Raw genomic sequence first — 111,844 nt, 5'->3', positions numbered from 1 at the left:
CGTGCTCGGACGGGTGGCCCGCCGCATCTGGGCCGTGGCCATGCGCGACCGGTACGGGGCGAACGAGCGCAGTCAGAAGCTCAAGTACCACGTGCAGACGTCCGGGCGCTCCCTGCACGCGCAGGAGATGCACTTCAACGACATCCGCACGACGCTGCAGGCGCTCATCGCCGTCTACGACAACTGCAACAGCCTGCACACCAACGCCTACGACGAGGCGGTCACCACGCCGACGGCCGAGTCGGTGCGGCGGGCCCTGGCGATCCAGCTCATCATCAACCGCGAGTGGGGCCTGGCGATGAACGAGAACCCGCTGCAGGGGTCGTTCGTCATCGACGAGCTGACCGACCTGGTCGAGGAGGCGGTGCTGGCCGAGTTCGACCGCATCAGCGAGCGCGGCGGCGTCCTCGGCGCGATGGAGACCGGCTACCAGCGCGGCCGCATCCAGGACGAGTCGATGCTGTACGAGCACCGCAAGCACGACGGCTCGCTGCCGATCATCGGCGTCAACACCTTCCGCGGCCCCGAGGACGGCGACGGGACGCCGGAGACGATCGAGCTCGCCCGCGCCACCGAGGACGAGAAGCGCTCCCAGCTCGACCGCGTCCACGGCTACCAGGAGGCGCACCGGGACGGGGCGCGGGCCGCCCTCGCCGCGCTCAAGGACGCGGCCCGGTCCGGCGAGAACGTGTTCGCGGTGCTGATGGACGCGGCGCGCGTGTGCAGCCTGCAGCAGATCACCGATGCGTTCTTCGAGGTCGGCGGCCAGTACCGCCGCAACGTCTGACGCCCCGCCGATGGCCGTCCACGACGACGCCGGCGACCCGGTCCCGGTCCCGGACCGGGTGCGCCGCGTCGTGTCGATCGTCCCGTCCCTGACCGAGACGGTCGCGGTGGCCGCGCCGGAGCTGCTCGCCGGCGCCACCGACTGGTGCACCCACCCCGAGGGCCTGGACGTGCCGCGCGTGAGGGGCACCAAGAACCCCGACCTGGAGCGGATCATCGGGCTGCGGCCCGACGTCGTCGTCGGCAACACCGAGGAGAACCGGCCCGCCGACGTCGAGGCGCTGCGCGCGGCCGGCGTGCCGGTGTGGATGACGCGGATCCGCACGGTCGAGGAGGCACTGTCGTCGCTGCGGCGCATGCTCACCGAGGCGTGCCGGGTGCCGGCGCCCGGCTGGCTGGAGGAGGCGGCCCGCGTCTGGGCGGACGCCGCGCCCGGCGAGCCCCGGGCGGCGGTGATCCCGATCTGGCGGCGGCCGTGGATGGTCGTCGGGCGCGACACCTTCACCGGCGACGTCCTGTCCCGCCTCGGCGTGTCCAACGTCCACGCCGGGCACCCCGAGCGCTACCCGAAGATCCCCCTGGAGGAGCTGAACGCGGCCGGCGCGGACCTCGTGGTCCTGCCGGACGAGCCGTACCGCTTCACCGAGGACGACGGTCCGGAGTCCTTTCCCGGGCTCGACGCCGCGCTGGTCAGCGGCCGGCACCTCACCTGGTACGGCCCGTCCCTGGTCGAGGCCCCGGCGGCCCTCGCGGAACGGCTCGCCGCGGCGCGCCGCCGCTAGTCGGGGCGGCGCACGAACATGGCCTCCACGCAGCGGGCCATGCGCTCGTCGAGCTCCTCGGCGGGCACGCCGATCTCCCTCGCCAGGTGGTCGCGCAGCAGCGTGTACCCGTAGACCGTGGACGCGATGGCCGCCTGCACGGCGGCCACGTCCCCGACCGGCAGGTCGCCGCGCTCCGCCTCCGCCGCGAGGTCCTCCCGGCCCGCGCCCCGGTTGAGCAGGACGCGGGGCCGGTCGTCGCCGTCCAGCACCAGCAGCGTCGCCAGCCGGACCGGCTCGGGGTTGCGCAGGCTCGTCCAGAACAGCCGTGCCAGCCGCTCGCGCAGCGGCAGCCCGGCCGCGTCCACCGCGTCCTCGGCGTTCGGGCGCGACCGGTGGAACAGCGCCGAGCGCAGCAGCGCCCGCCGCGACCCGAAGTACTGGTAGACCAGCCCGCGGTTGACCCCGGCCTCGTCGGCGACCTGGCGCAGGTTCAGCCCGGCGAGGACTCCGCCGCGCCGCAGCAGCGCGACCGCCGCCGCGCGCAGCGACTCCTCCGTCCCCTCCCGGTCGCGCACCCGGGCCGCCCCGTCACGCGCGGGGACCACCGGCCACATAGATGACCTGGCCGGAGACGAAGGAGGCGTCGTCACTGACCAGGAACGCGACGGTCCCGGCGATGTCCTCCGGGACGCCGACGCGCCGGACCGGGATCTCCCTGGCGGCGGCGGCCTTGAAGTCCTCGAAGTCGACGCCGACGCGGGCCGCGGTCGCGGCGGTCATCTCGGTCGCGATGAAACCGGGCGCGATCGCGTTGGCCGTCACCCCGAACCTGCCCAGCTCGATCGCCAGCGTCTTGGTGAACCCCTGGAGGCCCGCCTTGGCCGCCGAGTAGTTGACCTGGCCGCGGTTGCCGAGGGCCGACACCGATGACAGGTTCACGATCCTGCCCCATCCGGCCTTCGTCATGTGCGCCTGCGCGGCGCGGGTCATGACGAACGAGCCGCGCAGGTGCACCGACAGGACCGCGTCCCAGTCGTCGTCGGACATCTTGAACAGCAGGTTGTCGCGGGTGATGCCGGCGTTGTTCACCAGGACGACGGGCGGTCCGAGCTCCGCGGCGACGCGGGCGACGGCGGCGTCGGCCCGCGCGGTGTCGGCGACGTCCACCCCGACGGCGAGCGCGGTGCCGCCGTCCCTGGTGATCGTCTCGACCGTTCCGGCGCAGGCGGCCTCGTCGAGGTCGCAGACCGCGACGGCGAAGCCCTCCCTGGCGAGGCGGACGGCGGTGGCGGCACCGATGCCGCGCGCGGCGCCGGTGACGATGGCCACCCGGGTATCGGTCATGTGCGCAGCCCTTCCGTCAGACCTGGAGGTCCTTGGCGATGATGGTCTTGAGCACCTCGCTGGTGCCGCCGTAGATCCGGGTGACCCGGGCGTCGGCGTACAGGCGCGCGATCGGGTACTCCAGGATGTAGCCGTAGCCGCCGTGCAGCTGGAGGCACTTGTCGACGACGCGGGCCTGCACCTCGGTGCAGAACAGCTTGCAGACGGCGGCGTCGGCGGGGGTGAGCTCGCCGGCGTCCAGCGCCTCGATGCAGCGGTCGACGAGCGAGCGGGCGGCCTCGACCTCGGTGGCGCACTCGGCCAGCACGAACTTGGTGTTCTGGAACGACGACACGGTCTTGCCGAAGACGGTGCGCTCCTGGACGTACCTGCGGGCGAACTCCACGGCGGCGGCCGCCGACGCGTAGGAGCTGGTCGCGATGCCGAGGCGCTCCTCGGCGAGGTTGTGCGTCAGGTACTCGAACCCGCGCCCCTCCTCGCCGAGCAGGTCCTCCACGGGCACCCGGACGTCGGTGAACGACAGTTCGGCGGTGTCGGAGCTGCGCAGCCCGATCTTCTCCAGCTTGCGGCCGACCGCGTAGCCCTCGCTCCGGGTGTCCACGGCGAGGATCGACAGGCCGGCCCGGCGGTTCTCCGGCGTGGCCGGGGACGTCCGCGCGACCACGAGCACCCGGTCGGCGAGGACGCCGCCGGTGATGAACGTCTTGGCGCCGTTCAGGACGTAGTGGTCGCCGTCCAGCTTCGCCGTGGTCTGCATGCCCGCGAGGTCGGAGCCGGTGCCGGGCTCGGTCATCGCGATCGCCGTCATCATCTCGCCGGACACGAACGGCGGCAGCCAGCGCTTCTTCTGCTCCTGCGACCCGTACTTCAGCAGGTAGGGCAGGACGAGGTTGACGTGCACGCCGTAACCGCCGAAGCCCACCCCGGCGCGGGCGCACTCCTCGGAGACCACGGCCTGGTACTTGAAGCTCGTCTCGCCCGCGCCGCCGTACTCCTCCGGCACCTGGATGCCGAACACGCCCAGCTCGCCGAGCTTGGTGTAGAAGTCCCGCGGCGGGTGGCCGGCGTTCTCCCACTCCTCGTAGACCGGGGCCACCTCGGCCTCGATGAACGCCCGGATCGTGTCCCGGAAGGCCTCGTGGTCCTCGTTGAAAACGGTGCGGCGCACGCCGTGCCCCTCTCGCCAGCGTTACTAACAGAACGCTAAGTTAACTCGAATGTAGTTCTAGAATCAAATACGAGTGGGTGGAGTCGAGAGAGGGACTCGCGGGCTGTCAGCAGTCGGGTTCGCAGACCCGCCGCGAGACGGCCCTGAGGAAGATGGCCTGGATCTGCCCGGGCGTCTCGGCCACGTAGGCGTCGCCGTGCGTCACCTGCGCGATGCGCCGCAGCTCATCGACGTCCACGCCCGGTCCGTAGCCCAGCATGTTGACCTGGACGGGGCGCTCCGGGTCGTACTCGCGCCGCATGTGGTCGAGGGTCTCCTCCAGGGACGGGCCGCGCGGGTCCTCGTTCCTCCCGTCCGTCCACAGCAGGACCGAGTTCACGTACTCCGGCTTGTAGGTCCGCTTCATGTAGTCGAACGCGGCCATGACCGTGTCGTACAGGCCGGTGTCACCGTGCTCCTTCACCCGGATCCGCGCGAACGCGCTCAGCACGAGCTGCCGCCGGGTCGCCGATCCCAGCCGCTCGTCGAGCGGCCCCACGCTCACCAGCTCCCGCCAGTCCCGGCCGCCCTGCAGGTCCGTGGAGAAGATCCACTGGCCGAGCTCGCTGTCGTCCGGCAGCAGCGCGAGCCCGCCCTGGGCGGTGCGCACCGTGGACTGCAGCCGCGTCACGCCCGGCGCGACCCCCTCGTCCATGGACCCCGACACGTCGATGATGCTCAGCATCCGGATGCTCAGCGACAGCTGGGCCCACGACTGCATGGTGCGCCGCACGTCCGCCGCCGGCGCCTCGGGGAGCGCCCGCGGGGGCCGCGGGTCCAGGCCGGTCCGGGGGGAGAACGACGCGGGCGCCGCCCCGCCGGGCGCCCGGAAGCCCAGCCGCCGGAGGTCGTCACGGGTCGCCCTGTCCGCGAGGGCCGTCTCCAGTGCCCGCGCCGCGCTCGCCTTGGCCCGGTCCCCTGCCAGGACGGCGACCGGATAGTCGAGGTAGACCGTGCCCTCCGCCGGGTACAGCGCGACGGCCGGCTCGGTCGGACGCCGCGCGTTGTAGGCGAACACCGCCTGCTCGGGCGCCATCGCGACCGGGTAGCGGTCGGCCTCGCCCCGGTCGGACGAGGTGGACGTCGCGAACGCGGCGAACTCGGCGAACACGGTGTCCACGGAGACGGCGACGCCCTCCCGGATCGTGCGGACCGCCCCGGTGAACGACGCCTCGCCGGGGGCGTCCCCCAGCAGCGCACCGGCAAGGAGCAGCGAGCCCATGCCGGTCGCGCTGCGGGCCGGGTCGGGGACCTGGAGCCGCAGCAGCCGCGGCGGGATCACCCCGGTGCCGTCTCCGGCGGCCGGGTCCCGCCCGGCGCCGGAGGCCGTTCCGGCCGCGGCGAGCAGGTCCTTCCAGGGCGGCCGCTCCGGGGCGCCGAGGTTGCGCAGCTGCGTCGCCAGGCCGCGCGGCGCGGCCAGGACGATCGGGGACGAGGCGATCCCGGCGGGCCGTCCCGGAGCGCCGCCGGCCGGGGCCCGCCCGGATCCGCTGGCGAGCTTGGTCCACAGCGAGGAGTCGGGGATCCAGACGTCCGGCCTGCGGGCGACGCCGGCCACGCCCTTGCCCGACAGCAGCGTCGCCACCGCGGCGGGGTCGGCGGCGCGCACCCGCGCGCGGGCGCACCGCCCCTCCACCCGGTGTCCCGCGTCGTTGAAGCGCCTCGCCGCCCGCGCGACCGCGGACGCGACGTCCGGCGCCGCGGCCACGTCGAGCGTCACCGCGCCACCGCCGGAGCAGCCGTCGCCCGCGGAGGCGATCGCGTACGCGCCGAACCCGGTGAGCAGGACCAGGCCGATCGCGCCCGCCAGCGGCCCGAGCAGGATGCCGCCGACCCGCCGCGGCGGGCGGCCTCCGCCGAGGGCCCACGGCCCCCGCGGCTGCCTGGCGGCGGCGTGCGCCGGTCCCGGGGGACGGGGCGTGCGGTCCGGTCTCCTGAAGGCGTCGAAGGGCTCGCTCTCATGCCCGCTCGCCGCTCGGCGGGGCGGCGGCCCGGCGGGGTGCGAGGCGCCGAGAAAGGTGTAGGGGGACTCGGGGCCGCCCGGCTCCGGCAGGTTCCAGGGTGCCCACTCGGGCACGTCGTCGAAAGCGCTCATGGCCGATCTCCGTTTCCCGGGCGGGGGCTGCGGGCCGCGTCGCGCCGTCGGTGGACGGCCCGCGCCTGAGACACATGGTCGATATGTCTCAGGTGAGGCAGCTGTGATGTTCGTCTCGTCGGCCGCCTCCGTCAAGGGGGAGATCCGGGAGGGGGACGCGCGGCCGGGACGGCGGGCCGGGCGCCTCGGCGCGCGGCCCGCCGCGTTCGACGCGGCGGCGGTCGTCCGGCCGGAACGGGGGACAACGGGACCTCCCCTGGGGCGCGGGGACGGTGGTGCCGCTCAGCAGTACGCGGCGGGCGCCGGGAAGGATCGGTCCGCGGCCGCGACCTCCTGACGGAGGGTGCCCGCGCGGGAACGCCTCGCCCCCTGCGGAGCTGGGCGCGCGGGGTTCGGAAGGAGCGGGTTTCGGTTCATGGCCGGACCAGGCCAGTCCGGAGGGCTTGCGTTCTCGCGGGGCATGCGTCGGCCCGGACGGCCGGTCGAGCGAGGGTGCGGGGAAGGTCATCCGCGAGCCCGCGAAGCTTCAGCGGGCACCCTGGAAAGTGAAAAGCGGCGCCGGGTGGATACGGGGGCAATCCACCCGGCGCCGCATCATCGGTGTTCCGACGGGGGCCCGGAACACCGGCAAGGGCGCCCCGACGGGGGACCAGAGCGCCGGTACAAATCGTACACCGAAACCCCCTGCGGTTAGTCAAGGGAATGTCACGACCGGATTTCCGGTCGCTGTCCGGAAACCGGCTTCTGTTCCGCGCGGACGCGGTCGTCGTAGGCCGCCGGGGCCGTCGGCTCGCGCCCCCCGTTGGCGAAGATCACGGCGACGTACGGGAGCACCGCGGCGCCGACCACCATGAGCAGCGCGAGCCACCACGGCGCGCCCGCCACGGCGGCGACCACCGCCCCCACGAAGCAGATCGTGCGGACGCCCATGGACATCAGGTACCGGCGCTGGCGGTGGCCGATGTCCTCCGACATGGGGCGGGGAGCGTCGGTGACCGTGTAGACCGCCGGTTCGCGGTGGTTGCGGTGATTGACCTTCACCATTCCACGGTAAGCCCATGGAGTCCGACCTGCACCGGCAGTACGGGGCAAAACATCTGGAGGAATCGATGACCGATCGCACGTACCGCGTGACCGAGATCGTGGGGACCTCGCCGGAGACCGTCGAGGCCGCGATACGCAATGGCGTCCGGCGGGCCTCGCAGACTTTGCGGCACCTGGACTGGTTCGAGGTGACCGAGGTCCGCGGCCACATCGAGGACGGTGAGGTGGGCCACTTCCAGGTCACCATGAAGGTCGGCTTCCGCCTGGAGGACACCTGAGCGCGCGCCGGGCCCGGCGCGGGGCCCGGCCCGGTGTCCGGACCGCCACGGCCGGGGGCGCCGGCACGCGCCCGACGTCCCCGGCCGCGACGGCTCAGGTGGCCTGGCTCACCGTCGACATGTGGAAGTCGGGGACCCGGATCGCAGGCATGGCGGAGCGGGTGAAGTAGTCCGACCACTCGCGCGGCAGCGCCGGCCCGGTCTCGCCGACCTCGGCGATCCGCGACAGCAGGTCGACGGGGCTCTCGTTGAACCGGAAGTTGTTCACGGCCCCGACGACCTCGCCGTCCTCGACGAGGTAGACGCCGTCGCGGGTGAGGCCGGTCAGCAGCAGGCTCTGCGGGTCGACCTCCCGGATGTACCACAGGCATGTCAGCAGCAGCCCGCGCTCGGTGCGGGCGACCATCTCCTCCAGGGACGCCCCGCCGTCCGGCCCCCGCATCGCCAGGTTGTCGACGGCGGGGGTGAGCGGCAGCCCGGTGCGCTCGGCGGAGTGCCGGGTCTGGGCGAGGGACGCGAGGGTCCCCTCGCTGATCCAGTCGGTGGCGCCGAGAGCGAGCCCGTTGTCGAACACCGAGGACTCGCGGCTGGAGGCGTGCGCGACGACGAACGGGGCGCACTGCATGCCCGGGGCGGCCGGGTCGCTGGACAGGGTGACCGGCAGGTCGGCGAGCCGCTCCCCGACGCGGGTGCCGCCGCCGGGGGCGCTGAACACAGTCCGGCCGTCCTGCGCGTCCTGGGCGCCCGCCGACCAGTACAGGTAGATCATCAGGTCGGCGACGGCGGACGGCGGCAGGATCGTCTCGTACCGGCCGGCCGGCAGGTCCACGCGCCGCTCGCCCCACTCCAGCCGGCGGGTGAGGCCGCCGGTGAGGGCGGGGACGTCGACGTCGGTGAAGTCGCGGGTGCCGACGCCCGCCCACGCCGAGCCGCCCGCGCCCTTGGCGTTCAGCTCCAGCAGCCCCGTGGGCTGGTCGTGCCGCAGCCGCAGCCCAGCCGAGGAGCCGAGGAAGGTCGAGGTGAGCACGTGGTTGGCGAACCCGTACAGGCGCCGGTCGCCGGCCTGCGCGGCGGCGAACGCCTCGCCCAGCGCGGGAGCGAAGCCCTCGAACACCCCGATCCCGGTCTCGGCGGGCTCGTCGTCCCATCCGGCGGCGCCGCCGGGCGGCCCCTCGGAGACCAGCGGCCGGGCGTCCTCGGCGGCCTCGTTGCCGGCGGCGTCGGCCTCGGCGGCGCGCACCAGCTCCTCGATGCCGTCGGCGCCGACGGCCGACCGCGACACCACGCCCGCCGCCACGCCGTCCGCGGTGTCGCGCAGCGCGATGACGGTGAGGCGGCTCGAGCGGGTCACGCCGTTGGTGGTGAGGGTGTTGCCCGCCCACCGCAGGTTCGCGGTGCTCGCCTCGTCGGCGATGACGATGCAGTCGTCGGCGCGCGACAGCGACAGGGCCCGCTCGACGGCCTCCTGCGGCCTGATCGTGCTCACTGGCCGGCCTCCTTCAGCGCGTTGAGGATGTTGACGCCCCGGAACAGCGCCGAGGGGCAGCCGTGGCTGACCGGCGCGACCTGCCCCGGCTGCCCCTTGCCGCAGTTGAACGCGCCGCCGAGCACGTAGGTCTGCGGCCCGCCGACGGCCTCCATCGAGTTCCAGAAGTCGGTGGTGGTCGCCTGGTAGGCGACGTCGCGGAGCTGCCCGGCGAGGCGCCCGTTCTCGATGCGGAAGAACCGCTGCCCGGTGAACTGGAAGTTGTGGCGCTGCATGTCGATCGACCAGCTCTTGTCGCCGACGATGTAGATGCCGCGCTCGACCCCGGAGATCAGCTCGTCGGTGGACGGGCCGCCCTCGGCGGGCTTGAGCGAGACGTTCGCCATCCGCTGGATCGGCATGCTGGACGCGGCGTCGGCGAACGCGCAGCCGTTGGAGCGTCCGGCGCCGGTGAGGCGGGCGATGCGCCGGTCGGTCTGGTAGCCGGTGAACCGGCCCTCGGAGACGATGTCGAACGACTGGGCCTGCACGCCCTCGTCGTCGTAGCCGATGGTGGCCAGGCCGTGCTCGGCCGTCCGGTCCCCGGTGATGTTCATGAACTTGGAGCCGTACCGCAGCGTCCCGAGCTTGTCGGGCGTGGCGAACGACGTGCCCGCGTAGGCGGCCTCGTAGCCGAGCGCCCGGTCCAGCTCGGTGGCGTGCCCGATCGACTCGTGGATCGTCAGCCACAGGTTGGACGGGTCGACGACGACGTCGTACACGCCCGGCTCCACCGACGGCGCGGCGAGCTTCTCGGCGAGCAGCCCGGGGATGCGGGCGAGCTCCCCGTCCCAGTCCCAGTGCCCGCCCGACAGCCACTCCCACCCGTACCCCGCGGGCGGCGCCAGCGTGCGCATCGTGTCGAACAGGCCGCCGGCGATGCCCACGGCGTTGACGACCGGGTGCAGCCGGACGCGCTGCTGGGTGGTGACCGTGCCGGCGAGGTCGGCGAAGAACTTGTTCTCCTTGACCTGCAGAAGGGTCGCGTCGACGTGGTCGACGCGGTCGTCGCCGAGCAGCCGGCGGCTCCAGCCCGCCAGCAGCGCGACCTTGTCGGCGGTCGGCACCTCGAACGGGTCGGTCTCGTAGGCGGAGACCCAGGTGCGGTCCCCGTGGACGGGCTCGGGCGCCAGCTCGATGGGCTCGCGGTTGACGGCCCTGGCGACGGCGGCGACCTCGACCGCCTGCGCCGCGACGCCGGCGGCGCCCTCGGGCGTCAGGTCGATGCCGGCGGCGAAGCCCCAGGTTCCGTCCTTGACGACCCGGACCGACAGCCCGACGTCGTCGGCGTCCAGGGCGGTCTCCAGGGCGGCGTCGTGGAGGCGGAGTGTCTGGCTGCGGATGCGTTCCAGGCGGAAGTCGGCGTGCTCTGCGCCCAGCTCCCTGGCGCGGGTCAGCGCCGCGTCGGCCAGCGCGCGAAGCGGCAGCGCGGTGAAGGCGGGATCGATGTCATGCACCCTCCGCAACCTACCGTCCGCGCCCGTCCCGGCGGGGGCCGCGCGCCGTCCGAACAAAGGGAGGTGAGCGGATCTTGTCGGTTCGGCACATCCGCAGCGGACGCGCGGCCCGCTAGTGTCGTGCAGCAGCCAACGAGCAGTACAACGAGAGGGTCCTGATGAGTCGCTCTGTCCTCGTGACCGGCGGTAACCGGGGCATCGGCCTCGCCATCGCCCGCGAGCTGGCCGCGGCGGGCGACGCTGTCGCGGTCACCTACCGGTCCGGAGAGCCGCCCGAGGGGCTGTTCGGCGTCCGGTGCGACGTGACGAGCACCGAGGACGTCGACGCCGCCTTCGGCAAGGTGGAGGCGGAGCAGGGGCCCGTCGAGGTGGTCGTCGCCAACGCGGGGATCACCAAGGACACGCTCCTTGCGATCATGAGCGAGGAGTCGTTCACCTCGGTCCTGGACACCAATCTGACCGGGTCGTTCCGGGTGGCCAAGCGCGCGGTGAAGAGCATGATGCGCAAGCGCTCGGGACGGATCGTGCTGGTCTCCTCGGTCGTGGGGCTGATGGGCTCGCCGGGGCAGTCCAACTACGCCGCGTCCAAGGCCGGCATGGTCGGCTTCGCGCGCTCCCTCGCCCGCGAGCTCGGGTCGCGGGGCATCACGGTCAACGTGGTGGCGCCCGGGTTCGTCGACACCGACATGACGGCGGTGCTGACGGAGGACCAGCAGAAGGCCATCACCGCCGCGGTGCCGCTCGGCCGCATCGCGAAGCCGGAGGAGGTGGCCAGGGCCGTGCGGTTCGTGGCCAGTGAGGACGCCGCCTACATCACCGGGGCCGTGATCCCGGTCGACGGCGGCCTGGGAATGGGGCACTGACGGTCATGGGAATCCTCGAAGGCAAGCGCATCCTGGTCACCGGCGTCCTCACCGACGCCTCCATCGGCTTCCACGTCGCGCGGATCGCGCAGGAGCAGGGCGCCGAGGTGGTGCTGACCGCCTACCCGCGGCCGACGCTCACGCAGCGCACCGCCAAGCGGCTCCCGTCGGGCCCCGACGACCCGCCGCCGGTGCTGGAGCTCGACGTCACCGACGCCGACCAGCTGGGCGCCCTCGCCGGGAACCTGCGCGACAGCGGCTTCGACCGCCTCGACGGCGTGGTCCACGCGATCGGCTTCGCGCCGCAGAGCGCGCTCGGCGGCAACTTCCTCCAGACGCCGTGGGAGGACGTCGCCGTCGCCGTGCACGCCTCCGCGTACTCGCTGAAGTCGCTGACGATGGCGTGCCTGCCGCTGATGAAGGACGGCGGCTCGGTCGTCGGCCTCGACTTCGACGCCACCAAGGCGTGGCCCGTGTACGACTGGATGGGCGTGGCGAAGGCCGGCCTGGAGTCGTGCGCCCGCTACCTGGCCAAGTACCTGGGCCCGCAGGGCATCCGGGTGAACCTCGTCGCCGCGGGCCCGCTCGCGACGATGGCGGCCAAGAGCATCCCCGGCTTCGAGAGCATGACGGACCTGTGGCCGCAGGTGGCCCCGCTCGGCTGGGACATCAAGGACAGCGAGCCCACCGCACGCGCCTGCGCGGCCCTGCTGTCGGACTGGTTCCCCGCGACGACGGGCGAGATCGTCCACGTCGACGGCGGGCTGCACTCCATCGGCGCCGCCTCCGTGTAACTGCATCGGCGCCGCCTCCGTGTAACTGCATCGGCGCCGCCTCCGTGTGGCTCAATCGGCGCCGCCTCCACGTGACGCCGGCGGCCCGGCCGGGCCGCCGGCGGGCCGGGGACCTCAGCGGGCCTCGCGGCGGCGCCGGAGGGCGCGGCCCGCGACGCTGACGTTGAGCGCGCCCACGGCCCCGGCGGCCCCGGCCGCGGCGGCGACCAGCATCATCTGGCCGTTGTCCTGGCCGGTGGCGGCGACGGGGGAGATGAGACGGGTCTGCGGCATCGCGGCCGTCCCGCCGGAGACGTTCCGGTAGGCGTTCGGGTCGGACGCGATCTCCGGGGTGGGCAGGACGCCGGGCAGCCCCGCCGCGCTGGTCGGCGCCTGCCCGGAGTACGGCTTGAGGCCGCCCGGCCCCGTCATCGGGGCGGGGCCGGACCCGGCGACACCGCCGCCGCTCGGCGCCGAGGACGTCCCGCGCGGGGCCTTGGCGGGCGCCCTGGCCGGCGTCCTGGTCTTCCTCGTGGACTTCTCGGGGACGGGCTTCACGGTCTTGGACGGCGCGGGCGCCGGCGTGGGGCTCTTCGGGGTGAGCGCCTCGCGCAGGTTGCCGAGGTTGCACTTCCAGTTCTCGACCGTGCTCTCGGGGTCGACGCCCTTCTTGCACGTCTCCGCCGACGCCTCGGCCGCCGGGGCGGCGAGGACCAGGACGAGCGCCCCCGCCGAGACCGCCGCCGACGCCGTTCCGAGCCGCCTGAGCCGCTGGGGCATGTCGCTCCTCCACCCGATGCCGTCTGACCCTTGTTGACATCGTGTCCCATACGGGGTCGTCCGTAAACCGCGACACGAGGGTTTCTTTACCCACCGGTACATCACGGGGCCACCAGCCGCGCGAGCCTGGTGCGACGCACGGGGGCCCCGTCCTCGCGGACGGCTCTCGCCAGCGCGGGTCCGGCCGCCTGCACGACCGACAGGTGGCGGAGCGCGAGCCCGAAGGCGGTGGCCACCAGCGGCCGCGACAGGCCGTCACCGGCCAGGACCGCGACCACGGCGGGACGCCGCGTTCCGCGAGCGAGCGCCACGGGCACCGCCCAGCCGTGCCGCAGCCGGGACGCCTCCGCCGGGGCGACGACCGCGGCGCCGCGCGGGAACTCCACCTCCAGCCCCTGCGGGCCGCCGCCGGCCACCACGCCCGTCTCGCCGAGCGGGGCCTGCGGGAGCGGCGCGGCGACGACCACGCGGTCGCCGGGGTCCATGCCGCCGAACGCCCCGGGGCCGGGGTTCAGGCGGGCCTTGAGCGCGGCGTTCAGGGCGCCCGCGCCCGCGTCCCCGCCCGCCGCCGGGGCGACGACCTGGACGTCCTCCACGGGGATGCCGAGAGCGCGGGGGATCGAGTCGGTGACGAGCTGGACGGCCCGGCGCACCGCCTCGCCGGCGTCCTCGGCGGGCACGATGACGACCTCGCGGCCGGGGGCGTCCACGGCGGCCAGCTCGCCGCCGCGCACCGCCTCGGTGAGCGCGCCGATCGGGCCGGGCGGAGGCTCGGCGTCCAGCGTCACGACGGGCACCGTCTCCGACGCCTCCAGGTCGTCCAGCGGCCGGCCGGGCCCGGCGGGCGGCGGGGCGCCCGGCTCGCGGCACAGCACGAGGTGGGCGCCGTCGGGGCACGCCTCGGCCAGCACCGCGCACTGCTCGACGTCGAGTGCCGCGCCGTCCGTCACGATCACCAGGTCGAGGTCGAGGGGCCGCTGCTCGCCGCGCCCGTAGACGACGGCCCCGGGCGCGGCCGACGGGTCCTCCCGCGGCTCCAGCAGCCGGTGCAGGCTGGTGACCGCGACGCCCTCCGCCGCCCCGGCGGTCAAGGCGGCCGCCAGCTCGGCGGCGGCGCGGTCGGTGGGCGCCGCCAACGCCGTGCGGACGCCCTGCGACCCCGCGGCCGAGGCGATCTCGGCGACCATGCGCGCGAGGCCGTCCGGCGCGCCGCACAGGATGCTCACGCCGGTGCGCAGCGCCGCGGTGAGGGCCAGGGAGCGGTCTTCGGGGAGCCCGTCGCGCAGGCCCTTCAGAGCCGCGTCGTCGAGCAGTGGCGCGGCGGTGAGCGTCAGGCGCTGGAGCCCCTCGGCCGCCGCCTCCTCAGCGAGCGCCCACCGCGCCGGGCCGAGCGCCTCCTCCGGCTCCGGCGGTTCCGCGTCCTCCTCGAACGCCTCCTCGTCGAACTCGGGCTCCTCGGTGAGGGACAGGACCTCCGCCTCGTCCAGCGCCGCCTCGACGGCGCGCCGCGGGTCGGGGAAGCGCAGGCGCTCCAGCGCGGACAGCACGTCGGCGGCGGGCGTGACCGTGTGGCCCTGCCGGGCCGCCTCCGTCAGCAGGTGCAGGACGAGGGCCCCGCCGCGGCGGGGATCGTCGGGGCGGGCGTCCTCGCCGAGCAGGGCGCGGGCGAAGTGGTCGGCCTGACCGGGCTGGACGCCGGGCACGCTCAGCAGGCGCCACGGGTCGTCGCGCAGCCGCCCGGCGGCGCGCGGGCCGAGCCGCGCCGCGGCGCGCGAGGCGAGCGCGGCGGGCACGCCCGTCTCGGCGAACAGCCCGCCGAGGGCGCGCAGGCCGTCCTCCGGGCTCCCGGCGGGCTCGGGCGGCGGCGCCGGCGCGGGCCTGGAGGCGTCCGGCCCGTCGAGCGCGCCGGCCGCGGCCTCAGCCGCGCGCATGGCGGCCTCGGCGCGCGCCTTGCGCTCGGCGGGGGTGGGGGTGGGGTCAGGGGTGTCGGTCACGGGCTTCCCGTCACGGCTGATCTCGGTTGGCGGTGGACCGTCCAGAGCGTGCCACGGACGGCCCCGGGGTTCACGGACGAATCACGGGTGGGAGGTCGTGTCGGAGAGATCGGAGACGTCGTCCAGCGCCCCGCGGATCTCGTGCGGCAGCGTGACCTCCTCGCTCTCCAGGATCGCGCCGAGCTGCGCCGCGGTCCGCGCGCCGACGATCGGCGCGGCGACGCCCTCCCGGTCGCGGACCCACGCCAGCGCCACGGCGAGCGGGGAGCATCCGAGGCCCTCGGCGGCGGTCACCACCGACTCCACGATGCGGGCGCACTCCTCGTCCAGGTACGGCTGGACGAACTCGGCGAAGTGCGGCGCGGCGGCGCGCGACCCGGCGGGGATGCCGGTGCGGTACTTGCCGGTGAGGACGCCACGGCCGAGCGGCGACCACGGCAGCAGGCCCGCCCCGGCGTCCAGCGCGGCGGGCACGACCTCCCGCTCGATGTCGCGGCGCAGCAGCGAGTACTCCAGCTGCGCGGACACCACCGGCGCGCGGCCCGGCCAGGCCCGCTGCCACGCGGCGGCCTTGGAGACCTGCCAGCCCGCGTAGTTGGAGACCCCGACGTACCGGGCCCGGCCCGAGGAGACCGCCTCGTCCAGCGCCGACAGCGTCTCCTCCAGCGGCGTGTTCGGGTCGTAGACGTGCAGCTGCCACAGGTCGACGTGGTCGAGGTCCAGGCGGTCGAGGGAGGCGTCGAGGGCGCGCAGCAGGTGCCGGCGCGAGCCGTCGTAGCGTCCGTTCGGCCGGATCGCGGCCTTGGTCGCGACGACGAGGTCGTCGCGGTCGACCAGCTCGCGCAGCAGGTGGCCGAGGATGCGCTCGCTGTCGCCGTCGCTGTAGACGTCGGCGGTGTCGACCAGGGTGCCCCCGGCCTCCACGAACGCGATGAGCTGCGCGGCCGCCTCGTCCGGGGCGGTGTCCTGGCCCCAGGTCATGGTGCCGAGCCCCAGCCGGGACACCAGCAGCCCGCTCCGCCCGAGGTGACGCTCCTTCATAGGCGGCCAATCTAGCGGTCCGCGCGAGCCGCGCGGAAAGTGAGCGGCCGCTCCGGGCGGATGCGCCCGCGGCACGAAGATCCTGGTGAGGATCTATTGCGGCCGGGCGCCGCCGGGTTAGAGTTCGCAGCCATGGCGCCACCCCCGTTCTCGATGTACTCGCCGAAGACGCCGGAGGACGACGGCGGGCCGGACGTGGCGCCGGTGTTCGGCGCCGGCCCCGGCGACGACCCCGGCTACCTCGCCTCGCTGCGCGGCGGCACCGAGCTCGGCCGGACGCGCCTGATGATGCTGGCGCTGCTGGCCGCCCCCGTCCTGATCCTGGCGATCATGCCGCTGATCGTCGAGGACGGCCGCGGCGACGCGCCGCCGTGGATCTACCTGCCGCTCGCGGCCGCCGCGCTGCCGGCCCTGCTCGCCGGGCCCCGCGCGCCGCGCCCGATGGCGCCGGGCGCCGATCCGGGCGCGGCGGCGCGGACCGCGCTGATGATGTTCCGGCAGGCGGTCCTGCTGCGGTTCGCGCTGGCCGAAGGCGTGATCCTGCTGGGGCTCCCGCTGGCGATGGTCGCCCACAGCGAGCTGGTCTTCGTCGCCGGGTTCGCCATCGGCTACCCGCTGCTGGTGTGGCTGGCGCTGCCCACGCGCCCCGGCGTGGAGCGGATGCGCCGCCGCCTGGAGTCGCGGGGGGCCGAGTCCCACCTGTGGGCGGTGCTCCTCGCCGCGCCCGCGTCCCCCCACGATTCCGGCGCCTAGAGCCGGCCGCTCCTGCCGTGCTTGCGCCCTTCCGGCGGCCCCGGGCGGCGCTGTGCTGAAGGGGACAGTGCCGCCCAGCGGGCCTCCCCGCTCCGGGACAAGGGCGTCCCTGTCCCGGAGCGGGCATTCTGAGGATCCTCCCGGCCGTCAGGGGTCGGTGACGACCGAGGACGCCGGGATGAGACTGAAGGCGTGGAAGGGAGTGAACTCTCCGTCCCAGGCGCGGTCCAGGTGGATCTCGGCGTCCCGGTTGGGGACGTTGCGGGCCGTGGCCATGGCGAAGTTGGTGCCGTGCAGCCGCAGCGCGCGCACCAGCGGCCTCCCGGGGACGTCGGGCATGCCGGCGATGGGGGTGGGCACCCACAACTTGCCGTTGGTCTCGTTCATCCGCAGCGTCACCACCGCGTCGGCCTGCGCCTTGTTCCCCCGGATGCCGAGGTAGCGCTTGTGGGGCTGGGAGCGGATGTAGTAGGCCCCGGGCCGGCCCGGGGCCGACTCGAACGTCCAGTAGACCGAGGCGTTGGCGGGCCAGGGGTCGGCCCAGTAGGTCTGCAGTTCGTCGTTGTCGCTCTCTTCGGCGTCCGAGGGGTTGTCTGGCATGAGATAGGCGTTGATCAGCCAGTGCACGATCAGAACCTTGCCGGCCGGGACATGAAGACTCCGGGAACCGGCCTCACCGATGTCGTCGGACATCTTGCGCTCCTGGGGGCTTGGGGGGCATCGACATTCCCATTCCCTACGCAAAGTCAAGGGCTCGTCACAGCAAGTAGATCCTTGGGAGATCCCCTTTTCCTGCGAGTTGGGTCGTGAGTTGTTCGCTGGCCTTCAGCGTGCTGGGCGGCCAGCTCGCCGGTGTGCTGTTCGAGCAGCTCTGGAAAGAGCCGCCGGCCAAGACGACGCACCGGACGCGGACGACCATAACTACTCATGGCGGCAGGTACTGGTGGCCGCGGCCATCCAGGGCGCCGTCTTCGGGCTGGTCAAAGCGGCGACCCAGCGGGCCGGAGCCCACGGTGTCCGCAAAGCCACCGGGCACTGGCCCGGTGACGACTGATCAGTGAGCACGGGCTCGTACCCGGCTTCTCGGACGAGGTGTCGCCGCCGGCCGGCGCGTGGGTGGCTTCCGACGCGCCGGCGCGCGGCGCGGCCCGAGGGCCGCCGGGAACCGTCCCGCCCACGGGTGGCGCTCCTCGACCGCGCGGGCCGCGGCGTCAGAGCCAGCCGCTCTTGCGCAGGCGGCGGAACAGGAGCACGCACACGACGGCCATCACCGCGATGACCAGCGGGTACCCGAAGGTCCAGTGCAGCTCGGGCATGTGGTCGAAGTTCATGCCGTAGATCCCGGCGATCGCGGTGGGCACCGCGATGATCGCGGCCCACGCGGAGATCTTGCGCATGTCCTCGTTCTGCCGCTTGCCGAGCAGCGCCAGGTGCGCGGTCAGCACGCTGTTGAGCAGCTCGTTGTGGGAGTCCACCTGCCCGTCGACGCGCAGCAGGTGGTCCAGGACGTCGCGGAAGTACTCCCGGGTGGAGCCGCACTCGGCGACGCGGCCCTTCACGATCTCCTGCAGCACGGGGACGAGCGGGTCCTCGGCGCTGCGGAACTCCAGCACCTCCCGCTTGAGCGAGTAGATGTCGGCGGTGACGTCCCGGGCGTTCGGGTCGAACACGGCCCGCTCCAGCCCGATGATGTCGACCTCGACCTCGTGGGCGACGACGCCGTACCGGTCGACGACCTCGTCGCACACCGCGTACAGGACCGCGGTGGCGCCGTGCCCGAGCAGCTCCGGCGAGTTCTCCAGCCGCTTGCGGACCGGCCCGAGCGGGTTCCCGGCGCCGTGCCGGACGGTCACCACGAAGTCCCGGCCGAGGAAGACCATGATCTCGCCGACCTCGATGTCGGAGGTCTCGTCGATGTAGGCGAGCGTCTTCAACACCACGAACAGCGTGTCGTCGTAGCGTTCCATCTTGGGCCGCTGGTGCGCGGAAACCGCGTCCTCGGCGGCCAGGGGATGCAGGTTCAGCTCGTCCTTGACCAGTTCGAACTCGTCCTCGTCGGGCTCGAAGAGGCCGATCCACAGGAAGCACTCGCCGTCCTCGCGGGCGAGGTCGAAGGCGTCGCTGATGTCGCCCTCGATGTCGCGGCGCTTCCCGCCTGCGTAGATGGCCTTGTCGACGATCACACCACGCATTGTCGCGCATCCGGCACGTCGGAACGTCCGGATGATCTCCTAGAGTGGCCGGTGTGACGACGCTTCTGCTGGTTCGGCACGGCCTGACCGCGATGACCGGCCCCGTGCTGGCCGGATGGACGCCCGGAGTGCGCCTGGACGAGCGCGGCCGCGCGCAGGCGGCGGCGCTCGCCGCCCGCCTGGCGCCCCTGCCGCTCGCCGCCGTCGTGTCCAGCCCCCTGGAACGCTGCGTCGAGACGGCCGAGGCCGTCGCCGCGGGGCACGCCGAGCCCGTCGAGAAGATCGAGACCGACGACCGGTTCGGCGAGGTCCGCTACGGCGACTGGACGGGCCGCCCCCTCAAGGAGTTGGCGGAGGAGCCGCTCTGGCGCGTCGTGCAGGCCCATCCGAGCGCCGCCCGGTTCCCCGGCGAGGCGGGGGAGGCGCTGGCGGACGCGCAGCACCGCGCCGTCACGGCCGTCCGCGACTGGAACGAGCGGATCGCCGCCGCCCACGGGCCCGGCGCGCTCTACGCCGTGTGCAGCCACGGCGACATCATCAAGTCGATCGTCGCCGACGCCCTCGGCCTGCACCTGGACCAGTTCCAGCGCATCCAGGCCGACCCGGCGTCGCTCACCGTCATCCGCTACACCGAGACGCGCCCGTTCGTCGTCCGGCTCAACGACACCGGAGGCGATGTCGCCGGGTTGGTCCCGGAACCGCCGGAGGAACGTTCCGGGAAAGACGGACTCGGGTCGAGTGACGCGGCCGTGGGCGGCGGCGCGTAGGGTCTTTGTCATGCCCGTCATCTCCTACGATCCGCCGGAGCGCTTCGTCGCCGGTGCCGTCGGGCGCCCCGGCGACCGCGCGTTCTACCTGCAGGCGCGCACCGGCCGCCGCGTCACCAGCGTGGGCCTGGAGAAGTTCCAGGTGACGCTGCTGGCCGAGCGGCTCGAGGAGCTGCTGGACGAGGTCCTGCGGCGCAGCGGCGGGGACGCCGCCGTGCCCGCGGTCGCCCCGGCCGAGCTCAAGGACGAGGGCCCCCTCGACCAGCCCGTCGAGGAGGAGTTCAAGGTCGGCACGATGGCGCTGGCCTGGGACCCCGACGACGAGCAGGTGGTCATCGAGGCGCAGGAGGTCACCGAGTCCGACGAGGAGCCCGAGGTCGGCGAGGACGACCCCGCCGTCGCGGTGCTGCGGGTGCGGATCAGCGCGGCGCAGGCCCGCGCGTTCGCCGAGCGCGCCCTGAAGGTGGTCGCGGCGGGACGGCCGCCGTGCCCGCTGTGCGGCCTGCCGCTCGACGGCGAGGGGCACGTGTGCCCCCGCCAGAACGGATACCTCGGCTGAGATGACACCCCGCTGTGCTGGATCATGGACGACGTGGCCGGGAGAATGAACGCATGACGCAGTCCTCCCGGGACCGGGCGCCCGCCGGCGACGCAGGCGGGCGGGGCGAGGCCGGGCGCGCGGTGTCCCCGCGCGACGCCGCCGCCGCCGAGCGGCTGCTGTCGGCCGGGCGCCTCGCCGTGGAGGGCCGGCTCGTCCAGGCATCCAACGCCACCCTCTACTGCGCGATCGAGCACGACGGGGTGTCGGCCAACTGCGTCTACAAGCCGGTCGCGGGGGAGCGCCCCCTGTGGGACTTCCCCGACGGGACCCTCGCCGAGCGGGAGGTCGCCGCCTACGAGGTCTCCAAGGCGATGGGCTGGTACACCGTCCCGCCCACCGTCCACCGCGACGGCCCCTACGGCCCCGGCATGGTGCAGCTGTGGGTGGAGCCCGACCCCGACGTCGACCTGGTCGGCCTGTCGCGCTCCGACGACGAGGCCGTCCGCCGGATGTCCGTCTTCGACGCCGTCGTCAACAACGCCGACCGCAAGATCGGCCACCTGCTGCCGCCCGGCGATGGCCACGTGTACGGCTGCGACCACGGCGTCTGCTTCTCCGTCGAGTACAAGCTCCGCACCGTCCTGTGGCAGTGGCGCGGCAAGCCCCTCACCCCCGAGGCGGTCGAGGCGCTCGGCCGGGTCGACGCCGGCCTGCGCGGCGGAGCCCTCGGCGCGCGCCTCGCCGAGCTGCTCACCGCCGAGGAGGTCGACGCCACCCGGCGCCGCGTCGAGCTGATGCTCAAGCACCGCATCCACCCCTACCCGCCCGAGGACTGGCCCGCCATCCCCTGGCCGCCGCTCTAGGCCCGCCCCCGGCGGATTCGGCATAGCGGGGGAATGCTCCAATTGGGGCATGTGCACGGCGATCATCAGTGTCGACCCGTCCTCCCCGGTCCCGGTGCTCCTCGCGGGCGTCCGGGACGAGTTCACCGCCCGCGCATGGGAGCCCCCCGGCCGGCACTGGCCGGACCGCCCCGGCCTCGTCGGCGGCCGCGACCTGCGCGCGGGCGGCACCTGGCTGGCGGTGGACCCCGGCGCGCCGCGGGCCGCCGTCGTGCTGAACGGCCGCGGCACGATGGCGCCCGAGGCGGGCCGCGCCTCGCGCGGGGAGCTGCCGCTGCGGCTCGCCGCCGACGGCAAGCTCGGCCGGCCGGACCTCACCCCGTTCGACCCCTTCCACCTCGTCGGCGCCGAACCCGACGGGGTGCGGCTGTGGAGCTGGGACGGCGCGGCCCTCTCCGAACGCGGGCTCGGTCCCGGCCTGCACATGATCGTCAACAGCGGGCTGGAGGGGGAGGGCCAGCTGGAGGGCGAGACCGAGGACGCCTACATGGCGGCGCGGCTCGCGCACTTCCGGCCTCTTCTGGCCGCCGCCCCGCGGCCGGAGCCGCGCCTTGAGGACCCGGTGGAGCGGGCCTGGGGCGCGTGGCTGCCGCTGGTGGACGGCGACGGGCTGCCCCGCGCCGACCACCGCGCCCTGCTTCCCCTGCTGGACCTGGGCGACGGCCGCGTGTGGGGCACCACCTCCGTCAGCCTCGTCGCCCTCGGGCGGACCGGCGTCCGGTACGACTTCTCCGCCGCCCCCGGGGACCCGCGCGCCTGGGGGCGCGTGCGCTGAGGGGCGCCGTCCCGCCCACTTGGCGGCTCCGGCTGCGGAACATGACGCTCGGTGCTAGTTTGACTACCTAATGCGATCTTCGTCGGGGCGGGGCCGCCCGCGAAGGGTCATCGGCAGACGGGGAGTGCGGATGGCAGCGGTGGCGCGCGCGGCGGCGCGATGAGCAGCTACGCCGAGGTGGAGACCCGCAGGCCGAGGACGGCGCCGGACGAGGCCCTGCCCGTCGAGGGCCGCACCCCCTGCCAGCTCGCCTGGACGCGGTTCCGCCGCGATCGGCTCGCCGTCGCCGCGCTCGCCGTCCTCGCGCTGATCCTCGCGTTCGCGGCGCTGGCACCGCTGTGGGCGCACCTGACCGGCCACCCCTACGACGCGACCTTCCCCGGCACCGGCCTGGACGCCGGAGGGCAGCCGCGCGGGCCGGGCGCGCGGTTCCCGCTCGGCGCCGACCAGCTCGGCCGCGACGTCCTGGTCCGCGCCGCCTACGGGGCGCGGATCTCCCTGGCCGTCGGGGTCCTCGCGGCCCTGCTCGCCTCCGCCGCCGGGACCGCGGTCGGGACGCTCGCCGGGTTCGCGGGCGGCGCCCTGGACACCCTGCTCGCCCGGCTCATGGACATGATGCTCGCCCTGCCGTACCTGCTGGTGGCCATCTTGCTGGCGACCACGTTCCAGATCGCCTCGATCGCCGCCAGCCTGACCATGACGATCCTGATCATCGCGTTCTTCTCGTTCGCCGCGGTCGCCCGCGTCATCCGCGGGCAGGTGATCATGCTCAGGCGGCGGGAGTTCATCGAGGCGGCCCGCGCCCTCGGCGCCTCCGACGTCCAGATCATGTTCGGCGAGGTCCTGCCGAACCTGTCCGCGCACGTCACCGTGCTGACCTCGCTGCTGGTCCCGGCCTCGATCGTGTTCGAGGCGACCCTGTCGTTCCTCGGCGTCGGGGTGCGCCCGCCGATGCCGAGCTGGGGGTCGATGCTCGGCGAGGGCGGCGACGTGTTCCAGGCCGCCTGGTGGCTGCTGGCCGTCCCGGGCGTCCTGCTGCTGGCGACCACGCTGGCGTTCAACCTGCTCGGCGAGGGAATCCGCGACGCCTTCGACCCGCGCGGCGACCGTGCGCCCGGGGGGCGGTGAGGCGCGTGGCGCGGTTCGTCCTCCGCCGCCTGCTGTACGCGGTCGTGGTGCTGTGGCTGGCGGCCACGCTGGTCTTCGTGTTCCTGCACGTCTCGCCCGTGCCGGTGGAGCGCGTCATCGGGGGGCCGCGCGCCACCGCCGACACCCTCGACCAGATCCGCCGCAACCTCGGGCTGGACCGCCCCGTCCTCGTCCAGTACTGGCGGTTCGCCGGACGCCTGCTGCGCGGCGACCTGGGCGACTCCTACATCAACGGGATGCCCGTCACCACCCTGATCGGCCAGCGCCTCCCCACGACGCTGTGCCTGGTCGCGGGCGCCGCCGTCCTGTGGTTCGCCGGCGGCGTGCTGCTCGGCGTCCTCAGCGCGACGCGGGCGCGCGGCCTGGGGGACAGGACCGTGACCGTGTTCGTGCTGATCGGCCTGTCCACCCCGCCGTTCGTGATGGCCCTCGCGCTGCTGCACGTGTTCTCCGCCGGGTTCGGCGGGGGCGCCGTCCACCTCTTCGAGGCGGGGCCCCCGCTGCAGGAGCACTTCCTGCGGCGGATGGTCCTGCCGTGGATCGCGCTGGCGTTCCTCATGATCGCCACCTACACGCGCCTCACCCGGGGGGCGATGCTGGACGTGCTCGGCGAGGACTACGTGCGGACGGCGCGGGCCAAGGGCCTGCCGGAACGCCGGGTGGTCGGCCGCCACGGGCTGCGGACGGCGCTGGCCCCCGTCCTCACCCAGCTCGGCATCGACCTCGGGGCGCTGATCGGCTCCACGATCGTCACCGAGAAGGTGTTCGGGCTGCAGGGCATGGGGCAGCTGGTCTACCAGTCCATCGCGCTCGGCGACACCCCGGTCATCATCGGCGTGACGCTGCTGGTGACGTCGTTCGTCGTCGCCGCGAACCTGCTGGTCGACATCGGCTACTCGGTGCTCGACCCGCGCGTCCGGCTCCGCTGAGGCCGCCGGGCGGGCTCATCCGACACGAAGCCGTGATCTCGGATTCATGCCGCGAAGTACGCATGGATAAGCTTTCCGTATGCGATCGTGGCCCGCCTCCGAAGTCCCCAGCCTGTCCGACGCGGGACTGCCCGCCGCGACCCGGCCCCTCAGCCTGCACGACACCGGCACCGGGACGACGCGCCCCACGTCCCCCGGCGAAACCGCCCGGTTGTACGTGTGCGGGATCACCCCCTACGACGCGACGCACCTCGGCCACGCCAGCACCTACCTGGCCTTCGACCTCGTCAACCGGGTGTGGCGGGACCTCGGCCACCGGGTCCACTACGTCCAGAACGCCACCGACGTCGACGACCCGCTGCTGGAACGTGCCCGGCAGACGGGGGAGGACTGGCGCGAGCTCGCCGACCGGGAGATCCAGCTCTTCCGCGACGACATGACCGCGCTGCGCGTCCTGCCGCCCGACCGCTACGTCGGCGCGGTCGAGTCGATCCCGCTGATCATCGAGATGATCGAGAAGCTGCGCGGCCGGGACGCCGCCTACGAGGTGGCCGGCGACGTCTACTTCCCCATCGCCTCCGACCCGACGTTCGGCCAGGTCAGCCGGCTGACGCGGGAGCAGATGGCGCCGCTGTTCGCCGAGCGCGGGGGCGACCCGGACCGGCCCGGCAAGCACGACCCCCTCGACGCGCTGCTGTGGATGGCGAGGCGGCCCGGCGAGCCCGGCTGGGACTCCCCGTTCGGGGAGGGCCGCCCCGGCTGGCACGTGGAGTGCTCGGCGATCTCCATCGAGTACCTCGGCATGGCGTTCGACGTCGAGGGCGGCGGCTCGGACCTGGCGTTCCCGCACCACGAGATGGGCGCCTCGCACGCGCAGGTCGCCACGGGGGAGCGGCCGCACGCCCGCGCCTACGTGCACGCCGGCATGGTCGGCCTGGACGGCGAGAAGATGTCCAAGTCGCGCGGCAACCTCGTGTTCGTGTCGAGGCTGCGGGAGTCCGGCGCCGACCCGATGGCGATCCGGACGGCCCTGCTGGCCCACCACTACCGCTCCGACTGGGAGTGGACCCCCGACGCCCTCGACGAGGCGGCCGCCCGCCTCGGCCGCTGGCGCGCCGCCGCGGCCCGCCCGTCCGGCCCGCCCGCCGCCCCGCTGGCCGCCGCGGTCCGCGCCGGCCTGGCCGACGACCTGGACACCCCGGCCGCGCTGGCGGCCGTGGACGCCTGGGCCTCCGCCGACGGCGGCGACGAGGCCGCGCCGGCCCAGGCCGCCGCCATCGTCGACGCCCTCCTCGGCGTGGTGCTCTGACCGGCGGCCTTGGCCCCGCCCGGCGGGCCTGTCACAGCAGGCCCGCGGGCGCGTACCGGACCGGTGGACCGGCGACGGCGGGCTCACCGGCCCCGGGCGCCACCGGCCTCCGGGGAGGAAGACGTCATGATCAGCGCACCACGCGCCGCGCGCGGGCTCAGCCCGGGTCGCGCCGGCGCAGGTACCGCTCGAACTCGCGGGCGATCGCGTCGCCGCTGGCCTCGGGCAGCTCCGTGGCGTCCTTCTGCTCCTCCAGCGTGCGGACGTACTCGGCGACTTCCGAGTCCTCCTCGGCGAGCTCGTTGACGCCGTGCTCCCAGGCGCGGGCCTCCTCGGGCAGCTCGCCGAGCGGGACGGTGACGTCGAGGAGGTCCTCGACGCGGCGCAGCAGCGCGAGGGTGGCCTTGGGGGAGGGCGGCTGGGCGACGTAGTGCGGGACGGCCGCCCACAGCGACACGGTGTCGAGGTCGGCCTTGGCGCAGGCGTCCTGGAGCACGCCGAGGATGCCGGTCGGCCCCTCGTAGCGGGCGGGCTCCAGGTTCAGGGTGTTGACCAGGCCGGCCTCGGACGCGGCGCCGGTGACCGGCACCGGCCGGGTGTGGGGGGCGTCGGCGAGCAGCGCGCCGAGCAGCACGACGTTGCGGATCTCCAGCTCCAGCATCAGCCCGACCAGCTCGCGGCAGAACGACCGCCACCGCATGTTGGGTTCGATCCCGTGCAGCAGCACGACGTCCTTGCCGTTCGGCAGCCGCGCCCACGACACGCGGGTCGTCGGCCAGGTGATGCCGCGGGTCTCGCCGTCGGTCATCTCGACGATGGGGCGGGTGACCTGGAAGTCGTAGTAGTCGTCCGGATCGAGCTCGGCGATGGGGACCGCCTCCCAGGTCGACTCCAGATGCGCGATCACCCCGCTGGCGGCCTCCCCGGCGTCGTTCCACCCCTCAAAGGCGGCCACGAGCACCGGATCGACGAGTTCCGGCACGCTTTCGAGCTCGACCACGCGCTGCCTCCTTTCGACGCCCAGGTACAGCGTCACCGACGGGGGCCGTCATTCCCGGGGGTCGGGGGCCCCGCTCATGATCGGTGGCTGTCAGCCTACGTCCTGACGGTGACGTACCCCACCCCTCCGGAAGCCAGACCCCGCCCTGTACGCCCGCGGCGGAACCGGGTCACGATCGGGTCACCGGCGACGGAGGACCGGCGTCATTTGCCGCGCGGAGTGGTGTGCACGATGAGCACGTCGCAGGAGGCGCGGTGCGACAGGTTCGCCGGGACGGAGCCGAGGATGCGGCCCGCGAGGCTGTTGAGCCCCCGGTTGCCGATCACCATGAGGTCGACGGGGCGCTCCTTGGCCAGCTTCGACAGCACGTCGACGGCGTCGCCCTCGACGGCCTCCTGCTCGATGTCGGTGGCTCCGGCGGCGACGGCCCGCTCCCGCGCGGCCCGCAGCGCGTCGTCGGCGGGCGTGGACCCCTGCACCTTGTAGGCCAGGTCGCCGAGCCGGTCGGCGGCGCTCGCGCGCTCGCGCTCGGGCATCGGGCTGTAGGCGGAGGCGAGCAGGAGGGTGGCGCCCGTGGCGGCGGCCAGCTGCGCGGCCTTGTCGACCGCGCGGAAGGAGGAGTCGGAGCCGTCGGTGCCGACGAGGATGATGCGGTACGCGCTCATGCCGTTCCTTACCCGTTAGTAGTCAACTGCTGGCACGCTACCGGTCCGGTGTCCCATCCGTCACCGTCTCTTTGCACACCCCGTCCAAGAGGCGCCGGCCCGTCCGGCGGGGACGGCCGAGGTGCCCCTTGATCGCATGGATAGGGTGGGTTCCCGGCTCGTGCGACCTGTGAGGAGAGTTGTGACTGGTGGCGGCCCGCACGCCGTGCTGTTCGACATGGACGGTCTGCTCATCGACTCCGAGCGCGTCTGGCTGGAGGTGGAGTCGGAGGTCATGGCCTGGCTCGGCGGCGAGTGGAGCCCCGCCCACCAGGAGCGGCTGGTCGGCGGCTCCCTGTACCTCGCCGTCGACTACATGCTGGAGCTGACGGGGGCGGACGCCCCGCGCGAGGAGGTCGGCCGCCGGATGCTGGACGGCATGGTCGAGCGGCTCAGCGCCTGCGTCCCGATGATGCCCGGAGCCAAGGACCTGCTCGCCGAGGTGCGCGCCGCCGGGGTGACGGCGGCCCTGGTGTCCTCCAGCCACCGGCGGCTGATCGAGCCGGTGCTGGACGCCGTCGGCCGCGAGCACTTCGCCCTCAGCGTCGCCGGGGACGAGGTCGCCCGGACCAAGCCCCACCCCGAGCCGTACCTGACCGCCGCAGCCCGGCTCGGCGCCGACCCCGCCCGGTGCGTGGTCCTGGAGGACTCCCCGAACGGCGTCGCTGCGGCGGAGGCGGCGGGATGCGTCACCGTCGCCGTCCCGGGCCTCCTGCCGATCCCGCCCGCGCCGGGCCGGACGGTGGTCGCCTCGCTGCGCGAGGTGAACCTGGAGCGGCTGCGTTCGCTGGTCGCCTGACCGCGCCGTCCCGGTCCGCCGCCCCGCCGTTGCCCCGCCGCGACCTGATACCCCCGAGCCGGTACCTGCGGGTCGGCCCCTAGGGGGCGGCTCCCGCCGCAGGAGGAGACCGCCCCGGACGCAAACCGTCCGAGAGAAGGAGCAGGTCCGGCGGTTGGCGTGTGACGATGGAGAGAGCACCGCCGCACGGAATGAGGGGCCGGCATGAGCGACGCAGCCATATTCGCGATCAGTCTCGGGGTGACCCTGGTCGGGTTGGTCATCAGCTGGGGTGCCTACCGCCGCCGGGGGGCGGGCACCGGGCTGCGCGGCGCGGCCCTGTCGCTGGTGCCGCTCGCGGCGGCGATGACGGGGGTGACCGAGTTCTTCGTCGACCTGGCGTTCAGCCCGGTGAAGTGGGCGGGCGTCGCTGTGGCGGGCTTGGCCGTGGTGCTCTACCTGGCGTCCGGAGCGATGCTGAGCCGCCGCGGGGACGCCGGCGACGGCGACGGCGGCGCCGGGGGCCGCGAGGGGCGCCGCTCCGCGGGCCGCTCCGGCAAGCCCAAGCGGGGGGTCGAAGGGCCCGCGCCCGGTGGTGGCGACCCGGAGCTGGCGGAGATCGAGAAGATCCTCCGCAACCGCGGCATCTCCTGACGCCGCGCGGCTCCGCACGCGGAGTGACGGCGGGCCGGGACGTCCCCGAAGCGGGCGTCCCGGCCCGCCGTTTCTGCGCGTCCCGGCCCTGACCTGCGGACGATCAGTCTCAGATCGGACTCAGTACGGTAAAGCTTGCCGTTCCAAACCCCTCTGGAGTTACCGGTCAGGTCCTGGCTGAACGTACTATTCGGGCGATTTGTCCGAAGTGGTACGCGGACGCGTGTTCCCCAGATGACGACGAGATCACAAGTCAGATACGGGTACTTCCGAAGGACGCTTCACGGATGGACAGTCGTGCCCGAAGGACTACGTTTCCCTTCAGCAAACGCGGCGTAACGGGCACGGGGGCAGCGGATGATCTCCGCGACCGCCGGTCACTCGCCGGCGGCATGGCCGAACCAGTGGCCGGACGGTAGGAGGTATCGAGCGTGGCCGCACCCCTAGAGGTGACCGGGTCCGACAGCGAGGCGCAGCCGGAGGCGGTACTCGCCGGCGTCGACAGGAAGAAGATCCAGGGACGCTCACTCGGTCAGATCGCCTGGCTGCGGCTGAAGCGGGACAAGATCGCCCTCTCCGGCGCGGTCATCGTCCTCGTGCTCATCCTCATCGCCATCTTCGGGCCGTACTTCGTGCAGGACCCGCTGGCGTACCACCAGAACCTGATCGACCCGACCTACAACCGGCCGAAGTCCGGGATCTGGCACACGGGGATCAGCGGCGACCACTGGCTGGGCGTGGAGCCCGGCACCGGGCGCGACCTGCTGGCCCGCATCGTGCACGGAGCCCGGATCTCGCTTTTGGTGTCGTTCCTGGCCACCCTGCTGTCGGTGGTCATCGGGACGGTCGCGGGCATCGTGGCCGGCTACTTCGGCGGCTGGGTCGACTACCTGATCAGCCGGGCCATGGACGCCTTCCTGGCCTTCCCCCTGCTGCTGTTCGCGATCGCGCTGGTCGGCGTCGTCTCCGACGGGGCGTTCGGACTGAACGGCAACGGGCTGCGGATCTCGGTGCTGGTCGTGGTCATCGGCTTCTTCAACTGGCCCTACATCGGCCGCATCATCCGCGGTCAGACGCTGTCGCTGCGCGAGCGCGAGTTCGTCGACGCCGCGCGCAGCCTGGGAGCCCGCAACTCCTACGTGCTCTTCAAGGAGATCCTGCCGAACCTGGTCGCCCCGATCCTGGTCTACTCGACCCTGCTGATCCCGACCAACATCCTGTTCGAGGCGGCGCTGTCGTTCCTCGGCGTCGGAGTGATCCCGCCGACGCCCTCGTGGGGCGCCATGCTGACGCTCGCGGTACCGATCTACTCCTCGGACCCCGCGTACATGATCATCCCTGGTATGGCCATCTTCATCACCGTCCTCGCCTTCAACCTCTTCGGTGACGGGCTGCGGGACGCTCTCGACCCTCGGGCCAAGTGACTCGGGTCCAACCGACCCGTCTAATTGAAGGGGTGCGCCTGCACATGAACAAGATGAGACCATTGGCGGTCTTCGCGGCCGGTGTGGTCGCGGCCGCGGGGCTCGCGGCCTGCGGCGGCGGTGAATCCGAAGGCTCGGGGAGCGGTCCCGGGTACAACGCCGGTGTCAACGAAGTCGTCAACAAGTCGGACAAGAAGGGCGGCACGCTCAAGCTGGCCGACTCCGACGACTGGGACTCGCCCGACCCCGGCAACACCTACTACGCGTTCTCCCAGAACTTCGCCCGTCTCTACGGCCGCGGCCTGACCACGGCCAAGGCGGCCGCGGGCAAGGAGAGCCTTGAGATCGTCCCTGACCTGGCCGCCGACATGGGCCAGTCCAGCGACGGCGGCAAGACCTGGACGTACAAGCTGCGGACCGGCGTCAAGTACGAGGACGGCACCACGGTCACGTCCAAGGACGTCAAGTACGCGATCGAGCGCAGCAACTACACCAAGGAGCTGCAGCTCGGGCCGAAGTACTTCAAGCAGTACCTCGTCGACAACAAGCCCGCCTACAAGGGCCCGTACGACGACAAGAGCGACGAGGGTCTGAAGTCCATCGAGACCCCCGACGACCAGACGATCGTGTTCCACCTGAACGAGCCGTTCCAGGAGTTCGACTACCTGGTCGCGATGTCGCAGTCCATCCCCGTGCCGAAGGCCAAGGACACCGGCACGAAGTACGAGACCGCGATCGTCTCCAGCGGGCCGTACAAGATCGACAACTACACGCGCGGCAAGTCGATGTCGCTGTCGCGCAACCCGAACTGGAACCAGAGCACCGACCCGCTCCGCAAGGCGCTGCCGGACAAGATCGAAGTCCAGATCAAGCAGAACGCGGACGACATCGACCAGCGGCTGCTGGCCGGCTCGCTGGACATGGACATCACCGGCGTCGGCGTCCAGTCGGGCACGCAGCCGAAGGTGCTGACCCCCGAGCAGAAGCCGTACGTGGACAACCCCGTCCAGGGCTTCCTGCGGTTCATGTCGCTGAACGTGCACGTCAAGCCGCTCGACAACATCCACTGCCGGCTCGCCGTGCAGTACGCGACCGACAAGGTCGCCGCGCAGACCGCCTACGGAGGCCCGCTGGCCGGCGGCGACATCGCCACCACCGTCCTGCCCCCGTCGGTGGACGGCTACAGCAAGTTCGACCTGTACCCGCAGAAGCAGGCCGAGGGCGGCGGTCTCGACCAGGCCACGCTCGCCAAGGCCAAGTCGGAACTGCAGGCGTGCGGCAAGCCGGACGGCTTCACCAGCAAGATCTCGGCGCGGTCGGACCGGCCGAAGGAAGTCGCGATGGCCGAGGCGATCCAGCAGAGCCTCGCCAAGGTCGGCATCAAGGTCAGCATCGTCCAGTTCCCGGCCGGCGACTACTTCAACAAGTACGTCGGCGCGCCGAAGTACGTCCACGACCACGGCATCGGCATGATGATCATGGCATGGGCGGCCGACTGGAACACCGGCTACGGCTTCCTCTCCCAGATCGTGCACGGTCAGGCGATCAAGCCGTCCGGCGGCAACAACCTCGCCGAGCTCGACGACCCGAAGGTCAACGAGGGCCTCAACCAGGCGATCGCCAACCCGGACAAGGCGGCCCGTCTGAAGGCCTACGGTGAGGTCGACAAGGCGGTCATGGGGACCGCCGCCGAGGTCCCGCTGATCTACGCCAAGGCCCTGATGTACCGGCCGAAGCGTGTGACGAACGCGGGCATCACGTACTACTACGGCGGAATGTACGACTACCTCAACATGGGCGTGGAGTGACACTCCGCCTCGTCCGTGCGTACAGCTGAAGGCAGGTGAAGGCGAAGCCCGCCGGCCGGTCCGGGACCCACAGGTCCCGCCGGCCGGCGGGCGGGGCCGAGCAATGTGTTCGCATACATAATCCGGCGCCTCATCGGTGCCGTCGTCATGTTGCTGGTGGTCAGCATGGTGACCTTCGGCATCTTCTTCTGGCTGCCCAAGATCGCCGGGCAGACGACGGACCAGATCGCGGCGGCCTACGTCGGCAAGGCGCCCACCGTCGAGGCCATCCAGGACACCAAGGAGCGGCTCGGCCTCGACAAGCCGGTCGTGGTGCAGTACGGCAACTACGTCAAGGCCATCGTGGTCGGCAAGGACTACAAGGCCGGCCCCGTGACCGACCACTGCCCCGCGCCGTGCCTCGGGTACTCCTTCCGCAGCAGCCAGCCGGTGCTGGACACGCTGGTGGACCGGGCCCCGGCCACCCTGTCGCTGGCACTCGGCGCCGCCCTGGTCTGGCTCGTCGCCGGCATCGCCACCGGCGTGGTGTCGGCGCTGCGCAGAGGCTCCGTCTGGGACCGGGGAGCGATGATCATCGCGTTGGCCGGCGTGTCGCTGCCCATCTACTTCACGGGCCTGGTCTCCCTCGCCGTGTTCTCCTACAGCCTGAAGATCTTCCCGGGCGGCGGCAGCTACATCCCGATCACCTCGAATCCGGTGAAGTGGTTCGAGGCGCTGGTGCTGCCCTGGATCACGCTCGCGTTCCTCTACGCCGCGATGTACGCGCGGCTCACCAGAGCGGGCATGCTGGAGACGATGAACGAGGACTACATCCGCACGGCCCGCGCCAAGGGCCTGCTGGAGCGGACCGTCGTCACCAAGCACGCGCTGCGCGCCTCGCTGACGCCGATCCTCACCATCTTCGGCCTCGACCTCGGCCTGCTGCTCGGCGGTGCCGTCCTGACCGAGAACACCTTCGGGATCCCGGGGCTGGGCCAGCTGGCGATCAGTTCGATCAGGGGCGGCGACCTGCCCATGGTGCTCGGCGTGACGCTGCTCACGGCGGCCTCCATCATCGTGATCAACCTGATCGTCGACATGCTGTACGCGATCGTCGACCCGAGAGTGAGGCTTGGCTGATGACCGGCACCGCGCCCGCCGCGGAGACCGCGGGCACCGGCGAGGCCCCGAGCGCGTTCCTCGAGGTCCGCGATCTCAAGATCCATTTCCCGACGGACGACGGCCTGGTCAAGTCCGTCGACGGGCTGTCGTTCCAGCTGGAGCGCGGCCGCACGCTCGGGATCGTGGGCGAGTCGGGCTCCGGCAAGAGCGTGACCAGCCTCGGCATCCTCGGCCTGCACAACCGGCGCAACGCCGACGTGTCCGGGGAGATCTGGCTGGACGGCAAGGAGATCGTCGGCGCCTCGCAGTCCGAGGTGCGCCGGCTCCGCGGCCGCGACATGGCGATGATCTTCCAGGACCCGCTGTCGTCGATGCACCCCTTCTACACCGTCGGCCACCAGATCATCGAGGCCTACCGGGTGCACAACGACGTGTCCAAGTCGGTGGCCCGCAAGCACGCCATCGACATGCTCGGCAAGGTCGGCATCCCCAAGCCGGACAAGCGGGTGGACGACTACCCGCACCAGTTCTCCGGCGGCATGCGGCAGCGCGCGATGATCGCGATGGCGCTGTCCTGCGACCCCGAGCTGCTGATCGCCGACGAGCCGACCACCGCACTGGACGTGACGGTCCAGGCGCAGATCCTGGACCTGATCCGGGACCTGCAGCAGGAGTTCAACTCCGCCGTCATCATGATCACCCACGACCTCGGGGTGGTCGCCGAGCTGTCCGACGACATCCTGGTGATGTACGCGGGCCGCGCGGTGGAGTACGCCTCCGTCGACGACGCGTTCCACCAGCCGCTGCACCCCTACACCTGGGGGCTGCTCGGCTCGATGCCGAGGCTGGACCGGGAGCGCTCGGAGCGGCTGATGCCGATCGAGGGGGCGCCGCCGAGCCTGATCAACGTGCCGTCGGGGTGCGCGTTCCATCCGCGCTGCCCCTACAGTGACCTCAACGGCGACAAGAGCACGACCGAGCGGCCCCAGCTGGTCGAGGCCGAGCCCGGCCACAAGGCGGCGTGCCATCTCCCGCTGGAGAAGAAGCGGCAGATCTGGAACGACGAGATCCGGGCCAAGCTGTGACGAGCACGGGTGGGAACGAGACTGTGAACACAACGAAGACCCCGGCCGACGAGACCCGTCCGGCCGCGGAGACCCGTCCCGTGCGGGACGGCGAGCCGCTGCTGGAGGTGGAGAACCTCGGCAAGCACTTCCCCGTCACCGCGGGGCTGCTGCGCCGGCAGGTCGCGGCGGTCAAGGCCGTCGACGGCGTGTCGTTCTCGGTCCGCAAGGGCGAGACGCTCGGGCTGGTGGGCGAGTCGGGCTGCGGCAAGTCCACCACCGGCCGCATGATCATGCGGCTGCTGGAGCCGAGCTTCGGCAAGATCACTTTCGAGGGCCAGGACATCACCAAGATGTCGCAGGGGCGGCTCCGGCCGCTCCGCCGGGACATCCAGATGATCTTCCAGGATCCGTACTCGTCGCTGAACCCGCGCAAGACGGTCGGCGCGATCGTCGGGGCGCCCTTCCGGCTGCAGAACATCGAGGCCAAAGAGGGCGTCAAGAAGGCCGTCCAGGAGATCCTGGAGCTGGTCGGGCTGAACCCCGAGCACTACAACCGCTACCCGCACGAGTTCTCCGGCGGTCAGCGGCAGCGCATCGGCATCGCCCGCACCCTGGCCCTCAAGCCGAAGCTGATCGTCGCGGACGAGCCGGTGTCGGCGCTGGACGTGTCGGTGCAGGCGCAGGTCGTCAACCTGCTGGAGGACCTGCAGAACGAGCTCGACCTCACCTACGTGGTGATCGCGCACGACCTGTCGGTCGTCCGGCACATCTCCGACCGCGTCGCCGTCATGTACCTCGGCAAGCTCGTCGAGCTGGCCGACCGGGCGGACCTGTACGAGCGGCCCATGCACCCCTACACCAACGCGCTGCTGTCGGCGGTGCCGATCCCCGACCCGAGCGAGCGCGGGGACCGCAAGCGGATCCGGCTGCAGGGCGACGTGCCGAGCCCGCTCGACCCGCCGCCCGCCTGCCGCTTCCACACGCGGTGCTGGAAGGCGCAGGACATCTGCAAGCAGGTGGAGCCGCCGCTGGTGGAGCTCAGCCCGGGCCACCTGGCCGCCTGCCACTTCCCGGAGAACACCACGGTCAGCGCGACCGACGCGGTCGCCAAGGCCGCGGTGGCGCCCGTGGTGCCGGCCGCCGACCCGGCCCCGGCCGACGACCCGGAGCCCGCGGAGTAGCCCGCCAGGCGCGTCTCGCGCATGAGGAAAGGCCCGGTCCCCGCGAGGGGGACCGGGCCTTTCCTCATGGCCGCAGGCCCGGGGCTACTCGGTGGAGATGGCCTTGAGGACGTCCATGCGGCCCGCGCGCCACGCCGGCCAGAGGGCCGCCAGCACACCGATGACCGCGGCGACCACCAGGTAGATGCCCAGGGTCGCGTACGGCACGGCGAGGACCCCGAGGCCCTTGTCCGCGAGGGCGTTCTGCAGCGCCGCGCCGAACGCCACCCCGATGCCCATGCCGAGCACCGCGCCGAAGACCGCGATCATGATGGACTCCAGCCGGACCATGCGGCGCAGCTGCCGCCGGGAGATCCCGATCGCGCGCAGCAGCCCGATCTCCCGGGTCCGCTCGATCACCGACAGCGCCAGGGTGTTGATCACTCCGACGGCGGCGATGATGACGGACATCACCAGCAGGATCGTCAGGAACGTCACGAACCCGTCGACCTGCTTGCGGGCGTCGGCCTTCAGCGACGCCTGGTCCGACACCTTCAGGTTCGGGTAGTCCTTCAGCGACGACTCCAGCGCGCTCTTCGTCGCCGCGGACGGCGCCGAGGCGTCCACCAGGACCGCGGTCACGGCCGGCCGCACCGTGTGCCGCAGGTGCGCCTGCTGGGAGATCAGGCGGGGACCGACCAGGTCGCTCTTGGCGTACACGCCCGTCAGCGTCAGCCGCTCGGTCCGCCCGTCGGTGAACTGCACCGGGACCGCCGCCCCGACCTTCCACCCGCGGTCCTTCGCGGTGGCCTCGTCCACCATGATCCCGGCGTCGCCGAGGTCGGTGCCACCGGAGGTGATCTTCAGCTTGGCCGCCTTGGCGATCACTGCCGCGTCGCCGGACATGTACCAGGCCTTCTTATTATCGATCTTGGCATCGCCCTCGTAGGTGGGGGACGAGGAGGTCACCCCGGGCGTCGCCCGGACCTGCTGTGCCGCCTCGGCGCTGATGCCGCCCGCGCCCTGGACCTCGACGAGGTAGTCGGCACCGAACTGCGCGTCGACCTGCTCGTCGATCGAGGCCCGCATCGTCGCGCCCAGCACGTTGACCGTGGTGATCAGGGCCAGCCCGATCATCAGCGCGGCGGCCGTGGCGGCGGTGCGGCGCGGGTTGCGCAGGGCGTTCTGCCGCGCGAGGCGCCCGGGCGGGCCCATCAGCCGCGCGAACGGCGCGCCGAGCACCTTCATGACCGGCACGCTGATCACCGGGGCGAGCATGGCGATGCCGATGAAGACCGCGAACGCGCCGGCGCCCACCGGCACCACCGGGTTCCCGCCGTTCCCGGCGAGGCCGACGCCGATGAGGCCCGCGCCCACGAGGGTGAGCAGGGAGCCGAGCGCGATCCGGATCCGCAGCGACCGCTGGGGAAGCGCGACGTCGTCGCGCATCGCCGCCACCGGCGGGATCTTCGCGGCGCGGCGGGCCGGGAAGTAGGCCGACACGACCGTCACCACGATGCCCACCGCGTACGCCCAGATCACCGGCGTCGCGGTGAAGGTCAGCCCGCCCGCCCCGGCGTCGCCCATCTGCGTCTGCAGCAGGGAGGCCAGGCCCGCGCCGGCCGCGAGGCCGAGGGTGGATCCCACCACGCCGACCGCGACGGCCTCGCCGATCACCGCCCGCGTCACCTGGCCGCGGGCCGCGCCGATCGCGCGCAGCAGCGCCAGCTCGCGGGTCCGCTGCGCGACCAGCATCGAGAACGTGTTGAAGATGATGAACGATCCGACGAAGATCGAGATGAGCGCGAACACGAGCAGGAACGTGCGGAAGAAGCTCATCATCGCGGCGATGTCGCTCTTGGACTCCTCGCGGAGCTTCTCGCCGGTGACGGCCTCCAGGTTCTGCGGCAGCGCCTTGGCGACCCGGTCGCGCAGCTCGGTCTGGGACGGGCCGGTGGAGCCCATCTCGATGTCGCTGAAGTAGCCGGGCTTCAGCATCAGCCGCTGCGCGGTCGGGGTGTCGAACCCGGTGAGGGTCGCGCCCATCAGGTTCCCGGCGTCGACCAGCCCGACGATCCGCATGCGGGCGGGCGGCCCGGCGGTGAGGACCCGGGTGGTGTCGCCGACCGCGAGCTTGCCCTTCTCCGCGCTCTTGGCGTCGATGACGACCTCGTCCGGCCCCTGCGGGGCGCGGCCCGACGCCAGGTCGTAGGTCCCGCCCGTCGACCAGTTCGTCCCGATCTGGGGCGGCCCGTCCTGCGCCGTCCCGATGATCTTTCCGTCCTTGCCGACGACGGCGGCGTACCCGTTGACGTTGCCCTTGGGGTCCTTGACGCCGTCGATGCCCTGCAGGGTCCTCAGCACGGTCGCCGGGACCGGCTGCGCCGCCATCCCGTCGTCGTCGCCCTCGATGACCTTCTTGGCCCGCACGTCGACGGCCACGTTCGTGCCGATCCGGCTGAACAGGTCGTCGAACTGCTTGTTCATGCTGTCGGTGAAGATCAGCGTGCCCGCCACGAACGCGACGCCGAGGATCACCGCGACGGCCGTCAGCACCAGTCTGATCTTGTGCGCCGCGAGGTTGCGGAGCGTGACCTTGCCCATCATCGCGCCGACACCCCGGATTCGGGCCTGCCCGCGGGACGGGTGTTGTGGCCGCCGGCGTCGAAGCCCTTCATGCGCTCCAGCACCCGCTCGGCGGTCGGCTCGGTCATGGTGTCGACGATCTGTCCGTCGGACAGGAACAGCACCTGGTCGGCGTAGGCGGCTGCGGACGGGTCGTGGGTGACCATCACGATGGTCTGCCCCATCCGCCGCACCGAGTCGCGCAGGAAGCCGAGGACCTCGGCGCCCGAGCGCGAGTCCAGGTTCCCGGTCGGCTCGTCCGCGAAGATGATCTCCGGGCGGGACGCCAGGGCGCGGGCGCACGCCACCCGCTGCTGCTGCCCGCCGGACAGCTCGGTGGGACGGTGCTTGAGCCGCGGCCGCAGCCCCACCGTGTCGATCACCGAGTCCAGCCACTCCTGGTCGGCCTTGCGGCCGGCGATGTCCATCGGCAGCGTGATGTTCTCCAGCGCGGTCAGGGTCGGCACCAGGTTGAACGCCTGGAAGATGAAGCCGATCTTGTCGCGGCGCAGCCGGGTGAGCTGCTTGTCCTTGAGCCGGGTCACCTCGGTGTCGCCGATGAAGACCTGCCCGGAGTCCACCGAGTCCAGCCCCGCCATGCAGTGCATCAGGGTGGACTTGCCGGATCCGGAGGGGCCCATGATCGCGGTGAACCGGCCGCGGGGAATGCCGACGGTGACCGCGTCGAGCGCGACGACCTGGGCGTCGCCGCGCCCGTAGACCTTCGCGATCTGCTGGGTTCGAGCGGCGAAGTCGCCCGCCCCGGGCGCGTCCGCGCCGGCGGTCGATGGGGCGGTGTTCGTCACGTGTACTCCCGTGGGTGAGTGAGCAGGAATGCGTCCGGACCGCGCCGTGCCCCCGGCGATCCGACTTCCAAAACCCTAGAAGCCGAACAAACCGGTTTCCTGGACCCCAGGAACGGACTTGCCCGTCCACCCACGGCAGGAGAAGCCCGCCGTCCGTCGTCCTACCGGAGTAGACCTCCGCCGACCAAAGCCAGGGACGCCTCAGGGATCGACCCCGAGACCGGCGCCCCGGCCCGCGCGTCAGCCCTGGCCGGGCCTGCTCAGCCCCGTCTCGTACGCGTACACCACGGCCTGCACGCGGTCGCGCAGGCCGAGCTTGGCCAGCACGTTCCCGACGTGCGTCTTCACCGTGGTCTCGCTCACCACGAGCTCCGCCGCGATCTCGGCGTTGGACTGGCCGCGGGCCACGTGCGACAGCACCTCGCGCTCGCGCTCGGTCAGGGTGTCGAGCCCGGGCGGGGGCGCCGCGTCCCGGACGGCCGGCAGCCGGGTGGCGAACTTGTCCAGCAGGCGCCGCGTCACCGACGGCGCCACGATCGCGTCGCCCGCCGCCACGATGCGGATCGCCTGCACCAGGTCCTCCGGCGGGGAGTCCTTGAGCAGGAAGCCGCTGGCGCCCGCCCGGACGGCCTCGATGACGTACTCGTCCAGGTCGAACGTCGTCAGAATCAGCACCCGGGGGTCGTGCGAGGCCGCGCCGTCACGGACGATCCGGCGGGTCGCCTCGATGCCGTCCACCCCCGGCATCCGGATGTCCATCAGCACCACGTCCGGCAGCAGCGACCGGGTCAGCTCCACCGCGGTCGCGCCTTCCCCGGCCTCCCCGACGACGGCGATGTCGGCCTCCGCCTCCAGGATGAGCCGGAACCCCGTCCGCAGCAGCGGCTGGTCGTCGACGAGCAGCACCCGTACCGTGGTCATCGGGCAGCCCCCGCCGGTCGCCGTCCCGGACCGTTCATCGTCGCGCTCCTCGCCCTCACCGGACCGCCGCGTCCGCGGCGCTCCTGCCCCAACCTACGGCCTCGCACGGCTCACGGCTCCAGCGGGAACCGGGCCCGCACGCCGAATCCGCCGCCGACCCGCGGCCCGATCTTCAACTCGCCACCGTACAGCGCGACCCGCTCGTACATGCCGACCAGGCCGTGCCCGGGATTGTCCCCGTTGTCGGCCATGAACGTCGCCGTTCCGCGCCCGTCGTCCTCGATCTCCACCGTCAGGTCGCTGTCGCCGTAGTACAGCCGCACCCAGGCCCGCGCCTGCGGCCCCGCGTGCTTCAGCGTGTTCGTCAGCGCCTCCTGGATCAGGCGGAACGCCGCCACGTCCACGCCGGGGGACGGCGGCCGCGCCTCGCCCTCCATCCACAGCTGCACCGACAGGCCCGTCTCCCGCACGTGCTCCAGCAGCTCGCCGAGGTCGCCGAGGCCCGGCTGCGGCGCCAGCTCCCGGCCCGCCCGCTCGGGATCGCGGTCCGTGCGCAGTACGCCGACGATCCGCCGCATCTCGCTGAGCGCGGTCCGCCCGACCTCCTCGATCGTCGACATCGCCTCGCGCGCGCTGCCGGGGTCCCGGTCGATGATCCGCCGCGCGGCGCCCGCCTGCACGGTCATCACGCTCACGTGGTGCGCCACGACGTCGTGCAGCTCCCGCGCGATCCGGGACCGCTCCTCCACGCGCGCGGCCCGCGCGTCGGTGCCGCGCGCCCGCTCCAGCCGGGCCGCCCGGTCCTCCAGCTCGGCGAAGTACGCCCGGCGCAGCCGCAGGTTGCGGCCCAGCACCCACACGCCGATCACCAGCGCGCAGTCGGTGATCAGCACCTCCGGCGCCACCGATATCGGCAGCACCAGCAGGTAGGTGAGGAAGTAGGTGAACGCGGTCACGCCGCCGAGCGCGCTCTGCGCCAGCCCCCGGTGCGCCGCGACGCTGTAGACGGCGATCAGGAACGCCACCACGTCCGGCACCGACGGTGGATACTGCGCCACCGCCATCACCAGTTCACCGCCGATGATGAACAGCAGCACCGGTATCGGATGGCGGCGGCGCCACGCCAGCACCATCGTCACCGCGGTGACCAGCAGCCCGTCCCAGACGTCCGGCGCCCGGAAGTGCTCGAAGTCCGCGCCGGCAGGCAGCTCCTCCAGGAACAGCTGCGGCAGCCCCACCGCCAGAACGCCCAGCGCGAGCAACGCGTCGGCCGCCATCGGGCGCGCGTTGAGCCAGGCGCGGACGGTTTGGAGACCACGGATGCGGGGTGACACGACACTCACCCTAGGAGGCCGCAGCAGGTCCCGAGCCCTCCTGAACGCGGATCCGCGGTCCTCCCCAAGGATGACCCGGCCGCGCCGGGGGCGCTACTAGAGATCGTCGTGCTCCCGCGCCCCGGCCCCGGCGCGCGCGTCGGCCGGGCGGGTCTCCTCCAGATCGGCGGGAGAGGGGCGGTCCACCGGCGCCGCGGGCAGCGGCGGGGGAGTGCCGCCGAACTCCGGGCAGCGCTCCTTGTGGTCGCACCAGTCGCACAGCCGCCCCGCCCGCGCCCGCCACTCGCCGGTCTCCATCGCCCGCCGGATCGCCTGCCACAGCGCCTCCACCTTGCGCTGCGTGGCGCGCAGGTCGGCCTCGTCCGGCTCGTAGCGCAGGATCTCGCCGTTGCCCAGGTACATCAGCTGCAGCAGCCGCGGCACCCGGCCGCGCAGCCGCCACAGCACCAGCGCGTAGAACTTCATCTGGAACAGGGCCCGCGCCTCGAAGTCGGCCCGCGGCGCCGTCCCGGTCTTGTAGTCCACGATCCGCACGTCGCCGCTGGGCGCCACGTCGACGCGGTCGATGTACCCGCGAAGCTTCAGTCCCGAGTCGAGCACCGTCTCCACGAACAGCTCGCGCTCGGCCGGCTCCAGCCGGCGCGGGTCCTCGAGGGTGAAGTACCGCTCCACCATCCGCCGTGCCTGCGACAGCCACTCGGCGTGCTCGGCCTCGCCGTCGGCGCCGTCCTCGAACAGCCCGGCAAGCTCCGGCTCGGCCTCCAGCAGCCGGTCCCACTCCGGGGCCAGCATCTCCAGCGCCGCCGCCGGCGTGCGCGCCCCGGTCGGCAGGTCGAACAGCCGCTCCAGCACCGCGTGCACCAGCGTCCCCCGCACGGCCGCGGCGCTCGGCCGCTCCGGGATCCGGTCGATCACCCGGAACCGGTACAGCAGCGGGCACGTCATGAAATCGCCCGCCCGCGACGGCGACAACGACCCGACCACCACCGCCGCGTCCCCCGCGCCTCCGCCCGCCTCCGCCGTGCGCGCGGACGGTACGGACGCCCTGCTTCCCGCTCCGATGCTCCCGGCCTCGGTGCCACCCGCCTCGGTGCTGCCCGCCTCGGTCGTCGTCATGGCACAGCAGCGTAGGTGACGCCCCCGACGGAAATCCCGAACCCGCCGCCGCGCGCCGGCGCAGACCCGGCACCGCCCTGCGGGCAACCGGCGCCGCCCTGCGGACATTGGCACCGCCCTGCCGAAACCCGGCACCGCCGGCGGGGCCGTAGCATCGGAGGCGTGACACACAGCGCGCCCCCGACCGAGGACAGGACCCCGGCCGGCGGCCGCGGTCCCGACGACGACCGCCCCGCACGCCCCGGCCTGCTCATGGGCCGCCTGCTCGGCGTGCCCGTCTACGTCTCGCCCAGCTGGTTCCTGGTCGCGGTCCTCGTCACCGTCATGTTCGAGGGCCAGGTCCACGACGTCGTCAGCCGCCCGCTGAGCTACCTCGTCGCCTTCACCTACGCCGTCCTGCTCTACGGCTCGGTGTTCGTCCACGAGCTGAGCCACGCCGTCACCGCGCGCGCCTTCGGCCTTCCCGTCCGGTCCGTCACCCTCCACATCCTCGGCGGGGAGACCTCCATCGAGCGCGAGGCCCCGACACCCGCCCGCGAGTTCCTCATCGCCTTCGCCGGGCCGCTGGTGAACCTCGTCCTCGCCGGGCTCGGGATGCTCGTCCACGCCGTGGTCCCCCTGCCCGAGGTCGCGCTGCTGCTCGTCGAGGCCCTCACCTTCGCCAACCTCCTGGTCGGGCTGTTCAACCTGCTGCCCGGGCTCCCGCTGGACGGCGGCCGCCTCGTGCGCGCCGTCGTCTGGAAGGTCACCGGACGCAGCCGCAGCGGCGGCGTCTTCGCCGGCTGGGTGGGCCGCGGCGTCGCCATCGCCTGCCTCGTCGCCGGCGCCTACCTCGCCACCTACAACTCCGGCGAGGGCGGCGGAATCGGGTGGCTCGCCCTGCTCTGGTCGGCCCTGGTCGCCTCCTTCATCTGGGTCGGCGCCACGCAGTCCATCCGCGCCGAGCGCGTCCGCGACCGCATCCCGCTGCTGTCCGCGCGCCGCCTCGCCCGCCGCGCCACCCTCGTCACCGCCGACGTCCCGCTCGCCGAGGCCGTCCGCCGCGCCCGCGAGGACCACGCCGGCGCCATCGTCATCGCAGACCACGACGGCAGGCCCCTCGGCCTCGTCAGCGAGAAGGCCGTCACCGCCACCCCCGAGCACCGCCGGCCCTGGGTCAGCGCGGGCGACGTGTCCCGGGGCGTCGACGACGGCCTCACCCTGCCCGCCGACCTGTCCGGCGAGGAGCTCGTCGAGGCGCTGCGCCGCGCGCCCGCCTCGGAGTACCTGCTCGTGGAGCCCGACGGGGGCGTCTACGGCGTCCTCGCGGTCGCCGACGTCGACCTCGCCTTCGCCGGCATCTGACCGCCCCCGCGGGCCGTCGCGGCGGCCTGAGCTGCCCGCGCCCGCCACTAGCCTTGACCTCCATGAGCGAACCCCGGCCCGACGGCCCCGCCCCCTCGCCCGGCCGCATCCCGCACGGCCCGTTCCGCCCCGGCGACCAGGTTCAGCTCACCGACCCCAAGGGCCGGATCAACACCATCACGCTGCAGCCCGGCAAGGTCTACCACTCGCACAAGGGCTCGGTCCCCCACGACGACATGATCGGCAGCCCCGAGGGGAGCGTCTTCCGCTCCAGCGGCGGAGTCGAGTACCTGGCCTTCCGCCCGCTGCTCGCCGACTTCACCCTCCGCATGCCGCGCGGCGCCGCCGTCGTCTATCCCAAGGACGCCGCCCAGATCATCGCGATGGCCGACATCTTCCCGGGCGCCCGCGTCGTCGAGGCCGGCGCCGGGTCCGGGGCCCTCAGCTGCTTCCTGCTGCGCGCCGTCGGCGAGCACGGCCTCGTCTCCTCCTACGAGCGCCGGCCCGACTTCGCCGACATCGCCCGCGCCAACGTCGAGAAGTTCTTCGGGGGGGCCCACCCCGCCTGGCGGCTGACCGTCGGCTCGCTGGAGGACGCCCTCGCCGAGGCCGACGTCGACCGCGTCGTGCTGGACATGCTCGCGCCCTGGGAGACCCTCGACGCCGTCGCCAAGGCCCTCGTCCCCGGCGGCATGGTCTGCGCCTACATCGCCACCACCACCCAGATGTCGCGGGTCGTCGAGGATCTGCGCTCCCACGGCCGGTTCGCCGAGCCGTACGCCTTCGAGACGATGCTGCGCTCCTGGCACGTCGACGGGCTCGCCGTCCGCCCCGACCACCGGATGGTCGGCCACACCGGCTTCCTCGTCACCGCGCGCCGCCTCGCCGACGGGGTGACCCCGCCCGCCAGGCGCCGCCGTCCCGCGAAGGGCGCCCACTCGGCGACCGGCCCCGCCGCGCCCTCGTCCGGCGCCGCGCCCGAGGGCCCGGCCGAGTCCTAGATCACATTCCGTCGGCGCCCCTCCACCGGACTAGGCAAACGCCGTGCCACGACACGCCCGGGATCCCGAACCCGCAGGTCCGGGCGCCGTAAGCCCCCGACCCTCGCCGCCTCCACGGCGCCCCTGCGAACCCTCCCGGAAGACCCCCGCACGACACGAACACCGAATGGGCAGGTTACGGAAGCCCTCCAGATAGGTAGGGTCTCAGTAGGTCGTCGGCTCTCTTCGTGAGGAGGTGGCGGGGCGTGGCCGCTCGTGACGATGCTGGGGCGCGCAGGGCGCAGCACGAAAAGGAGGTCAGGGACCTTCAGACGCAGATTTCCTTCCTGGAGGAGGAGATCTCCGTGCTGCGCCGAAAGCTCGCGGAATCCCCGCGCCAAGTACGTGTGCTGGAAGAACGCCTCCATGAGGCACAGGCCAACCTGGCCGCCGTAACCGGTCAGAACGAGCGTCTCGTAGCGACCCTCAAAGAGGCTCGCGAACAGATCGTGGCGCTCAAGGAGGAGGTCGACAGGCTCGCACAACCACCTTCAGGGTTCGGGGTCTTCCTGGACGCGCGCGACGACGGAACGGTCGACATCTTCACCGGCGGACGCAAGCTGCGTGTCAACGTCAGCCCGGCCGTCGAGGTCGACGAACTCCAGCGCGGCCAGGAGGTCATGCTCAACGAGGCCCTCAACATCGTCGAGGCGCTGAAGTTCGAGGAGCAGGGCGAGGTCGTCATGCTCAAGGAGCTCTTCGACGACGGTGAGCGCGCCCTGGTCATCGCGCACGCCGACGAGGAGCGCGTCGTCAAGCTCGCCGAGCCGCTGCGCGGCGTCCCGCTTCGGGCGGGCGACTCGCTCATGCTCGAACCGAGGTCCGGCTACGCCTACGAGAAGATCCACAAGGCGGAGGTCGAGGAGCTCGTCCTCGAAGAGGTCCCCGACATCTCCTACAACGAGATCGGCGGCCTCGGATCGCAGATCGAGATGATCCGCGACGCGGTCGAGCTGCCCTACCTGCACGCCGACCTGTTCCGCGAGCACCAGTTGCGGCCGCCCAAGGGCGTGCTGCTCTACGGTCCGCCCGGCTGCGGCAAGACGCTCATCGCCAAGGCCGTCGCGAACTCGCTCGCCAAGCAGGTCGCGGAGAAGACCGGCCAGGAGGGCAAGAGCTTCTTCCTCAACATCAAGGGCCCCGAGCTGCTGAACAAGTACGTCGGCGAGACCGAGCGGCACATCCGCCTGGTCTTCCAGCGGGCCCGCGAGAAGGCGTCCGCCGGGACCCCGGTCATCGTGTTCTTCGACGAGATGGACTCCATCTTCCGCACCCGCGGCTCGGGGGTCTCCTCCGACGTCGAGAACACCATCGTCCCTCAGCTGCTCAGCGAGATCGACGGCGTCGAGGGCCTGGAGAACGTCATCGTGATCGGCGCGTCCAACCGCGAGGACATGATCGACCCCGCGATCCTGCGGCCCGGCCGGCTGGACGTCAAGATCAAGATCGAGCGGCCGGACGCCGAGGCCGCCAAGGACATCTTCTCCAAGTACATCCTCCAGGGACTGCCGCTGCACCCCGACGACCTCAAGGAGCACGGCGGCTCCACCGAGGCCACCGTCGAGGCGATGATCCAGCGCACCGTCGAGCGCATGTACACCGAGACCGAGGAGAACCGCTTCCTGGAGGTCACCTACGCCAACGGGGACAAGGAAGTCCTGTTCTTCAAGGACTTCAACTCCGGCGCGATGATCCAGAACATCGTCGACCGGGCCAAGAAGATGGCCATCAAGCAGTTCCTCGACACCGGCCAGAAGGGCTTGCGGGTCAACCACCTGCTGGCCGCCTGCGTCGACGAGTTCAGCGAGAACGAGGACCTGCCCAACACCACCAACCCCGACGACTGGGCCCGCATCTCCGGCAAGAAGGGCGAGCGGATCGTCTACATCCGCACGCTGGTCTCCGGTACCAAGGGCTCCGAGGCCGGACGCTCCATCGACACCGTCGCCAACACCGGCCAGTACCTGTAACCCCCGACCTGACGCGTACGCGCGGCGGCCCCTGCACGCAGGGGCCGCCGCGTCGGCGTGCCACGCCACGGGAGCGGTGAACAGCGGGCCCCATGGCTCCACCCTCCCGGCCCCGATAGGCTCGACGATATGAGTGTTCGGCGGGTGATGGGCATCGAGACCGAGTACGGCATCTCCGTACCCGGACAGCCAGGGGCCAACGCGATGGTGACCTCCTCCCAGGTCGTCAACGCCTACCTGGCGGCGTCGGCGGCGCGGGCCCGCAGGGCCCGCTGGGACTTCGAGGAGGAGAACCCGCTCCGGGACGCCCGCGGCTTCGACCTCGCCCGCGAGGTCGCCGACCCCACGCAGCTCACCGACGAGGACCTCGGCCTCGCCAACGTGATCCTCACCAACGGCGCCCGGCTGTACGTCGACCACGCCCACCCCGAGTACTCGGCGCCCGAGTGCACCAACCCGCTCGACGCCGTCATCTGGGACAAGGCGGGCGAGCGCGTGATGGCCGACGCCGCGCGCCGCGCGGCGCTCGTCCCCGGCACCCACCCCATCCAGCTCTACAAGAACAACACCGACAACAAAGGCGCCTCCTACGGCTGCCATGAGAACTACCTCATGCGCCGCGAGACGCCCTTCGCCGACATCGTCCGGCATCTCACCCCGTTCTTCGTCTCCCGCCAGGTCGTCTGTGGCGCCGGCCGCGTCGGCATCGGCGTGGACGGCCGCGGCGACGGCTTCCAGATCAGCCAGCGCGCGGACTTCTTCGAGGTCGAGGTGGGGCTGGAGACCACCCTCAAGCGGCCGATCATCAACACCCGCGACGAGCCGCACGCCGACCCCGAGAAGTACCGGCGGCTGCACGTCATCATCGGCGACGCCAACATGGCCGAGCTGTCCACCTACCTCAAGCTCGGCACCACCTCGCTCGTCCTCGCCATGATCGAGGACGGCTTCCTCACCGTCGACCTCTCGGTCGACATGCCCGTCGCCGCGCTCCGGGCGGTCTCCCACGACCCGTCCTGCAAGCACCTGCTCACGCTGCGCGACGGCCGGAAGATGACCGCGGTCCAGCTCCAGATGGAGTACCTGGAGCAGTCGCGCAAGTACGTCGAGGACCGGTTCGGCGCGGACGTGGACGAGATGACCATGGACGTCCTCGACCGCTGGGAGTCCGTCCTGCACCGCCTCGGCGACGACCCGATGCAGCTGTCCCGCGAGCTCGACTGGGTCGCCAAGCTGTCCCTGCTGGAGGGCTACCGCAGCCGCGACGGCCTGGACTGGTCCCACCCGCGCCTGCAGCTCGTCGACCTGCAGTACACCGACATCCGGTCCGACAAGGGCCTCTACAACCGCCTGGTGGACCGCGGCCGCATCGACCGGGTCGTCACCGAGGCGCAGGTCCAGGCCGCCGTGGAGGACCCGCCGGAGGACACCCGGGCCTACTTCCGGGGCCGCTGCCTGCGCCAGTACGCCGAGTCCGTCGCCGCGGCCTCCTGGGACTCGGTCATCTTCGACGTCCCGGGCCGGGAGTCGCTGCAGCGTGTACCCACCCTGGAGCCCCTGCGCGGCACCAAGCAGCACGTTGGCGCCCTCCTGGACCGCTGCCGCACCGCCGCGGACCTCGTGGCCACCCTGACGGGCCAGAGCTGAACGGGCGGCGAGGGCGCGGCACGCGCGTCCGCTTGTCGGCGGGACCGTCGAGCGCGGCGGGCGCCGCGGCCGGCCAGGCCGGGTAACGGGCCGGTTTCGTGGCCGGTTTGCCCGTTTCGGTGGGCGGTGGACCGGCGATAACCCGAGCATGCCCCCGGCCCCCGGGCGGAGACGGCGAAACGGACCCGAGAGTTCCGCGCACCGTCGAAGATCGGAGATAGGGTCGGAGGCACCGGCAGAGCGGAGGTACGGAATGGCCACGAAGGACACCGGCGGTCAGAAGCAGACCACCCGGCGCACGGAAGAGGTCGAGGAGACCGAGGCCACGACCACCGAGGACGTGCAGGAGCGCCAGGAGAAGCTCACCGACGACGTGGACTCGATCCTGGACGAAATAGACGAGGTGCTGGAAGAGAACGCCGAGGACTTCGTCCGCGCGTATATCCAAAAGGGCGGACAGTGAACCCCGAATCGGGCGGATCGGCCACATAGCGAATCGCCGTTTCTCCGGAGCGGAACTCCAACTTGACACGGTAGTGAGGACATGGGTGGGCCGCGGTGGCCCGCCCATGTTCGTGTGTCCGCCCTCGTGCGTGCCGGGCGTGCCGGGCGTGCCGGGTTCGCCGTGGGCTGATCGGACCGGTGATCGGGCGGCATGCGCGCGGGCGACCTTGAACAGTAGGGTCGTAGAGTCCGCGCCGGTGGGATTGTCGAAGCCGGCGCCATGGTGGAGGGGAAGGGAGTCGCGTGGCGTCCCACGATTCGCACACCGGACGTCTGCCGGGGTTGTTCGCGAGCCCGGATACGTCGTCGTTCACGGAGTTCCTCGGGGCCTACTCCCCGGAGCTGCTGCCCGGCCGGCGGACGCCGCCGTCCACGCGGGCGGGCGAGGACATCCCGCACGGGACGACGATCGTCGCGGTCGGCTTCCCCGGCGGGGTGGTGATGGCGGGCGACCGGCGGGCGACGGCGGGCAACGTCATCGCGCAGCGCGACATCGAGAAGGTCTTCCGGGCCGACGAGTTCTCCGCGATCGCGATCGCCGGCACGGCCGGGATCGGGATCGAGATGGTCCGGCTGTTCCAGGTGGAGCTGGAGCACTACGAGAAGCGCGAGGGCCGGACGCTGTCGGTCGAGGGCAAGGCCAACCGCCTGGCGACGATGGTGCGGCAGAACCTGGCGATGGCGATGCAGGGCCTGGCGGTGGTGCCGCTGTTCGCGGGCTACGACGAGGAGCGGGACGAGGGGCGGATCTTCTCCTACGATCCGGCGGGCGGACGCTACGAGGAGCGCGACTTCCACTCGATCGGCTCGGGGTCGGTCTTCGCGCGCGGCGCCATGAAGAAGCTCTACCGTCCCGAACTGTCGGCGCAGGACGCGGCGCTGGTGTGCGTCCAGGCGCTGTACGACGCGGCCGACGACGACTCGGCGACGGGCGGGCCCGACCTGACGCGCCGGATCTTCCCGGTGGTGGCGTCGGTGACGGCGGACGGGTACCGCCGGCTCGGCGAGGACGAGGTGGGCGCGCTGGCGCAGGCCGTCGTCGACGCACGTTACGACTCGCCGGGCGGCCCGACCGCCCCGCTGCGATAGAAGGGATCCAGACCGGTGTCCATGCCGTTCTACGTGTCGCCCGAACAGCAGATGAAGGACAAGGCGGACTACGCGCGCAAGGGCATAGCGCGCGGCCGCAGTGTCGTGGTGCTGCAGTACGACGACGGCATCCTGTTCGTGGCGGACAACCCGTCGCGGGCGCTGCACAAGATCAGTGAGATCTACGACCGGATCGCGTTCGCGGCGGTGGGGAAGTACAACGAGTTCGAGAACCTGCGGCTCGGGGGCGTCCGCTACGCCGACATCAACGGCTACCAGTACGACCGCCGCGACGTGACGGCGCGGGGCCTGGCGAACGTGTACGCGCAGTCGCTCGGGACGATCTTCACTGAGACCAACAAGCCGTACGAGGTGGAGCTGGTCGTCGCGGAGGTGGGCGACGAGGCCGAGACCGACCAGATCTACCGGCTGACGTTCGACGGCTCGGTCGCCGACGAGCACGGCTACGTCGCCATGGGCGGGCAGGCCGAGGCGGTGGCGCAGTCGCTGAAGGACGGCTACCGGGAGGGCTCCTCGCTGGAGGACGCGCTGCGCACGGCCGTGCGGGCGCTGGAGGCCCAGGACTCCGACCGGCACCTGGAGGCGACCTCGCTGGAGGTCGCGGTGCTGGACCGCAACCGCGAGCACCGGCGGTTCAAGCGGCTGTCGGCGGCGCGGATCAGTGACCTGCTGGCGGCGGAGGACTCCGGGTCCGGCATCACCTCCGGCGGCGAGGACTCCGACGGTCCCACCGGTGGCGGAACGGCCTCCTCGTCCGGCGCGGACGAGGACTGACGCGCGGGCGGGCGGGCCGCCGGACGGCGCCCCGCCTGCCGAGAGGGGCCCGCGGCGGCGGGGACGGCGACCACCGTCCCGCCGCCGCGGGCCCGCGGCGTTCCGGGCGCCTTGCGGTGCCGCGGCCGCGTTGGCCGGAAACGGTGGGTCGAGAGACTGCCAAGTGACGGCCGCGCCGCATAGGGTCTTGGTGTGGACAGGCGCATCTTCGGGCTTGAGAACGAGTACGGCGTCACCTGTACCTTCCGCGGGCAGCGGCGGTTGTCACCGGACGAGGTGGCGCGCTATCTGTTCCGCAGGGTCGTGTCGTGGGGCCGCAGCAGCAACGTGTTCCTTCGCAACGGGGCTCGGCTCTACCTGGACGTGGGGAGCCATCCGGAGTACGCGACGCCGGAGTGCGACAGCGTCGTGGACCTGGTGACGCATGACAAGGCGGGCGAGCGGATCCTGGAGGGCCTCCTGGTCGACGCCGAGCGGCGGCTCCGCGAGGAGGGCATCGCCGGCGACATCTACCTGTTCAAGAACAACACCGACTCGGCCGGAAACTCCTACGGCTGCCACGAGAACTACCTGGTGGGGCGGCACGGCGAGTTCGGGCGGCTCGCGGACGTGCTGATCCCGTACCTGGTGACGCGGCAGATCATCTGCGGCGCCGGCAAGGTCCTGCAGACGCCCCGCGGCGCGGTCTACTGCGTGTCGCAGCGGGCGGAGCACATCTGGGAGGGCGTGTCGTCGGCGACGACGCGGTCCCGTCCGATCATCAACACCCGCGATGAGCCGCACGCGGACGCCGAGCGGTTCCGCCGCCTGCACGTGATCGTCGGCGACTCGAACATGAGCGAGACGACGATGCTGCTCAAGGTCGGGGCGACCGACCTGGTGCTGCGGATGATCGAGGCCGGGGTGGTGATGCGCGACCTCACCCTGGAGAACCCGATCCGGGCGATCCGCGAGGTCAGCCACGACATGACCGGCCGCCGCAAGGTGCGGCTGGCCAACGGCCGCGAGGCCAGCTCGCTGGAGATCCAGAAGGAGTACTACGGCAAGGCGCGCGACTTCGTGGACGCGCGGGGCGGCGACGCGACGGCCAAGCGGGTGCTGGAGCTGTGGGAGCGGACGCTGCGCGCGGTGGAGACCGGCGACCTGGACCTGGTCTCGCGCGAGATCGACTGGGTGATCAAGTACAAGCTGATCGAGCGGTACCGGCGCAAGTACGACCTGCCGCTGTCGTCGCCGCGCGTGGCACAGCTCGACCTCACCTACCACGACGTGCACCGCGACCGCGGGCTGTACTACCTGCTGGAGAAGCGGGGGTCCGTCGACCGGGTGTCGCGCGACCTCGACATCTTCGAGGCGAAGTCGGTGCCGCCGCAGACGACGCGGGCGCGGCTGCGGGGCGAGTTCATCCGCAAGGCGCAGGAGAAGCGGCGCGACTTCACGGTGGACTGGGTCCATCTGAAGCTGAACGACCAGGCGCAGCGGACGGTGCTGTGCAAGGACCCGTTCCGCTCCGTGGACGAGCGCGTGGACAAGCTCATCGCCGGCATGTAGGCGCGGGCGCGGCGGTCTCGGGGTGCGCGTTCCGGACCGCGCGGGACGACACGCGCACGGCAGGTTACCGGCAGGTCACCTGGGCGGTAGGGTGAGCGCGCAGTAGCGCTCGCCACCCCCGAAGGACCCCCGTATGCGCCGTCGTGTTCGGTTCCTCCCCGCGGCCGTCGTGCTCGCCCTGCCGCTCGCGCTGTCCGCCGCCTGCTCGGGCGGCGGCGTGGACGTCGAGGTGAGCGGTGACTTCGGGAAGTTGCCGCAGGTGAAGTTCCCCAAGGGGGCGCCGGGCGACTCCTTCGCGGTGAAGACCGTCAAGAAGGGCGGGGGAACGGCGGCGCGCAAGGGCGACCTCGTCGTGGCCGACTACGTGGGCTATCGGTGGAACAAGGGCGGGCGCAAGCTGCTGGCCAGCAGTTACTCCAAGGGCGAGCCGGGCGCGTTCCCCACGGGCCGGCTGGTGCCCGGCCTGACGAAGGCGTTCCAGGGGGTGCGGCCGGGATCGCGGGTGGTGACCCGCATCCCGCCGAAGGACGGCTTCGGCGACGAGGGCGACCCCGCGCACCAGGTGGGCGGCGACGACACGCTGGTGTACGTCCTGGACGTCCGGGCGGTGTATCCGCGGACGGCGGGCCCGCACGGCACCCGGCAGGCGCCGCCGGACGAGCCGGGGCTGCCGAAGGTGGCGGACGCGGCGGCGGGGCGGGCGCCGGCGGTGACGATGCCGCGCTCGGCCCCGCCGAAGGGCCTCCAGGTGCGGACCCTGGTCAAGGGGGACGGCCCGGTCGTGCGCAAGGGCCAGCTGGTGGCGCTGCAGTACGGGGGGTACTTCTGGCGCGACGGGAAGGCGTTCAACTCCTCCTGGTCCGAGGGCCACCCGTTCGGGGCGATGATCGGGACCGGCCAGGTCATGAAGGGCTGGGACCAGGGCCTGGTGGGCCAGCGGGTGGGCGGCCGCGTGCTGCTGGTGGTGCCGCCGGCCCTCGGGTACGGGGCGAAGGGGCTGGCGCAGTTCGGCATCAAGGGGAACGACACGCTGGTGTTCGTCGTGGACCTGCTGGGCGCGCACTGAGCCGCGCTTTCTAAGTCGAGTCCCCGTCGTACTTAGAATGGCCGGGTGGAGGACATCGACGCGATCGCGCTGCTGCAGGATCCGGTGCGGCGGCGGCTGTACGAGTTCGTCGCGGCGCAGGGCCGCGAGGTGGGGCGGGGCGAGGCCGCCGAGGCGGCCGGCGTCGCGCGGACCCTGGCGGCGTTCCACCTGGACAAGCTGGTCGACGCCGGGCTCCTGGAGGCCGGCAGCAGGCGGCTGACGGGACGCTCGGGCCCCGGGGCGGGGCGCCCGGCGAAGGTGTACCGGCGCTCGGCGGCGGAGCGGGACGTGTCGCTGCCCGCCCGCGACTACCGGACGGCGGCGGTGCTACTGGCCGAAGCCGCCGAGACGGCCGGTCTCGACATGGAGCTCCAGGACGCGGCCCGCCGCAGGGGAAGGGCGCTGCGCGGCAAGAGCTCCGCCTTCGACGGCCTGGACCGTCTGGCGGGCGTGCTGGCCGACCGCGGTTACGAACCGGTCATGGACGACGACGGCGCCGTCCTGCGCATGCGCAACTGCCCCTTCCACGCGGTCGCCGAGCAGTTCCCGCCGCTCGTCTGCGGGATGAACCTGGCGCTGCTCGAAGGGCTGGTGGAGGGCTCGCAGGTCCGGGTCCGGATGGATCCGCGGCCCGGCTGGTGCTGCGTCGCGGCCGCTACCTCTAAAAACAATGAACATTGACATAGAAGTGACGGGCGTGGTGGGGTGAGCCCATGAGCACACGGACCCGGTACCACCTCGCCCAGTTCAACCTCGGCACGCTCCGCTTTCCCCTCGGCGACCCGCGCATGGCGGACTTCGTCGCGCTGGTGGAGCCGGTCAACGCGCTCGCCGACGGCACGCCGGGCTTCGTCTGGCGGCTGGTGGAGGAGGGGGAGGCCGACGCCACCGGGATGCGCCCCGCCGGCGAGGACGTCATCGTCAACTTCTCGGTGTGGGAGTCGGCGGAGGCGCTGTGGGACTTCGTCTACCGCAGCGGCCACCTGGAGACGATGCGGCGCCGCCGCGAGTGGTTCCAGCGGCACGTGGACGCGCATCTCGTGCTGTGGTGGGTGCCGGCGGGCCACGTCCCGACCGTCGGCGAGGCACTGGAGCGCCTCGCGCTGCTCCGCGCGGACGGCCCCTCGCCGCGGGCGTTCACGTTCACCTCGTCCTACACCGCCGAGGAGGCCGCCGGCGCCGGCGCCGGGACCGTGCCCGCAGGCATCGCGCCCGCCGGCACCGAGCCCGCGGCGTTCCAGGCTCAGCCGAGCAGGCCGGCCGTGTGGCGGCCCGCCGCGGCCGCCGCGAGGAAGTAGGGGAGGTCCTCGTCCAGCCGGCGTCCCATGGTCGACAGCCGGACACCCCAGTCCTTCTCGGCGGCCCTGAGGGCCTCGTGGAGGCCGTCGACGGGGACCGGGACGAGCCGGTGCCGGTCGCCCAGCGGCGCGGCCCCGGCGGCGACGCGGGCGCCGAAGGGGCCGCCGAGCTCGGGGACGGGGATGTCGGCGCGGGCCAGCGCCACGCGCCCGTAGGCGGTCAGGGAGTGGTGCGAGACGCCGATGTGGCGCTCGCGCCCGTCGCCCTCGCTGACCCGCAGCGACCCCACCGGTCGCCCGCCCAGCACGGACGCGGCGTTGACGGCCTCACCCGCCGCGACGCCCGAGAAGCCCCACTTGGTGCCCGTGCCGAGGTTGCCCGGCCCCTGGGCGAGGACCACCACGTCGGCCTCCAGGACCAGCCGCGCGGCCAGCAGGCCGGTGTGGACGGTGACGGCCTCCAGGTCGCCGCCGAACGCCTGCCCCACGGTGACGGTCGCGGCGAGCGCCCCGGCGTCCCTCAGCCGGGCGATGGACATCGAGAACCACGCCGGCAGCGCCCCGCCGTCGGGCATCACGTAGACGACCCGCGCGTCCGGGCGCCCGGCCAGCAGGGCGGCCAGGATCGGGGGCAGCGCGGAGTGCAGGTCGGCGACGATGACGGGCATCGCGTCCAGCGAGTCGGCGTCGCGCAGGACCGGGTGGTGGGGCGAGTCCTGCTCGTCGGCGCCGAGGACGGTGGCCTGCAGCGGGGTGTAGCGGGCCTTGACCAGGTGGCCGGGCCCCGCCGGGTCGGGCGGGAGCCGGTCCGGGACCGCGACGACCATGGCGTACCCGCCGGTGCCGAGCCCCATCGCCAAGGCCGTAGTGTTGAGCAGGACGGTGTCGCCCGGTTCGGGCCTTCCCACCAGGGCGGGATAGGCCAGGGCCCGGTGCGTCCCTTCGCCCCCGATCGAGACGTCCAGCTCGACCGCCCCCGGCCATTCGCGGCGGATGTCCTCGACTGTGCCTTTGCGCCATCGGATCACACCGGGAAACGGTAGCGTCCTGCACGACGGCACGTGGGGACGATCGGCACGCCGGCCGGGGTTCGGGGCTCACGGAGGAACGAGGTGGTGGCGAAGTGTCGCGGCGCAAGACCGAGCGGCTGCTGAACCTGGTGGTCTGCCTGCTCGCCACCCGGCGCTATCTGACGGCCGAGCAGATCCGCCGGGCGGTGCCCGGCTACCCCGACTCCGACGAGGCGTTCAAGCGCATGTTCGAGCGGGACAAGGAGGAGCTGCGCGAGCTCGGCGTCCCGCTGGAGGTCGGCAGCGACCAGCAGGGCGGCGGCGGCGAGGAGATCGGCTACCGGATCCCCCCGCAGGCCTACGAGCTGCCCGACGTCCACCTGTCTCCGGACGAGGCGGCGGTGCTGGGCCTGGCGGCGCGGGTGTGGCAGCGCGCCAGCATGGCCGAGGCGGCGTCGGGGGCGCTGCTGAAGCTGCGCGCGGCCGGGGTGGAGACCGACGTGGCCGCCGCGACCGGCATCGAGCCGCGGGTGAACACGCATGACCCGTCCTTCCCGGCCCTGTGGGAAGCCGTGCGCGACGGCCGCCCGGTCGCGTTCGACTACCAGGGCATCGGCCGCACGTCCGTGGCGCGCCGGCACCTGGACCCGTGGGGCGTGGTGAGCCGGCGGGGCCGCTGGTACGTGGTCGGGTTCGACCGCGACCGCGACGAGCAGCGGGTGTTCCGGCTGAGCCGCATCGTCGGGGACGTCGCGCCGGACGGCCCGCCCGGGTCGGTGACGGTCCCGGACGGGGTGGACGTGCGGCGCATCGCGTTCGACTGGAGCGAGCCGCTCGGCGAGCCCCGCCCGGCGACGGTCCGGCTGCGGCGCGGCGCGGCGCAGGGCCCGCGGCGGTGGGCCCGGGACGTCCGCCCGGTCGAGGAGCCGGCCTGGGACGGGGAGTGGGACGAGGCGGTCCTGACCTTCGGAGACGTCGACCGGTTCGCGCCCTACCTCGCGCGGTTCGCCGACGATGTGGTGGTCCTCGACCCGCCGGACCTGCGCGAGGCGGTGGTCCAGCACCTGAAGTCGGTGCTGGCCGCCGCCGGCGCGCACCCGGCGGCGGGGCACGGCGAGCATGGGGAGATGAACGGCCGATGACGGCGAAGTCCGCGGCGAAGGCGGCGACGACGTCCACGGACCGGCTCGCGCGCCTGCTGGCGCTCGTCCCGTACGTGGTGAGCCGCGACTCGGTGGCGCTCGGCGAGGCCGCCGCCGCGTTCGGGGTGACCGAGAAGCAGCTGATCGACGACCTGAACCTGCTGTGGTGCGTGGAGCTGCGCGGGCCCGACCCCTACTGCCCGATCGACCTGTCCTACGAGGGCGGGGAGATCACTGTGGCGGAGGCCGAGTCGATCGCCCGGCCGCTGCGGCTGAAGGTGGACGAGGCGAGCGCGCTGCTGGTGGCGCTGCGGATGCTGGCCGAGATCCCCGACCTGCACGACCGGGACGCGCTCAGCCGAGTGATCGCCAAGCTGGAGAGCGCGGCGGGCGCGGCCGCGGCGGTCTCCAGCAAGGTCGCCGTGGAGGTGGACGCCCGGGGCGGGTCGGCCGACTCGGCCCGCACCGCGGTCGCGGTGCTGCGCGAGGCGATCGCGGCGCGCCGCCGCGTCCACCTGACCTACTACGTCCCGGCGCGGGACGAGAACACCGAGCGCGACGTCGACCCGATGCGGCTGCTGGTCGTGGAGGGCACCACCTATCTGGAGGGCTGGTGCCGCCGGGCCGAGGGGGTGCGGCTGTTCAAGCTGGACCGGATCGCCGACCTGTCGGTGCTGGACGTGCCCGCCGAGGTGCCGGACGACGCCGAGCCGATCGACGTGGACGCCGGCCTGTTCCGCCCCTCGCCGCAGGACGAGGCGGTCACCCTGGAGCTGTCCGCGCGCGGCCGGTGGGTCGCCGACTACTACCCCTGCGAGAGCGTGCAGGAACTGGGGGAGGGGCGGCTCCGGGTCGTCCTGCGCACCCCGGACGCCCGCTGGGTGCGGGGCCTGGCGCTGCGGCTCGGCGACCAGGGGCGCGTCGTGGCCCCGGAGGCGATCGCGGCCGGGGTGCGGGACGACGCGGCACGCGCGCTGGCCCGGTACGGCCTGGCGTGAGCCGATCGGATAGCGTGGCGGGTGTGGCGTGGGTCTCGGTATCGGTGTCGCTCGGTTTCGCCGGGCTGGCCGTGCTCGCCTGGTGCGCCTTCAAGGTGTGGCTGGGCGTGCGGCGGTTCGGACGTGAACTGGAGCGCACCAGGCGCCGGCTGGAACCGGAACGGTCGGCGCTGCGCGATGAACTCTCCCGGCTCGAGGACGATCGATCGCCACAACCGCCCGGGGACGGCGTACGATCGTCCTGAGTGTCACCTGTTGAAGAGGACTGCACATGCCGAACATCGGGACCCCCGAACTGCTCATCATCCTGCTGGTCGTCGTCCTGATCTTCGGGTCGGCGAAGCTGCCCCAGCTCGCCCGTTCGCTGGGCAAGTCGGCGCGCATCCTGAAGGCCGAGACCAAGGGCCTGCGCGAGGACGATGACGACGCGCCCGCCGACCGGCCCGCCAAGACCATGCCGACCTCGCAGGGCGAGGAGGCGCGCGACAGGGCCGCGCGGCTGCGCGAGGAGGCGGCCCGGCTGGAGCGCGAGGCGGCGGCCTCCGAGGGCGGGCAGCGGTCCCGCGGTGCGCTGGCCTCGGGTGAGCCGATCCAGGGTGTGCCGGTGTCGGACCCCGGCCAGGCGCGCAAGGGCTGACCCGTCCCGCGCAGCGACCACCCCGACCCCCGAGCCGAATGCCGACGATGAAGCTGAACAGGCGCGACGCCGCCCCCGACGGCCGCATGCCCCTCATGGCGCACCTCCGTGAGCTGCGGAACAGGCTGATCAAGGCCGTGCTGGCCTTCGTGGTGGGCGCGATCCTCGGCTGGCTGCTGTTCGACCCGGTCTGGGACTTCCTGAAGCAGCCCTACTGCTCGCTGCCCCAGTCCCACGTTGTCGACAAGGACGAGTGCTCCCTGTTCGTCAACGGGATCTTCTCCTCGTTCTTCCTGAAGCTGAAGATCTCCTGCATCATCGGCGGGGTCATCTCCGCACCGGTCTGGCTGTACCAGCTCTGGGCGTTCGTGGCGCCCGGCCTGTACCAGCGGGAGCGCCGCTGGACGTACGTGTTCCTCGGCGCCGCCGTCCCGCTGTTCTTCGTCGGCACCGGCCTGGCGTACCTGACCGTCGACAAGGGCCTGGCGATCTTCCTCGGGTTCGTCGCCGACGACGTCAAGCCACTGATCACGGTCGACAGCTATCTCAGCTATGTGCTGACGATGCTGCTGGTTTTCGGGCTGACGTTCGAGCTCCCGCTGTTCGTGGTCGTCCTGAACATGGCGGGCGTGCTGAGCTCGTCGCGGATCCGCCGGTCCCAGCGGCTGATCCTGTTCGGGATCTTCGTCTTCGCGGCGGTCGCCACGCCGAGCGCCGACCCGTTCACGATGCTCGCGCTCGCGCTGCCGACCGTCCTGCTGTTCGAGATCGCCGCGCTGCTGGCCTTCTTCAACGACCGCAGGCGGGCCCGCCGTCCCGACCCGTACGCGGGCCTGGCCGACGACGAGGTCTCGCCTCTCGACCTCGAGTCGATCGACGCGGAGCTGGAGAAGGGCGACCGGGCCCGCTGATTGGGTATCGGGCCGGTCGAAACCGTAGGCTCGAAGGTATGACCACCCCCGACACCACGTCGGCCGGACAGACCCCGGCCCAGCGCTACGCCGCCTACCGCAGGCGCACCGCCGGGCACGGCCCGGCCCTGCTGGACTTCCGGACGCTGTACGACTTCGAGCTCGACGCGTTCCAGCTCGAGGCGTGCCAGGCCCTGGAGGACGGCAGCGGCGTGCTGGTCGCCGCCCCGACCGGTTCCGGGAAGACGGTGGTGGGGGAGTTCGCGGTCCACCTCGCCCTGACCGGCGGCACCAAATGCTTCTACACCACGCCGATCAAGGCGTTGTCGAACCAGAAGTACGCCGACCTCGTCCGCCGGTACGGCCCGGCGAAGGTGGGCCTGCTGACCGGCGACAACAGCGTCAACGGGGAGGCCCCGATCGTCGTCATGACGACCGAGGTCCTGCGGAACATGCTGTACGCGGGCTCCCCGACCCTCGCCGGGCTGGCGTTCGTCGTGATGGACGAGGTGCACTACCTCGCCGACCGGTTCCGCGGCGCCGTCTGGGAAGAGGTGATCATCCACGTTCCGGACTCGGTGCGGATCGTGGCGCTGTCGGCGACCGTCAGCAACGCCGAGGAGTTCGGCGAGTGGCTGCACGAGGTCCGCGGCGACACCGCGGTGATCGTGGACGAGCACCGCCCCGTCCCGCTGTTCCAGCACATGCTGGTGGGGACGCGGCTGTACGACCTGTTCGTCGACACCGGCAAGGGCGGGGACCGGCAGGCCAGGCTGAACCCGCAGCTGACCCGGATGGCGGTGGAGGAGGTCCGGCGCGCCAAGGTCAACCAGGGGCGCCGCACCGGCCGCCGCCGGGCCCCGCGCCCGCAGCGGTTCCGGCCGCCGCCCCGGCCCGAGGTGATCGAGCGGCTGGAGCGCGCCGGGCTGCTCCCGGCGATCACGTTCATCTTCAGCCGCGCCGGGTGCGACGCCGCCGTCCTGCAGTGCCTGCACGCCGGGATCCGCCTGACCTCCAGGGAGGAGGCCGAGGAGATCCGCGCGCACGCCGAGCTGCGCACCGCCGACATCGCGCCGGAGGACCTGCGGATCCTCGGCTACGGCGACTTCCGGGAGGCTCTGGAGCGCGGCGTCGCCGCCCACCACGCCGGGATGCTCCCCACGTTCAAGGAGATCGTCGAGGAGCTGTTCACCCGCGGGCTGACCAAGGCCGTGTTCGCCACCGAGACGCTCGCGCTCGGCATCAACATGCCCGCCCGCACCGTGGTGATCGAGAAGCTGGACAAGTGGAACGGCGAGGCCCACGTCGACCTCACCCCGGGCGAGTACACCCAGCTCACCGGGCGCGCCGGGCGGCGCGGCATCGACGTCGAGGGCCACGCCGTCGTGGTGTGGGGCCCGAACGTCGAGCCCGCTTCCGTGGCCGGGCTGGCCGGCACCCGCACCTACCCGCTGAACTCCAGCTTCCGGCCGTCCTACAACATGGCCGTCAACCTCGTCGGCGCCGTCGGCAACGAGCGGGCGCGCACGCTCCTGGAGGAGTCGTTCGCGCAGTTCCAGGCCGACCGCGCCGTCGTCGGCCTGGCCCGGCAGGTGCACAAGAACGAGGAGGCCCTCCAGGGCTACGCCAAGGCCGCCGAGTGCCATCTCGGCGACTTCATGGAGTACGCGGCGATGCGGCGGCGGCTCTCGGACCGCGAGTCCGAGCTGTCGCGCGAGCGCGCCGGGGCCCGCCGAGCCGAGGCCGCCCGGTCCCTGGAGCGGCTGCGTCCGGGCGACGTGATCCTCGTCCCGTCGGGGCGGCGCTCGGGCCTGGCCGTCGTCCTCGACCCGGGGGTCGGCCGCCGCTCCGACGGGCCGGCGCCGCTCGTGCTGACCGTGAACCGGTCCGTGCAGCGGCTGTCGATCCAGGACTTCCCGCGCGCCGTCGAGCCCGTCGAGCGGATCCGCATCCCGAAGTCCTTCAGCCCCCGCAACCCGCAGGACCGCCGCGACCTGGCGTCCACGCTGCGCAACAAGGTCCCCGACGACGTCCGCGAGCGCAAACGCTCGCGCGGCGACTCGCCCGCCGTCGACGACGCCGAGATCACCCGGCTGCGCGCCGACCTGCGCCGCCACCCGGTGCACGGCTGCGACAAGCGCGAGGACCACGCCCGCTGGGCCGAGCGCCACCACCGCCTGGACCGCGAGACCGAGCAGCTCCGGCGCCGCGTCGAGGGCCGCTCCCAGGTCATCGCCCGCACGTTCGACCGCGTCTGCGCCGTCCTGCAGCAGCTCGGCTACCTCGAGGGCGACTCCGTCACCGCCGAGGGCCGCCGCCTCGGCCGCATCTACAACGAGCTGGACCTGCTCACCGCCGAGAGCCTGCGCGAGGGCCTGTGGGAGAAGCTCGGCCCGGCCGAGCTGGCCGCGTGCGTGTCCGCCCTCGTCTACGAGTCGCGGCAGCCCGACGACGCCACGCCGCCCCGCACGCCCCCCGGCCCGGCGCAGGACGCGCTGGCCGCCATGGTGAGGCTCTGGGGTGTGCTGGAGGGCGTCGAGCGCGACAACCGCGTCTCGTTCCTGCGCGAGCCCGACCTCGGCTTCGCGTGGACCGCCTACCGGTGGGCCAAAGGCGACGACCTCGACGAGGTGCTGATGGAGAGCGACCTCACCGCGGGCGACTTCGTGCGGGCGGTCAAGCAGCTCCTCGACCTTCTCGGCCAGGTCACCGACGCCGCGCCCGCGAACAGCCACATCCGCAAGACCGCCCGCCGCGCCATGGACGCCATGCGCCGCGGCGTCGTCGCCTACTCGTCCGTCGCCTAGGCTGCCCGGCGCCGCGCGCGCCTGGCCGACAGCGTCCGGTCCACGCGGTAGGCGGCCAGCCGGACCAGCAGGGGCTCCGGCGGGCGCCTCAGCCAGGCGGGGGCCAGGCGGTGGCCGAGGCCGGCCGCCCGCAGGAGCGCGCCGGCCGTCCGGCGGCGGGCCGGGGTCCACGGCAGGCCGAACTGGCCCCGCAGCTCGTCCGGCAGGAGCGCGGCCGTCAGGAGGCGGAAGACGGCGAGCGCGGGGGCCAGGGCGCGCAGTCGGCGGGGCCACAGGACGGCGTCGGCGACCTCGCGGGCGGTGCCGGTGACCTCCAGGGCGGCGAGCGTGTCGGCCATGTAGGCGCGGAACGCGGCCAGGTCGGGCGGCTGCGCCTCCAGGGGGCAGCCGAGGACCTCGGCGACGACCCGCGCCTGCCGGTAGTAGGCCTCGGCCAGGCCGGGGTCGCCGCCCCGCATGACGTGCTCGTAGACGTGCAGGGCCGAGTCGATGAGGGTCGCGTTGACCCAGAGCTGCAGGGCCGGGTCGTCGCCGGAGTAGTCCTCGCCGCGGACGGTCGTGTGGATGCCGCGCACCTTCGCCGCGATGCGCGCCACCTGCTCCGGCGTGCCGAAGGTGACGATCAGCAGGAAGTCGAGGGTGCCGAACAGCCGGGCCAGGGGACGCGCGGCGAAGTCGCTGTGCTCGGCGACGCCGCGTGCCACGGCCGGGTGGGCGAGCTGCATGAGCAGGGCCCGGCCGGCCGCGAGGCCGACCAGCGGCTCGGCGGCCAGGGTCCGCAGCACGTCGCGGTCGGCGAGGCGGTCGGGCGTGATCTGGGACGGGACGGTCACGGCGCCTCCCGGCGGTCGGATCGTGCCCGCCCATCCTCGCGCACCTATTGGCAGACGGTCAATAAGGGCCGGGTTCCGGACCGGCGGTCCGGCGGGGGGTTGCAAAGAGAGCATCGGCTATCAAACCTGGAAAACGTCATATGTGACGGCCGTCGGTGGCACAATCAGGCGTTTCATTGGAACTCGAGAAAGGCCCTGATTGTGGCCATCCGCGACAAGATGGGCGCCAACGCGGCCCACGTCCTGCAGCCGGGTGAGAACATCCAGGCGGTGTTCGGCGCTCAGACCACGAGCCAGTACTTCGCCCTGCTCTCGTACTGGATCATCATCTTCAGCAACGCCTACCGGGTCGTGGTGGTGACGGACCGGCGCATCCTCGTCTGCAGGTCCGGGCGGCTGCGCATGACGCCGGTCAACGAGGTCCTGCGGGAGCTGCCCCGGGGCACCCGGATCGGCCCGCCGAGCGGGCTGTGGTGGCGCTGCGACACTCTCGGCGAACGGCTGTACGTGCACAAGCGGTTCCACAAGGACGTCAACGCCGCGGATGGTGTCGCCGCCTGAAGGTTCCCCTGGCGAGGCGCTCTCCCGGCTCGGTGAGGGCGCCTCGCCGTCTGTGCCCCGGCACGGCGCGTCGAGCCGGTGGGTGACGGATCGGCTCCGAGGAGGATCCGTCCGGTGCGCCGGGGCGCTAGTGTGATTGCGGTCACGGATCAATCACCGCGAGACGCCGGGAGAGGCATGATCGAGGCGGAGAACCTCACCAAGCGCTACGGCGACAAGACGGCCGTGGACGACCTGTCGTTCACGGTGGTCCCCGGGCGGGTCACCGGGTTCCTCGGCCCCAACGGCGCCGGGAAGTCGACCACCATGCGGCTGCTGCTCGGCCTGGACCGGCCGGACCGCGGGGACGCCCGGATCCACGGCCGCCACTACCGCGACCTGAACGCGCCGCTGCGCGTCGTCGGGGCCATGCTGGAGGCGCGGGCCGTGCACACCGGCCGCAGCGCCTACAACCACCTGCTGTGCCTCGCCCAGACGCAGGGCATCGGCAAGAAGCGCGTCGACGAGGTGGTCGAGCTCGTCGGACTCGCCGGCGTCGCCCGCAAGCGCGCCGGCGGCTTCTCGCTCGGCATGGGGCAGCGGCTCGGCATCGCCGCCGCGCTGCTCGGCGACCCGGCCGTGCTCGTACTGGACGAGCCCGTCAACGGCCTCGACCCCGAGGGAATCGTCTGGATCCGCACGCTCATGCAGCGGCTCGCCGCCGAGGGGCGCACGGTGTTCGTCTCCAGCCACCTGATGAACGAGATGGCCGTCACCGCCGAGCACCTCATCGTCATCGGCCGCGGCCGGCTGATCGCGGACTGCTCCACCGAGGAGTTCATCGAGCGCAGCACGGAGAAGGCGGTGATCGTCCGCAGCCCGGACGCGGCCCGCCTCGCCGACCTCGTCAACGCCGAGGGGGGCAAGGCCTCACCCGACGGCGAGGAGTCGCTCAACGTGACCCACATGGAGGCGCCCCGCGTCGGGGAGCTCGCCGCGGCCGAGGGCATCGTCCTGCACGAGCTCACCCCGACCCGCGGCTCCCTGGAGTCGGCGTTCATGGAACTGACCCGCGACAGCGTCGAGTACGGCGGAGGCGGCGCGCCCGCCCCGGACACGGTCCCGCCCCCGAGCGCGGTCCCCGTCGAGGAGGGGGAGATCCGATGACCACGGCCACCACGCCCGCCGCGGACCCCGCGGCCCACCCCCGCCCCGGCTTCGGGCGGCTCCTGCTCTCGGAGTGGACGAAGATCCGCACCGTGCGGTCCACGCTGTGGACGCTGATCCTGCTCGTGGTCGTGGACCTCGGCTTCACCGCGCTGCTGGTCGGCCTCACCGCCGCGCAGTGGGACAAGACCGACCCCGCCGACCGCGCCTCGGTCGTCGCGGACCCCACCGGCTTCATCCTCGGCAGCGGGTTCTTCCTCGGCCAGCTGACCATCTGCGTGCTCGGCGTGCTGGTGATCGCCTCGGAGTACTCCACCGGCATGATCCGCGCGAGCCTGCTCGCGGTGCCGCGGCGGCTGCCCGTGCTGTGGGCCAAGGCCCTGGTGTTCGCGGCGGTCGTGTTCGTCCTCGGCGTCGCGGTGTCGTTCGTCTCGTTCTTCATCGGCTCGGCGCTGATCGGGGACAAGGCGCAGGTGTCGCTGGGCGATGACGGCGTGCTGCGGGCCGTCATCGGCGGCGGCCTGTACCTGGCGATGCTCGGTCTGTTCGCTCTCGCGATCGGCGCCATCGTGCGGCACCCCGCCGGAGGCATCACCGGCGTCATCGGGTTCGTGCTGGTGCTGGCACCGCTCGCCACGCTGCTGCCCGGCAGCATCGGCGACCACATCCACGCCTACCTGCCCTCCGAGGCCGGCCAGCTGATCGCCAAGTCCCGCCAGGGCACCGACGACCTGCTGACCCCATGGCAGGGGTACGGGGTCTTCGCGCTCTGGACGGGCGTACTGCTCGCCATCGGCGCGGTCCTGCTCAAGCGCCGCGACGCCTAGCCGCCGCCGTCCGGGCCGTCCGGGCCGCCCGTGAGGCGGCTCGGACGGTTCAGGCGTGCAGGGGTCGAGAAGGAGACGACTCCCTCCACGCGGCCCGAGTAAAGGCAGGTCCCCGGGTAGTGGGAGGGCATGCTGGACGACCCCGGAGCCCCGGCTCACACCCGCGCCATCTCGCCGGCCTCCTTCCGGACGAGGAGGTCCGGTGACCGGCTGCGGACCGGTCCCGGACCGCGTTGGCGATCGCGGGACCGGTCCCTGTAGAAAGTCGTCATGGACGAGCTGCACGACGACGCCGTCGACGCGGTGACCTCGGCGCTGCTGACCGCGTCCCGCCTCCTGGTGGCGGTCTCGGTGCGCTCCCTGGCCGCGGCGGAGGGCGCGGTCACGTTGCCCCAGTTCCGGCTCCTGGTGGTGCTGTCCTCGCAGGGGCCGGCCAAGCTCGTGACGCTCGCCGGGCTCCTGGAGGTCAACCCCTCGACCGCGATGCGGATGGTGGACCGGCTGGCCGCCGCCGGTCTGGTGGACCGGCAGGCCAGCCCGGACAGCGGCCGCGAGGTCCGCATCCAGCTCACCCCGGCCGGGCGCGGCATCGTCGACGACGTGACCGCCCGCCGCCGCGCCGACATCGCCGCGGTGGTGTCCCGGATGCCGGCGGGGCAGCGGCGCGCCCTCGTCGAGGCCCTGCGCGCCTTCACCGAGGCCGGCGGCGAACCGCCGGTCACCTCGCTGGCCCGGCTCGGCTGGACCTGAGGCCCGGCCCGAACCTTCTCGCCCGGACGTGCGTACTGCGCATCGACGCCCCTCCCCTCGACCGAAAGGCGGCGGCGGATGCGAGAACCCCGACCGGTCGTCGCGGCGGCGTGCGGCCTCGCCGCGGCGCTGCTCCTCGGCGCCTGCGCGCCGATCGGCCGCCAGGCCTCCGACGGCGGCGCCGTGGCGCCGCAGGCGAACGCCCAGAACGCGGCCCAGGCCACCGTCGACACCCCGTGGGGGCCGCTCGGCCCCGCCGACCGCGACCTCGTGGTGAAGGTCCGGCAGGCGGGGCTCTGGGAGATCCCCGTCGGCCGGGAGGCCGAGCGCCGCGCCGCGCGTGCCGCGACCCGCCGCAACCTCGGTGAGATCGCCCGCCAGCACGCCCGGCTGGACGAGCTGGACCGCGCCGTCGCCGCGAAGCTGAACGTCCCGCTGCCGATCCAGCCCACCCCGGACCAGCAGAGCTGGATGTCGGAGATCACCGGCAAGTCGGGGAACGACTACGACCGGACCGCGGTCGCCCGCCTGCGGATGGCGCACGGGCAGATCTACCCGGCGATCGCCGCCGTCCGCGGCAGCACCCGCAACACGCTCGTGCGGAGCTTCTCCGAGCAGTGCGAGACGTTCGTCCGCACCCACATGAGGCTGCTGGAGGGCACCGGGTTCGTCACCGGCGACATGCTGCCCGACCCGCCCCAGGCCACCGGCGCGCCCCCGCCCGGGGACCCCGGCCATTCGCACACCCCGGCGCCGGCCGCGACCTCGCTGCTGGGCGGGCGTTAGCCGGGGGCCCCGGTCAGGCGGGGAGTTCGGCGATCAGCGCGCCCAGGGTGGCGCCGAGCGGAGCGTCCAGCGTGACGAGGGCGTGCGGATCGCCCCGGGTCGCACCGCGGTTGACGATCGCCACCGGGACGCCGTGCCGCGCCGCGTGCCGGACGAACCGGTAGCCCGACAGCACGGTCAGCGACGACCCCAGCACCAGCAGCGCCCCCGCCCGCTCCGCCAGCGCGTAGCAGTCCCCGACTCGGGCCGGCGGCACGTTCTCCCCGAAGAAGATCACGTCGGGCTTGAGCGCGCCGCCGCACCGCTCGCAGGCCACGATCCGGAACCCCTCGACGGCCTCGTCGCGCAGGACGGCGTCGCCGTCGGGGTTGATCGTCTCAGCGCGGGCCGTCCAGCCGGGGTTGGCCCCGCGCAGCCGCTCGTCCAGCCGCTCGCGGGCGGACCGCTCGCCGCAGGACAGGCAGACGACGCGGTCCAGCGCGCCGTGCAGCTCGATCACGTCGCGCGCGCCCGCGGCCTGCTGGAGCCCGTCGACGTTCTGGGTGATGATCCCGGCCAGCAGGCCGCGCCGCTGGAGCTCGGCGACCGCTCCGTGCCCGGCGTTCGGGCGGGCCCGCGCGATGTGCCGCCAGCCGAGGTGGCTGCGCGCCCAGTAGCGGCGCCGCGCCGCCTCGCTCCCGGTGAACGCCTGGTAGGTCATCGGCTCCGCGCGCCGCCGGCGGCCCGTCTCCCCGCGGTAGTCGGGGATGCCCGACTCTGTCGACAGCCCCGCGCCGCTCAGCACCACCACGTCGCCGTCCGAGACGAGGTCGGCCAGCATCGGCAGGCCGGCCCGCGTCCCGTTCCCCACAACCTCCGTCACCCTTCCATGGTGCACGACCGGGGCGGGGGCGGCGCGGGCGGCCCGCCCGGCCTCGCGGGCGGGCCGGCTGTGAGGGCCAGTTAACGCGGGGGTGACAGCGAAGATCCCTCCGGGTAATACGGGCCGCCGAGGATCGGGCCCATGGGAGCCGACAGCAGACCGGAGAAGCGCCTGGTCGTCGCCGGCCACGGGCCGGCCGCGCACCGCCTGGTGGAGGCGGTGCGCGAGCGCGACGCCGCCGGCACGTGGACGATCACGGTGATCGGCGAGGAGACCCGCACCGCCTACGACCGGGTGGCGCTGACGACGCATCTGGAGGGCGCCGACCTGGCCTACCCGGCGCACGACGGTGCCGTCACCGTGCGGACCGGGGAGCGCGTCACCGGGATCGACCGCGCCTCCCGGACGGTCGCCACCTCGGCGGGGCGCACCGTCCCCTACGACGCGCTCGTCCTGGCCACGGGGTCCTCGCCGTTCGTCCCGCCGGTCGAGGGCGGGGACCTGCCGGGCGTCTTCGTCTACCGCACGATCGACGACCTGGACGCGATCCGCGCGTACGCGCGGGGCAGGGCCACCGGCGCCGTCGTCGGCGGCGGCCTGCTGGGCCTGGAGGCGGCCCGCGCGATCCAGGGCCTCGGCCTGCGCAGCGGCGTCGTGGAGGTGGCGCCGTGGCTGATGCCGCGCCAGCTGGACGAGGGCGGCGGCGCGATGCTGCGCCGCCACATCGAGGCGCTCGGCATGGCCGTGCACGCCGGCACCCCCATGCGCGCCCTGGAGGCGGGGGAGGACGGCTCGGTCCGGCGCGTCGTCCTGGAGGACGGCACGGTGCTCGACGCCGAGGTCGTGGTGTTCTCCGCCGGGATCCGCCCGCGCGACGAGCTGGCCCGCGGCTGCGGCCTGCCGGTGGGGGAGCGCGGCGGGATCGTGGTGGACGCCTCCTGCCGCACCGAGGACCCCGCCGTCTTCGCGATCGGCGAGTGCGCCCTGGCCGGCGGCATGGTGTACGGGCTGGTCGGGCCCTGCTTCTCGATGGCCGAGGTGGTCGCCGACCGGCTGCTGTCCCCCGCGAGCACGGCGGTGTTCGAGGGCGCGGACATGTCGACGAAGCTCAAGCTGATGGGCGTCGACGTCGCCAGCTTCGGCGACCCGTTCGCCGGTCCCGAGCAGGGCGCGCTCGGCGTCACCTACACCGACCCCGTCGCCGGCGTCTACAAGCGGCTCGTCGTCAGCGACGACGCGCGGACCCTGCTCGGCGGCGTCCTCGTCGGCGACGCCGAGTCCTACGGCACGCTCCGCGCCCACGTCGGCGGCAGCCTGCCGGGCGCGCCCGAGCAGATGCTCTTCGGCGGCACCGAGGCGGCGGGCGGCGACCTGCCCGGCGCGACGGTCATCTGCTCCTGCAACAACGTCACCGCCGAGAAGATCCGCTGCGCGGTCGCCGAGTGCTCCCTGACCGACGTGGCCGGCGCGAAGGACCGCACCAGGGCCGGGACGAGCTGCGGCAGCTGCGTCCCGCTGGTGAAGCGGATCCTGGACGCCGAGCTGACCGCCGCGGGGATCGAGGTCAGCAAGGCGATCTGCGAGCACTTCGACTACAGCCGCGCCGAGCTGTTCGACATCGTCCGGGCCGGGCGGGTCGCGAGCTTCACCCAGCTCGTCCAGGAGCACGGCACGGGCCGCGGCTGCGACATCTGCAGGCCCGCCGTCGCCTCCATCCTCGCCAGCCTCGGCAACGGCCACATCCTGGAGGGCGAGCAGGCGGCGCTGCAGGACACCAACGACCACTTCCTGGCCAACCTGCAGAAGAACGGCACGTACTCGGTGGTCCCGCGGGTCCCCGGCGGGGAGATCACGCCCGAGAGGCTCATCGTGATCGGGGAGGTGGCGCGCGACTTCGGCCTCTACACCAAGATCACCGGCGGTCAGCGGATCGACCTGTTCGGCGCCCGCGTCGAGCAGCTGCCCGAGATCTGGCGGCGGCTCGTCGAGGCCGGGTTCGAGTCCGGCCACGCCTACGGCAAGGCACTGCGCACGGTGAAGTCGTGCGTGGGCTCCACCTGGTGCCGCTACGGGGTCCAGGACTCGGCCGCGATGGCGATCCGGCTGGAGATGCGCTACCGGGGGCTGCGCGCCCCGCACAAGCTGAAGTCGGCCGTGTCCGGCTGCGCCCGCGAGTGCGCCGAGGCCCAGAGCAAGGACTTCGGCGTCATCGCCACCGAGAACGGCTGGAACCTCTACCTCGGCGGGAACGGCGGCATGCGGCCCCGGCACGCCGACCTGTTCGCCACCGACCTCGCCGACGAGGAGCTGCTCCTCTACATCGACCGGTTCCTGATGTTCTACATCCGCACCGCCGACCGGCTGCAGCGCACCGCGAGCTGGCTGGAGTCCCTCGACGGCGGCCTGGACTACCTGCGCGAGGTCATCGTGGACGACCGGCTCGGCATCTGCGCCGACCTCGACGCGGCCATGGCGCGCCACGTCGCCTCCTACTCCGACGAGTGGCGCGACACCCTGGACGACCCCGAGCGGCTCCGCCGGTTCGTCTCGTTCGTCAACGCGCCGCAGACCCCCGACCCGAGCATCGCCTTCGAGGTCGAGCGCGACCAGATCAAGCCCCTCCCCCTGGAGGTGAAGCGATGAGCCCCGCGGACCCGGCGGGCGTGGTCGTCGTCGGCAACGGAATGGCCGGCTCCCGGTTCGTGGACGAGTTGCGGTCCCGGGACGCCGCGACGCCCGTGACGGTGTTCGGCGCGGAGGCGCAGCGCCCCTACAACCGGATCCTGCTGTCGAACGTCCTGGCGGGGAAGACGCGGCCCGACCACATCAGCCTGGTCGACGCCGCCTGGTACGCCGCCCACGGCGTGGACGCCCGTCTCGGCGTCGAGGCCACCCGCATCGACCGCGCGGCGAGGACGGTGCACGCCTCGGACGGGACGGTCACCCCCTACGGCACGCTCGTCCTCGCGACCGGCAGCACCGCGTTCGTCCCGCCGATGCCGGGCCTGGAGGACGGCCTGCCGCGCGGCGCAGAGGTGTTCCGCACGCTGGAGGACTGCCGCCGCATCTCCGCCCTGGCCGAGTCGGCGCGCCGCGCGGTGGTCGTCGGCGGCGGCCTGCTCGGCATCGAGGCCGCGCGCGGGCTCACGGGCCGCGGCCTGGTGGTGACCGTCCTGCACCTGGCCGGGCACCTCATGGAGCGCCAGCTCGACCCCGCCGCGGGGAAGGTCCTGGTCCGCACGCTGGCGGCCCTCGGCATCGGCACCCGGCTCCAGGCCGCCGTCACGGGGCTGCGCACTGACGGCGGCGCGGTGACCGGCGTCGAGCTGGCCCTGCCCGGTGGCGGGACGGAGGTCGTCGACGCCGACCTGGTCGTCCTGTCCTGCGGCGTCCGGCCCGAGGTGGGCCTGGCCCGGGACGCGGGCCTGGCCGTCGGCCGGGCTGTGATCGTCGACGACGAGCTGCGGTCGGTCACCGACCCGGCCGTCCGCGCCATCGGCGAGTGCTCCGAGCACCGCGACGAGGTGTACGGGCTGGTGGCGCCCGCGTGGGAGCAGGCGGCCGTGCTCGCGGGGCTGCTCGCCGGCACCGACCCCGCGGCGCGGTTCACCGGCGCCCGCCAGATCACCCGGCTCAAGGCCGCCGGGATCGAGCTGGCGTCGATGGGCGAGACGCACTTCGGCGACGACGACGAGGACGTGGAGGTCGTCCGGTTCACCGACGCCGCGCGCGGCACCTACAAGAAGGCCGTGATCCGGGACGGGCGGCTGATCGGCGCGATCCTGCTCGGCGAGACCTCCACCGCCGGGACGCTCACCCAGCTCTACGACCGGGCCTCGCCGCTGCCCGCCGAGCGCCTCGGCCTGCTGTTCCCCGGCGTCGACGCGGCGCCCGAGGCCGAGTCGCCGGTGCGGATGCCGGACGCGGCGACCGTCTGCCAGTGCAACAACGTCAGCAAGGGCCAGATCCGCGCCTGCTGGCAGAGCGGCGCCCGCACGGCCGACGCCGTCGCGCGGGGCACCCGGGCGAGCACGGGCTGCGGCAGCTGCCGCTCCGCCGTCGAGGGCATCGTGGCCTGGCTGGACGAGCAGGACACCGTGGACGTCGCCTGAGGGGGCGGCGGGTAGGCTCCGCGGCATGCTCGACGGACGCCCGCTGATCGACGCGCACGTGCACGCCGCCCGGCTGCCCACGCTCCGCCCGGCCTGGCGGAGCTGGGCCGAGGAGTTCGGCTCGTCCCACCCCTGGCAGGACCTCTACGACGAGGGCGGCGCGCTCGTGCCCGAGCGGGTGGGCGCCTACTTCGAGGCCGAGGGCGTCGACGTCGCCCTGCTGCTGTGCGAGTACAGCCCGCGGACCACCGGAACGCAGCCCATCGAGGACCTGCGGCCCCTCCTGGAGCACGACCCGCGGCGCTTCCGGCCGATCGCCAACGTCAACCCGCACCTGCACTACCCGATCGGCGCGGAGGTCGAGCGGCAGCTCGGGTTCGGCGCCGTCGCGCTCAAGCTGCACCCGGTGCACGGCGGGTTCGGCGTCGCCGATCCCGAGCTCTACCCCGCCTACGAGGTGTGCCGCGACGCCGGACTCCCGGTCGTCGTGCACTGCGGGACGAGCTCGTTCCCCGGGTCGCTCAACCGGTACGCCGATCCCACCGCGGTCGACGACGTGCTGCGGCTGTTCCCCGGCCTGACGTTCGTCCTCGCCCACGGCGGGCGCGGCTGGTGGTACGACGCGGCCGCGTTCCTGGCGCTGTCCCGCGAGGAGGTGTGGATCGAGCTGTCCGGGCTGCCGCCCCGCCGGATCCCCGAGTACTACGCCCGGCACGACCTGCGGCGCCTGGCGCGCAAGTTCGTGTTCGGCACCGACTGGCCCGGCGTTCCCGGCATCGCCCGCAACGCGCGCGCCATCGCCGCCCTCGGCCTGGACGAGGAGACACTCGCGCTCGTCCTGGCCGGCAACGCCCTCCAGGTCTACAAGGGCCTGACCGTCCCGCCGCCCACCCGAGAGGACCACCGCATGCCCGACGCGGGCCCCTTCACCGACGACGTCGTGCGGCAGATCACGCGGCACATGAACGAGGACCACGCCGCCGACTGCCTGACGATCTGCCGCGCGCTCGGCGGGCGCCCCGGCGCGACCGCGGCCCGGATGACCGGCCTGGACGCGGAGGGCATCGAGTTCGCCGTCGCCGACGGCGGCGTCGAGCACCCGGTCCGGATCGCTTTCGGCGAGCGGCTCACCGAGCGCCCGCAGGTGCGCCGCGAGGTGGTCCGCATGACCGAGCGCGCCCGCGCCGCGCTCGCCGGCGGCCTGGACGTTCCCGACAGGCCGTAGGTAAGGTAGCCGACATGGCGTCGGAAAAAGAGCCGTTCTCCGCGCGGTTGCGCGCCGCGACCTGGAGCGACCACGGCGACAACGAGACCTCGGCCTACATGAGCGCGCTCGTCGAGGGGCGGCTCGCGCGGGACGAGTACGCCGTGCTGGTGGCGCAGCTCCACCCGGTCTACGACCTGCTGGAGCGGGCCGCCGACCGGATGGCCTCCGACCCCGCCGCCGGCGCCTTCGACCTTCCCGGCCTGCGCCGCCGCGAGGCGCTGGAGGCCGACCTCGCCTTCTTCTACGGGCCCCGCTGGCGCTCGCGCGTCGGGCCGAACGCCTCGACCGCCCGCTACTGCGACCGGCTGCGCGAGGTGTGCTTCGACTGGCCGGGCGGGTTCGTGGCCCACCACTACACGCGCTACCTGGGCGACCTGTCCGGCGGGCAGTACATCGGGGTGCAGGTCCGCAGGGCGCTGGGCCTGTCCGCCGGGGACGACGGCGTCCGCTTCTACCGCTTCCCCGGCAAGCCCAAGGCCTACAAGGACCGCTACCGCCGGATGCTGGACGCCGCCCCCTGGGACGCCGCGGAGCAGGCCCGCGTCATCGGCGAGGTCAGGGCCGCCTACCGGCTCAACGCCGCCCTCACCACGGAACTCGACGAGCACCTGCGCCGCGACGCCGCGTGACCGGCCGCTGACCGGCACGAACGCCCGTTTGGTCGGAAATTCGAATATCGGTCGTCCGGAAAGGGGAGGCGGTTTCGGGGGCGGGCTGGAGGAGATCCGGTAGGCAGCCGAGGGGCCCGACGGTGGGCCCCCGACCCCCACGGAGGCCGACATGCTCGCGATCGTCGCCGCGATCGTCTTCGCACTTGCCCTGCTGTTCGACCTGGCCGACATCTCCTCGGACGCCATCAACAACAGCACCCTGACCGTCCTCGGCCTGCTGCTGATCGCCCTGCACCTCGGCGGCGTCGGCACCGGCGCCTCCACGAACTGGCGGCCGCGCCGCCGCGGCCGCCGGTGACCGCCCGCCCCGGCCGCCGGCCGCCGGCCGGCGGGGCTCACGACGCCCGGGAGAAGCGGACCCGGCGGCGCGCCGGGTCCGCCTCCTCCAGCCGCACCCTGACCTGCTCGCCGAGCGGGAGCCCCTCCCCGTCGCAGCGACCGAACACCGGCGGCGCCACCAGCTGGACGCGCCCGCCGGTGCGGTCGCCGTTCACGTCCACCACCACCGCGTCGAACACGTCCCCGACGTGGTCGCGCAGGAGCAGCGCCTCGACCAGGTCGACGCACGCTCGGTCGATGTCCGCGCCGCGGCGCAGCGCCCGCTGCATCGCCTCGGGCAGGTGCGGCAGCGCCTCCCGCGCCCATCCCGGGACGGGGCGGTCCGCCGCCAGCGCCAGGCACACCTCCGTGGCGTACCGGTCGGCCAGCCGCCGGATCGGCGCGGTGACGTGCGCGTACGGGGCGGCGACGGCGGCGTGCGCGGCCTGCTCCGGCGGCGCCCCGTCGAAGGCGGTGTAGCCGGCGCCGCGCATTAGCCCCGCCGCGTCGTGCAGGAACGCCGCGTGGCGGGGGAGCGCCGGGTCCAGGGCACGGACGATGTCCCCGTAGGAGGCGGCCCCGGGCCAGGAGACCTTGAGCGCCCGGGCGGCCAGCCGCAGCCGCTCGACCGCCTCGGCGGGCGCGGGCGGCAGGGTGCGCAGCAGCCCGACGCCGCCGTCCAGCATCAGCCGGGCCGCGGCCCGCCCGGTCAGCAGCGAGATCTGCGCGTTCCACGCCTCGGTCGCCAGGTCGCCGCGCAGCTTCAGCGCCCAGCCACCGCCCGCGTGCACGACCTCCTGTTCGGGCAGCGGCAGGCTCACGCCGCCGCGCGCGGCCTCCGCCGCGATGAGCCGCTCGCCGACCTCGCCGAGCAGCGCGATCCGCGCGTCGCCGTCGCCGCGGCGGGCGGTGGCGTAGTCGAGCCGGTCGCGGCTGCGCACGAGGGCGCGCCGGACGTCCACGCCGGTGATCCCCCCGGCGTCGTCGATGTCGATCGTCCACGCCACGGCGGGACGCTCCCGGCCGGGCAGCAGGCTCGCGCTCCCCTCCGACAGGGGGCGCGGATGCAGCGGCGCGTTGGCGTCCGGCAGGTAGAGCGTCACGCCGCGGGCCCGCGCCTCGGTGTCGAGCGCGCCGCCCGGGCGGACGAACCCGGCCACGTCGGCGATCGCGTACCGCACCCGGTGCCCGGACCCGCGCCGCTCCAGGTGCATCGCCTGGTCGAGGTCGAGCGAGCCGGGCGGGTCCAGGGTGAAGAACGGGACGTCGCGCAGGTCCACGCGGCCGTCGGAGGGCGGCGCGGACGCGGCGGCCTCGGCGAGGGCGGCGGGCGGGAACGCGCCGGGCACCGAGAACTCGGCGCGGATCCGGTCGAGCCCCGCGCGGACCTCGGCGTCGGCCTCGGCGGTACGCAGTCGCAGCGGTCGGCGCGGCACACGACCGAGCGTACGGGACGAAACCGACGAACCGTTGTGAATCTACAATGTAAAGGCGCCGGGCCCGGCGACCGGGACGAGCCCGGCGACCGGGGGCCTCACTCCCGCGGGGAGTCCGCGAACGCGCGCAGCCCCGGCAGGTCCTCCACGGTGATCCTGCGCCAGCCGGTGCTGACCAGCCCCTCGCGCCGCAGCGTGGACAGCGCCCGCGCGACGGTCTCCCGGGAGGCGTCCATCCAGCTGCCGAGCTCCTCCTGGGACAGCGGCGGCCCGATCGCGATCGCCCCGCCGGCGGCGGGCGGGGCGTGCCGGGCCGACAGGTCGGCCAGGCCCGCCAGCAGGATCGCCAGCCGCCGGGCGCCCTGCGCCGACACGTGCGCCCGCAGCCTGCGGTCGGCGTCGTCCAGCCGCCGCACGAACGTACCGCTGACCAGCCGCCACACCCGCGGGTGGGCGTCCAGGAAGGCGGTGAACCGGACCGCCGGGACGATCAGCGCCCGGACGTGGTCGAGCGCCTGCACCGTCGCCGACCGCTCGCGGCCGCCGAGCACCGCGCTCTCGCAGACCAGGTCGCCGGGGCCGCGCACGGCGAGCACGACCGCCCGGCCGTCCTCACCGGTGCAGGTGACCTTCGCCCAGCCCGACTCGATGACGATGATGTGGTCGGAATCGTCGCCCTGATAGCACAGGGGCGTCCTCGGCTGGTAGCTCCGCGCCCGCCCGGCGGCCCGGAGCGCCGCGCGCTCCGGCCCGTCCAGCGCGGCCCAGAATCCGCCGCCGGGGCCCGCGGCGAGGCCGCCGCGGGGTCTGGTCCGCTCGCTCACGGCACGTCCGTCTCCGGTCCGGGGTTCGGATGAACCGGTACCCCCGGCAAATGGGGGGAGTGGGACGTGGAGGCCCAAGTGCCGCGGGTACCGGTCGCCTGCATGTGCCAATGAGAACCCCTCACCGCTCCGCATGCTGCACGCCGGAGACCGCGCCGTCTGTGTCATCTGACACTCTCGGCGAAAATTGCAGCGAAATCGTCGGTCAGCGGGACAGCGCGTTCAGGAGGCGGTTGACCGGGCCGGAGAGGTTCCACGTGTCGGCGAGCCGGACGAGGGCCTCGGCGTCCCGCGGCTCGGCGGGCAGCCGGTCCTCCAGGCCGGACAGCTCGGGGGCGTCGATGTCGGTGACGACCCGCACCACCGTCTCGGCGGCGGCCAGGTACTCGCGGGCCGCCTCCATCCGGCGGCGCGCGCCCGCGGGGAACCCCTCGTCGGTGCCGGCGTCCAGCGCCGCGAGGATCGCGTCGACCGATCCGAACCGGGTGACGAGCGCGGCGGCGGTCTTGTCGCCGACCCCGGGCACGCCGGGCAGCCCGTCGCTCGGGTCGCCGCGCAGCGTGGCGTAGTCGCCGTAGCCGCGGCCCGGGATGCCGTACTTGGCCGCGACCTCCTTCTCGCCCATCACCTGCAGGTTCCGGATCCCCCGCGCGGTGTACAGGACGCAGACGGGTGCGCGGTCGTCGACGAGCTGGAACAGGTCGCGGTCGCCGGTCACGATGTCGACCGGCCCGTCGGCCGCGCCCCGCACCGCGAGCGTCCCGATGACGTCGTCGGCCTCGTAGCCGGGGACGCCCGCGCGCGCCAGCCCGAAGGCGTCCAGGACCTGCTCGATGACCGGGAGCTGGGCCTCCAGCGCGTCGGGCGTCTGGTCGCCGCCGTCCTCGGCCACCCGGTGCGCCTTGTAGGAGGGCAGCGCCTCCACCCGGAACGCCGGCCGCCAGTCGGCGTCCATGCAGCACACGATCCGCTCCGGGCGCCGGTCCTGGACGAGCCGGGCGATCATGTCGACGAGCCCGCGCACCGCGTTCACCGGCGTCCCATCGGGGGCCGTCACCGATTCGGGCACCCCGAAGAAGGCGCGGAAGTACAACGACGGCGTGTCCAGCAGCATCAGCCCGCTCATGGGGCACATGCTGCCACGCGGGCCGGGTCGGCGGCGCCCGGACGCTCCTGGGATCCTGGTACCGGCCACAGGAGAGGATCGGAGATATGGAGACGGATGTGACAACGGAGTTGTATCCGCGCGAGCGTGTCGGCCTGGTGCGCGAAGCGACGGGGAAGGCGGGGCTCGGGGCGGTGCTGCTGACGCCCGGCCCCGACCTGCGGTACGTCACCGGGTACGACGCCAAGCAGCTGGAGCGGCTCACCTGCCTGGTGGTCCCGGCCGGCGGCGAGCCGTTCCTGGTCGTCCCCCGGTTGGAGCTGCCCGCCGCGCAGGAGTCGCCGGCGGGGTCCCTCGGCGTCGAGCTGGTGCCGTGGGACGAGACCGACGACCCCTACGCGCTGGTGGCCCGCCGCCTCCCGCGGGACGTGGGGAGCGTCGGCGTGGCCGACCGGATGTGGGCGGTGATGGCGCTGCGGTTCCGCGGCGCGATGCCCGGCGCCGAGCAGGTCGCGGCCGGGGGCGTGCTGCGGGAGCTGCGGATGCGCAAGAGCGCCGCGGAGGTGGCGGCGCTGCGTGCGGCGGGGGAGGCGATCGACCGGGTGCACCGTAGGGTCCCGGAACTGCTGAAGGCCGGGCGCACCGAGCGCGAGGTCGGCCGCGACATCGCCGACGCGATCATCGCCGAGGGGCACGAGCAGGTCGACTTCGTCATCGTCGGTTCCGGCCCGAACGGCGCCAACCCGCACGCCGAGCTGTCGGACCGCGTCATCCGCCCCGGCGAGCCGGTGGTGGTCGACATCGGCGGGACGATGCCGAGCGGCTACTGCTCGGACTCGACCCGCAACTACTGCGTGGGGGAGCCGCCCGCCGACTACCGCGCGTACTTCGCGGTGCTGGAGGAGGCGCAGCGGGCGTCCTGCGAGGCCGTGCGGCCGGGGGCGACGCCGGAGGAGGTGGACGCGGCGGGCCGCGACATCATCGCCGCCGCCGGGCACGGCGAGCACTTCTTCCACCGCACCGGCCACGGCATCGGGCTGGAGTCGCACGAGGATCCCTACATCGTCGCCGGCAACCGGGAGCCGCTGGAGCCCGGGATGGCGTTCTCGATCGAGCCCGGCATCTACCCCGGTCCGCACGGCGCCCGCATCGAGGACATCGTCGTTTGCACCGAGGACGGCTACACGCCGATGAACGTCACCGAGCGCGGGCTGGTGATCGTGGACTGACACCGGTCCGAGGCGCCCGGCGCGCCCGGACGACCGTGGGCATGAACGGGTTTGCGTTCATGCCCACGTGCTGTTTTCGGGCATCGCAAATTGAGACGGAAACGGCTCGGTAACGATCTCTGTATCAAATGCGCCGGACCGTGCCCCCGCCGGTTGCGATCCGGGTGTCCGGCCCTGTACCTCCTTGTTGCACTGTTACGCGGGAGTAAGTCAAGTTCTTCCGTATCGACGTGCCGTGACGAAGAGGAGACGCCGTGGCAGAGGTCGACCTGACCAGCGTCGGGAAGGTCTATCCCGACGGCACGCGGGCCGTGACCGACCTGGACCTCCACATCGCCGACGGGGAGTTCCTCGTCCTGGTGGGCCCGTCCGGCTGCGGCAAGACCACCGCGCTGCGGATGGTCGCCGGGCTGGAGGACATCTCCGAGGGCGAGGTCACGATCGGCGGGCGGGTCGTCAACCGGGTGCCGTCCCGGGACCGCGACGTGGCGATGGTGTTCCAGAGCTACGCCCTCTACCCGCACCTGTCGGTGCGCGACAACATCGGCTTCGGGCTGTCGCTGCGCAAGCTGCCGAAGGCCGAGATCCGCGAGAAGGTCGACCGGGCCGCGCGGACCCTGGGCCTGACCGACTACCTGGACAAGAAGCCCCGCAACCTGTCGGGCGGGCAGCGGCAGCGCGTCGCGATGGGCCGCGCGATCGTCCGGGAGCCGCAGGCGTTCCTGATGGACGAGCCGCTGTCCAACCTCGATGCCAAGCTGCGCGTCCAGATGCGCGCCGAGATCGCCCGCCTCCAGCGCGACCTCGGCGTCACCACCGTCTACGTCACCCACGACCAGACCGAGGCGATGACGCTCGGCGACCGGGTCGCGGTGATGAAGAAGGGGCGGCTGCAGCAGGTCGCCGCGCCGCAGGAGCTCTACGACCGGCCGGCGAACCTGTTCGTCGCCGGATTCATCGGCTCCCCGGCCATGAACCTGATCCAGGGGACGCTGTCCGGCGACGCGGAGAACCCGCGCCTGGAGATCGGCGGCCAGACCCTGACGCTTCCGGCCGAGGTGCTGACCGAGCGCCCGGCCCTGGCGTCCCACCTCGGGGGCGACGTCGTCGTCGGCATCCGCCCCGAGGACATGGAGGACTCCGAGCTCGTGGAGGCGCCCGAGGGGTCCGGGCTGGCCTCCACCGCCGACCTCGTGGAGGCGATGGGCTCGGACGTGCTGGTGCACTTCGCGATCGATGCGTCCCAGGTCGTCACCGAGGACACCAGGGAACTCGCGCGCGACGCGGGGACCGACGTGCTGGGGAACCTGGAGAGTCCCCGCACGGATCTGGTCGCGCGGTTCAGCCCGCGCACCCGCGTCAAGGTGGGCGACCCGGTGACGATCCGCGTCGACACCGGCCGCCTGCACTTCTTCGATATCGAGTCCGGCGCGTCGATCTGGGGAACAGGCGACGCGGCTCCGGCCAGGGAGGATGAGGAATGAGCGTCAGCTTTGCCGGCGGGGGGACCTCCCCCCGCACCCCCCGACACCGCTCCGCCGGATTCGGCAGGCGCGCGACGGGAGCCGCCGTCGTGGCGGGACTGCTGCTGTCCGCGGCCGCCGCGTGCGGCGGCGACGACAAGGACGGCGACGGGTCGTCGCCCTCCGGCGGGGGTGAGCTGAAGGGCACCACCATCGAGGTCGCGGCCAAGTGGACGGGACCGGAGGAGGCGAACTTCCGCAAGGTTCTGCAGGCGTTCGAGAAGAAGACCGGCGCGAAGGTCAACTACGCCTCCACCGGTGAGAACACCGACGCCTACCTCGGCCCGCGCATCGAGGCCAAGAACCCGCCGGACGTGGCGATCCTGCCGCAGCCGGGCCTGATGCAGCAGTACGCCGCGAAGGGGGCGCTCAAGCCCCTGGGCGACGACGCGGTCTCGCAGGTCGGCCAGAACTTCGCGCCGTACTGGAAGGAGCTCGGCTCCTCCGACGGCAAGACCTACGGCGTGATCGTCAAGGCCGCCTACAAGTCGATCCTGTGGTACCGGCCTGAGGCGCTCGACGAGGCCGGCGTCCAGCCGCCCGCGGCGTGGGCCGACCTGACCAAGGCGGCGGGCACGCTGCAGGACGCGGGCACCACCCCGTTCACGCTCGCCGCGGGGCCGCAGGACTCCTGGACGCTGACCGACTGGTTCGAGAACGTCTACCTGTCGCAGGCCGGGCCGGACAACTACGACAAGCTCGCCAAGCACGAGATCAAGTGGACCGACCCGAGCGTGGGCAAGGCGCTGCAGACGCTCGCCGAGATCTGGGGCAAGCCGGACTTCCTCAACGGCGGCGTCGCGACCGCGACCAAGACCAAGTTCGACGAGTCGGTCACCCAGGTGTTCGGCCAGCAGAAGGCCGCCATGGTCTACGGCGGCGACTTCGCCTCCGCCAACATCGGCACTACCAAGGCCAAGGTCGGCACGGACGCCAAGGTGTTCGCGTTCCCGAAGGCCGGCGACACCGCCCCGGCGATCCTCGGCGGCGACGTCGCGGTCGCGCTGAAGGACGGCAAGGGCGCGCAGGAGCTGATGAAGTACCTCGCCTCGCCCGAGGCGGGCACGGTGTGGGCCGGGCTCGGCGGCTACCTGACGCCGAACAAGAACGTCAAGCCCGATGCCTACTCCGACCCGATCGCCAAGCAGCTGATCACCCAGCTCCAGCAGGCCGGCGACGCCGCCCGCTACGACATGTCCGACCTGACTCCCGCCGCGTTCGGCGCGACGCCCGGCAAGGGCGAGTGGGAGGCGCTTCGCCAGTTCGTGCAGAACCCGACCGACGTCAAGGGCACGCAGGCCAAGCTGGAGGCCGAGGCGGCCAAGGCGTACAAGTAGGGCCTAGGTAGGGAATCCCTGGATGAAGGCTCCGAATGAGGAGGTGCCGCCGGCCGCGACGGCCGGCGGCGCCGCCGCCATCGACGCACCGTCCGGCCGTCCGGGCGCGCGCGGCGCGCGCGAGCGGCTGACCCCGCCGTCGTGGCTGGCCCTGACGTTCCTGCTGCCGGCGCTGCTGCTGCTCGGCTTCCTCGTCGTGTACCCGATCGTCTACTCGGTGATCCGCAGTTTCTTCGACGCCTCGGGCGGCTCGTTCGTCGGCGTCGACAACTACACCGGGGTCTTCAAGGGGCACGACAACCTCGTCGCGGTGCGCAACACCGCCATCTGGGTCGTGGTGGCGCCGACCGTGGTGACCGTCGTCGGCCTGGTGTTCGCCGTGCTCACCGAGCGGATCCGGTGGGCGACGGTGTTCAAGCTCGTGGTGTTCATGCCCATGGCGATCTCGTTCCTCGCCTCCGGCGTGATCTTCCGGCTGGTGTACCAGCAGGATCCGGACAAGGGCGTGGCGAACGCGGCGATGGTCGCGGTCCACGACATGTTCCGGCAGGACATCACCTATCCGGGCGCCGGTCCCCGCAACGGCGGGGGCGCGCCGGTCCGCGAGGACGGCGGCGCCGTGGTCTCGGTGCGGCCGTACTCGGCGGGGCAGAGCGCGCTCGTCCCGCTGCTGAAGATCAAGCCGGAGTACCTGCCGGAGGACGCCGAGCCCGCCGCGCGGCCCCCGGCCGCCGGGCCGGGCGAGCTGACCGGCACGGTCTGGTTCGACTTCACCCGCGGCGGCGGCGGGCAGCAGAACGCCCCGAACGCCGGCGAGTCCGGCCTGCCGGGCATCCGGGTGGAGGCGGTCCGGGGCGGCAAGGTCGTCGCCAAGGCCACCACGGAGGCCGACGGAACCTTCGCCATGGGGAAGGTGCCCGCCGGGACGTACACGATCCGGCTGCCCAAGGACAACTTCACCACGGCCTACCAGGGCGCCGAATGGCTCGGCGACACGCTCATCACCCCGGCGATCATCGGGTCGTACCTGTGGGTGTGGTCGGGCTTCGCGATGGTGCTCATCGCCGCCGGGCTCGCCGCCATCCCGCGCGACGCCCTGGAGGCTGCGCGGGTGGACGGCGCCACCGAGTGGCAGGTGTTCCGGCGGGTGACGATCCCGCTGCTCGCGCCCGTCCTGATGGTGGTGCTGGTGACGCTGGTCATCAACGTCCTGAAGGTCTTCGACCTCGTCTACATCATCGGCGGCGGCGATCCGAACGCCAGCGTGCTGGCGCTGCAGATGTGGACCGAGTCGTTCGGCGGCGGCAACGACCAGGGCTCCGGCAGCGCCATCGCCGTGCTGCTGTTCGTGCTCGTGCTGCCCGCCATGCTGTTCAACATCCGGCGAATGCGGCAGGAGCGCAAATGAGCACCGCGGAGAAGGCCGCGCAGGCGCCCTCCGGGGCGGAGGGCGGCGGCGCGGCGGGGGCGCCGCGCCGCGGCCTGGCCGCGCGGGTCGTCGGCCGGGCCGGCGGCGGCGCCGCGCAGGCGCTGCTGGTCCTGATCGCGCTGTTCTGGCTGGTGCCGACCCTCGGCCTGCTGGTCGCCTCGCTGCGCTCGAACGAGGACAACAACGCCGACGGCTGGTGGAACGTGTTCGCCAAGCCGGCGCAGCTGACCGCCGAGTCCTACAGCGCGCTGCTGGACAAGGGCGACTTCGTCGACTCGTTCTGGAACACGGTGCTGATCACCGTCCCGGCGACCCTGCTGGTGGTCGCGATCGCCTCGCTGGCCGCCTACGCGTTCGCCTGGATGGAGTTCCCCGGCCGGGACTGGCTGTTCCTCGGCGTGGTGGCGCTGCTGGTGGTCCCGGTCCAGGTCGCGCTGATCCCGGTCGCCAAGCTGTACGGCTACATCGAGTTCGGAAGCTTCCACATGTTCGGCTCGGTCACCGGCGTGGTGCTGTTCCACGTCGCCTTCGGGCTGCCGTTCGCCATCTTCCTGCTCCGCAACTTCTTCGCGGCGATCCCCCGGGACCTGCTGGAGGCGGCGCGGATGGACGGCGGCTCGGAGTGGACGATCTTCCGCCGGGTGATCTTCCCGCTGGGCGGCCCGGCGATCGCCTCGCTCGGCATCTTCCAGTTCCTGTGGGTGTGGAACGACCTGCTGGTCGCGCTGGTGTTCGCCGACACCGGGTCGCAGCCGATGACCAAGTGGCTGCAGTCGCAGATGCGGCAGTTCACCGGCAACATCGACATCCTCGCGCCCGGCGCGTTCCTGTCGCTGATCGTGCCGCTGGTGGTGTTCTTCGCCTTCCAGCGCTACTTCGTGCAGGGGGTCCTCGCCGGCTCGGTGAAGTGACGGTCCTGGAACAGGGCGGTGCCCACGGTCTTGTCAGGCCGTGGGCACCGCCCTGTTCCAGCGGGCCGGTCCTTGCGGGGGACGATGCCCCCCACCCCTCTGGTTCGCTGCGCCCAGGTGTCGTCAGCCGGACTTGCGCAGGTCCGCGGCGCCGTGCTGTTCCGCGGCGTCGCGGTGCCCGATGGCCAGGCCGCTGGACGGGTCGAAGAAGTGCAGGCGGCGCGTGTCGACGGCGAGGTCCACGTCCTGCCCCGGGCGCACGTGCGAGCGGGAGTTGACGCGGGCCGTCCACAGGGCCTTGTTCTCGATCAGCGGGATCGCCATATCGGCCTCGCCCTCCGCGGCGTCCTCGGCCAGGTCGGCGGTGTCCTTGTGCTCGACCGGCGGCGCGTCGATCGTGAAGATCACGTTGATCTCGCTGCCGAGCTCCTCGGTGACGCTGCTGCGCACCGCCATCGGCGCCCAGCCGGGCTGGGCGTGCGCGGAGTCCTCGAAGTCCGACGGGCGGATGCCGAGGATGATCTTCTTGCCGAGGTAGTCGCTCAGGCCCGGCCTGCCGTCAACGACCGAGGCCGGGACCGGCAGCGTGTAGCCGGCGAAGGAGACCCGCGCGCCGCCGTCGCCGGTTTCGAGGTCGGCGAGCACGAAGTTCATCGCCGGCGAGCCGATGAAGCCGGCCACGAACAGGTTGACGGGGTTGTCGAACAGCCGCTGCGGGGTGTCGACCTGCTGCAGCCTGCCCTCGCGCAGCACGCACACCCGCGATCCGAGCGTCATCGCCTCGACCTGGTCGTGGGTGACGTACACGGTGGTGACGCCGAGCCGCTCGTGCAACTGGCTGAGGGAGGCGCGCATGGACACGCGGAGCTTGGCGTCGAGGTTGGACAGCGGCTCGTCCATCAGGAACGCCTGCGGCTGGCGGACGATCGCGCGGCCCATCGCGACGCGCTGCCGCTGGCCGCCCGACAGCGCGGCCGGCTTGCGGGACAGGTACTGCTCCAGCCCGAGCATCTTGGCGGCGTCGCGAACCTTCTGCTTGATCTCCGCCTTCGGCGTGCCGCGCAGCTTGAGGCCGAAAGCGAGGTTCTGCTCGACCGTCATGTGCGGGTAGAGGGCGTAGTTCTGGAACACCATCGCGATGTCGCGGTCCTTCGGCGCGAGGTCGTTGACGACCCGGTCGCCGATGGAGATCTTCCCACCGGAGATCTCCTCCAGCCCGGCGATCATCCGCAGCGCGGTGGACTTGCCGCAGCCGGACGGCCCGACCAGCACCATGAACTCGCCGTCGCGGATCTCCAGGTCGAGCCCGTCGACGGCCTTGACTCCACCGCCGTACACCTTGTCGACCCGGTCCAGCACGATCTTGGCCATCCGAACCCCTTTTGGAAACGTTTCCACCGTTCCCCCGCCGAGCAGGGGATATGTCGTATTGGCTGGAGTAAACATCATGGAATCGTTTCCAGGGGAGACGTCATCGTGAGAAGATGATCGAAACGGGTGGAAAGGGGCGGCGCGCGGATGGCGGAACGGCGGTCGGCGACGATCAAGGACGTGGCCGCGGCGGCGGGCGTCGGCATCGCCACGGTCTCGCGGGTGCTGTCCGGGACGGGCTCGGCGAGCGCCGCGGCCCGCGAGCGGGTGCTGGCCGCGGCCCGCGAGCTGGACTACCGGCCGAGCGCCCTCGGACGTGGCCTGAAGCTGCGCCGCAGCGGCGGCATCGGCCTGGTCGTCCCCGACGTCACCGACCCGTTCTGCGCCGAGGTGGTCGCGGGCGTGCTGGCCTGCGCCCGCACCCTCGGCGAGCACGTCATCGTGGACGCCGCGCACGGCGACCCCTCCCGCGAGGCCGAGATCGTCGACCGGCTCGTCGAGCAGCGGGTGGACGGGATCATCGCGCTGCCCGCCGGGGACGAGGCAGACTGGCGCGCCGCGGCCCGGGTGTGCTCCAGCGTCGTGTTCGCCGACCGCGTGCTGCCCGGGCTGCCCGACATCCCGTCCGTCCTGGCCGACGACGCGGGCGGCGTGCGGGCCCTCGCCGAGTACCTCGCCGGGCTCGGGCACCGCCGCATCGGGTTCCTCGGCGGCCCGCCGGGCCGCCCGGCGGGCGTGCGCGAGCGCGCGTTCCGCGACACCCTGGCGCAACTGGGCGTGCCCGTGGAGGAGGACCTGGTCGTGGCCGCACGCCCCGCCCGCGACGCCGCCTACGCGGCCGCCGCCGGGCTGCTGCAGCGCCGCGCGGACGTCACCGCCGTCCTGGCCGCCGGCCACCTGCTCGGCGAGGCCGCCGTCCTGGTCGCCCGCGAACTGGACCTGCGGGTGCCGGCCGACGTGTCCATCGCGATGGTGGACGACGTCGCGTGGGCGGAGCTGTGCGACCCGCCGCTGACCGCCGTGGCCAGGCCCGGCCACGACATCGGCTACCGCGCCTGCGAGCTGCTGCTGCGCGAGCCCGCCCGGCGCGGCAGGGGAGGCCCCGTCCTGCTGCCGACGGAGCTGGTGGTGCGCGGCAGCTGCGGGCCGCTGCGCTCCGCGCGCCGGTAGTGCTGCGCTCCGCGCGCCGGTGGTGCTGCCGCCGGGGCCCCGGGCGGTGCCCGGCCTCCACGGGAAAGCCGATCCGTGATCCAACGGGGGCCCATGCACGGGCCCCGGCGCGCTAGATTTCCCGCGTGGAGGAGATCGATCGTCAGATCATGGCCCTGCTGGCCGACGACGGGCGGATGAGTTTCACCGACCTGGCCAAGGAGACGGGGCTGTCGGTGTCGGCGGTGCACCAGCGCGTCCGGCGGCTGCAGAAGCGCGGCGTCATCAAGGGCTTCGCCGCCCAGCTCGACACCCGGCAGATCGGCCTGCCGCTGACCGCCTTCGTGTCGATCAAGCCGATCGACCCGGCCGCCCCCGACGACGCCCCCGACCGGCTGGCGCACCTGCAGGCGATCGAGGCGTGCCACTCGGTGGCGGGGGACGAGAGCTACATCCTCAAGGTCCGGGTCGCCTCGCCGAACGAGCTGGAGGACCTGCTGCAGAAGATCCGCGCCTCCGCGAACGTCGCGACGCGCACCACGGTCGTGCTCAGCACGCCTTGGGAGGCGCGGCGGCCGCCCCTGTAGTCAGGCTCCGGGCGCGAACGCCTCCAGCGCCTCCAGGGCGCGGTCCAGCGACGCGTCCGGATCGGTGTCCGGCCCGGTGATCTCGGGGTCGAAGTTCAGGTCGACGAACAGCTCGGTGACGCCCTGCCGCGCCAGCGCCCCGAAGTCGCCGCGGATCTCCTCGAACGAGCCGGTGAGCGGGCGCCGCTCCTTCCGCCCCGCGGGGCGGACCCGGATCGCGCCCCGGCACACGAACCGCAGCGCGCGGGCGTCCCGCCCGGCCTCCTCGGCCGCCTCCCGCACCACCTCGACGGAGCGGCCGATCGCGGCGAGGTCGGCGCGGCTGGAGCTGACCCAGCCCTCCGCCAGCCGGCCCGCGCGCCGCAGTGCGGGCTCGGCCCCGCCGCCCAGCAGGATCGGCGGCCCGGACGGCTGGAGCGGGCGCGGGTCCATGGTCACGGGCGGGATGTCGTAGAACTCGCCCCGGAACCGCGCCGCGTCCCCGGGCCCGCCGGCCCACAGGGCGCGCAGGGCGGCGATGAACTCCTCGGCACGGGCTCCGCGCCGCGCCATCGGGGCGCCGACCGCGGCGAACTCCTCCCGCATCCAGCCGATGCCGAGCCCGAGGTCCAGGCGCCCGCCGCTGACGTGGTCCAGGGTGGCGGCCTGCTTGGCGAGGATCGGCGGCGCGTAGAAAGGCAGGTTCACGACCGCGACGCCGAGCCGCGCCCGGGTGGTGTGGGCGGCGAGGTAGGCCAGGGTGATCAGCGGGTCGGGGACGTTGCGGTAGGTGCGGTCGGGCGACCCGGCGGGGTTGAGCACCCGCTGCAGCGTCCACAGCGAGCGGTAGCCGAGCTCCTCGGCCCGCCGCGCCACCGTCACCTGGTTGCGCGGAATCGCCCACGCTCCCGACCCCGGCACCGAGAACCCGATCTCCACGGCGTCCCCCCTCCTGCGCCGGCGGAACCTTACAACGTCAAGGGCGGCGCCGGTCCAGCGGATCGAAGGCTTCGAGGGCCACCCGTCCATCGTCATGGTAGGTACCCGGACGCCGATGGTCAGCACCGCCTCTGGTCCCCAGGCGTCCTTGCCGCGGAAGCGTGCCACAGAGCCGAGCGGCCCGACCTGGTCGCCTTCTCCTGGTGAACTCGGTGCGCCACTCGCCGCCCACAGGAAGACCTGACAATGACGTCAAGCCCCGGGACGGGTCAGGGCTCCGTGACGATGAAGGCGGAGTTGCCGAAGCCGACCTCGTCGCCGGGCCGGACGCGGGCCGGGCCGGTCAGCCGGTACCCGTTCACGCGGGTGCCGTTCATCGACCCGAGATCGGAGATCATCCAGCCCTCGTCCGTGCGGTGGATCTCGGCGTGGAACCGGGAGACGGTCAGGTCGGTGAGGATGAACTGGCAGGCGGGGGCGCGGCCGACGACGATGCGGCCGAGCTCGCGCGGCGGGAGCATGAACCGGGGCAGTCGCGGGGCCCGCCACGCCGCCTCGATCCGCGCGGTCGCCTGCGAGACCGAGGAGATGAGGCCGGTCAGCCGGTTCACGACGCGGTTGGAGGCCGGCAGGTCGTGCACGATGTCGGCCAGCTCGGCCTTGCTGCGCGCCTGCAGCACCTGGTCCACACGGCGCTCGAACGTCTCGTTCGACATCCGGCCCTCGGCCACGCGGTCGCTGAGGACGCGCAGCACCCGGTCCCGTTCCGTGTCGGACGCTCTCACCGGGAATGAGGGCTGACCGTCCATAGCTGTGAGTATCCAGTCCCCGTCGTCGGCTGTCCACAAAGGCCCGTCGGGCCCGAGGGCGGGCGATCGCCCTCACCCGCCCTCCACCTTTCGACGCCGCCCCGGCCCCGGAAGTTCGCGGACGGGACGGCGTGGAACGGACGCCGCGGGGCGCTCAGCGCGACAGCAGGTCGCGGGCGATGTGGGTGACCTGGATCTCGTCGGTGCCGGCGTAGATCTGGAAGGACTTGGCGTCGCGGGCGAGCTGCTCCACGCGGTACTCGCTCATGTAGCCGTTGCCGCCGAACAGCTGCACGGCCTCCTGCGCGACCTCGCTGGCGGCCTGCGCGGCGTACAGCTTCATCGCCGACGCCTCGGCCAGGGTCGGGGCGCGCCCGGCGCGCTGCATCTCGATGTGCCGGAACACCAGGTTCTGCACGTTGAGGCGCGCGACCTCCATCTTCGCCAGCTTGAGCTGGATGAGCTGGAAGTCGCCGATGCGCTGCCCCCACAGCTCGCGGGTCTTGGCGTACTCGACCGACAGCTTCAGGCACTCCTCGATGACGCCGAGGGCCATCGCGGCGACGCCGGCGCGCTCGGTGACGAAGTTCTGGCGGGCCGACTCCCTGCCGCCCTGCGAGCCGGAGGCCAGGAGCCGGTCGGCGCCCGCGCGCACGTCGTCGAGGAACAGCTCGCCGGTGGGGGAGGAGTGCAGCCCCATCTTGCGCAGCGGCTTGCTCTGCTCCAGGCCGGGCATGCCCCGGTCGAGGACGAAGGTGAGGATCTCCCGGTCCCGCGGGGCGGCCCCGTCGTCGAGCTTGCAGTAGAAGACGATCGTGTCGGCGTAGGGGCCGTTGGTGATGAAGGTCTTGCCGCCGTTGATGACGTACTCGTCGCCGTCCCTGCGCGCGGTGGCCTGCATCCCGCCGAACGCGTCCGACCCGGAGTTCGGCTCGGTGATCGCCCAGGCGCCGACCTTCTCCATGGTGAGCAGCGGGAGCGCCCAGCGCTCCTTCTGCTCGGGCGTGCCGCGCTTCATGATCGTCCCGGCGGCGAGGCCGAGTCCGACGCCCATCGCCGAGACCAGGCCGGGCGCGACCTTGCACAGCTCGATGATCGGCAGCATCGACATCGCCGCGTTGCCGCCGCCGGGCCGGTCGTCGCCGGAGCCCTCGGCGTCAGCCGGGCCGCCCTCGCGTTCCCGGGCCAGCCGGGCGTGGAAGGACGAGCGGGCCATCTCGTCCATCCCGAACGTCTTGTAGAGGCTGCGGAGCAGGTCGTAGGGCGGCAGCTCGCCCGACTCCAGCGCGTCCAGGCTCGGGCGGACCTCCGCGTCGATCCAGCCGCGCACCGCGTCCCGGATCATCAGGTCTTCCTCGGACCATTCGATCATGCTCTGTCCCGCCCTCTCGACACCCGCCGCGTACCGGGCCCATCCAAGCAGAGTGTGAAAGCGAGCACTTATTCGGGGCCCGCTAGCCGAGATCCACGACGTCGGCGAGGACGCCGCCGTCCGCCGTGAGCCGGTCGGGGGCGGGGCTGTCGTAGACGACGAGAAGGCGGGTGCCCGGCTCGTCCAGCACGGCGATGCCCTCGGCGTGGTCGTCGCCGTCGCCGTGGGGAAGCTCGCCCAGGACCTCCAGCTCGTCGGCCGTGACGATCTCGCCGGCGTCGGCGCGGGCCGCGCCCGCCCAGCGCACGAGCCGCACCGGGCCGTCCAGGTCCATGCTCGGCCCGGTGAGCACGAGCAGGTCGTCGCCGTGCGGGCACAGGTCGCGGACGCCGAGGCCGCCGAGGTCCAGGAAGTGGGTGCGGTAGGGCTGCCCGTCGTCGCCGACGGGCAGCGCACGCAGGCGCCGCGGGTCCCTCGGGTGCGGGGCGGGGCGGATCTCCACCAGTACCGCCCAGCCGCGCAGCACCGGCCCGCGCAGCCCGATGTAGAGGCGGTCGCCGTGCACGGCGACGCCCTCGATGTCCAGGCCGTTGTCCTTGCTCGGGATGGGCAGGAACGGCTTGAGGTGCGGGTCGTCGGCCAGCAGGTCGGCGATGGAGTCCTGGTCCAGGCCGAGGACGGCCGCGGTGCGGCCGCCGTCCTCGGCGACGGCGCCGGGCAGCCCGTCCTCGCCGGTGACCAGGGGGATGCGGGCGAGGATGAAGCGGTTGTCCTCCCGCACGACGGTGGCCAGGCGCTTGCGCGCCTTGGCGTCGCCGTTCCCCGGCTTGATCTTCTTGCGCTTGAGGCTGTGCGAGCCGATCGCCCACAGCCACCCGTCCGCGCGGGCGAGGCCCTCGATGTCGGCCTCCTCGTCGGCCCCGGCCGGGAGCGGGACGAGGTCGGCGAGGGCGACCGTCACCTGCCCGCCGTAGCCGGTGACGCGCCCGTCCTCGCCGGTGACGGCGGTGAGCCGCTCGATGGTGGCGGTCTCGTCGCCCGCCACCCACAGGCAGCGGCCGTCCTGGCGCACGGCGGACAGGTTGACGTGCGTCTCGGCCTCACGGCTCTCCTGGCGAAAGCGCAGCTCGACCCGGCGTTCCACGATCATTGAGGCATGCTCCCACAGCCGCGCGTCCCGAGGTGCTGCATGGAACGGTCCAGAATCGGCCCTCACACGTCCCAGAGGACGTCCAGCCGCAGGGGCTTGCGGAACACCAGCCCGTGCGGCCGGGCGGGTCGGGAGGGATCGAGCCGCAGCCCGGGCAGGCGGTCCAGCAGCGCGGTGAGCGCGGTGCGGGTCTCCATCCGGGCCAGGTGGGCGCCGAAGCAGAAGTGGGGCCCGTGCGCGAACGCCAGGTGCTCGGCGGCGTTGCGGCGCCGCACGTCGAAGCGGTCGGGGGCGGGGAACACCGAGGGGTCGCGGTTGGCGCCGGCGATCGACACCCGCACGAGGTCGCCCGTCCGGACCGCCGCCCCGCCGAGCTCGGCGTCGCGGGCGGCGTAGCGGTCGACGACCGAGGCCGCGGGCTCCAGCCGCAGCGACTCCTCGATGGCGGCGGGCAGCAGCTCCGGGTCGTCCAGGACGAGCCGGAGCTGGTCGGGGTTCCCGAGCAGGTGCAGCGCGGCGTTGGCGATCATCCCTTCGGTGGTGTCGATGCCGCCGAACATCAGGATCGCGGCGTTGGCGACGACCTCGGCGGTGCGCAGGTCGCCGCGGGCGGCCTCGGCCAGCAGCGACCCGGGGCGGGCCGCGGTGATCGCCTCCTCGACCGCGGCGCGCAGCAGCCGGTACGCCTCGTCCGCGTGCGGGGTCGCCGCGCCGCCCGCGGTGATGGCGGAGACGGCCTCCACGAACGCGCCGTACCAGGAGCGGACGGTCGCGGCGTCCACCCCGTGCAGCCCGAGGGCCTCGGTGACGACCGCGACGGCGAGCGGCCCGGCCAGCTCGCCGCGCAGTTCGGCGCGGCCCGCCGGCGCCAGGGCGCCGACGAGCCGGTCGGTCTCGGCCTGGACGAACGCGGTGAACCGCTCCCGTGTCCGCGCCGGCCGGAACGGCCGGGCGAACGCGTCGCGGTGCCGCGTGTGGACGGGGCCGTCCAGCGACAGCATGCTCGGCCCGACGACCTGCGCGGTGGAGAAGCGCGGGTCGTCCACGGTGTAGGCGGCCGCGTCGCGCATGACCTCCAGTGCCGGGCCGCGGGCGGTCACCAGCCAGCCGCCCAGCGCGGGCAGCCAGGAGACGGGCTCGCGCTCGCGGAGCCGGGCCAGGTGCGGGTGCGGGTCGTCGTCCAGGGCGGCGGCCGTCACCGACGCGCCGAGCGGGAAACGGGAGGTCGGGTTGAAGGTCACCCGTCCAACCTTATTCCGCCATGTTTCGGATCTACATTGTAAAGGCCCCGGCCGTGGCGGTTCAGACCATCTGCGACCGCTGCCGCCACCAGTCCTGGCCCCTCTCCGGCAGCGTGTAGATCGGGTCGTGGTACTCGTAGCGCCGGGTCAGCGCGTCGGGGTCGGACAGCTCCAGGCCGGTGCGGTAGTTCTTCGTCCAGTAGGAGATGCCGCGCTCGCGGTCGTAGTCGGCGAGCTGGTGGACCCACCGCTTGCCGACGTAGGGGACGTCGCAGACGATCCGCGGGGTGGCGAAGCCGGGCAGGTAGCCCATGATCGCGTGCTGCAGCCCCTGCGCCTCCCAGACGGCGAGCCGCCAGTGCTCGCTGCTCGGGATCATGTCGCACATGTACAGGTAGTACGGCAGGATCCCGGCCTCGTCGAGCAGCGCGAACGACAGGTCGAGCAGCGCCTCGGGCGTGTCGTTCACGCCGCGCAGCAGTACGCCCTGGTTGCGCACGTCGCGGATGCCGGTGTCGAGCATCGCGCGGGCCGCCTTGGCGACCAGCGGCGTCACCGACTGGGCGGCGTTGACGTGGGTGTGGATCGCGATCTGCACGCCGCGCGCGTTCGCCTTGGTCGCCAGGCGCTCCATCCCGGCGCGGACGTCGTCCTGCAGCCAGTGCTGCGGGAGCCCCATGAGCGCCTTGCTGGCCAGCCGGACGTCCCGGATGTTGTCGATGTCCAGCAGTGAGTCGACGAACGACTCCAGCCGCGCCCACGGCATGTTGGCGACGTCGCCGCCGGAGACGACCACGTCGCGGACGCCGGGGGAGCGGCGCAGGTAGTCCAGCATGGCGCCGAGCCGGTCCGGCGGCTTGATGGTGAACTTGTGCTTGTCGACGTTCGGCGTGGAGTTGCCGACCAGGTCCATGCGGGTGCAGTGCCCGCAGTACTGCGGGCAGGTCGGCAGCAGTTCGGCCAGGACCTTGGTGGGGTAGCGGTGGGTGAGGCCCTCCACGGCCCACATCTCGGCCTCGTGCAGCGAGTCGCGGGAGGCGTGCGGGTGGGACGGCCAGTCGGTGCGCCGGTCGCTGAGCACCGGGAGCATGTAGCGGCGCACGGGATCGGCGTAGAAGGCCTCGGTGGAGGAGGCGTCCATCGTGTTCAGCATCTGCGGGGGCAGCAGCATCGACATGGTGGCGCGCTCGGCCTGGTCGCGTTCGAGGTCGGCGTAGAAGCGCTCGTCGATCAGGTCGCCCATGACCCGGCGCAACTGCCGCACGTTCTTCACGCAGTGGGCGCGCTGCCACTGCGCCGACTCCCACTCGGCCTCCGTCACGTCCCGCCACCCCGGCAGGCGCCGCCAGTCGGGCTCTGTCAGCGGCCGGCGCCGGTAGGCGTACGGCTGGCGCGCGGCCTCCTCGGACTGGAGGGCGTCCGGGTGCAGGGCAGTGGTCATCGTCGACCGCCTCCTCGCCTCACATTGATCGCATAAAAGTCTTGTGTGCCGCCGACGTTACGGGAAGACTTTCGATGAAACCAGTGGTGCCCTGCATATCTTGCGTTACACCACCCGATGTTGGGAGAAAGACGGCATGGCGATGACCGGAGTCGGGACGGGGACGGCGGTCGGGCTGCACCGGGTGCTGGAGCCCGCGGGCGTCCTGCCGCAGGCCGCGCTCCGGCTGGACCCCGACCCGCGGATCCGGCCGGACGAGGTGCGGATCGGCGTCGAGCGCCTCAACCTGGACGCCGCGTCCTACCGCCAGCTGCACACCGCGCACGGCGGCGACGCGGACGCGATCCGCGCCGAGGTGCTGCGGATCATCGGAGAGCGCGGCAAGATGCACAACCCGGTGACCGGGTCGGGTGGCATGCTCGTCGGCGTGGTCGAGGAAACCGGGCCGGACTCGCCGCTCGGCCTGGAGCCCGGCGACCGCGTCGCCACCCTGGTCTCCCTCACCCTCACTCCGCTGGCCGTCACCGACGGGCTCGCGGAGTGGGACGGGCGGTCCGAGCAGGTGCCGGCGCGGGGCCACGCGATCCTGTTCGCCCGCTCCATCGCCGCCGTCCTGCCCGACGACCTGCCGGTGCCGCTGGCCCTCGCCGTGATGGACGTGTGCGGCGCGCCGGCCCTCACCCACCGCGTCGTGTCGGCCCGCGGGGACGGCCCCGTGGTGGTGGTACTGGGCGCCGCGGGCAAGAGCGGGTGCCTGTCGCTGGCCGCCGCCCGCCGCGCCGGCGCGTCCCGGGTGATCGGGCTGGTTCCCACCGCGGAGGAGGAGAAGCGGCTGGCGGCCTCGGGCCTGGCCGACACCGTCGTGCGCGCGGACGCCCGCGACCCGGTGGCGGTCGCGGCGGCCGTCGGCGAGCCGGCCGACATCACCGTCGTCTGCGTGGACGTGCCGGGCTGCGAGCACGGCGCGATCCTCGCCACCGCGCCCGGCGGCACCGTCGTCTTCTTCTCGATGGCGACCTCGTTCCCGGCCGCGGCGCTCGGCGCCGAGGGACTGGCCGCCGACGTCACGATGCTCATCGGGAACGGCTACGTCCCCGGGCACGCCGAGACCGCCCTGGAACTGGTGCGGTCCGATTCCGCCGTGCGTGCGCTGTTCACCTCCCGGACCGGTACCGATTCGGCAGAATGACCGGGAACATCCCGGCCGTGGCGGGGACCGTCCGATCATCGAGGGAGAGAGTATGGCGAGCATCACCGAGGAACTGCGCGGGCGGGACCCGAAGGAGCGCCAGGCACAGATCGTCGACGTCCTGGTCGCCGCGTTCTCGGACCTGATGGAGCGCAGCCCCGCCGAGTTCCGCCGCCGCTTCCGCAAGATGGCGTCCGACCCGTTCGCGTTCTACCGGGGCAGCGCCTGCCTGTTCTACGCCGACATCGCAGGCGACGACGACCCGTGGGCCGACGAGCGCACGTCCCGCGTGTGGATCCAGGGCGACCTGCACGCGCAGAACTTCGGCACCTACATGAACGACGACGGCGTCTTCGTCTTCGACGTCAACGACTACGACGAGGCCTACGTCGGCCACTTCACCTGGGACGTCAAGCGGCTGGTGGCCAGCCTGGCGCTGCTCGCGTGGCAGAAGGCGATCTCCGACGCCGACATCCGCCGGCTCATCGAGACCTACGTGCGCGCCTACGTCGACCAGGTCCGCAAGTTCGCCGCGCACCAGGGCGACGAGAAGTTCGCGCTGACGCTCGACACCACCGACGGCTACGTCCGCGACGTGCTGGTCGCCGCGATGGGCGGCACCCGGACCGGGCTGCTGAAGGGTATGACCGTCGTCTCCGGGCCCGAGCGCCGGTTCCGCGACCGCCCCGGCGTCCGCCGCCTCGACGACGCCGAGCGCGCCGAGGTCGAGGCCGCCTACGCGGAGTACCTGAAGACCATCCCGAAGGAGAAGCGCTTCGGCAGCCTCACCTACGTGATCAAGGACATCGTCGGAGCGTCCGGGTTCGGCATCGGCTCGGCCGGGCTGTCGGCCTACAACATCCTCGTGGAGGGCAACACCCAGGCGCTGGAGAACGACGTCATCCTGTCGATGAAGCAGGGCAACGTCGCCGCGGCCAGCCGGGTCGTCGACGACCCCCGCATCCGCGAGTACTTCCAGCACCACGGCCACCGCACCGCCGTGTCGCGGCGCGCGCTGCAGGCCAACAGCGACCCGTGGCTCGGCCACACCCGGATCGACGGTGTCGGCTACGTCGTGCAGGAGCTGTCGCCCTACGAGGAGGACCTCGACTGGAGCGGCCTCACCGAGCCCGAGGACATGCTGTCGGTGCTGGACGACCTGGGCCGCGCCACCGCCAAGGTGCACTGCGTGTCCGACACCGACTCCGACCACACCCTGGTCGGGTTCCAGGTCGAGGACGCCATCGACGCTGTGATCGGCCCGGACGAGTCGGCGTTCGTGGAGGCGATGGTCGCGTTCGGCACCGAGTACGCCGAGATCGTCCGGGAGGACCACACCTACTTCGTGGACGCGTTCCGCAACCACGAGATCCCCGGCCTGTAGGACGGGTCAGGAGCGGCGCGGCGTCGTCGTGGCCCCGCCGGTCGGACGGCAGGGCCACGACGCCGTCGGCGGTCTCCTCCAGCGTCCCGCCCCGGGAGGCGACCGGGGCGGGACTGCGGCGAGCGGCACCGCCGGCGGCGACACGTGGTCGGCGGTGCCGTCGAGGGCCCGGGCCGTGCGGCTGACCGCGGTGTCGTGGGCGGCGTCGCCGCAGAAGTCGACCATGCCGCCGGAAGCGGGGCAGCGGGCGGGCGTGGGCGGGGGGAGAGCGCCGGGCCGGTTGCGCGGCGGGTTCAGTGCGCGAAGGCGATGGCGGTGCCTGCGCTGATGACGACGGCGATGACGACCAGCACGAGCGAGGAGCGCAGCGGGTTGCGGCGCTGCGGCGGCGCCTTCTTCGGACGCGGCGCCGCGTGCGCGCGGACCGGTGCGGGCTGCTTGGGCTTCTTGGCCTTCTGGATCGGCGCGGGTGGCGCCGGTTCGGGCCGCGTCCGCGGGCCCGGCACGGGGGCCGCGGGCCTCGGCTTCGGTGCGGCGGCCGGCGGGGGCGGTGCCGGGGCGGGCGGTTCGGGCGCCGGGGGAGGGGGAGGCGGCGGCTCCGGCGGTGTCTCCGGAGGCGGCGGGGGCTCGGGGGGTTCAGGGGTTTCGGTGGGCGGCTCCTGCGAGGGCGGGGGAGGGGAGGTGGCCGGGGGCTCGCAGCCGTCGGCGGAGCCGATGTCGATGTCGATGTCGAGGTCGACGCCGACGTCGATGCACACGCTGATCCCTGGCGTCGGCGTCGGGTGGGCCTGCGCGGCGGCGGGGAACCCGAGCATGACGGCGGGCAGCGTCAGAGCCGGCAGCGTCAGGGCGGGCAGAGCGAGACCCGGCAGCGTCCGGCCCGGCGGCCTGCGGAGCGACCGTGCGCGCACCGGCAGCGCGCGGGTCGGCCGCGCCTCGGCCGGGACGGCGGCGGACGGGCCGGGGCGGGGGCGCATCAGCCGCCTCCCGCGATGCGCTGCAGGTCGTCGTGCAGCCCGGTGAACGCCTCGGGGCCGACGGCGAGGGCGCCGGCGAACACGTGGGAGATGTCGACGGTGAGGTAGGCCCCGGCGGCGAGCAGCGCCGCCATCAGCGAGAGCGGTACCAGTGCCATGCCGCGCGGGCGAGCGCCCGCGAGGAAGGGCAGCAGCAGGACCACGAGGCCGGTGACGAGGGTGACGCCGAGCAGGCCGGCGGGCGGCGTCGTGCGCGCGTCCATGGCGCGCTGCCGGCGCGCCGCGGAGACCTCGCCGAGGTGGTCCAGGACGGCGCTGCGGGCGTCCTTGGCCTCGTCGGTGCCGGCCTGGACGGCGATGACCTCGCGGCGCAGCCGGTCGAGGTCGGCCCAGCCGCGGGCGCTGAGCCGGCCGTTCCTCATCAGCCGCCACTCGGGGCCGCGCACGAGTTCGACGTAGGCGATGAGCTGGTCCTGGACGCGCCGGGAGTCGGCCGCGGGGAGGCGCTCGGCGGCCCAGTACGCCTCGGCGACCGCCTGGCTCTCGGTGTAGGTGTTGGAGCGGGCTGAGTCCGACGTCGTCCACGGCACGACGATGGCGATGGCGAACGCCAGCAGGAAGAGCGCGGAGAGCATCCCGCCGGTGTGCGAGGAGGTGGGGCCGTCCGGGCCCGCGTCGTCCACCGACCCGCGCGCTCGTCGTACCAGCCGGCTCGCCACGATGACCACGCCGACGGCGCAGGCCGCGGCCGCGAAATAGACGATCATGCCCCTCCCGGATTCGGTCCATATATGACCAGGGGTGAGCATAGCTTTACTCAGAGTCGTTACGGGATGGGTTGTCGTGGACCGTCACCTGGGGGTGAGATGACCGCTCGAAGAGGGAAGATGAGGCTTGCCGCCGACGGAAGGTGGCGGGAGATGTGCTGCTAGTTCTTGTGGAATACGGTGTCCATACCGGAAGATCTCCCGTAGTGAACTTGGTATGAAGGATGATTGTTCGGACCGGCCTGAGAGGGGCGGCTGCGTGAGGGGAGACGGCAATGGCGCCGCAGGGGAAGCTGGACCTCGATCCGGAGGCGGTGCGCACCGCCCGGCGCCTGGCCGCCCGGGCCGCCGAACCCATCATCGACATGGCCCGCTCCCACACCACCGTCTCGGTCGAGCGGGCGCTGCTGCGGCTGGCGGGCCTGACCGGCGCCGACGATGAGGGGCGCCCCTGGGCCAACCACCTCGCCGACGCCGTCCGCGACCAGGTCGGCCTGGAGCACGGGCTCGCCCTGCCGGTCTGGGACGCGCTGCTGGCCGGCTCGCACGGCTCCCTGGACGACCTGGCCCGGGCCGCCGCCCGGGGGCGGGTGTCGTTCCGGCTGCCGCCCGGCGCCGATGCCGAGCACGCCCGCAAGGCCGCGGGCGAGGCCGCCCGCGGCGGCATGGCGCGCATCGACCGGCGCCGCGCCGAGCGCGACCGGCTGCTGGCCGAGCTGCCCACCCCCGACCGGGCCGACCCGGCCAGGCCGCTGGTCTACCTGATCGTGGCGACCGGCGACATCTACGAGGACATCCCGCAGGCGCAGGCCGCCGCCCGCGAGGGCGCCGACGTCGTCGCGGTGATCCGCTCCACCGGGCAGTCGCTGCTGGACTTCGTGCCCGAGGGCGCCACCCGGGAGGGCTACGCCGGCACCTACGCCACCCGGGAGAACTTCCGGCTGATGCGCGCGGCCCTGGACGAGGTCTCCCGCGAGCTCGGCCGGTACGTGCGGCTGACGAACTACGCCTCCGGGCTGTGCATGCCGGAGATCGCGACGCTCGCCGGGCTGGAGCGCCTGGACATGATGCTGAACGACTGCATGTACGGCATCATCTTCCGCGACATCAACCCGCGCCGCACGTTCATCGACCAGCGGTTCTCCCGGCAGATCCACGCCCGCGCCGGCATCGTCATCAACACCGGCGAGGACAACTACCTCACCACCGCCGACGCCGTCGACGCCGCGCACACCGTGGTCGTCAGCCAGCTGCTGAACGAGCGGTTCGGACACGAGGCCGGCCTCACCGACGACCAGCTCGGCCTCGGCCACGCCTTCGAGATCAACCCGGCGATCCCCGAGTCGTTCCGGATGGAGCTGGCGCACGCCCAGCTCGTCCGGGAGCTGTTCCCCGGCGCGCCGCTGAAGTACATGCCGCCGACCAAGCACATGACCGGCAACATCTTCGCCGGCTACCTGCTGGACGCGTTCTTCAACCTCGCCGGCGTGATGACCGGGCAGTCGATCATCCTGATCGGGATGATGACCGAGGGCATCCACACCCCCTGGCTGTCGGACCGCGACCTGGCGCTGGAGAACGTCCGCTACGTCCGCGACGCCTGCGGGAACCTCGCCGAGGACTTCATGCCCCGCCCGGACGGGATGCTCGTCCAGCGCGCCAAGCAGGTGCTGTCGGAGTCGGTGGACCTGCTGGAGCGCATCGCCGACGACGGGCTGCTCGACGCCATCGCCGAGGGCACGTTCGGCGTCACCCGCCGCCCGGCCGACGGGGGCAAGGGCCTGGAGGGCGTCGTCCCGCGCGCCGACGGGTACTTCAACCCCGCCATCGAGATCCTCGACACCGAGGACCCCCACGCCGCCCGCTCCACCACCGCCGACCAGGAGGTGCCCGCATGACGGTCGAGAGCCCTGGAACCGGGACCCAGGCACCCGCCGAGCCCGCCGACACCCGGCAGGTGATCCGCCCCTACGGCGACACCACCGGCGACGGCATGGTCCAGATGTCGTTCACCCTTCCCGTCCCCGCCGGGAAGCGCGCCGAGGCGGCCGCGCTGCAGCTGGCCGGGAAGATGGGCCTGGACCCGGCCAGCGTCGTCCACGCCAAGCCGATGGGCCCCGACTTCACCTTCTTCATCGTGTACGGCAAGGTGCGGCACCTCATCGACTACGCCTCCATCCCCGTTCCGGAGGAGCGCGCCTACCCGCTGCTGTCCTCCCAGGAGGTGAACCTGGCGATCCGCGAGGCGCTGAACCGGCGGCTGGTGGTCGTCGGTGCCTGCATCGGAACCGACGCGCACACCGTCGGGATCGACGCGATCCTCAACGTCAAGGGGTTCGCGGGGGAGAAGGGCCTGGAGTACTACCGGGAGATCCAGGTCGTCAACATGGGCGCCCAGGTCACGGTCGAGGAGCTGGTGGAGCGCGCCAAGGCCGAGGACGCCGACGCGGTCCTGGTGTCGCAGGTCGTCACCCAGCGCAACGCCCACCTGCACAACACCAAGCAGATGGCCGCGGCGTTCCACGCCGAGTACCCGACCGCGGTGGCCGGGGGCATGGGGCGCCCCCTGCTGGTCGTCGGCGGCCCCCGCTTCGACACCGTCACCGAGGCCGACCTCGGCGTCGACCGCATCTTCGGCAAGGGCACCACGCCCGCCGAGGTCGCCAGCTACCTCGTGCACGCCCTGCTGCCCGGCGATCACCGGCCCGCGACGATGGAGGAAGAGTGAGCGACCCCCGCGAGGGACTGGCCGTCACCCACCGCCGCTACATCCCCTACTCGCACGCCCACTACGCCGGCGACCTGGTCGACGGCGCCTACGTGCTGGGCCTGTTCGGGGACGTGGCCACGGAGCTGTGCGTCCGCACCGACGGCGACGAGGGCCTGTTCGCCTCCTATTCCGACGTGCAGTTCCGCGCGCCCGTCCGGGCCGGGGACGTCGTGGAGACCACCGCCGTGCTGTCCCGCGCCGGTACCCGCAGCCGCGTGATGGACTTCGAGGCCCGCGTGGTGTGCCGGGGCCGTCCGGACAGGGGCGAGTCGGCTGCCGAGGCGCTGCCCGAGCCGATCGTCGCGGTCACCGCGACCGGCACCGTCGTGGTCTCGGCCCCGGGAGGCTGACCGGCGCCTCCGCGCCGGCGAAGCCGTGATCGACCAAGGCGTTCGGCGAAATCGCCGAACGCCCTGATCATGGTGTTGAGCTGGGATAACATGGAGTAGCCGCAGAACATGCGGCGGTTGACAAGGTGGCGGAAGCCGGTAGTTTTGCTGCAGTCCAGCACGGGACTCACCGATCGGCCGCCCGAGGGGCCGCAGGGCGCCGCGCCGCGACGGGGACGGGGGATCACGCGAGTGATCGGCATCGTGCCCGCCCGAGCCAGCGCGGTGATCCGGGCCGTGTCCGGGCGGAGCCGTCCGATCGCGCGGGGGGTTGGACCCGGGAAGGGCCCGGACATCCGGTAGAAAACGGAGCCTCGTTCTCACCGCCTGTGGGACGACTCCGGCCCGACGGATGTCGCGGGCCCTCCTCCGTGTCCGGCCTCCGTGCCCGGACACCGTCCCGCACCTGGTGGACCGTCCGCTTCACGCCACGACCTGGGCCCATGGTCGCCGCGGACGCCCGGGGCCGGTAGCGTTCCGGCAGAGACCCGAGTGAACGAGGTGGGACGTGGCCCAGGAGACCCTCCCGGACCGGTCGCCGGCGACGGGGCCGGGCGACGGCCCGGGCGGCGAGCCCGGCACCGGGGCACCGCGCGGGCGGCTGGGCCGCCTGCGACGGGGCCTGCGCTCCGGCGGCCGCGGGGGCTGGCCCCGCACGCTGCTGGCCGCGGCGGCCGGGCTGCTGATGTGGCAGGCCTTCCCCCCGTTCGACCTCACGCCCCTCGCGCCGGTGGGCGTCGCGCTGCTGACCCTCGCGCTGCTCGGCCTTTCCGCCCGTACCGGCGCCTGGCTCGCCTTCGTCGCCGGCGCCGCGTTCTTCGTTCCCGCCCTGGAGGGCATCTCCCGGATCGGCCCGGACGGCTGGATCATCCTCAGCCTCGTCCAGGCCGCCTACTTCCTGCCGCTCGGCGCCGGGATCGCGGTGGTCACCCGGCTGCCGGGCTGGCCGGTGTGGACGGCCGCGCTGTGGGTCGGCGAGGAACTGGTCCGCGGCCGCGTCCCCTTCGGCGGGTTCCCTTGGGCGCGGCTGGCGTTCAGCCAGACCGCCACACCCCTCACCCCGTACGCGTCCGTCGGCGGCGCGCCCCTGGTCACCTTCCTGACGGCCCTGATCGGCGGGCTCCTCGCCTGCGCCGCCGTGGCCGTCCACCGCGCCCGGTTGCGCGGTGCCCGGTCACCAGGCGCGGACGCCGAGGAGCAGCCCCGGACGCCCCGGGCGCTGCTCCCCGCCGCGGTCTGCCTGGCCGCGGTCGGCGCCGTCGTCGGCGGCGGGCTGCTGATCCCCACTCCCGCCGACGGGCGCCCGGTCACCGTCGCGGTCGTCCAGGGCAACGTGCCGCGCCTCGGGCTGGACTTCCTCGGCCAGCGCAAGGCCGTGCTGGACAACCACGTCAAGGCCACCCGCGAACTGGCCGCGCGGGTCCGCGCGGGGCGGCTCGCCAGGCCCCAGCTGGTGGTGTGGCCGGAGAACGCCAGCGACCTGGACCCCTACGCCGAGCCCGACGCCTACAACGCCATCGACGGCGCGGTGAAGGACATCGGCGTCCCCGTCCTCGTCGGCGCCCTCACCGACACCCCCGACGGGGAGAAGATCGAGAACCGCGGCATCGTCTGGGATCCCCGGACCGGCCCGGGCGACTACTACGTCAAGCGGCACCCCGTCCCGTTCGGGGAGTACCTGCCGTTCCGCGACGTCCTCACCAAGCTGATCACCCGGTTCGAGCGGATCCCCCGCGACTTCGCCAGGGGCGACCGCTCCGGCGTGATGAGGCTCGGCCCGGTGGACGTCGGCGACGTGATCTGCTTCGAGGTCGCCTACGACAAGGAGGTTCGCGACGTCGCGCGCGGGAACCTGCTGGTCGTGCAGACCAACAACGCCACCTACGGCAAGACCAGCCTGCCGCCCCAGCAGATCGCCATGTCGCGGCTGCGGGCGGTCGAACATGGCCGTACGATCTTGGTAGCCGCGACGAGCGGGATCAGCGCGATCGTCGCCCCCGACGGCCGGATGGTCGACCGGTCCCGGGAGTTCGTCCCCGCCGTCCAGGTCGCGGCCGTCCCGGCGCGCACGTCGCGGACGGCGTCGGACCGGCTGGGGGAGGCGCCGGAGTGGGCGCTGGCGCTGCTCGGGCTCGGCGCGGTCTGCGCGGCGGCATGGACAGCCAGGAAGAACGAGGGGAATTGACGCGGATGGAGATCCCAGCCGGCCTCGGTCGGGTGCTCGTGATCATCCCGACGTACAACGAGCGGGAGAACATCGAGCGCATCGCCGGGCGGGTGCGCGAGGCCGTCCCGTCGGTGGACGTCCTCGTCGTGGACGACGCGAGCCCCGACGGCACCGGCGAGGCCGCCGACGCGATGGCGGCCTCGGACGAGCAGATCAAGGTGCTGCACCGGCAGGGCAAGGAGGGCCTCGGCCCCGCCTACATCGCCGGGTTCCGGTGGGCCGCCGAGCACGGCTACGACGTCATGGTCGAGATGGACGCCGACGGCTCCCACCAGCCCGAGGAGCTTCCGCGGCTGCTGTCGGCGCTGGAGGACGCCGACCTGGTCATCGGCGCCCGCTGGGTGCCGGGCGGCCGGGTGCGCAACTGGCCGAAGCGGCGCGAGGCGCTGTCGCGCGGCGCCAACACCTACGCCCGGGTGATGCTCGGCATCCCGCTGCACGACGCCACCGGCGGCTACCGCGCCTTCCGCGCGGCGACCCTGGAGAAGATCGGGCTGGAGGGGGTCGACTCGCGCGGCTACTGCTTCCAGGTCGACCTGGCGCTGCGGGCCGTGCGGCAGGGGCTGCGCGTGGTCGAGGTGCCGATCACGTTCGTCGAGCGCGTCCACGGGACCAGCAAGATGAGCCGGGACGTGATGGCCGAGGCGGCGCTGCGCATCACCCAGTGGGGGATGAGCGACCGCATCGGCAAGCTCCGCGATCCGGGCTGAGGCGCGCCCGGGGCGCCCGGGGAAACGAACGGGGCCGTCCCGGCGTTGAACCAGGGGAAGAGGTTTTCGACGACCCCGAAGATGGAGACATGCTGCCGCTGCTGATCGTCCTGGCGTTCCTGCTGGTGCCGGTCCTGGAGATCTTCGTGCTGATCCAGGTCGGCGAGGTGATCGGCGCCTGGCCCACGGTCGGCCTGCTGATCGCCGAGACCGCCCTCGGCGCGTGGATCGTCCGCCGGGAGGGACGCCGCGCTTGGCGGGCCCTGCAGGAGACGGCGCGGCGCGGGGTGCTGCCGGACAGGGAGGTCGCGGACGCGGCGCTGGTCATGGCCGGCGGCGTGCTGCTGCTGGTCCCCGGCTTCGTCACCGACGTGGTCGGGCTCGTGTTCGTGCTGCCGTTCACCCGCCCGCTCGTCCGCCGCGCCCTGTCGGCGTTCGCGGCGCGCCGGATGCGGGCCGCCGAGGAACGCGCCGCCACCATGTTCCCTCCGGGCGCCGCAGGGTTCGACCCGTTCGCACGGGGTCCCGGACCCGACCGCGTCGAGACCCCGCCCGGACCGGTGGTCCGCGGCGAGGTCGTCCACGACGACAAGGCCGCCGACGAGAACGGCGACAGGACGTCGCGCGCCTGACCGTCAGGCGTCGCGGACGGTGAGCGCGGCACCGCCCGCCAGCAGCGCCGCGGCCGTGTAGGCGGCCAGCACGCCGAGGCCCTCCCACGGCCCGATCGGCAGCCGGTCCACCCCCCGCGTCGCCTGGACGGCCAGTCCCGCCGTCATCGGCGCCGCCTTCTCCAGCCGCTCGCGCCACGCCTCGTCCCCCACCAGCCGCGTGAGGACCGGCGCGATCCACAGCAGCGCCAGGACCACGCTGATCGCCGCCGCGGGCTCGCGCAGCACCGCCCCCGCACCCAGGGCCAGCAGCGCCACCAGCACCAGGTAGAGGACGGTCCCGGCGGCCGCGCGGGCGGTGGGGCCGTCGGCGAGGGACAGCGGCGGGTAGCCGTTCGCGGCCGTGAAGCCGTTGCCGGGCAGGACGCCCCGCGCCGCCGCCAGCGACGCCAGCACCCCGGCCGTCCCGCCCGCGGCGACGAGCCCCGCCACCACGGCGGCCTTGGCGGCCAGCACGGTGATCCGCCCCGGAACCGCCGCCAGGGTCGCGGCGATCGTGCCGGCGGCGTACTCGCCCCCGACCGCCAGCACGCCGAGGACCACCGCGGCGACCTGCCCCAGCCGCACGCCCGACAGCGCCAGCTTCGGCGTGTCCTCCACGCACCCGGCGGGGGTCGTGCAGTGCGAGGTGTCCACCGTCCCGGTCACCGCCGCGCCCACCGCGGCGACCAGCACCGCCAGCGCCGGCGCGAGCCACGCCGTGCTCGGCACCGTGCGCAGCTTCGTCCACTCGGCGTGCAGCGCGTGCAGGCCCGTCCCTGCCCGGCCGGTCATGCGTCGCGCCTCTGGACCAGCCACGCGGCGGCGGCGAGCGCGACCGCCGCGTACGCGCACAGCACCCAGAGCCCCGCCCATGGCCCGATCGACTGGTCGAACCGGTCGACGGTGTGCTGGATCGCGAACCCGGCCGCCGGGGTGCCGCGCTCCAGCCACCGCGCCGCCGACAGCGGCAGCCCGGTCGCCACGATCTGCGGGAGGAGCAGGAGCAGCAGCACGATCGTGATCGCGGGCGCGCCGCGCCGCACGATCACCGCGACCGCCAGCGAGAACACGGCGATCAGGGCGAACAGCGCCCCCGTGCCGGCGACCGCGCGCAGCACCGCGCCGTCGGCCAGGGACGGCGCCGCCAGCCCGTGGGAACGCTGCACCGGCCCGGCGAGCAGCATCGACCCGAACGCCGCCGCCAGCCCCGCCACCAGCGACGCCAGGCCCGCCACGACGGCCTTGGCCGCCAGGACCCGGCCGCGCCGGGGGGCGGCCGCGAACGTCGTGCGCAGCATCCCGCGCCGGTACTCGGCCGTCACGAACAGCACCGCCAGGACGACGATCGCCACCTGCCCGACCAGCGTCCCGGTGAGGGTGTTCCTGGTGACGTCGTCGGCGAACGCGTTGGGACCGACGTCCCCCACGCCCTTCAGCGTGATCGTCCCTTCGGCGCCGGTGCGGCCGTCCAGGGACGGGTCGGCCGCCGGCCCGCCGGCGGCGCCGCGGTCCCGCCACGCGGCGCCCGGCTGCGCCGGCGTCACGGCCACCTGGTCGAACGTCGCCCGGGTGGCGGAGGGCCGCCCTGAGACGCTCTCACCGCCGAACATGCGCCGTACCTCGACCTTGTCCGGGGCGGCCACGAGCACGCCCGCCAGGGCCGTCCGCGGCAGCCCCTCCAGCTGGACGGACCCGACGCGGCGCCAGTCGCGGCCGTCGGCCGAGGCATAGCCCGTGACACCCGTCCCCGCGCGGGTCAGCTTGAGCCAGCGCGGCACTGTGCCCGTCCCGCCGCCGGCGCCGCCGTCCTTGTAGGCGCTCTGGAGGCGGACGCCGTGTCCCGGCGTCACCACCAGCGCCGCGTACGGGGCGCCCCTCTGCGCGCTTCCCCTGACCATGAGGCCGGCCTTGGCCCACGCGCCGCCGCCCTCCTGGGAGGTGACGCGGGCGACGACCGAGCCGTCCCCCGCCAGCGGCCGGTAGGTGTAGTGGCCGAGGTCGGAGGCCTGCGGCCGCGCCGGTTCGGACGGCCCGTCCCCTTGGCGGGTGGACTGGCTGCCCGCCGCCGCCAGCAGCGCCACCAGCACGGTCAGCAGCACCGACGCCGGCAGGGCCAGCATCCAGCGGCGGACGGTGCGCAGCTTGGTCCACTCGGCGAACAGCAGCCGCCCGAAGCCGTCGCGGGCCTCGTCGCCGACCGCGCTGCGGTACGGCGCCGCCGACGCGGTGGGCCCCAGGGCGCTCACCGGGACTCCCGCCCCTGCGCGGCCTGGAACTCCACCGCGTCCCGGGTCAGCTCCATGTAGGCCTCCTCCAGGGACGCGCGGTGCTCGCCGATGCCGCTGAACCCCACCCCGGCCTCGGTGAGCACCGCGATGACCCGCTCGGCGGCCAGTCCCGTGACGGTGACGGCGTCCGGGCCGGACGCCGTCACCGTGGCGCTCGCACGCGCCAGCGCGGTCATGGCCTCCCGGCGCTCGGCGGTGCGCACCTCGACCCGGCCGCCGGACGCGGCCTCCAGCAGGTCCGCGACCCTGGTGTCGGCGATCATCCGGCCGCGCCCGATCACCAGCAGATGGTCGGCGCCGCCCTCCAGCTCGCCCATCAGGTGGCTGGAGACCAGCACGGCGCGTCCCTCGGCGGCCAGCGACCGCAGCAGCCCCCGGATCCAGGTGACGCCCTCGGGGTCCAGGCCGTTGACCGGCTCGTCGAACATCAGCACCGGCGGGTCCCCGAGCAGCGCCGCGGCGATCCCGAGCCGCTGCCGCATGCCGAGGGAGAACCCGCCCGCCCGGCGGCGGGCCGCGCTCGCCAGCCCGGTCAGCGCGATCACCTCGTCCACCCGCCGGGCCGGCAGCCCGTTGGCGTGCGCGAGCCACAGCAGATGGTCGCGGGCGCGGCGCGCCGGGTGGAGCGCGGACGCGTCCAGCATCGCCCCGAGCCGGCACAGCGGCGCCCGCAGCGACCGGTAGGGCCGGCCGCCGACCAGCGCCGTCCCGCCGTCGGGCCGGTCCAACCCCATGATCATCCGCATGGTGGTGGACTTGCCGGCGCCGTTCGGGCCGACGAACCCGGTGACCTGCCCTGGGCCGACGGTGAACGACAGGTCGTCCACGGCGAGGGTGGGCCCGTAGCGCTTGCGCAGGTCCCGCACTTCGATGGTTGCCTCCATGGAAGGGAGGCTACGGAGCGCCGCGGCCCCGGGGCGTCACGCCGGGGAGGAGTCTTGGCGGGCGCGGCCGGGGGACCGGGCGTCCCTCGCGGGAGGGACGCCGCCGCGGCGCCGGCCGCGCCACAATGGCGTCCGTGGACGACAGCGACGGGACCGCCGGGCGGGCGCGGTGGCCGGCGGCCGGCGGCGGCCTCGCCGTGGCCGCCGCCGCCGAGGCCGTCTACCGCACCCACGGATCGGGGGTGGTCCTGGCGCTGGCGCTGGTGGTGGACGTCTGCGCGACGCTCCCGCTGGCGGTGGTCCGCGACCGGGGTGCGGCGGCCGCCGCCATGATCACCGCGGCGGCCGCCGCGGCGTGCGTGCTGCACCGCGGCCCCGCCGTCGCCGCCCTCGCCGCCCTCGCCGCCGTCTGGACGGTCCTGGCGCGCCGCCGCGTCCTGCGGCGCCGCGCCGAGTCCGCCGCGCGCGACGCCTCCCGGCGGGCGTTCGAGACCACCCTGCTGGAGCACACCGCGCGCGGCGAGCGGGCCCGCATCGCCCGCGAGCTGCACGACGTCGTCGCCCACCACATCTCGATGATCTCCGTGCAGGCCGAGACGGCCCGGCTGGCGGTCCCCGGCATGCCGGAGGAGGGGGCCAGGCGGCTGCTGGGCATCGGCGACACCGCCCGCACGGCGCTCACCGAGATGCGGCGGCTGCTCGGCGTGCTGCGCGAGGACGCCGGCGCCGAGCCCGCCCGCCGCCCCCAGCCGGGCCTGCAGCAGCTCCTCGAGCTGATCGACGAGACCCGCGAGTCGGGCGCCGCGGGCGTCCGACTGATCGTCGGCGGGCACGTCGCGGCCCTGGACCCCGGGCTGGAGCTGGCCGCCTACCGGATCGTCCAGGAGGCCCTGACCAACGCCCGCAGGCACGCGCCCGGCGCCGCGGTCGACGTGGAGCTCGACTACGCCCCGGACGCGCTGCGCGTCAGCGTCCGCGACAACGGCCCCGGCCTCGACGGGAGTCCGGCCGGGCTCGGGCTGCTCGGCATGCGCGAGCGCGCCGCCGCGGTCGGCGGCGGCCTGCGCACCGGCCCGGGGCCCGCCGGCGGGTTCCTGGTGGAGGCCGTGCTGCCACTGGGGGAGGAGGCGCCGTGAAGATCCGCGTCACGGTGGCCGACGACCAGGAGGTCGTCCGCGCCGGATTCGGGGCCCTGCTGGGCACCCAGCCGGACCTGGAGGTGGTGGCGACGGCGGCCGACGGCGCCGCCGCGGTCCGGGTCTGCCGCGACCACCGTCCCGACGTCGTGCTCATGGACGTGAGGATGCCGGTCATGGACGGCATCGAGGCCACGCGACGCGTCACCGCCGAGCCCGACCCGCCGCGGGTCCTGATGCTGACCACGTTCGACCTGGACGAGCACGTCTACGACGCCCTGGTCGCGGGCGCCAGCGGGTTCCTGCTCAAGGACGTCACGGCCGAGCGGCTGTTCGACGCCGTCCGGGTCGTCGCCGCGGGGGAGGCGCTGCTGGCCCCGGCCGTCACCCGCCGCCTCATCGGGGAGTTCGCGCGGCTGCGGCCGCGCCCGCCGTCGGCGGGAACGGCCCTGGACGCGCTGACGCCGCGCGAGACCGACGTGCTGCGCCTGGTCGCCGCGGGCCTGTCCAACACCGAGATCGCCGGCCGGCTGGTCGTCGGGGACGAGACGGTCAAGACCCACGTCAGCCGGATCCTGCGCAAGCTGGGGCTGCGCGACCGCGTCCAGGCGGTCGTCGCCGCCTACGAGAGCGGCCTGGTGCTGCCCCGCTCGGGCCGGTGACGGGCGGGGCGGGCCCCGGGCGGGGCGAAGGCCCGCGGGCATGGCGAAGGCCCGCACCCTCGCCGGTGCGGGCCTTCGCGTCGAGAACTGTCAGCCGCTCACGCGGACTTCTTGCGCCCCGCTCGCAAGATCTCCAGGCGTTCGGCCAGGACCTCCTCCAGGTCCTCCAGGGTCCTGCGCTCCATGAGCATGTCCCAGTGGGTCCGCGGCGCCTTTCCCTTCTTGGTTTGGGGCAGCTCGCCGTCGACCCGCAGCGCCGTGGCGCCGCAGTTGCGGCATTCCCAGGTGATCGGCACCTCGGCCTCGGCTGCGAGCGTCACGGTGAACCGGTGGCCCTTGGTGCAGGTGTAGTCCACCTCTTGGCGAGGGGCCAGATCGGTGTTGCGATCGTTCTCGTAGCTCGTAGCTCCGAGTCGGGTGCCGCGAAGTGCGCGCTCGGCCATCGTCACGTGCCTCCCAGACGGCTTGCGGTCTTGCCCTGACCAACGCTGAACACCGTGACAAGATTCCCCCGCCCGGGGTGATCCAACCCTGCTGTTTGCGGCCGTCCCCAGCCGCCGGCGGGGAACACGCGGCTGGCGCGCTAGTGACGGGACGTGAGCACCTCGTCGATCAGCCCGTACTCCTTGGCCTCGGCGGCGGTGAAGTAGCGGTCGCGGTCCAGGTCGCGGCGGACGGTCGCTGGGTCGCGCCCGGTGGCCTCGGCCAGGATCGCCTCGGTCTGCTCGCGCAGCCGCAGGACCTCCCGCGCCTGGATCGCCAGGTCGGTGGCGTGGCCGCTGGCCACCTCGATCGCCGGCTCGTGCAGCAGGATCCGGGCGCGCGGCAGCGCCTGCCTGCGCCCGGGCGAGCCCGCCGCCAGCAGGATCGCCGCGGCCGACCCGGCCTGCCCGACGCAGGTGGTCTCGATCTCGGGCCGGACGTAGCGCATCGTGTCGCAGATCGCCAGCATCGCGGTGATCGACCCGCCCGGCGAGTTGATGTAGAGGGCGATCGGCCGGTCGGCGTCCATGCCCTCCAGGGCCAGCATCTGCGCCGTGACGTCGCCCGCGCTGATGTCGTCCACCGGTGCGCCGAGGAACACGATGCGCTCCTCGAACAGCTTGCTGTAGGGGTCGGTCTCCTTGCGGCCCTGGCCGGTGTGCTCCTCGAACTGGGGGACGAGGGAGCGCCGTTCCGCACGTGTCATGTGCCCACCCGGTCGGTGCTGTGGATGACGTGGTCGACGAAACCGTAGTCGCGGGCCTGCTCCGCCGTGAACCACGCGTCGCGGTCCCCGTCGGCCTCGATCCGCTCCAGCGGCTGCCCGGTGTGGAACGCCGTGCGCTCCGCCAGGGTCCGCTTGAGGTACAGCGACTGCTCCGCCTGGATCTTGATGTCGGACGCGGTGCCGCCGATGCCGCCGTGCGGCTGGTGCATCATCACGCGCGCGTGCCGCAGGGCGTACCGCTTGCCCCGGGTCCCCGCGCACAGCAGCGTCTGTCCCATGGAGGCGGCCATGCCCATCACGACCGTGGATATGTCGTTCGGGACGAACTGCATCATGTCGTAGATCGCCATCCCGGCGTCCACGACGCCGCCGGGGGAGTTGATGTAGATCGTGATGTCGCGCCGGGCGTCCTGCGCCGCGAGCAGCAGCAACTGCGCGTTGGTCCGGTTGGCGACCCCGTCGTCGATCTCGCTGCCGAGGAACACGATCCGCTGCGCCAGCAGCCGCTCGAACAGCTGCGCGTCCGCCAGTTGCGGCATCTCGGCCGCGCGGGCCCGCGACCTCCCGGTGAAGGTCTCCGCCCGCCGCCCGTCCTGTCGCCACGGTTCGCCGTTCACATGGCCTCCTTGATCATCTGTACAGTTTGTACACTACGTACGGACTCTATTCCACTGCCCGCGGGAGGGCCAGAAGGGGGCGGGGTGTTTCGCTATACGATGAATCACGTGGATGTTCCGGTAACCGAAGCACGCGCCCAGTTCGCGGATCTGGTGAACCGGGTCGCCTACACCGGCGAGCCCGTCAAGCTGACGCGGCGGGGCAGGGTGATGGCCGCCCTGGTCTCCCCGGAGGACCTGGAGCTCCTGGAGACGGTCCGCTCCCAGCGCGCCGACCTGCAGGTCGGCGGGACCGTCCCGCCCGGGCAGCCGTCCCGTCCCGCGGAACGGCCCCAGCAGCAGCCGCAGCCCCCCATGCGCATCGCGGCCGAGTACCGCCCGCCCGGATTCAGGCCCTGACCTCGGTCTCGCGACCGGTGC

109 protein-coding genes (2 of these 109 only partly in view) are annotated in these 111,844 nt (G+C 73.2%); 67 read left to right on the top strand and 42 right to left on the bottom strand.

The window, feature by feature from the left end; all coding sequences use genetic code 11:
• A protein-coding gene (icmF, locus tag CHC11_RS20085) for a fused isobutyryl-CoA mutase/GTPase IcmF (RefSeq protein WP_245919473.1) crosses the window boundary here: on the top strand, positions 1-787 show its end. Its footprint begins 2,441 nt before the window's first position; only the last 787 of its 3,228 coding nucleotides appear in the window; its start codon lies off the left edge, out of view; it ends in the stop codon at positions 785-787.
• Positions 788-797: 10 nt separating this feature from the next.
• Complete coding sequence (locus CHC11_RS20080) at positions 798-1,568, top strand: helical backbone metal receptor (RefSeq protein ID WP_089313283.1); 771 nt, start codon at positions 798-800, stop codon at positions 1,566-1,568.
• Here the strand turns inward: CHC11_RS20080 and CHC11_RS42125 are convergent.
• From CHC11_RS42125 to CHC11_RS20060, 4 genes are all read right to left on the bottom strand, one after another.
• Positions 1,565-2,125: a TetR/AcrR family transcriptional regulator gene (locus CHC11_RS42125; protein WP_218826165.1), complete on the bottom strand. Its 561-nt coding sequence runs from the start codon at positions 2,123-2,125 to the stop codon at positions 1,565-1,567. The two genes, CHC11_RS20080 and CHC11_RS42125, sit on opposite strands and share 4 nt — an antisense overlap.
• Positions 2,126-2,138: 13 nt before the next feature.
• Positions 2,139-2,894, bottom strand: a complete 756-nt coding sequence (gene fabG, locus CHC11_RS20070) for a 3-oxoacyl-ACP reductase FabG (RefSeq protein ID WP_089313281.1) — start codon at positions 2,892-2,894, stop codon at positions 2,139-2,141.
• Positions 2,895-2,910: 16 nt separating this feature from the next.
• Positions 2,911-4,062 (bottom strand): acyl-CoA dehydrogenase family protein, encoded by a 1,152-nt coding sequence (locus CHC11_RS20065; RefSeq protein WP_089313280.1) that lies wholly within the window; start codon positions 4,060-4,062, stop codon positions 2,911-2,913.
• A gap of 106 nt (positions 4,063-4,168) precedes the next feature.
• On the bottom strand, positions 4,169-6,196 hold the full coding sequence (locus CHC11_RS20060) for a substrate-binding domain-containing protein (protein WP_089313279.1): 2,028 nt from the start codon (positions 6,194-6,196) through the stop codon (positions 4,169-4,171).
• A 106-nt stretch (positions 6,197-6,302) separates the two neighbouring features.
• On the opposite strand from CHC11_RS20060, the gene CHC11_RS20055 reads away from it, so the two are divergent.
• Positions 6,303-6,533 carry a hypothetical protein gene (locus tag CHC11_RS20055; protein ID WP_089313278.1) on the top strand — a complete coding sequence of 77 codons (231 nt, stop codon included), beginning with the start codon at positions 6,303-6,305 and terminating at the stop codon, positions 6,531-6,533.
• A 368-nt stretch (positions 6,534-6,901) separates the two neighbouring features.
• On the opposite strand, the gene CHC11_RS20050 is transcribed toward CHC11_RS20055, so the two are convergent.
• A complete protein-coding gene (locus CHC11_RS20050) occupies positions 6,902-7,240 on the bottom strand; it encodes a DUF3099 domain-containing protein (RefSeq protein ID WP_089313277.1) in 339 nt (112 codons plus the stop codon).
• A 65-nt stretch (positions 7,241-7,305) separates the two neighbouring features.
• On the opposite strand from CHC11_RS20050, the gene CHC11_RS20045 reads away from it, so the two are divergent.
• Positions 7,306-7,518, top strand: coding sequence for a dodecin (locus CHC11_RS20045; protein ID WP_089313276.1), 213 nt, complete (start codon positions 7,306-7,308; stop codon positions 7,516-7,518).
• Between the two features lie 94 nt (positions 7,519-7,612).
• Here CHC11_RS20045 and CHC11_RS20040 read toward each other — a convergent pair whose 3' ends face one another.
• Together CHC11_RS20040 and CHC11_RS20035 are read right to left on the bottom strand one after the other, a co-directional pair.
• The gene (locus tag CHC11_RS20040; RefSeq protein ID WP_089313461.1) at positions 7,613-8,995 is read right to left on the bottom strand and encodes a metallopeptidase TldD-related protein; all 1,383 of its coding nucleotides are present in this window, start codon (positions 8,993-8,995) and stop codon (positions 7,613-7,615) included.
• A gap of 5 nt (positions 8,996-9,000) precedes the next feature.
• Entirely contained in the window at positions 9,001-10,500 is a 1,500-nt protein-coding gene (locus CHC11_RS20035) for a TldD/PmbA family protein (RefSeq protein ID WP_089313275.1), read from the bottom strand.
• A 158-nt stretch (positions 10,501-10,658) separates the two neighbouring features.
• Here CHC11_RS20035 and CHC11_RS20030 point away from each other — a divergent pair, with 158 nt between their 5' ends.
• Positions 10,659-11,363: a beta-ketoacyl-ACP reductase gene (locus CHC11_RS20030; protein WP_089313274.1), complete on the top strand. Its 705-nt coding sequence runs from the start codon at positions 10,659-10,661 to the stop codon at positions 11,361-11,363.
• Between the two features lie 5 nt (positions 11,364-11,368).
• Positions 11,369-12,157, top strand: a complete 789-nt coding sequence (gene fabI, locus CHC11_RS20025; RefSeq protein ID WP_089313273.1) for an enoyl-ACP reductase FabI — start codon at positions 11,369-11,371, stop codon at positions 12,155-12,157.
• A 114-nt stretch (positions 12,158-12,271) separates the two neighbouring features.
• On the opposite strand, the gene CHC11_RS20020 is transcribed toward fabI, so the two are convergent.
• The 3 genes from CHC11_RS20020 to CHC11_RS20010 all read right to left on the bottom strand — a co-directional run bounded on the left by CHC11_RS20020 (position 12,272) and on the right by CHC11_RS20010 (position 15,951).
• Positions 12,272-12,916, bottom strand: a complete 645-nt coding sequence (locus tag CHC11_RS20020) for a hypothetical protein (protein WP_089313272.1) — start codon at positions 12,914-12,916, stop codon at positions 12,272-12,274.
• 101 nt (positions 12,917-13,017) lie between these two features.
• Entirely contained in the window at positions 13,018-14,910 is a 1,893-nt protein-coding gene (locus tag CHC11_RS20015; protein WP_245919471.1) for a helix-hairpin-helix domain-containing protein, read from the bottom strand.
• Between the two features lie 81 nt (positions 14,911-14,991).
• Positions 14,992-15,951 (bottom strand): aldo/keto reductase, encoded by a 960-nt coding sequence (locus tag CHC11_RS20010; protein ID WP_089313271.1) that lies wholly within the window; start codon positions 15,949-15,951, stop codon positions 14,992-14,994.
• Between the two features lie 132 nt (positions 15,952-16,083).
• Between CHC11_RS20010 and CHC11_RS20005 the strand changes: the two genes are divergently transcribed.
• Entirely contained in the window at positions 16,084-16,704 is a 621-nt protein-coding gene (locus tag CHC11_RS20005; protein ID WP_089313270.1) for a hypothetical protein, read from the top strand.
• A 147-nt stretch (positions 16,705-16,851) separates the two neighbouring features.
• On the opposite strand, the gene CHC11_RS20000 is transcribed toward CHC11_RS20005, so the two are convergent.
• Positions 16,852-17,397 (bottom strand): hypothetical protein, encoded by a 546-nt coding sequence (locus tag CHC11_RS20000; RefSeq protein WP_089313269.1) that lies wholly within the window; start codon positions 17,395-17,397, stop codon positions 16,852-16,854.
• Here CHC11_RS20000 and CHC11_RS19995 point away from each other — a divergent pair.
• A complete protein-coding gene (locus CHC11_RS19995) occupies positions 17,384-17,758 on the top strand; it encodes a DUF4235 domain-containing protein (RefSeq protein WP_245919469.1) in 375 nt (124 codons plus the stop codon). The genes CHC11_RS20000 and CHC11_RS19995 overlap by 14 nt on opposite strands.
• Positions 17,759-17,915: 157 nt before the next feature.
• On the opposite strand, the gene corA is transcribed toward CHC11_RS19995, so the two are convergent.
• Positions 17,916-18,887 carry a magnesium/cobalt transporter CorA gene (gene corA, locus CHC11_RS19990; RefSeq protein ID WP_089313268.1) on the bottom strand — a complete coding sequence of 324 codons (972 nt, stop codon included), beginning with the start codon at positions 18,885-18,887 and terminating at the stop codon, positions 17,916-17,918.
• A gap of 62 nt (positions 18,888-18,949) precedes the next feature.
• Between corA and CHC11_RS19985 the strand changes: the two genes are divergently transcribed.
• From CHC11_RS19985 to mshC, 7 genes are all read left to right on the top strand, one after another.
• Positions 18,950-19,663 carry an MSMEG_4193 family putative phosphomutase gene (locus CHC11_RS19985; protein ID WP_089313459.1) on the top strand — a complete coding sequence of 238 codons (714 nt, stop codon included), beginning with the start codon at positions 18,950-18,952 and terminating at the stop codon, positions 19,661-19,663.
• 10 nt (positions 19,664-19,673) lie between these two features.
• A complete protein-coding gene (locus tag CHC11_RS19980) occupies positions 19,674-20,222 on the top strand; it encodes a DUF3090 domain-containing protein (protein ID WP_089313458.1) in 549 nt (182 codons plus the stop codon).
• 53 nt (positions 20,223-20,275) lie between these two features.
• On the top strand, positions 20,276-21,067 hold the full coding sequence (locus CHC11_RS19975; protein WP_179278908.1) for an SCO1664 family protein: 792 nt from the start codon (positions 20,276-20,278) through the stop codon (positions 21,065-21,067).
• 49 nt (positions 21,068-21,116) lie between these two features.
• Positions 21,117-21,881: an NRDE family protein gene (locus CHC11_RS19970; RefSeq protein WP_089313267.1), complete on the top strand. Its 765-nt coding sequence runs from the start codon at positions 21,117-21,119 to the stop codon at positions 21,879-21,881.
• A 159-nt stretch (positions 21,882-22,040) separates the two neighbouring features.
• Positions 22,041-23,009 carry an ABC transporter permease gene (locus CHC11_RS19965; protein ID WP_089313266.1) on the top strand — a complete coding sequence of 323 codons (969 nt, stop codon included), beginning with the start codon at positions 22,041-22,043 and terminating at the stop codon, positions 23,007-23,009.
• Between the two features lie 5 nt (positions 23,010-23,014).
• Positions 23,015-23,959 carry an ABC transporter permease gene (locus CHC11_RS19960; RefSeq protein WP_089313265.1) on the top strand — a complete coding sequence of 315 codons (945 nt, stop codon included), beginning with the start codon at positions 23,015-23,017 and terminating at the stop codon, positions 23,957-23,959.
• Between the two features lie 79 nt (positions 23,960-24,038).
• Positions 24,039-25,268 (top strand): cysteine--1-D-myo-inosityl 2-amino-2-deoxy-alpha-D-glucopyranoside ligase, encoded by a 1,230-nt coding sequence (mshC, locus tag CHC11_RS19955; protein WP_089313264.1) that lies wholly within the window; start codon positions 24,039-24,041, stop codon positions 25,266-25,268.
• Between the two features lie 157 nt (positions 25,269-25,425).
• On the opposite strand, the gene CHC11_RS19950 is transcribed toward mshC, so the two are convergent.
• Entirely contained in the window at positions 25,426-26,268 is an 843-nt protein-coding gene (locus CHC11_RS19950) for a PAC2 family protein (protein WP_089313456.1), read from the bottom strand.
• Positions 26,269-26,471: 203 nt separating this feature from the next.
• Positions 26,472-26,933 (bottom strand): universal stress protein, encoded by a 462-nt coding sequence (locus CHC11_RS19945; RefSeq protein ID WP_089313263.1) that lies wholly within the window; start codon positions 26,931-26,933, stop codon positions 26,472-26,474.
• A gap of 181 nt (positions 26,934-27,114) precedes the next feature.
• Here CHC11_RS19945 and CHC11_RS19940 point away from each other — a divergent pair, with 181 nt between their 5' ends.
• The 7 genes from CHC11_RS19940 to CHC11_RS19910 all read left to right on the top strand — a co-directional run bounded on the left by CHC11_RS19940 (position 27,115) and on the right by CHC11_RS19910 (position 34,985).
• On the top strand, positions 27,115-27,771 hold the full coding sequence (locus CHC11_RS19940) for an HAD family hydrolase (RefSeq protein ID WP_245919467.1): 657 nt from the start codon (positions 27,115-27,117) through the stop codon (positions 27,769-27,771).
• A 204-nt stretch (positions 27,772-27,975) separates the two neighbouring features.
• Positions 27,976-28,404 (top strand): hypothetical protein, encoded by a 429-nt coding sequence (locus tag CHC11_RS19935; RefSeq protein ID WP_089313261.1) that lies wholly within the window; start codon positions 27,976-27,978, stop codon positions 28,402-28,404.
• A 431-nt stretch (positions 28,405-28,835) separates the two neighbouring features.
• Entirely contained in the window at positions 28,836-29,828 is a 993-nt protein-coding gene (locus CHC11_RS19930; RefSeq protein ID WP_089313260.1) for an ABC transporter permease, read from the top strand.
• Between the two features lie 44 nt (positions 29,829-29,872).
• The gene (locus tag CHC11_RS19925; protein ID WP_089313455.1) at positions 29,873-31,636 is read left to right on the top strand and encodes an ABC transporter substrate-binding protein; all 1,764 of its coding nucleotides are present in this window, start codon (positions 29,873-29,875) and stop codon (positions 31,634-31,636) included.
• Positions 31,637-31,741: 105 nt separating this feature from the next.
• Positions 31,742-32,755, top strand: a complete 1,014-nt coding sequence (locus CHC11_RS19920; RefSeq protein WP_089313259.1) for an ABC transporter permease — start codon at positions 31,742-31,744, stop codon at positions 32,753-32,755.
• A complete protein-coding gene (locus tag CHC11_RS19915) occupies positions 32,755-33,822 on the top strand; it encodes an ABC transporter ATP-binding protein (RefSeq protein WP_089313258.1) in 1,068 nt (355 codons plus the stop codon). The genes CHC11_RS19920 and CHC11_RS19915 overlap by 1 nt, the downstream gene beginning before the upstream one ends.
• Before the next feature lie 23 nt (positions 33,823-33,845).
• The gene (locus tag CHC11_RS19910; RefSeq protein ID WP_425427330.1) at positions 33,846-34,985 is read left to right on the top strand and encodes an ABC transporter ATP-binding protein; all 1,140 of its coding nucleotides are present in this window, start codon (positions 33,846-33,848) and stop codon (positions 34,983-34,985) included.
• Between the two features lie 84 nt (positions 34,986-35,069).
• On the opposite strand, the gene CHC11_RS19905 is transcribed toward CHC11_RS19910, so the two are convergent.
• From CHC11_RS19905 to CHC11_RS19885, 5 genes are all read right to left on the bottom strand, one after another.
• Positions 35,070-37,571, bottom strand: a complete 2,502-nt coding sequence (locus CHC11_RS19905; RefSeq protein ID WP_245919465.1) for an ABC transporter permease — start codon at positions 37,569-37,571, stop codon at positions 35,070-35,072.
• Complete coding sequence (locus CHC11_RS19900; protein WP_089313256.1) at positions 37,568-38,395, bottom strand: ABC transporter ATP-binding protein; 828 nt, start codon at positions 38,393-38,395, stop codon at positions 37,568-37,570. Before CHC11_RS19900 ends, CHC11_RS19905 begins: the two co-directional genes overlap by 4 nt.
• Before the next feature lie 240 nt (positions 38,396-38,635).
• Positions 38,636-39,316 (bottom strand): response regulator, encoded by a 681-nt coding sequence (locus CHC11_RS19895; RefSeq protein ID WP_089313255.1) that lies wholly within the window; start codon positions 39,314-39,316, stop codon positions 38,636-38,638.
• Positions 39,317-39,426: 110 nt separating this feature from the next.
• Positions 39,427-40,650 (bottom strand): sensor histidine kinase, encoded by a 1,224-nt coding sequence (locus CHC11_RS19890; protein ID WP_089313453.1) that lies wholly within the window; start codon positions 40,648-40,650, stop codon positions 39,427-39,429.
• Positions 40,651-40,746: 96 nt separating this feature from the next.
• Complete coding sequence (locus CHC11_RS19885) at positions 40,747-41,766, bottom strand: RecB family exonuclease (RefSeq protein WP_089313254.1); 1,020 nt, start codon at positions 41,764-41,766, stop codon at positions 40,747-40,749.
• 162 nt (positions 41,767-41,928) lie between these two features.
• Between CHC11_RS19885 and CHC11_RS19880 the strand changes: the two genes are divergently transcribed.
• From CHC11_RS19880 to CHC11_RS19830, 11 genes are all read left to right on the top strand, one after another.
• On the top strand, positions 41,929-43,110 hold the full coding sequence (locus CHC11_RS19880; protein ID WP_089313253.1) for a site-2 protease family protein: 1,182 nt from the start codon (positions 41,929-41,931) through the stop codon (positions 43,108-43,110).
• 62 nt (positions 43,111-43,172) lie between these two features.
• The gene (locus tag CHC11_RS19875; RefSeq protein WP_089313252.1) at positions 43,173-44,111 is read left to right on the top strand and encodes a tRNA (adenine-N1)-methyltransferase; all 939 of its coding nucleotides are present in this window, start codon (positions 43,173-43,175) and stop codon (positions 44,109-44,111) included.
• A 245-nt stretch (positions 44,112-44,356) separates the two neighbouring features.
• Positions 44,357-46,120: a proteasome ATPase gene (gene arc, locus CHC11_RS19870; protein ID WP_089313251.1), complete on the top strand. Its 1,764-nt coding sequence runs from the start codon at positions 44,357-44,359 to the stop codon at positions 46,118-46,120.
• A gap of 129 nt (positions 46,121-46,249) precedes the next feature.
• On the top strand, positions 46,250-47,767 hold the full coding sequence (dop, locus tag CHC11_RS19865) for a depupylase/deamidase Dop (RefSeq protein WP_089313250.1): 1,518 nt from the start codon (positions 46,250-46,252) through the stop codon (positions 47,765-47,767).
• Between the two features lie 253 nt (positions 47,768-48,020).
• The gene (locus CHC11_RS19860; protein ID WP_021593619.1) at positions 48,021-48,230 is read left to right on the top strand and encodes a ubiquitin-like protein Pup; all 210 of its coding nucleotides are present in this window, start codon (positions 48,021-48,023) and stop codon (positions 48,228-48,230) included.
• Between the two features lie 284 nt (positions 48,231-48,514).
• Entirely contained in the window at positions 48,515-49,360 is an 846-nt protein-coding gene (prcB, locus tag CHC11_RS19855; protein WP_089313249.1) for a proteasome subunit beta, read from the top strand.
• Positions 49,361-49,381: 21 nt separating this feature from the next.
• On the top strand, positions 49,382-50,155 hold the full coding sequence (prcA, locus tag CHC11_RS19850; protein ID WP_245919511.1) for a proteasome subunit alpha: 774 nt from the start codon (positions 49,382-49,384) through the stop codon (positions 50,153-50,155).
• A gap of 192 nt (positions 50,156-50,347) precedes the next feature.
• Positions 50,348-51,706: a Pup--protein ligase gene (pafA, locus tag CHC11_RS19845; protein ID WP_089313247.1), complete on the top strand. Its 1,359-nt coding sequence runs from the start codon at positions 50,348-50,350 to the stop codon at positions 51,704-51,706.
• 133 nt (positions 51,707-51,839) lie between these two features.
• A complete protein-coding gene (locus tag CHC11_RS19840) occupies positions 51,840-52,772 on the top strand; it encodes an FKBP-type peptidyl-prolyl cis-trans isomerase (protein WP_089313246.1) in 933 nt (310 codons plus the stop codon).
• A gap of 45 nt (positions 52,773-52,817) precedes the next feature.
• Complete coding sequence (locus CHC11_RS19835; protein ID WP_089313245.1) at positions 52,818-53,474, top strand: helix-turn-helix transcriptional regulator; 657 nt, start codon at positions 52,818-52,820, stop codon at positions 53,472-53,474.
• 32 nt (positions 53,475-53,506) lie between these two features.
• Positions 53,507-54,091: a DUF3291 domain-containing protein gene (locus tag CHC11_RS19830; RefSeq protein ID WP_089313244.1), complete on the top strand. Its 585-nt coding sequence runs from the start codon at positions 53,507-53,509 to the stop codon at positions 54,089-54,091.
• On the opposite strand, the gene CHC11_RS19825 is transcribed toward CHC11_RS19830, so the two are convergent.
• Positions 54,037-55,119: a DUF3866 family protein gene (locus CHC11_RS19825; RefSeq protein ID WP_089313243.1), complete on the bottom strand. Its 1,083-nt coding sequence runs from the start codon at positions 55,117-55,119 to the stop codon at positions 54,037-54,039. The two genes, CHC11_RS19830 and CHC11_RS19825, sit on opposite strands and share 55 nt — an antisense overlap.
• 95 nt (positions 55,120-55,214) lie before the next feature.
• Between CHC11_RS19825 and CHC11_RS19820 the strand changes: the two genes are divergently transcribed.
• Genes CHC11_RS19820 through CHC11_RS19795 form a run of 6 tightly spaced genes read left to right on the top strand, consistent with a single transcriptional unit; the run spans position 55,215 to position 61,596 of the window.
• Complete coding sequence (locus CHC11_RS19820; protein ID WP_089313242.1) at positions 55,215-56,243, top strand: helix-turn-helix transcriptional regulator; 1,029 nt, start codon at positions 55,215-55,217, stop codon at positions 56,241-56,243.
• Positions 56,240-57,241 carry a helix-turn-helix transcriptional regulator gene (locus CHC11_RS19815; protein WP_089313241.1) on the top strand — a complete coding sequence of 334 codons (1,002 nt, stop codon included), beginning with the start codon at positions 56,240-56,242 and terminating at the stop codon, positions 57,239-57,241. Before CHC11_RS19820 ends, CHC11_RS19815 begins: the two co-directional genes overlap by 4 nt.
• A 23-nt stretch (positions 57,242-57,264) precedes the next feature.
• Complete coding sequence (locus CHC11_RS19810) at positions 57,265-57,486, top strand: hypothetical protein (RefSeq protein WP_229810316.1); 222 nt, start codon at positions 57,265-57,267, stop codon at positions 57,484-57,486.
• Positions 57,487-57,512: 26 nt separating this feature from the next.
• Positions 57,513-57,878, top strand: coding sequence for a twin-arginine translocase TatA/TatE family subunit (gene tatA / locus CHC11_RS43490; RefSeq protein ID WP_089313239.1), 366 nt, complete (start codon positions 57,513-57,515; stop codon positions 57,876-57,878).
• A gap of 47 nt (positions 57,879-57,925) precedes the next feature.
• Complete coding sequence (gene tatC, locus CHC11_RS19800; RefSeq protein ID WP_089313452.1) at positions 57,926-58,789, top strand: twin-arginine translocase subunit TatC; 864 nt, start codon at positions 57,926-57,928, stop codon at positions 58,787-58,789.
• Between the two features lie 38 nt (positions 58,790-58,827).
• Positions 58,828-61,596 carry a DEAD/DEAH box helicase gene (locus tag CHC11_RS19795; protein WP_089313238.1) on the top strand — a complete coding sequence of 923 codons (2,769 nt, stop codon included), beginning with the start codon at positions 58,828-58,830 and terminating at the stop codon, positions 61,594-61,596.
• On the opposite strand, the gene CHC11_RS43485 is transcribed toward CHC11_RS19795, so the two are convergent.
• On the bottom strand, positions 61,593-62,429 hold the full coding sequence (locus tag CHC11_RS43485) for an oxygenase MpaB family protein (RefSeq protein WP_281258347.1): 837 nt from the start codon (positions 62,427-62,429) through the stop codon (positions 61,593-61,595). The two genes, CHC11_RS19795 and CHC11_RS43485, sit on opposite strands and share 4 nt — an antisense overlap.
• A 201-nt stretch (positions 62,430-62,630) precedes the next feature.
• Between CHC11_RS43485 and CHC11_RS19785 the strand changes: the two genes are divergently transcribed.
• The 5 genes from CHC11_RS19785 to CHC11_RS19765 all read left to right on the top strand — a co-directional run bounded on the left by CHC11_RS19785 (position 62,631) and on the right by CHC11_RS19765 (position 66,499).
• Positions 62,631-62,990, top strand: coding sequence for a hypothetical protein (locus CHC11_RS19785; protein WP_089313236.1), 360 nt, complete (start codon positions 62,631-62,633; stop codon positions 62,988-62,990).
• A gap of 177 nt (positions 62,991-63,167) precedes the next feature.
• Positions 63,168-64,136, top strand: coding sequence for an ABC transporter ATP-binding protein (locus CHC11_RS19780; protein ID WP_089313235.1), 969 nt, complete (start codon positions 63,168-63,170; stop codon positions 64,134-64,136).
• Positions 64,133-64,963, top strand: a complete 831-nt coding sequence (locus CHC11_RS19775) for an ABC transporter permease (RefSeq protein ID WP_089313234.1) — start codon at positions 64,133-64,135, stop codon at positions 64,961-64,963. The genes CHC11_RS19780 and CHC11_RS19775 overlap by 4 nt, the downstream gene beginning before the upstream one ends.
• Positions 64,964-65,233: 270 nt before the next feature.
• A complete protein-coding gene (locus CHC11_RS19770) occupies positions 65,234-65,713 on the top strand; it encodes a MarR family winged helix-turn-helix transcriptional regulator (RefSeq protein ID WP_089313233.1) in 480 nt (159 codons plus the stop codon).
• A gap of 78 nt (positions 65,714-65,791) precedes the next feature.
• The gene (locus CHC11_RS19765; protein WP_089313232.1) at positions 65,792-66,499 is read left to right on the top strand and encodes a DUF4142 domain-containing protein; all 708 of its coding nucleotides are present in this window, start codon (positions 65,792-65,794) and stop codon (positions 66,497-66,499) included.
• 13 nt (positions 66,500-66,512) lie between these two features.
• Here the strand turns inward: CHC11_RS19765 and CHC11_RS19760 are convergent, their stop codons facing one another.
• On the bottom strand, positions 66,513-67,319 hold the full coding sequence (locus tag CHC11_RS19760) for an NAD-dependent protein deacetylase (RefSeq protein ID WP_089313451.1): 807 nt from the start codon (positions 67,317-67,319) through the stop codon (positions 66,513-66,515).
• Between the two features lie 183 nt (positions 67,320-67,502).
• On the opposite strand from CHC11_RS19760, the gene nirB reads away from it, so the two are divergent.
• The 5 genes from nirB (at position 67,503) to CHC11_RS19730 (ending at position 73,709) form a co-directional block, all read left to right on the top strand.
• A complete protein-coding gene (gene nirB / locus CHC11_RS19755; protein WP_089313231.1) occupies positions 67,503-70,004 on the top strand; it encodes a nitrite reductase large subunit NirB in 2,502 nt (833 codons plus the stop codon).
• Positions 70,001-71,473 (top strand): FAD-dependent oxidoreductase, encoded by a 1,473-nt coding sequence (locus tag CHC11_RS19750; RefSeq protein ID WP_089313230.1) that lies wholly within the window; start codon positions 70,001-70,003, stop codon positions 71,471-71,473. The genes nirB and CHC11_RS19750 overlap by 4 nt, the downstream gene beginning before the upstream one ends.
• Before the next feature lie 25 nt (positions 71,474-71,498).
• Entirely contained in the window at positions 71,499-72,698 is a 1,200-nt protein-coding gene (locus CHC11_RS19745) for an amidohydrolase family protein (RefSeq protein ID WP_218826164.1), read from the top strand.
• Positions 72,699-72,712: 14 nt separating this feature from the next.
• Complete coding sequence (locus CHC11_RS19735) at positions 72,713-73,369, top strand: biliverdin-producing heme oxygenase (RefSeq protein ID WP_089313229.1); 657 nt, start codon at positions 72,713-72,715, stop codon at positions 73,367-73,369.
• A gap of 151 nt (positions 73,370-73,520) precedes the next feature.
• A complete protein-coding gene (locus CHC11_RS19730) occupies positions 73,521-73,709 on the top strand; it encodes a hypothetical protein (RefSeq protein ID WP_089313228.1) in 189 nt (62 codons plus the stop codon).
• A 37-nt stretch (positions 73,710-73,746) separates the two neighbouring features.
• Here the strand turns inward: CHC11_RS19730 and CHC11_RS19725 are convergent, their stop codons facing one another.
• From CHC11_RS19725 to CHC11_RS19715, 3 genes are all read right to left on the bottom strand, one after another.
• Positions 73,747-75,165: an RNB domain-containing ribonuclease gene (locus tag CHC11_RS19725; protein WP_089313227.1), complete on the bottom strand. Its 1,419-nt coding sequence runs from the start codon at positions 75,163-75,165 to the stop codon at positions 73,747-73,749.
• Positions 75,166-75,263: 98 nt separating this feature from the next.
• Complete coding sequence (locus CHC11_RS19720; protein WP_245919463.1) at positions 75,264-75,989, bottom strand: Crp/Fnr family transcriptional regulator; 726 nt, start codon at positions 75,987-75,989, stop codon at positions 75,264-75,266.
• Positions 75,990-76,194: 205 nt separating this feature from the next.
• Positions 76,195-77,115 carry a 5'-3' exonuclease gene (locus tag CHC11_RS19715; protein WP_089313449.1) on the bottom strand — a complete coding sequence of 307 codons (921 nt, stop codon included), beginning with the start codon at positions 77,113-77,115 and terminating at the stop codon, positions 76,195-76,197.
• Between the two features lie 86 nt (positions 77,116-77,201).
• Here CHC11_RS19715 and CHC11_RS19710 point away from each other — a divergent pair, with 86 nt between their 5' ends.
• The 5 genes from CHC11_RS19710 (at position 77,202) to CHC11_RS19690 (ending at position 83,523) form a co-directional block, all read left to right on the top strand.
• The gene (locus CHC11_RS19710) at positions 77,202-78,323 is read left to right on the top strand and encodes a M24 family metallopeptidase (RefSeq protein WP_089313225.1); all 1,122 of its coding nucleotides are present in this window, start codon (positions 77,202-77,204) and stop codon (positions 78,321-78,323) included.
• A gap of 254 nt (positions 78,324-78,577) precedes the next feature.
• On the top strand, positions 78,578-79,807 hold the full coding sequence (locus CHC11_RS19705; RefSeq protein WP_089313224.1) for an ABC transporter ATP-binding protein: 1,230 nt from the start codon (positions 78,578-78,580) through the stop codon (positions 79,805-79,807).
• Positions 79,804-81,183 carry an ABC transporter substrate-binding protein gene (locus tag CHC11_RS19700; protein ID WP_089313223.1) on the top strand — a complete coding sequence of 460 codons (1,380 nt, stop codon included), beginning with the start codon at positions 79,804-79,806 and terminating at the stop codon, positions 81,181-81,183. Before CHC11_RS19705 ends, CHC11_RS19700 begins: the two co-directional genes overlap by 4 nt.
• A 22-nt stretch (positions 81,184-81,205) precedes the next feature.
• Complete coding sequence (locus CHC11_RS19695; RefSeq protein ID WP_089313222.1) at positions 81,206-82,591, top strand: carbohydrate ABC transporter permease; 1,386 nt, start codon at positions 81,206-81,208, stop codon at positions 82,589-82,591.
• Positions 82,588-83,523, top strand: coding sequence for a carbohydrate ABC transporter permease (locus tag CHC11_RS19690; RefSeq protein ID WP_089313221.1), 936 nt, complete (start codon positions 82,588-82,590; stop codon positions 83,521-83,523). Before CHC11_RS19695 ends, CHC11_RS19690 begins: the two co-directional genes overlap by 4 nt.
• 123 nt (positions 83,524-83,646) lie before the next feature.
• On the opposite strand, the gene CHC11_RS19685 is transcribed toward CHC11_RS19690, so the two are convergent.
• Positions 83,647-84,894, bottom strand: a complete 1,248-nt coding sequence (locus CHC11_RS19685; protein WP_089313220.1) for an ABC transporter ATP-binding protein — start codon at positions 84,892-84,894, stop codon at positions 83,647-83,649.
• Positions 84,895-85,041: 147 nt separating this feature from the next.
• On the opposite strand from CHC11_RS19685, the gene CHC11_RS19680 reads away from it, so the two are divergent.
• Together CHC11_RS19680 and CHC11_RS19675 are read left to right on the top strand one after the other, a co-directional pair.
• The gene (locus CHC11_RS19680) at positions 85,042-86,064 is read left to right on the top strand and encodes a LacI family DNA-binding transcriptional regulator (RefSeq protein WP_089313219.1); all 1,023 of its coding nucleotides are present in this window, start codon (positions 85,042-85,044) and stop codon (positions 86,062-86,064) included.
• Positions 86,065-86,189: 125 nt separating this feature from the next.
• On the top strand, positions 86,190-86,630 hold the full coding sequence (locus CHC11_RS19675) for an Lrp/AsnC family transcriptional regulator (RefSeq protein WP_089313218.1): 441 nt from the start codon (positions 86,190-86,192) through the stop codon (positions 86,628-86,630).
• On the opposite strand, the gene CHC11_RS19670 is transcribed toward CHC11_RS19675, so the two are convergent.
• The 6 genes from CHC11_RS19670 to CHC11_RS19645 form a co-directional block, all read right to left on the bottom strand.
• Positions 86,631-87,716, bottom strand: a complete 1,086-nt coding sequence (locus tag CHC11_RS19670) for a TIGR03619 family F420-dependent LLM class oxidoreductase (RefSeq protein WP_245919461.1) — start codon at positions 87,714-87,716, stop codon at positions 86,631-86,633.
• 101 nt (positions 87,717-87,817) lie between these two features.
• On the bottom strand, positions 87,818-88,357 hold the full coding sequence (locus CHC11_RS19665) for an FHA domain-containing protein (RefSeq protein WP_089313216.1): 540 nt from the start codon (positions 88,355-88,357) through the stop codon (positions 87,818-87,820).
• Positions 88,358-88,511: 154 nt separating this feature from the next.
• Entirely contained in the window at positions 88,512-89,729 is a 1,218-nt protein-coding gene (locus CHC11_RS19660) for an acyl-CoA dehydrogenase family protein (protein ID WP_089313215.1), read from the bottom strand.
• Positions 89,730-89,811: 82 nt separating this feature from the next.
• On the bottom strand, positions 89,812-90,879 hold the full coding sequence (locus CHC11_RS19655; RefSeq protein WP_089313214.1) for a DUF3616 domain-containing protein: 1,068 nt from the start codon (positions 90,877-90,879) through the stop codon (positions 89,812-89,814).
• A 62-nt stretch (positions 90,880-90,941) separates the two neighbouring features.
• Positions 90,942-92,120 carry a cytochrome P450 gene (locus CHC11_RS19650; RefSeq protein ID WP_089313213.1) on the bottom strand — a complete coding sequence of 393 codons (1,179 nt, stop codon included), beginning with the start codon at positions 92,118-92,120 and terminating at the stop codon, positions 90,942-90,944.
• Positions 92,121-92,181: 61 nt separating this feature from the next.
• Complete coding sequence (locus CHC11_RS19645) at positions 92,182-93,561, bottom strand: KamA family radical SAM protein (protein WP_089313212.1); 1,380 nt, start codon at positions 93,559-93,561, stop codon at positions 92,182-92,184.
• 136 nt (positions 93,562-93,697) lie between these two features.
• Here CHC11_RS19645 and kdd point away from each other — a divergent pair, with 136 nt between their 5' ends.
• Both kdd and CHC11_RS19635 read left to right on the top strand, forming a co-directional pair.
• Entirely contained in the window at positions 93,698-94,750 is a 1,053-nt protein-coding gene (gene kdd / locus CHC11_RS19640; protein WP_245919459.1) for an L-erythro-3,5-diaminohexanoate dehydrogenase, read from the top strand.
• 52 nt (positions 94,751-94,802) lie between these two features.
• Positions 94,803-96,134, top strand: coding sequence for a DUF2252 domain-containing protein (locus tag CHC11_RS19635; protein WP_089313211.1), 1,332 nt, complete (start codon positions 94,803-94,805; stop codon positions 96,132-96,134).
• Between the two features lie 6 nt (positions 96,135-96,140).
• Here the strand turns inward: CHC11_RS19635 and CHC11_RS40410 are convergent, their stop codons facing one another.
• From CHC11_RS40410 to CHC11_RS19625, 3 genes are all read right to left on the bottom strand, one after another.
• A complete protein-coding gene (locus tag CHC11_RS40410) occupies positions 96,141-96,359 on the bottom strand; it encodes a hypothetical protein (protein WP_143227173.1) in 219 nt (72 codons plus the stop codon).
• Positions 96,360-96,427: 68 nt separating this feature from the next.
• Positions 96,428-97,111 (bottom strand): hypothetical protein, encoded by a 684-nt coding sequence (locus CHC11_RS19630; protein ID WP_089313210.1) that lies wholly within the window; start codon positions 97,109-97,111, stop codon positions 96,428-96,430.
• Positions 97,111-97,878: a bestrophin-like domain gene (locus tag CHC11_RS19625; RefSeq protein WP_089313209.1), complete on the bottom strand. Its 768-nt coding sequence runs from the start codon at positions 97,876-97,878 to the stop codon at positions 97,111-97,113. The genes CHC11_RS19630 and CHC11_RS19625 overlap by 1 nt, the downstream gene beginning before the upstream one ends.
• A 275-nt stretch (positions 97,879-98,153) precedes the next feature.
• Here CHC11_RS19625 and kamD point away from each other — a divergent pair, with 275 nt between their 5' ends.
• The 6 genes from kamD (at position 98,154) to CHC11_RS19595 (ending at position 104,606) form a co-directional block, all read left to right on the top strand.
• Entirely contained in the window at positions 98,154-99,776 is a 1,623-nt protein-coding gene (gene kamD / locus CHC11_RS19620; protein WP_089313208.1) for a lysine 5,6-aminomutase subunit alpha, read from the top strand.
• Positions 99,773-100,606 carry a lysine 5,6-aminomutase subunit beta gene (gene kamE / locus CHC11_RS19615; protein ID WP_089313207.1) on the top strand — a complete coding sequence of 278 codons (834 nt, stop codon included), beginning with the start codon at positions 99,773-99,775 and terminating at the stop codon, positions 100,604-100,606. The genes kamD and kamE overlap by 4 nt, the downstream gene beginning before the upstream one ends.
• Positions 100,603-100,998 carry a 3-aminobutyryl-CoA ammonia lyase gene (gene kal, locus CHC11_RS19610; protein ID WP_089313206.1) on the top strand — a complete coding sequence of 132 codons (396 nt, stop codon included), beginning with the start codon at positions 100,603-100,605 and terminating at the stop codon, positions 100,996-100,998. Before kamE ends, kal begins: the two co-directional genes overlap by 4 nt.
• 547 nt (positions 100,999-101,545) lie before the next feature.
• Positions 101,546-103,222, top strand: coding sequence for an apolipoprotein N-acyltransferase (gene lnt / locus CHC11_RS19605; RefSeq protein ID WP_245919457.1), 1,677 nt, complete (start codon positions 101,546-101,548; stop codon positions 103,220-103,222).
• A gap of 5 nt (positions 103,223-103,227) precedes the next feature.
• Positions 103,228-103,974: a polyprenol monophosphomannose synthase gene (locus tag CHC11_RS19600; protein ID WP_089313205.1), complete on the top strand. Its 747-nt coding sequence runs from the start codon at positions 103,228-103,230 to the stop codon at positions 103,972-103,974.
• An 89-nt stretch (positions 103,975-104,063) separates the two neighbouring features.
• Positions 104,064-104,606 (top strand): FxsA family protein, encoded by a 543-nt coding sequence (locus tag CHC11_RS19595; protein WP_245919455.1) that lies wholly within the window; start codon positions 104,064-104,066, stop codon positions 104,604-104,606.
• 3 nt (positions 104,607-104,609) lie between these two features.
• Here CHC11_RS19595 and CHC11_RS19590 read toward each other — a convergent pair whose 3' ends face one another.
• The 3 genes from CHC11_RS19590 to CHC11_RS19580 are packed head-to-tail and all read right to left on the bottom strand — an operon-like array spanning position 104,610 to position 107,799.
• The gene (locus CHC11_RS19590) at positions 104,610-105,419 is read right to left on the bottom strand and encodes an ABC transporter permease subunit (RefSeq protein WP_089313204.1); all 810 of its coding nucleotides are present in this window, start codon (positions 105,417-105,419) and stop codon (positions 104,610-104,612) included.
• Complete coding sequence (locus tag CHC11_RS43480) at positions 105,416-106,873, bottom strand: DUF1349 domain-containing protein (protein WP_218826163.1); 1,458 nt, start codon at positions 106,871-106,873, stop codon at positions 105,416-105,418. The genes CHC11_RS19590 and CHC11_RS43480 overlap by 4 nt, the downstream gene beginning before the upstream one ends.
• Positions 106,870-107,799, bottom strand: coding sequence for an ABC transporter ATP-binding protein (locus CHC11_RS19580; protein ID WP_089313203.1), 930 nt, complete (start codon positions 107,797-107,799; stop codon positions 106,870-106,872). Before CHC11_RS19580 ends, CHC11_RS43480 begins: the two co-directional genes overlap by 4 nt.
• A 134-nt stretch (positions 107,800-107,933) precedes the next feature.
• Between CHC11_RS19580 and CHC11_RS19575 the strand changes: the two genes are divergently transcribed.
• A complete protein-coding gene (locus tag CHC11_RS19575; protein WP_218826162.1) occupies positions 107,934-108,935 on the top strand; it encodes a sensor histidine kinase in 1,002 nt (333 codons plus the stop codon).
• Positions 108,932-109,597, top strand: coding sequence for a response regulator (locus tag CHC11_RS19570; RefSeq protein ID WP_089313201.1), 666 nt, complete (start codon positions 108,932-108,934; stop codon positions 109,595-109,597). Before CHC11_RS19575 ends, CHC11_RS19570 begins: the two co-directional genes overlap by 4 nt.
• Before the next feature lie 98 nt (positions 109,598-109,695).
• Here the strand turns inward: CHC11_RS19570 and CHC11_RS19565 are convergent, their stop codons facing one another.
• The 3 genes from CHC11_RS19565 to CHC11_RS19555 form a co-directional block, all read right to left on the bottom strand.
• Entirely contained in the window at positions 109,696-110,040 is a 345-nt protein-coding gene (locus CHC11_RS19565; RefSeq protein WP_089313444.1) for an RNA polymerase-binding protein RbpA, read from the bottom strand.
• Between the two features lie 140 nt (positions 110,041-110,180).
• Positions 110,181-110,786: an ATP-dependent Clp protease proteolytic subunit gene (locus CHC11_RS19560; protein WP_089313200.1), complete on the bottom strand. Its 606-nt coding sequence runs from the start codon at positions 110,784-110,786 to the stop codon at positions 110,181-110,183.
• Positions 110,783-111,346 (bottom strand): ClpP family protease, encoded by a 564-nt coding sequence (locus tag CHC11_RS19555; protein WP_089313443.1) that lies wholly within the window; start codon positions 111,344-111,346, stop codon positions 110,783-110,785. The genes CHC11_RS19560 and CHC11_RS19555 overlap by 4 nt, the downstream gene beginning before the upstream one ends.
• A 186-nt stretch (positions 111,347-111,532) precedes the next feature.
• Between CHC11_RS19555 and CHC11_RS19550 the strand changes: the two genes are divergently transcribed.
• Entirely contained in the window at positions 111,533-111,823 is a 291-nt protein-coding gene (locus tag CHC11_RS19550) for a type II toxin-antitoxin system Phd/YefM family antitoxin (RefSeq protein WP_179278907.1), read from the top strand.
• Here CHC11_RS19550 and CHC11_RS19545 read toward each other — a convergent pair.
• Positions 111,813-111,844: the end of an MFS transporter gene (locus tag CHC11_RS19545; RefSeq protein WP_089313198.1), read on the bottom strand. The gene runs 1,174 nt beyond the window's last position; only the last 32 of its 1,206 coding nucleotides appear in the window; its start codon lies off the right edge, out of view — the gene reads right to left on this strand; its stop codon occupies positions 111,813-111,815. The genes CHC11_RS19550 and CHC11_RS19545 overlap by 11 nt on opposite strands.

Origin of the sequence: Actinomadura mexicana (assembly GCF_900188105.1) — a bacterium.
GTDB lineage: Bacteria > Actinomycetota > Actinomycetes > Streptosporangiales > Streptosporangiaceae > Spirillospora > Spirillospora mexicana.
The sequence above is the reverse complement of the archived record's forward strand: the minus strand, read 5'-3'. Positions and strand labels throughout refer to the sequence as shown.

What these genes read in the sequence shown, in the direction of transcription:
- CHC11_RS20080 (WP_089313283.1), top strand. Translation starts at nt 798, where the DNA reads ATGGCCGTCCACGACGACGCCGGCGACCCGGTCCCGGTCCCGGACCGG.
- fabG (WP_089313281.1), bottom strand. Translation starts at nt 2,894, where the DNA reads ATGACCGATACCCGGGTGGCCATCGTCACCGGCGCCGCGCGCGGCATC.
- CHC11_RS20060 (WP_089313279.1), bottom strand. Translation starts at nt 6,196, where the DNA reads ATGAGCGCTTTCGACGACGTGCCCGAGTGGGCACCCTGGAACCTGCCG.
- CHC11_RS20055 (WP_089313278.1), top strand. Translation starts at nt 6,303, where the DNA reads ATGTTCGTCTCGTCGGCCGCCTCCGTCAAGGGGGAGATCCGGGAGGGG.
- CHC11_RS20050 (WP_089313277.1), bottom strand. Translation starts at nt 7,240, where the DNA reads ATGGTGAAGGTCAATCACCGCAACCACCGCGAACCGGCGGTCTACACG.
- CHC11_RS20045 (WP_089313276.1), top strand. Translation starts at nt 7,306, where the DNA reads ATGACCGATCGCACGTACCGCGTGACCGAGATCGTGGGGACCTCGCCG.
- CHC11_RS20030 (WP_089313274.1), top strand. Translation starts at nt 10,659, where the DNA reads ATGAGTCGCTCTGTCCTCGTGACCGGCGGTAACCGGGGCATCGGCCTC.
- fabI (WP_089313273.1), top strand. Translation starts at nt 11,369, where the DNA reads ATGGGAATCCTCGAAGGCAAGCGCATCCTGGTCACCGGCGTCCTCACC.
- CHC11_RS20020 (WP_089313272.1), bottom strand. Translation starts at nt 12,916, where the DNA reads ATGCCCCAGCGGCTCAGGCGGCTCGGAACGGCGTCGGCGGCGGTCTCG.
- CHC11_RS20010 (WP_089313271.1), bottom strand. Translation starts at nt 15,951, where the DNA reads ATGAAGGAGCGTCACCTCGGGCGGAGCGGGCTGCTGGTGTCCCGGCTG.
- CHC11_RS20005 (WP_089313270.1), top strand. Translation starts at nt 16,084, where the DNA reads ATGGCGCCACCCCCGTTCTCGATGTACTCGCCGAAGACGCCGGAGGAC.
- CHC11_RS19995 (WP_245919469.1), top strand. Translation starts at nt 17,384, where the DNA reads ATGTCGTCGGACATCTTGCGCTCCTGGGGGCTTGGGGGGCATCGACAT.
- CHC11_RS20000 (WP_089313269.1), bottom strand. Translation starts at nt 17,397, where the DNA reads ATGTCCGACGACATCGGTGAGGCCGGTTCCCGGAGTCTTCATGTCCCG.
- CHC11_RS19980 (WP_089313458.1), top strand. Translation starts at nt 19,674, where the DNA reads ATGCCCGTCATCTCCTACGATCCGCCGGAGCGCTTCGTCGCCGGTGCC.
- CHC11_RS19975 (WP_179278908.1), top strand. Translation starts at nt 20,276, where the DNA reads ATGACGCAGTCCTCCCGGGACCGGGCGCCCGCCGGCGACGCAGGCGGG.
- CHC11_RS19970 (WP_089313267.1), top strand. Translation starts at nt 21,117, where the DNA reads ATGTGCACGGCGATCATCAGTGTCGACCCGTCCTCCCCGGTCCCGGTG.
- CHC11_RS19965 (WP_089313266.1), top strand. Translation starts at nt 22,041, where the DNA reads ATGAGCAGCTACGCCGAGGTGGAGACCCGCAGGCCGAGGACGGCGCCG.
- mshC (WP_089313264.1), top strand. Translation starts at nt 24,039, where the DNA reads ATGCGATCGTGGCCCGCCTCCGAAGTCCCCAGCCTGTCCGACGCGGGA.
- CHC11_RS19945 (WP_089313263.1), bottom strand. Translation starts at nt 26,933, where the DNA reads ATGAGCGCGTACCGCATCATCCTCGTCGGCACCGACGGCTCCGACTCC.
- CHC11_RS19935 (WP_089313261.1), top strand. Translation starts at nt 27,976, where the DNA reads ATGAGCGACGCAGCCATATTCGCGATCAGTCTCGGGGTGACCCTGGTC.
- CHC11_RS19925 (WP_089313455.1), top strand. Translation starts at nt 29,873, where the DNA reads ATGAACAAGATGAGACCATTGGCGGTCTTCGCGGCCGGTGTGGTCGCG.
- CHC11_RS19915 (WP_089313258.1), top strand. Translation starts at nt 32,755, where the DNA reads ATGACCGGCACCGCGCCCGCCGCGGAGACCGCGGGCACCGGCGAGGCC.
- CHC11_RS19905 (WP_245919465.1), bottom strand. Translation starts at nt 37,571, where the DNA reads ATGATGGGCAAGGTCACGCTCCGCAACCTCGCGGCGCACAAGATCAGA.
- CHC11_RS19895 (WP_089313255.1), bottom strand. Translation starts at nt 39,316, where the DNA reads ATGACCACGGTACGGGTGCTGCTCGTCGACGACCAGCCGCTGCTGCGG.
- CHC11_RS19885 (WP_089313254.1), bottom strand. Translation starts at nt 41,766, where the DNA reads ATGACGACGACCGAGGCGGGCAGCACCGAGGCGGGTGGCACCGAGGCC.
- CHC11_RS19875 (WP_089313252.1), top strand. Translation starts at nt 43,173, where the DNA reads ATGAGCGAACCCCGGCCCGACGGCCCCGCCCCCTCGCCCGGCCGCATC.
- dop (WP_089313250.1), top strand. Translation starts at nt 46,250, where the DNA reads ATGAGTGTTCGGCGGGTGATGGGCATCGAGACCGAGTACGGCATCTCC.
- CHC11_RS19860 (WP_021593619.1), top strand. Translation starts at nt 48,021, where the DNA reads ATGGCCACGAAGGACACCGGCGGTCAGAAGCAGACCACCCGGCGCACG.
- prcA (WP_245919511.1), top strand. Translation starts at nt 49,382, where the DNA reads ATGCCGTTCTACGTGTCGCCCGAACAGCAGATGAAGGACAAGGCGGAC.
- CHC11_RS19840 (WP_089313246.1), top strand. Translation starts at nt 51,840, where the DNA reads ATGCGCCGTCGTGTTCGGTTCCTCCCCGCGGCCGTCGTGCTCGCCCTG.
- CHC11_RS19830 (WP_089313244.1), top strand. Translation starts at nt 53,507, where the DNA reads ATGAGCACACGGACCCGGTACCACCTCGCCCAGTTCAACCTCGGCACG.
- CHC11_RS19815 (WP_089313241.1), top strand. Translation starts at nt 56,240, where the DNA reads ATGACGGCGAAGTCCGCGGCGAAGGCGGCGACGACGTCCACGGACCGG.
- tatA (WP_089313239.1), top strand. Translation starts at nt 57,513, where the DNA reads ATGCCGAACATCGGGACCCCCGAACTGCTCATCATCCTGCTGGTCGTC.
- tatC (WP_089313452.1), top strand. Translation starts at nt 57,926, where the DNA reads ATGAAGCTGAACAGGCGCGACGCCGCCCCCGACGGCCGCATGCCCCTC.
- CHC11_RS19795 (WP_089313238.1), top strand. Translation starts at nt 58,828, where the DNA reads ATGACCACCCCCGACACCACGTCGGCCGGACAGACCCCGGCCCAGCGC.
- CHC11_RS19780 (WP_089313235.1), top strand. Translation starts at nt 63,168, where the DNA reads ATGATCGAGGCGGAGAACCTCACCAAGCGCTACGGCGACAAGACGGCC.
- CHC11_RS19775 (WP_089313234.1), top strand. Translation starts at nt 64,133, where the DNA reads ATGACCACGGCCACCACGCCCGCCGCGGACCCCGCGGCCCACCCCCGC.
- CHC11_RS19770 (WP_089313233.1), top strand. Translation starts at nt 65,234, where the DNA reads ATGGACGAGCTGCACGACGACGCCGTCGACGCGGTGACCTCGGCGCTG.
- CHC11_RS19765 (WP_089313232.1), top strand. Translation starts at nt 65,792, where the DNA reads ATGCGAGAACCCCGACCGGTCGTCGCGGCGGCGTGCGGCCTCGCCGCG.
- CHC11_RS19760 (WP_089313451.1), bottom strand. Translation starts at nt 67,319, where the DNA reads ATGCTGGCCGACCTCGTCTCGGACGGCGACGTGGTGGTGCTGAGCGGC.
- nirB (WP_089313231.1), top strand. Translation starts at nt 67,503, where the DNA reads ATGGGAGCCGACAGCAGACCGGAGAAGCGCCTGGTCGTCGCCGGCCAC.
- CHC11_RS19750 (WP_089313230.1), top strand. Translation starts at nt 70,001, where the DNA reads ATGAGCCCCGCGGACCCGGCGGGCGTGGTCGTCGTCGGCAACGGAATG.
- CHC11_RS19745 (WP_218826164.1), top strand. Translation starts at nt 71,499, where the DNA reads ATGCTCGACGGACGCCCGCTGATCGACGCGCACGTGCACGCCGCCCGG.
- CHC11_RS19735 (WP_089313229.1), top strand. Translation starts at nt 72,713, where the DNA reads ATGGCGTCGGAAAAAGAGCCGTTCTCCGCGCGGTTGCGCGCCGCGACC.
- CHC11_RS19730 (WP_089313228.1), top strand. Translation starts at nt 73,521, where the DNA reads ATGCTCGCGATCGTCGCCGCGATCGTCTTCGCACTTGCCCTGCTGTTC.
- CHC11_RS19715 (WP_089313449.1), bottom strand. Translation starts at nt 77,115, where the DNA reads ATGAGCGGGCTGATGCTGCTGGACACGCCGTCGTTGTACTTCCGCGCC.
- CHC11_RS19710 (WP_089313225.1), top strand. Translation starts at nt 77,202, where the DNA reads ATGGAGACGGATGTGACAACGGAGTTGTATCCGCGCGAGCGTGTCGGC.
- CHC11_RS19700 (WP_089313223.1), top strand. Translation starts at nt 79,804, where the DNA reads ATGAGCGTCAGCTTTGCCGGCGGGGGGACCTCCCCCCGCACCCCCCGA.
- CHC11_RS19695 (WP_089313222.1), top strand. Translation starts at nt 81,206, where the DNA reads ATGAAGGCTCCGAATGAGGAGGTGCCGCCGGCCGCGACGGCCGGCGGC.
- CHC11_RS19690 (WP_089313221.1), top strand. Translation starts at nt 82,588, where the DNA reads ATGAGCACCGCGGAGAAGGCCGCGCAGGCGCCCTCCGGGGCGGAGGGC.
- CHC11_RS19685 (WP_089313220.1), bottom strand. Translation starts at nt 84,894, where the DNA reads ATGGCCAAGATCGTGCTGGACCGGGTCGACAAGGTGTACGGCGGTGGA.
- CHC11_RS19680 (WP_089313219.1), top strand. Translation starts at nt 85,042, where the DNA reads ATGGCGGAACGGCGGTCGGCGACGATCAAGGACGTGGCCGCGGCGGCG.
- CHC11_RS19665 (WP_089313216.1), bottom strand. Translation starts at nt 88,357, where the DNA reads ATGGACGGTCAGCCCTCATTCCCGGTGAGAGCGTCCGACACGGAACGG.
- CHC11_RS19660 (WP_089313215.1), bottom strand. Translation starts at nt 89,729, where the DNA reads ATGATCGAATGGTCCGAGGAAGACCTGATGATCCGGGACGCGGTGCGC.
- CHC11_RS19655 (WP_089313214.1), bottom strand. Translation starts at nt 90,879, where the DNA reads ATGATCGTGGAACGCCGGGTCGAGCTGCGCTTTCGCCAGGAGAGCCGT.
- CHC11_RS19645 (WP_089313212.1), bottom strand. Translation starts at nt 93,561, where the DNA reads ATGACCACTGCCCTGCACCCGGACGCCCTCCAGTCCGAGGAGGCCGCG.
- kdd (WP_245919459.1), top strand. Translation starts at nt 93,698, where the DNA reads ATGGCGATGACCGGAGTCGGGACGGGGACGGCGGTCGGGCTGCACCGG.
- CHC11_RS19635 (WP_089313211.1), top strand. Translation starts at nt 94,803, where the DNA reads ATGGCGAGCATCACCGAGGAACTGCGCGGGCGGGACCCGAAGGAGCGC.
- CHC11_RS40410 (WP_143227173.1), bottom strand. Translation starts at nt 96,359, where the DNA reads ATGGTCGACTTCTGCGGCGACGCCGCCCACGACACCGCGGTCAGCCGC.
- CHC11_RS19630 (WP_089313210.1), bottom strand. Translation starts at nt 97,111, where the DNA reads ATGCGCCCCCGCCCCGGCCCGTCCGCCGCCGTCCCGGCCGAGGCGCGG.
- CHC11_RS19625 (WP_089313209.1), bottom strand. Translation starts at nt 97,878, where the DNA reads ATGATCGTCTATTTCGCGGCCGCGGCCTGCGCCGTCGGCGTGGTCATC.
- kamD (WP_089313208.1), top strand. Translation starts at nt 98,154, where the DNA reads ATGGCGCCGCAGGGGAAGCTGGACCTCGATCCGGAGGCGGTGCGCACC.
- kamE (WP_089313207.1), top strand. Translation starts at nt 99,773, where the DNA reads ATGACGGTCGAGAGCCCTGGAACCGGGACCCAGGCACCCGCCGAGCCC.
- CHC11_RS19600 (WP_089313205.1), top strand. Translation starts at nt 103,228, where the DNA reads ATGGAGATCCCAGCCGGCCTCGGTCGGGTGCTCGTGATCATCCCGACG.
- CHC11_RS19595 (WP_245919455.1), top strand. Translation starts at nt 104,064, where the DNA reads ATGCTGCCGCTGCTGATCGTCCTGGCGTTCCTGCTGGTGCCGGTCCTG.
- CHC11_RS19590 (WP_089313204.1), bottom strand. Translation starts at nt 105,419, where the DNA reads ATGACCGGCCGGGCAGGGACGGGCCTGCACGCGCTGCACGCCGAGTGG.
- CHC11_RS19580 (WP_089313203.1), bottom strand. Translation starts at nt 107,799, where the DNA reads ATGGAGGCAACCATCGAAGTGCGGGACCTGCGCAAGCGCTACGGGCCC.
- CHC11_RS19565 (WP_089313444.1), bottom strand. Translation starts at nt 110,040, where the DNA reads ATGGCCGAGCGCGCACTTCGCGGCACCCGACTCGGAGCTACGAGCTAC.
- CHC11_RS19560 (WP_089313200.1), bottom strand. Translation starts at nt 110,786, where the DNA reads ATGACACGTGCGGAACGGCGCTCCCTCGTCCCCCAGTTCGAGGAGCAC.
- CHC11_RS19555 (WP_089313443.1), bottom strand. Translation starts at nt 111,346, where the DNA reads ATGCCGCAACTGGCGGACGCGCAGCTGTTCGAGCGGCTGCTGGCGCAG.